Genomic DNA, 110,824 nt, shown 5'->3' with positions numbered 1-110,824 from the left:
CAATCATCTTCCGCGAGGCCATCGGTCTGTTCCAGTACTGGTGGCTGCGCGACACCTCCGAGCAGACCCTGACGGCCGCCCGGAACGTGGCCTGGTACTGGATCCTGGCGGGACCGATCGTCGGCGGTTTCGTCGTCGGCCTGATGCTGGAGCGGCTTTCGGCGCGCCGCGCCGGCAACGTTTCCGACGTCATCGAGGCGCGCGCGCTGACCGGCCGGCCGCTGGAACTGCGCCAGGGCCTTTGGTCGGCGACGATCGCCGCGATATCGCTGGGCTCGGGCGCCAGCGCCGGCCGCGAAGGGCCCGTCATCCACCTGGGCGCGACGCTGGCCAGCGTCGTCTCGCAGCGGCGCGGCCTGCCCGAATGGTGTTCGCGCACGCTGCTCGCCGCCGGTGTCGCCGCCGCGATCTCGGCATCGTTCAACGCGCCCATCGCCGGCGTGCTGTTCGCCCACGAGGTGATCCTGCAGCATTACGCGATGCGCGCCTTCGTGCCGATCGTCATTGCCTCGGCGGTCGGCTCGGTGTTCTCGCGGCTGTGGTTCGGCGATGCCGCCGCCTTCCTCATCCCCGTCTACCAGGTGACCTCCTATTGGGAGTTTCCGGCCTTCGCGCTGCTCGGCGTGGTCGCCGCGGTCGTTGCCATCGCCTTTCAGTTCGCCCTGTTCACGGCGGACTATGTCGCCCGTTCCGTCACCATGCCGTTGCGCCTGCGCCCGGTGATCGGCGGCATGGCGATCGGTCTGATGGGGATTTACGTTCCGCACATTCTGGGCGTCGGCTACGAAGTGACCGACATGATGCTCTGGAACCAGCTTCCGCTGACGCTGCTGCTCGGGCTGATCGTCCTCAAGACGATCGCCACCGCGATCACGCTCGCCTCGCGCTTTGGCGGCGGCATCTTCTCGCCGGCGCTGTTTCTGGGCGCGGCGACCGGCGGCGCCTTCGGCATGATCGCCGGCTCCGCCTTCCCGGACATGGCCTCCTCCGAAGGGCTCTACGCGATCCTTGGCATGGGCGCGGTGGCCGGTGCCGTGCTCGGCGCGCCGATCTCGACCACGGTGATCGTGTTCGAACTCACCGGCGGCTACGCGTTATCGATCGCACTGCTGTTGTCGGTTGCGATTGCCCATGGCGTCAATCAGGCCGTGCACGGGCATTCCTATTTCCACTGGCAGCTCGAAATGCGCGGCCTGTTCGATCACCTGGGCCCGCACCGGCAGTTGATGCGGACCAGGAAGGTCATGGACTTCATGGAGTTCACCGCGCGCGACGGCGATCCCGAGCGCCACGATCCGGCCTCCGGCTACCCCACGCTCAAGCCCGGCGATTCGCTCGAGACCGCGCTGCGGGCCTTCGACGCCTCCGGTCACAGCCGTCTGGCCGTCGTCGATCCGCGCGACGAAACCCGCATCATCGCCTGGGCGACGCAGGTGCGCGCGCTGAGCTATTTCAACAAGGTTCTGATCCAGGCAAGCGTCGAGGAGCATCGGTAGAGCTGCCACTCCGAGGCAAGAGCATCACCCCCACCCTTCATCCCTCCCACGCTTGCGGGGGAGGGATGAAGGGTGGGGGCTGGAACGCAGTGCCTGGTGAACTTGCGACGCTCCAGACGGGATGGACGCGACACGCCCCGCCGCGCTTTCATTCGCCCCCCAAATCCCTACATTGCGAATCGATGAGCAATCCGTTCGACGACATTCCGTTCGACGACGCGCACCGGCCGGCCCCGAAGCCGGCCGGCGGCGGCTCGGGCCGCGCCGGCCTATCTGGACGGGCTGAACCCCGAGCAGCGCCGCGCCGTCGAGACCACCGAGGGCCCGGTTCTGGTGCTGGCCGGCGCCGGCACCGGCAAGACGCGGGTTCTGACCACGCGCATCGCCCACATCCTGGCCCAGGGGCTCGCCTGGCCCAGCCAGGTGCTGGCGGTGACCTTCACCAACAAGGCCGCCCGCGAGATGAAGGAGCGCATCGGCCTGCTCGTCGGCGGCGCCGTCGAGGGCATGCCGTGGCTCGGCACGTTCCACTCGATCGGCGTGAAGATGCTGCGCCGGCATGCCGAGCTGGTCGGGCTGAGGTCCGATTTCACCATTCTCGACACCGACGACCAGATCCGGCTTCTCAAGCAGCTCATCCAGGCCGAGGGGCTCGACGACAAGCGCTGGCCGGCGCGCCAGTTCGCCCACATGATCGACGGCTGGAAGAACAAGGGCTGGGGTCCGGCCGACATTCCCGAAGGCGACGCGCGCGCTTTTGCAAATGGAAAAGGCCGCGACCTGTTCACCGCCTACCAGGACCGGCTGAAGACGCTGAACGCCTGCGACTTCGGCGATCTTCTGTGCCACCCGATCCGCCTTCTCAAGGCCAATCCGGACGTGCTCGCCGACTATCAGCAAAAGTTCAGATACATTCTCGTCGACGAGTACCAGGACACCAACACCGCGCAATATCTGTGGCTGCGGCTGCTGGCGCAGCGGCGGGTTTCACCTCATCCTGAGCCTGTCGAAGGGGCGGGCTTGCGGGACGCCCCCACCTCCCCATTGAGGGGAGGTCGGAGAAGCAAGCGAAGCGAAGCTGATCCGGGTGGGGGTGAAATCGATGCCGATACCCCCACCCGGCTCGACATTGTCTCGCCGACCTCCTCTCAAGGGGGAGGTGGAAACGCGTCACCCCCCAACATCTGCTGCGTCGGCGACGACGACCAGTCGATCTATGGCTGGCGCGGCGCCGATGTCGACAACATATTGCGCTTCGAAAAGGACTTTCCCGGCGCCACGGTCGTCAAGCTGGAGCGCAACTACCGCTCGACGGCCCACATTCTGGGCGCCGCCAGCCATCTGATCGGCCACAATGAGGGCCGGCTCGGCAAGACGCTGTTCACCGAGGCACCCGACCCGGACGATCCGAAGGTCAACGTCCACGCCGCCTGGGATTCCGAGGAAGAGGCGCGCGCCGTCGGCGAGACGATCGAGCGCCACCAACGCGACGGCCAACTGCTCAACGACATGGCCATCCTGGTGCGCGCCTCCTTCCAGATGCGCGAGTTCGAGGACCGGTTCGTCACGCTGGGGCTGAACTACCGCGTCATCGGCGGCCCGCGCTTCTATGAGCGCATGGAGATCCGCGACGCGATGGCCTATTTCCGCGTCGTCTGCCAGCCGGCCGACGATCTGGCCTTCGAGCGCATCGTCAACACGCCCAAGCGCGGCCTGGGCGATGCCTCGGTGCGCCTGGTGCACGATTATGCCCGCAAGAAGGGCGTGCCGATGCTGGCCGCCGCCGAGGAACTGGTCGCCACCGAGGAGATGAAGCCCAAGCCGCGCGCGGCCCTGCGCTCGCTCGTGGAGAGCTTCAGGCGCTGGCAGCAAGCCATTGATCGGACTCCGCATTCCGAACTGGCCGAGACGATCCTCGAGGAGAGCGGCTATACCGCCATGTGGAAAGCCGACCGCTCCGCCGAGGCGCCGGGCCGGCTCGAGAACCTCAAGGAACTCATCCGCTCTATGGAGGAGTTCGAATCCATGCGCGCCTTCCTCGAACATGTCAGCCTCGTCATGGATGCCGAGCAGAACGAGGACATGGACGCGGTGTCGATCATGACGCTGCACGCGGCCAAGGGGCTCGAGTTCGACACGGTGTTCCTGCCCGGCTGGGAGGAAGGGCTGTTCCCGCATCAAAGGGCGCTCGACGAGGGCGGCATGGCCGGGCTCGAGGAGGAACGGCGCCTTGCCTATGTCGGCCTGACCCGCGCCAAGCGTCATTGCCACATCTGGTTCGTCTCCAACCGCCGCATTCACGGCCTGTGGCAGTCGACCATTCCCTCGCGCTTTCTCGACGAACTGCCGACCGACCATGTCGACGTCGCCGAACCGCCCTCCTCCTATGGCGGCTACGGCGGCTACGGCGCCTCGCGTTTCGACCGGGCCGAGGCCTTTGCGAGCACGCGCGGTTCGCCCGGCTGGCGCCGCGCCCAGGCCAACCGGACCGAGGCGACCAGCCGCAACTGGGGCTCGCGCTCGGGCGTCGCCGTCGAGCGCATCGGCTATGGCGAGACCGATTCGGGCTTCGGCGCCGGCAAGGGCTCGGTCAAGGGCCGCACCATCGAGGGCGAGCTGATCGCCAAGTCCGTGGCGGAGGCGCCTTCGGCCTTTTCCGTCGGCGACCGCGTGTTCCACCTCAAGTTCGGCAATGGCAACGTCACCGCCATCGAGGGCAACAAGCTGACCATCGCCTTCGACCGCGCCGGCGAAAAGAAGGTGCTGGACGGATTCGTGGAGCGGGTGTGAGGCCGTTCGCCCGCGCTGTGAAACTGTGCTACTGTGCGGCCATGAAGAACATCACGATTTCGCTCGACGACGATCTTTACCGGCGCGCCCGCATCCTCGCCGCCGAGGAGGACACGACGGTGACCGCAATGCTGCGCGCCTATCTCGAGGAAAAGACCCGCCGCAAGGAGGAGTTCGAGCGGCTCTTGAAGCTGCAGAACGATACGATCGCGCAAATCAAGTCGTTCTCCGCGTCCGGGCGGCTTACGCGCGAAGAGCTCTACAGCGAGCTCGGCGATGCCCGTTTTCGTTGACACAAACGTCGTACTCTACGCCATCTCCAAAGATCCCCGCGAAGCGGCCAAGAGGGACATCGCCTACAACATCCTGCAACGGGATGACTTCCGGGTATCCACGCAGGTTCTCCTGGAATTCTACGCCCAGGCAACCCGGCCGGGCAGCGACCATCGCATTTCCCATGGCGAAGCAAGTGGCATCGTCGTCGGTCTGCAACGCACCGGCATCATCGATGTGACCCAGCACCTCGTCTACGCCGGCCTCGAACTGCGCCGCATCACCAACTATTCGATCTGGGACTGCATGATCATCGCGGCGGCGCGAGCGGGCGGTTGCGACACGCTTCTGAGCGAGGACATGGCGGACGGCCACGCCGTCGCCAATCTGTCCATCGTCAATCCGTTTGCCTGACCGCCCCGACTGACCGGTCCACCGGCGCCAGCACGGACAGCGCGCCGGGCGCGATGCGGATATCGACCGGGCCTTCAAGGCGCACCAGTTCGCCGTCGATCGCCGCCTTCATGGACCGCCAGCGCATCACCCGCACGCTGCGCGCCCGTTCGCAGCGCACGAAGTCGAGTTCCTGCCAGGTGCCGGTCTGCAGCCCGGTGGCAAGCGCGGCGACGTCGGCGGGCCGATCCGAGGTGACCACATAGACGCCGAGCACCCCCTGATCGAGCCGGTCGGCATAGGGAAGGTGCCCGCTGCCCAGCATGTTGTTGCTGATGGCCAGCCCCGGCGTGTCGACGGCGCGCGCGCCATCGCCCGTATCGAGCCAGATGCGCACATGCGGCGGCCGCTGGATGAGCTTGAGGGCGGCGCGCGCCGTGCCGACCAGCTTGCCCAGCCGGGAGCCGTAGCGGCGCCGGTCGCGCTCCTCGATCAGTTCGGGATGCAGCCCGAGCGAGAGTTCGTGAATGAAGGGCCGATCACCGGCATAGGCGATGTCGACCTTGCGCGTTTCGGCCCGGCCCAGCGCTTCGGCGGCGGCCAGCGGATCGAGCGGCAGGCCGAGCGATCGCGCAAAGAGGTTCATGTTGCCGCCCGGCACGACGACCAGCGTCTTGCCGGCCTGCGCGCACAGACCGGCGGCGAGCGAAACCGTGCCGTCGCCGCCGGCGATCAGCACCGCGTCGTGCTCGGCGCTGCCGGCGGCCTCGTTGAGCGTGGCGACCAGTTCGGCGCCCTCGCAGCGCGCAAGATCGACGGTGTGGCCGCCCGCACCGAGCGCGGCGCGGATCGCCGTTTCCAGGGCGTCGATGTCGGCGGTCTTCAGCGTCGAGGCATCGGCATTGATCACCGCCGCCACGCGCCGGGGCGCCGGGCCGGGGCGCGGCTTCACTCCGGACGGCCCCGGCGCCATTCGACGTCCTGGCCGTAAAGCGGAACCGTCGAGATCGCCATCTTGGCCGAACCGTCCTGCACCTGGCGCGAATGCGACAGATAGATCAGCGTGTCATTGGCCCGGTCGTAGATGCGCTTGACGACGAGTTGCTTCCAGATGATCGAGCGGCGCTGGTTGAACACCTCCTCGCCATCGCTGTCGAGCGCGATGTCGCCGATGGCAATCGGACCGGTCTGCCGGCAGGCGATCGAGGAGTTGGAGGGGTCCTCGAACCAGTTGCCCTTCTGAAGCCGGTCGATCACGCCGCGCTCGAAATAGCTGATATGGCATGTCACGCCCGAAACCTCCGGGTCGCTCAGCGCCTCGACGATGATGTCGTTGCCCAGCCAGTCGACGCCGACCTCGCCGACCTCCTCGGCAAAGGCGGGCGCAGTCAGGGCGAGAACGAACAACAGGGCCGGAAAAGCCCGGCGGAACAACGGTTTCATGGCAGGGGCTCCCTTGCGGCGGATCAACGATCAGCCAGATGGGGAGTTCCCGCGCCCAATGCAACGCCCTTTTGCGGCGCAAGGCCGGCCGCTGCTATTGCACGGCCTTCTTGTAGATGTGCCAGGTCGTATGGCCGAGGACCGGCAGGACGACCAAAAGGCCCAGGAAGGCCGGGATTATCCCGGCGATCACCGCCAGCGTGACGATCGCTCCCCAGCCCAGCATCACCACGGGGCTTGCGAACACCGCCTTCACCGAGGTGATCATGGCGGTCACGAAGTCCACATTGCGGTCGAGCAGCATGGGGATCGAGATCACGGTGACCGAGAACAGCGCCAGCGCCAGCGCCGCGCCGACCACATGGCCGATCGCAAGGAACGTCCATCCCTGGCTGGTCGTGAACACGGTGCTCGAAAAGCTTTCCCAGGTGGCGAACGACATCCGGCCGAGCACCAGCGCGATCAGCAGCCGCACCTGGTACATCCAGATCCAGAAGATGAACAGGACGACGAAGGCCATGAAGGCCAGCTCGCGGCGCGACTGTGCGCGGATGACGGACAGCACTTCGTTCCAGGCCAGCGGTTCGCCGGCCGCCAGCCGGCGACTGACCTCGTAAAGCCCGACCGCGGCGAACGGACCGATCAGCGGAAAGCCGATCATCACCGGATAGATCATCCAGCTCTGCTCCCAGACGAACAGCGACTGCACGATCAGCAAGCCGCCGATCGCATAGACCCCGGCGAAGAACAGGCCGAACAGCGGCGCCCGCCTGAAGTCCGACCAGCCCTCGGCAAGCGCCGCCCGGATATCGTCGGCCGTCAGCGCGTTGACCGCCGGCATGGTGCTGGCCGGCGAAACCGCCGTGCCCGAATCTGCGTCGTGATTGCTGTCGGTGCTCGACATTGCTTCCTCCCCGGATGGCCGGCCGGCGAACCCGAACCCTGCCGGCCGCGATCCGATTACCGGTCCCATCGGCAACAATGCCAAGCTTGTCTTGCCCAGATCAAGCAAAATCAGCGCCGATCGCAGCGCCGGGCCGTGGGTGCACGCCACTGGCGCGGACGCCGGGAACGCTCTATGGTCGCTCCATGAAAGCCGCCCGAACACATGCGAGCGTTCCGCCCGCCGCGGTGACGATCGCCGCCGCGATCGTGGCCGGCGCGGCGGCCGGTCTGTGGGCGTTCGCGGCCGAAGGCACCGGGCTTTTCGTGACGCTGCTTCAGACCGGCCTTGCCTGGTGCTTGTGAACCGGCGCCATGCGCCCAAATGCGCAGGTGAAACCGCGCGCCCGAACCATTACATCGGTGGCCTCAACGACCACGGACCGGTTCTGTCATGCGTTATGTCTTCGCCGCCCTCGTCATTGCCCTTGGCATCGCCATCTTCGCCCTCACCTATTCGGTCGTGAACCGGCCGGAGGCCGAGGCGGCCTATGGCGTGCCGTTCGAACTGGTCGATCAGGACGGCCGGGCGATCACCGAACAGGCCTTCCGTGGCCAGCCCACGGCGCTGTTCTTCGGCTTCACCCATTGCCCGGAAATCTGCCCGACAACGCTTTATGAGCTCGATGGCTGGCTCGCCGCGCTCGGCGAGGCGGGCGCGGACATCGATGCCTATTTCGTCACCATCGATCCCGAGCGCGACACGCCCGAACTGCTTGGCGACTACGTGGCTTCGGTGACCGACCGGGTGCGCGGCATTTCCGGCGAACCCGAAGCCGTCCGCGAGATGGCGCGCGGCTTCGGCGTCTATTTCAAGCGCGTCGAACTGGACGACGGCGACTACACCATGGACCACACCGCATCGGTGTTCCTGCTCGATTCCAACGGCGCCTTCCGCAAGACGATCGCATGGGGCGAGAACCCCGACACCGCCATCGAAAAGCTGCGCGATCTGGCCGATAGCTGACCCCATGCGCCAGACGCGCCTTTTCCTCACCGCCCCGCGAGACGAAGCCGCCGCGCTGTTCGAGCGCATCGATGCCGCATTCGAAGATGACGGGCCGGCTCTGGCCCTGACCGAGATCGACGAAGACACCGGCCTGTCCGAGGTTTCGGTCTATGCCCGAACCGATCCGGACACCATCGCCGCCATCACGCAGACGATCGCCCGGGCGCTCGACCGGCCGGTCCAGGCGCTCGGCCTGCGCAGCGAGGAACTGCCCGATATCGATTGGGTCGCCCGCTCCCTCGAAGGTCTGGGCGCGGTCCGCGCCGGGCGCTTCGTCGTCCACGGCTGCCACGCGCGCGATGCGGTCCGCGCCGGCGACATCGCGATCCTGATCGAGGCCGGCCAGGCCTTCGGCACCGGCCATCACGGCACCACGGCCGGCTGCCTGATCATGCTCGAGCGCATCGTCGCGCGCCGCCGACCGCAAGCCAGCCTCGATCTCGGCACCGGCAGCGCCGTGCTGGCCATCGCCATCGCCCGGCGCGCGCGCACGCCGGTGCTGGCGACCGACATCGACCCGGTGGCCACGCGCATCGCCCGCCGCAATGTGCGCCTGAACGGCGTCTCGACGCTGGTCGGCTGCCAGACGGCGACCGGCTTTTCGCACCCGGTCTTTGCGATGCGCGGCCCGTTCGATCTGATCGTCGCCAACATCCTGGCCCGTCCGCTCATGCGCATGGCGCCGGACATCGCCCGACATCTGGCCGCGGGCGGCGATGTCGTCCTTTCGGGGATATTGGAGCGCCAGCGCTGGCCGGTGCTGGCCGCCTTTCGGCAGGCCGGGCTTCATCACTGCCGCACCATCGCGCGACAGGGCTGGGTGACATTGCATCTGCGCCGCTAGGCACGAAAAAAGGGCGGCCCGCGGGACCGCCCTTCCGGCACTTCATGCAACCGGCGTCAGAACGGATAGGCCGAGCGCGCACGCTTCTTGAGCGCGTCGCGGCTATAGCCATGGGCCCGCAGCGTCTCGTCGTCGAGCATCAGCAGCGCGCCGTTGACATAGGATGCGGCCTGGCGCGAACGCGCTTCGACCACAGCATCCAAAGCATTGCGGAAGACGTTTCTGCGTGTCGGACTGGCCATGACAAGTTTCCTTTCGAGCCTTTCAAGGCTGACAACATGGCGCCTGCGGGCCGCATCGAGTAGTTCGAAAAGCGCAACTGGCCCATGCGGACGGCGCATGGCAAAACAGTTGTGCATAAACGCATCATTAACACTCATTGCGCGAACCGGTTGTAGCCGGTCTGCAATATGCTACCCGCAAGGAACCTTTAACGAAGGCCCCCGCCATGTTCCAGAGCTTCACCGTCCGCTCCGACGCCACGCGCGGCAAGCTGCGGCTTCACGCGCTGCGCAAGCGACTGGCGACGATGCAACTGGACGGTTTCGTCGTCCCCCATGCCGACGCGCATCAGAACGAATACCTGCCGCCCAATGCCGAGCGGCTCGCCTGGCTGACCGGCTTCACCGGTTCGGCCGGCACGGCGATCGTGCTCGCCGACAGCGCCCATATCTTCGTCGATGGCCGCTACACGCTGCAACTGCGCGAACAGGCCGACATGGACGTCTTCACGCCCGAGGATCTGATCGACACCCCGCCCCACCGCTGGATCGAGAAGAACCTTCCCGCGGGCACGAGGCTTGGCGTCGACCCCTGGCTGCACACCATCGGCGAGGTCGAGCGGTTCGAAAAGGCGTGCTCGGAAGCCGGCGCCACGCTCGTGCATTGCGACACCAACCCGCTCGACGCCGTCTGGCAGGACGCCCCGCCTGCCCCGCTCGCGCCCGTGTCCATCCATCCCATGGAGCACGCCGGCGTTTCGGCGAAGAGCAAGCTCGCCGCGCTCGCCCGCACGGTACGCGAGCACAAGACCGCGGCGACCGTTCTGACCGACCCGGCCTCCATAGCCTGGGCCTTCAACATCCGCGGCCACGACGTCGCCCACACCCCGCTGGCGCTCGGCTGGGCGATCGTTCCTTCGCGCGGCGATCCGCTGCTGTTCATCGATTCGCGCAAGCTGGGCAATTCCGAGCGTGCCTATCTGCACGACCATGCCGAACTGCACGAGCCCGTTGCCTTCACCGACAGCCTTGCCGCCCTCGCCCGGCGCTCGCGCCGGCCGATCATGCTCGATCCCGGGCGCGTCAATGCCGCCATCGGCGCCATCGTCGCCGAGGCGGGCGGCAAGATCGTCCACGCGCCCGATCCGGCGATCGGCCCGCGCGCGACCAAGAACCGCACCGAGCGGCGCGGCGCCATCAACGCCCAGCGCCGCGACGGGGCGGCCTTCGTGCGTTTCCTTGCCTGGCTCGACGCGCAGGCGCCCGAAACGCTCGACGAGATAACCATCGTCAGGAAGCTCGAGACCTGCCGCGCCGAGACCGGCGAACGGCTCGGCATGCCGCTGCGCGATATCGCCTTCGACACGATCTGCGGTTCGGGACCCAATGGCGCGATCGTCCACTACCGCGTCGACGAGACATCCAACCGCCGGATAACGGCCGGCGACCTGATCCTGATCGATTCGGGCGGCCAGTATGACGACGGCACCACCGACATCACCCGCGTCGTCCCGACAGGCCCGCCGACCCAGACGCAAAGGCGCCATTTCACGCTGGTGCTCAAGGGGATGATCGCCATGTCCCGCGCCCGTTTTCCTCAAGGTACGCGCGGCGTCGACATCGACGCGCTGGCGCGCGCGCCGCTCTGGACCGCGGGCCTCGACTACAAGCACGGCACCGGGCACGGCGTCGGCTCCTACCTGTCGGTGCATGAAGGCCCGCAATCGCTGTCACGGCGCGGCATGGCCGAACTGAAGGCGGGCATGATCGTCTCCAACGAGCCGGGCTGCTACCGACCGGGCGAATACGGCATCCGCATCGAGAACCTGGTGATGGTCGACGCCGCCCGTCTGCCCGAGGGCGGCGACGTTCCGGTTCATGGCTTTTCGACGCTCACCCTGGTGCCGATCGACCGGCGCCTGATCGACCCCAAGCTGCTCGACCGCCACGAGCGGCGCTGGCTGAACCGCTACCACGCCCGCGTGCGGCGCGAACTGTCGCCGTTGATCGAGGACGAGTCGGTGCTGGCCTGGCTGCAAGGGGCGACGGCACTGGTGAAGTAGCGCGCTTTCGCGGCCTTCCCGTCTTCGCCCCCGCCCCTTGCCCCTCCTGGGCGTGCGCAGGAGAGGCGACGCGTTGGGGCGGCGGCACGATGGCCAGGGACCGAACCGGGTCAAGCCCGAGAACCGGTCGCAGCGACAGACCTACAGCACCTGCCGCAGCGCCATGACCATCGCCCAGCCGATGACCAGCAGCGGGATCGCCGGTACGCGCAGGGCAAGCAGCGCGGCGACGACGAGCGTAAGGGACTCCGCCAACCCCTCATAGACGAAATAGGGTGCGACAATGGCCGCCAGAACGGCCGCCGGCACCGCTTCGAGCGCCGCCTCCACGCGCGGCGGGATCGACGAGAACCGCGACAGCACGACATGCCCGCCAATGCGGGTGAGATAGGTGGCGACCGCCCCGAAGGCGATGATGGTCAGCGTCGTTGGATCCATGGCGGTCAGGCGGGGCGTTCACCCACATGGCGGCCCGCCAGCGCCACGGCGACGATCACCCCGGCCAGCGCGCCCACGCTGATGTGCCAGGGCGTGCCGACGATCTGATGGGCGCCCACCGATACCGCGCCGCTGACACCGACCACCGGCAGCCACATGGCGCGGCCGCGAAAGCCCATGACCAGGCCGAGAAAATAAAGCGGCAACAGGAAATCGACGCCCGTCGCGCGCGGGTCGCCGATCAGATTGCCGAACACCGCGCCCAGCACCGATCCCGCGATCCACATGGCATAGCACGGCACGCCGAGCCCGAAATACCAGGCCGGCGTCACCGGCGCGCCGCCCTCGGCGTGCTTTTCGGTGACGGCGAATTGCGGATCGGTCATCACGAAGAAGGCCAGCGCCTTGGGCGCAAGGGCGAAATGCCGGATCGTCTTGCCCATGGCGGCCGAATAGAGCACGTGCCGGAAATTGACGGCCAGGATCGAGAACACCACGATCCACGGCGCGATGTCGGCGCCGAACAGTTCGATGCCGACCATCTGGCTCGCGCCGGCATAGAGCAGCACGCTCATCAGCACGACCTCGGCGAGAGAAAGCGACTGCTCGGCGGCCAGCGCGCCGAACAGCAGGCTGAACGGCGTGATCGAGGCGATCACCGGCAGCGCGGCGCGCACCCCGTGCAGGAATTGACGCGTATCGTTTGACATGAAGGGCTCCGTCGACGGCCTGATACGACACCGGGCGGACGCGGTCACGCGCTTATGCGTCACCGTGACAATCGCGGCGGCGAACCGCTCACGCGCTTTCAACGCGGGCGAACCATTCGTCCTCGTCGATGACCTCGATGCCCAGCTCCTGCGCCTTCTTCAGCTTGGAGCCCGCGCCGGGGCCGGCGACGACGAGGTCGGTCTTCGACGACACCGATCCGGACGCCTTGGCGCCGAGCCGATCGGCCATGGCCTTGGCCTCGTCGCGGCTCATCCGCTCCAGCGAACCGGTGAAGACGATGGTCTTGCCGGCAAACGGCGTTTCGACGGCCGGCCGTTCGGCATCCTCGACCGCGATCTGCGCGATCAGGTCCTCGACCATCTTGAGGTTGTGCGCCTCGCCGAAATAGCGCGCCACCGCGTCGACCACCGCCGAACCGATGTCCTCGAGCGCGTCCATTTCCTCCCTGGCCTGTTCGTCACCGGCGGCGATCCGGCGCGCGGCGGTCTCGAAGGCGGCCCAGGTTCCGTAGGCCCGCGCCAGAACGCGCGCCGTCGTCTCGCCGACATGGCGGATGCCGAGCCCGAAGATCACCCGTTCGAGCGGGATCGTCCGGCGCGCCTCGATCGCCGCGAACAGGTTGCGCGCCGAGGTCTCGCCATAGCCCTCGCGGTTCTTCAGCCTGGTCAGTTCGGAGGCCGCGTCGCGCGCGGCGAGCGTGAAGATGTCGGCCGGCGCGCGGATGCGCAAGGGGTCGTCCTCCGGCAGTTCGTAGAAGTACTCGATCTGCCTGTCGCCGAGCCCATCGATGTCGAACGCCTTGCGCGAGACGAACAGCTTGAGGTGCTCCTTGCGCTGGAACGGACAGGCGAACTCGCCCGAGCAGCGCCGCACCACGCCTTGCGCGCCGCCGGCGGTCGCCTCGCGCACCACCGGCGTTTGGAGCGGGCACGGACAGGTGTCCGGGAAGGTGAAGTCCGCCGCCTCGTCCGGGCGCTTTTCGGGCACGTAGCCCAGGATTTGCGGGATCACGTCGCCGGCGCGCTGGACGATCACCGTATCGCCGATCTTCACGCCGAGCCGCTCGATCTCCTCGGCATTGTGCAGCGTGGCGTTCTCGACCACAACGCCGCCCACGGTGACCGGCTCGAGCCGCGCCACCGGCGTCAGCGCGCCGGTGCGCCCGACCTGGATGTCGATCGCGTTGAGGATCGTCATCGCCTTTTCGGCGGGGAACTTGTGCGCGATCGCCCAGCGTGGCGAGCGCGAGACATAGCCCAGGCGCTCCTGCAGCCGCAGATCGTTGACCTTGTAGACGACGCCATCGATGTCATAGGCGAGTTCGGCCCGCTCGGTCTCGATGCGGTGATAATGGGCGAGCATGGCCTCCACATCGGTAAACACGTCCATCAGCGAATTGGTGGCAAAGCCGTAGTCGCCGAGCCTTGCCACCATGTCGAACTGCGTGGCCGCGGGCAGGTCGCTGACCTCGCCCCAGGCATAGGCGAAGAACCTGAGCGGCCGGCTCGCGGTGATCGAGGCATCGAGCTGGCGCAGCGACCCGGCCGCGGTGTTGCGCGGATTGACATAGGTCGGCCGGCCGGCCTCGGCCTGCCGACGATTGAGCTCGGCAAAGGCCTCGCGCGTCATGTAGACCTCGCCGCGCACCTCGAACACGGCCGGCGCATCGCCGGGCAGCGTATGGGGAATGTCATCGATGGTGCGCGCATTGGCGGTCACGTTCTCGCCCACTTGCCCGTTGCCGCGCGTCGCCGCATGGACGAGCCGGCCCCGTTCGTAGCGCAGCGAAAGCGACAGCCCGTCGATCTTCGGCTCGGCGGTCATCTCGAGCGGCGCGTCGGCGGCAAGCTTGAGAAAGCGCCGCACGCGCGCGGCGAAATCGCGGACATCGCCGTCATCGAACGCATTGTCGAGCGACAGCATGGGCACGCGATGGGTGATCTTCTCGAACTTGTCCGAGACCGCCCCGCCGACACGGTCGCTGGGGCTGTCCATGCGCTTGAGCGCGGGAAAGCGCGCCTCGATCCGCTGATTGCGCCGCTTGAGCGCGTCATAGTCGGCATCCGCGATGATCGGCGCATCGCGCGTGTGATAGGCCTCGTCATGGCGCGCGATCTCGCCGGCGAGCCGCGCCAGTTCGGCCTCGGCCTCGGCTTCGGTGAGCGATTCGACGGGTTTGTCGGAAACGTCCTTGGTCACGTCGTGGTCCACCGCAGATGAGATGGCGCACGATTAGCGCTTTTGCCGGTGCGGGCAAAGGGGCGCGAACTTTGCGCCCCACCCCTCACCTCTTACCGTCACTGCGGCGCCGCGCATCGATCCCTGACCCTTCGAGGCGATGATTGCCTCACAGCTCGGGATGAGGGATCGTCGAGCCTACCCGGCCCCCTCCAGCAATCGCGCGGCGGCGGCGCGGGCCTCCTCGGTGACGGTGGCGCCCGCCAGCATGCGCGCGATTTCCTCGCGCCGCGCCGGCCTGTCCATCTCCGTCACCGAGGTGACGACGCCGCCCGAACCGTTGCCGCCCGACTTGGCGATCAGATAGTGGTGCGCGGCGCGCGCGGCGACCTGTGGCGCATGAGTGACCGAGAGCACCTGCACCGCGTCGGACAGCCGCGCCAGCCGCGCGCCGATGGCGTCGGCCACCGCACCGCCCACGCCCGTGTCGATCTCGTCGAAGACCAGGGTGGGCGCCGAGCCGCGATCGGCGAGCGCCACCTTGAGCGCCAGCAGAAAGCGCGAAAGCTCGCCGCCCGAGGCGACCTTCATCATCGGCCCGGCTCGCGTGCCCGGATTGGTCTGGACGTGAAACGCCACCGTGTCGATGCCCGAGGGCGTGCGCGTGTCCGCATCGGCGTGAAGGTTGACCATGAACCGCGCCTTTTCGAGCTTGAGCGCGGGCAGTTCTGCCATCACCGCTTCGGCGAGCCGGTCGGCGACCGCGCCGCGCGCTTCCGACAGCGCGAGCGCGGCCCGATCGTAGGCCGCGAGCGCGGCCCGTTCGGCCGCGTCCAACTCTGCAAGGCGCGCTTCGCCCGCATCGAGTTCGGCGAGCTTGTCGGCCATCTCGACGGCGAGCGCGGCGAGATCGTCGACGCCGACATGATGCTTGCGCGCGGCCGCGCGCAGGGCGAACAGCCGCTCCTCGGTGCGCTCGAGCGCGTGCGGGTCATGATCGCTCGACGCGATCGCCTGCTCGATCAGGTTTTGCGCCTCAGCCAGGTGATCGAGCCCCTGCCCGAGGTGTTCGTTGACCTGTTCGAGCAGGCCCGGCGCATCGGCCTCCTTGCGCTCGAGACGCCGCAACAGGCCCGCGATCTCGGGCAGCGGCGAGGACGGCCCGGCCAGCGTTTCCAGCGCCTCGTTGAGGTCTCCGGCGACCTTTTCAGAGGCCATCATGGCCGCGCGCGCTTCGGCGAGCGCGCCCTCCTCGCCCGGCTCGGGCGCCAGTTCGGTCAGTTCCTCCACCGCCGCGCGCAGGAAATCGGCCTCGCGCGCGGCGGCCTCGACGCGGGCGCGATGATCCTTCAGCGCCGCCCGTGCCGCGCGCCAGGCCCCGTGCAGCGCGCCGACATGGTCGACCTGGGCACCGAGCCCGCCGAACGTGTCGAGCAATTGCCGGTGCGAAGCGGTGTCCACGAGCGCCCGCTCGTCGTGCTGGCCGTGGATCTCCACGAGCTGCCGCCCCGCCATGCGCAGCGTGGCAACGCCCACCGTCTGGTCGTTGACGAAGGCGCGGCTGCGGCCGTCGGCCGATTGCGTGCGGCGCAGGATCAGCGGCTCGCCCGGTTCGATGGCGACGCCGGCCTCTTCAAGTGCCGTAAACAGCGGATGGCCCGGCGGCAGGTCGAACACCGCGCTCACCTGCCCCTGGCTGGCGCCATGGCGCACGAGCCCCGCATCGCCGCGGCCGCCAAGCGCCAGCGACATCGCGTCCAGAAGGATCGATTTGCCGGCGCCGGTCTCGCCGGTCAGCACCGCCAGCCCCGCATCGAACCTTATGGTCAGCGCCTCGATCAGGACGATGTCGCGAATCGAGAGCTCGATCAGCATGGGTTACGGCGTATCCATCGCCGGAAGGTTACGCGCCGAACAGGGTGCGGCTCGCCCGTGACAGCCAGGAGCCGCGGTTCTCGCGCGGGCTCAGCCCGCCCGACTGCAGCAACGCGTAGGAATCGGCATACCAGTCGCTGTCGGGGAAGTTGTGGCCCAGGATCGCCGCCGCGGTCTGCGCTTCGGAGGCAAGACCCATGGCGTAATAGGTCTCGGTCAGGCGCGCCAGCGCCTCCTCGACATGGCGGGTGTTGGAATAGTCCTCGACCACCGTGCGGAAACGCGAAATCGCGGCGGCGTATTCGCGACGTTCGAGATAGTAGCGGCCGATCTGCATTTCCTTGCCGGCGAGCTGGTCGCGCGCGGCGCGGATCTTGGCCCGGGCGTCCTCTTCGTAGATCGAACCCGGATAGGTCTCCAGCAGCCGCTCGAAGTTCTGGATGGCAAGGCGCGTGTCGCGCTGGTCGCGCGTGACTTCCGGCATCTGCTGGAAGTAGGACAGCCCGATGATGTATTGCGCGTAGGGCGCGTCCTCATGAGTCGGATAGAGCGACAGGAAGCGGCGCGAGGCCTGGATCGCCTGGTCGAACTCCCCCAGCCGATACGACGTGAAGGCGGCCATCACATTGGCCTTGCGCGCGAAATCCGAATAGGGGTGCTGCCGGTCGACCGATTCGAACTTGCGCGCTGCCTCGCGCAGCCGGCCCGAATTCAGATTGGCCAGGCCCTGATTGTAGAGCGCGTCGGCCGGCTCGATCGTGTCGACATAGCTCTGCAGGTCGAGATCGTCATTGTCCGATGCGCAGGCCGAAAGGCCGGTCGCCGCCACGGCGAGTGCAATCACGGTAGCCGCGCCGCGTAGAAGGGACGGCCTTGAAAGGCGATCGGCGTTCATGGACTCAGACCATCTCCGAAAACTGCTCAGCTTGCGACCATGTACCGGTTCGCAGCCCCCGCGGCAACGCTATCGCCGGAAATTCGCGCATTTTTGTGGCACGGGCGGCCCTGCGCGGCGTTGCCGAAGGCGCATGCGGGCGCCGGTCGGGCCGGTGCACATGGGTCGTGTGGCGGCGGTGGAAACGAAACCGGATCAGACGGCCCAGGGGGCGTAGACCTGGCCGGTGACGGCGACGAACTCGCCGGCGAACACCATCGGGCGCGGCTCGGGAGTCTCGACGATCTCGAAGGCGGAGGGATTTGCAAGAAGCGAGCGCAGGGCCAGGGCGTTGAGGCGGTGTCCGCCGCGATAGGAAGCAAAGCAGCCGATGAACATGGCCCCGGCCAGCGCCAGGTCGCCGACCGCGTCGAGCGTCTTGTGGCGGACGAACTCGTCGCGATGGCGCAGCCCTTCGCAGTTGATGACGCGGTGATCGTCGCCGATCACCACCGAATTGCCCAGCGACGAGCCGAGCGCATGGCCCGAGGCCCACAGGAACTCGACATCCTTCATGAAGCCGAAGGTGCGCGCATCGGCCAGTTCCTCGCAGAAGATGTCGCCGTCGACCTCCCCGCGAAATTCCTGGCGGCCGATGGCCGGGCTGTCGAAATCGATCACGACCTCGAATCGCGTTCCGTCATGGGGCCGGAACTCGGCCCAGGAGGCGCCCTGCCCGACGCGTACGTGCTCCTTCACCCGGATATACCGGCGCTTGACCAGATGGTGCTCGATCCCCGCTTCCTCGATGGCGGCGATGAAGACGCGCGCGCTGCCGTCCATGATCGGCACTTCCGAGCCATCGATGTCGACGACGACATTGTCGAGGCCGACCGCCGAGAAGGCCGCCATGATGTGTTCGATGGTGGAAACGTGCACGCCCGCCGGGTCGCCCAGCATGGTGCAGAGATCGGTGGCGCCGACCTGCGAGACGACGGCCGGCAGCGACACGCTGCGGCCGTCCTCGAAAACGCGTCGGAAGATCACGCCCGTATTGGGTTCGGCGGGATTGAGGGTGATGGACACCTCCGCGCCGGTATGGACGCCGATCCCGGACAGGCTGACCGCTTTTCGCAGCGACGCCTGATACGCGCGCAAGTCTGTCCCCATCTCCAAGCCCCGCCTTTGATTATCGTTTGTCCCACACGCAGTGCGCCGGTCTGTTGTTATCCCACCGCGTCGACCTGCACATGAAGCGGCGCCCCTCCCCTTCGCGGCGCACATTAGGCGCGAGTCGGGGACTGTTCCAAATCACGGATCGTTACCCGTTGTAACGTCTTCTCCACCGTAAACTGCATGATTCGGCAAATGCAATCAATAGTTTAACACGCCGTGAACGGAGTCCGTCCGCGGACTCCGTTCGAAACGCTTCATTGGCCGGTCAGCCATTCGCCTGGCGACGCAAAAACGCCGGGATTTCAAGCTGATCGTCATGGTCGGCCGGTGCCTGGGCGGCGGGCCGGCCATGCTCGTCAAGCTGGCCGCTGCGCGGTGCGTAGAGCTGCGCCTCCTGGCCGAGCTGGCGCCGCGGCTGGGCAGCAGCCGGCTCCATGGCGGGCCCGGCTGCCGGATCGGCGGGCCGCAGGCGCGGCGGCGCCGGAACCTCTTCGCCCTCGCCCTTGCGCGACAGCCCGTGCGAGAGCCGCTTGAGCAGGCCCAAAGGGCCACGATCGTCGGCCAGTTCGTCCGGGTGCAGCGTGCCCGCATGCGCCTGCAGTTCGGCCTGCGCGATGGGCGGGAAATCCTGCACCGCGGGCATCCGCGGCTGCGCCGCCTGCTGTTCCGCATAGGGCTGCTGCGGCGCTGCGGGCTCGTGATAGGTCGGCTGCGCCGGTTGCGAGGCTGCGGGCTCGGCCTGGTAATAGGGCTGCTGGGCGACCGAAGGCGCGGCCGTGGGCTCGGGTGCCGGCGCCGGCTCGGGCGCGCGCGCGGTGGTCTGCGGGCGGGCCGGCATGGGATCGCGCGGCGGTGCACGGAACAGCCGGCTCTTGGGCTCGAATTCGCCTGCTTGTGCGGCCGCCGGTGCGGGTTGCGCCGGCGCTGGTTCGGCGGGCTTGGCCGCGCCATAGGCGTTCATGTCGCGCTCGGTTTCGGCGATCGCGGTCTGGGTTCCGGCGGCAGGCGTCTGCGCCGGCTGTGCCTCGCGCGCCGGGGCCGGCGCCGGAGTGGACGGTGCCAGCGGCTTGTGCAGCGTCGGCTTGGCATTGGACGCGGTGGGCGTGCCGGGGCTGGCTGCGCCGGTCACCGCACGCGGCACCAGGTTGATGCGGCTGTCGGTGCCGGCGACCGCTTCGATGCCGGTCGCAACCACCGACACCCGGATCAGGCCTTCCAGCGATTCGTCGAAGGTGGCGCCCAGGATGATGTTGGCGTCCTGGTCGACTTCCTCGCGGATGCGGGTTGCGGCTTCGTCCACCTCGAACAGCGTCATGTCGCGACCGCCCGTGATCGAGATCAGCAGGCCCTTGGCGCCGCGCATGGACGTCTCGTCGAGCAGCGGGTTGGCGATGGCGGCCTCGGCCGCCTTTATCGCCCGGCCCTCCTCGGACGCCTCGCCGGTTCCCATCATCGCCTTGCCCATCGCGCTCATGACCGAGCGCACATCGGCGAAATCGAGATTGATGAGCCCTTCCTTGACCATCAGGTCGGTGATGCAGGCCACGCCCGAATAGAGCACCTGGTCGGCCATGGCGAAGGCATCGGCGAAGGTCGTCTTGTCGTTTGCGATGCGGAACAGGTTCTGGTTCGGAATGACGATCAGCGTGTCGACATTGGCCTGCAGCTCCTCGATGCCGGCATCGGCGGTGCGCATGCGCCGCTGGCCCTCGAAGTGGAACGGCTTGGTGACAACGCCGACGGTCAGGATGCCGCGCTCGCGCGCGGCGCGGGCAACCACCGGTGCCGCGCCGGTGCCGGTTCCCCCGCCCATGCCGGCGGTGACGAAGCACATATGCGTCGAGGACAGATGGTCGTTGATCTCGTCGATGCATTCCTCGGCGGCGGCACGTCCGACATCGGGCTGCGAGCCCGCGCCCAGGCCCTCGGTCACGCCCATGCCGAGCTGGATGATGCGCTCGGCCTTGTTCATCATCAGCGCCTGCGCGTCGGTGTTGGCGACCACGAACTCGACCCCGTCGAGGCCGCCCGTGATCATGTTGTTGACCGCGTTTCCGCCGCCGCCGCCGACGCCGAACACCGTGATGCGCGGCTTGAGCTCGGTGATGTCCGGCTTCTTGAGATTGATCGTCATGGTTTGATCCCCTTGTTGTGCCGGATGGGTTGCCGCCGCATCCGCTTGCGCGTCCTGCTGCGCATTTAGAAGCTCTCTTTGATCCATTGTGTCATCCGCCCGAGCGGACCCTCTGTTCCGGTGCGTTTCAACGATGCGCCGCCGGCGAACTTCGTCGTCGAATGATCGCTGTCGGCCACCTGCGGATAGATCATCAGCCCGACCGCCGTGGCGAAGGCCGGTCCCTTCGCCGCCGCCGGCAGGCCGCGCACGCCCAGGGGCCGGCCGATGCGCCCATTGCGGCCCAGGACGCGGCGTGCGAGATCGGCCAGCCCGCCAAGCTGGGCCGCCCCGCCGGTGAGGATGACGCGCTTGCCAACGACCGACGAATAGCCCGACCGGTCGATGCGCTCGCGCAGCATCTCCAGCGTCTCCTCGACGCGTGCCGCGATGATCCGGTTGAGCAGGCTGCGCGGCACCTGGTGGCCGGCCCGCGCATCCTCCTCGTCCATCGAGGCGATCTGGATCATGTCGCGGTCGTCGACGCTGGTGGCGATCACCGAGCCGTGCATCACCTTGAGCCGCTCGGCGTCGTCGAGTCGGCAGTTGAGCCCGCGCGCGATGTCCATCGTCACGTGATGCCCGCCGACCGGGATCAGTTCGGTATGCACGAAGCGCCGCTCGGCGAAGATCGACAGCGAGGTGGTGCCCCCGCCCATGTCGACGCAGGCGCAGCCCAGTTCCAGTTCGTCGTCGACCAGCGTGGACAGCCCGCTCGCATAGGGCGTGGCGACCAGCGTCTCGATGGACAGGTGCGCCCGGTTGATGGCGAGTTCGAGATTGCGCACCGGCGCGGCATCGGCGGCGACCAGATGCATGTTGAGCGTCAGTTCGTTGCCGATCATGCCGCGCGGGTCGACGATGCCGCGCTCGCCGTCCAGCGTATGGTCGACCGGGATCAGGTGCATCACGTGCCGGTCGAGCCGGCTCGCCCGCTTGACCGCAAGGCGCTGCACCTCGTCGATCTCGCGCTGCGATACCGGCCGGTCGCGCAGCGCCACCGCGGCCGAGCAGATGCCGCTTTGCGGCCGCCCGCCGGAAAGGTTGACGATCATGGAATCGACGGTCACGCCGGCCATGCGCTCGGCCGCCTCGACCGCATGGCGGATCGCCCGCTCGGCGGCGTCCAGGTCGACGATCACGCCCGACTTGACGCCGAGCGAGCGGACATGGCCCAGCCCGATCACCTCGGCCGCATGCGTGCGGCCGTGCAGATAGCGCCCTTCCTCGCACGGCACCATGCGCGCGATCAGGCACACCGTTTTGGTGCTGCCCAGATCGAGCACGGTGACGATGGCCGGCCGGCGCGGCCGCTTGGCGCTGTCGGTGGAACGCGCGATCGCCATCATATGCTGCGCTCCCGGGAACGCTGCTTGAGCGCCTGCTCGCGCGCTTCGACGGCCGCCTCGTGTCTGGCGAGCGCGTTTTCGGTCAGCGCGAACACCGTGCGGTCGGCAAGGCGCAGGTCGATGGCGGCCAGATCGCGCTCGAACACGCCCAGCCGGCCCTGCATGGCCGTGATCCGGCCGAGCGCCAGTTCGACGCCGTTTTCGGGCAGGCGCACGGTGATGCCGTTGTCGAGCCGCAGGTCCCAGCGCCGCTGGCCGACATGGATATAGGCGCGCACCCGCTCGGCGAGGGGGCGGAACGGCGCCACGCGCGCGATGAAGGCCGCGCCCTTGTCTTCGGCGCCCTTGCCGACGAGCAGCGGCAGGGCGGCCAGGCGCGGATCGGCCGCATAGCCGCCGATCACCGCGCCGTCGCGTTCGATCACCGCCAGCGCATCGCCGGTCTGCCAGACCGCGAAGGGCTCCCGTTCGGTCACCTCGATCACAAGGCGCGAGGGATAGACCTTGGCGATGCGCGCCTTATCGATCCAGGGCAGTTTGGCAAGCCGGTCCTGCGCGTCGGCCGGGTCGATCATGATCAGCGAACGCTGCGCGTCGAGCCCGAGCGTCGCGTAGACCTGCTGGGGGGTGGTGTAGGTGTTGCCGCTGATCTCGATCTCGCCGACGGCGAAGCCGGCCGTCGCGGTTGCCGCATCGACGGCGCTGAACAACTGCCCGCCGACCATCGAGCCGTAAAGCACCGCCCCGCCGATCGCCGCGCCGAACACCATCGCCTCGGCACGCCTTGGAACGGCCACATGGCCGCCGGCCAGGCGCTGCAGGAAGCGCATCGGGCGGCGCAGCACGCGCGGCAGGATCAGACCACGGCGCTCGCCGGCGCCGCTGGGCACCCGCGTTTGCGTCCGACGATCTGAGTTCAACGCATGCACGACGCGTCCTCCACCATCCATTCAAGCAATTCACCAAAGGCATGGCCGGCCTGCTCGGCGATTTCCGGGACGAGCGATGTCGCCGTCATCCCCGGTTGCGTGTTGATTTCCAGCCAGATCAGCTCGCCGTCTTCGGAGAACCGGTCGTCATAGCGGAAATCGGAACGGGTCACGCCCCGGCACCCGAATGCCTGATGTGCTTTGAGCGCCAGTTTCGTTATCGTTTGGTAAATATTTGGTGAAATTTCCGCCGGGCAGACGTGTTTTGAACCGCCTGCAACATACTTTGAATCGTAGTCGTAGAAGGGGTGGCCGACCGGTATGATCTCGGTGACGCCCAGCGCCACGTCGCCCATCACCGCGCAGGTCAGTTCGCGCCCGTGGACATAGCGCTCGACCATCACGCGATCGCCATAGGGCCAGTCCTTGCCGGTCACGCGCTGCGGCGGGTGGCGCTGATCGGCATCGACGATCACCACGCCGAAGCTCGACCCTTCGGCCACCGGCTTGATCACATAGGGCGGCTGCATCGGATGGGCCGAAGAGATCGCCCCGCGGTCCATGACCTTGTGCTCGGCGACCGGAATGCCGTGGCTCCTGGCCAGCCGCTTGGACATGTCCTTGTCCATGGCGAGCGCCGTGGCCAGCACACCCGAATGGGTATAGGGGATTTCCATGAATTCGAGGATGCCCTGAATGGTGCCGTCCTCGCCGAACGGCCCGTGCAGCGCGTTGAAGGCGACGTCCGGCTTGAGTTCGGCCAGCTTGAGGGCGACGTCGCGGCCGACATCGAGGCGCGTGACGCGATAGCCGGCACGTTCGAGTTCGTCGGCGCAGGCATGGCCCGAATCGAGGCTCACCGGCCGCTCCGACGAGAACCCGCCCAGAAGGACGGCGACGTGTTTGGTGCCCATGACGGTTCGCCCCCGTGATCGCGTCGCTCGATTGTAGACTGCGAGGCTGGCCGGACGCTGGAACGGGCCGCCACGGCCCGACAGAATCAAGGCGCGCCTGATTTGGCAAGCCCGCCCGCGCTCACGGCTTGTGTCAGAGCGGCCTGAGGATGAAGAACCGCCAGTTGAGCAGGATCGCGGCGGCCGTCAGGCCCGAGGCGAGCCCGATCCACACGCCGATGCCGCCAAGGCCGGCCACGAAACCCAGCAACCAGGCCAGGACCATCCCCACCGGCCAATACGCGATCAGCGCGATGATCATGGGAACGCGCGTATCCTTGAGCCCGCGCAGCAGCGCCGCGCCGATCGCCTGTGCGCTGTCGGCGAGCTGGAAGCAGGCGGCGACGAACAGCAGCGGCACCGCATAGGCCAGCACGGCCGGCGCGCCGGGATCGGCCTCGTCGAGGAAGAGGCCGATGAGGAAGTCGGGCACGGCAAAGAACAACGCCGCGCTCATCGCCGCAAAGCCCAGACACAGCGCCATGACCGTCTTCGCCGCCCGGTCGAGCCCGAACCGATCGCCGCGGCCGTGAAACTGGCCGACCCTGGCCGTGGCCGCCTGCGCCATGCCCAGCGGCACCATGAAGGCGAGCGACGCCAGTTGCATGGCGATGCCGTGGGCGGCGAGCGCGGTCACGCCGATCCAGCCCATCAGGATCGAGGCGGCGACGAACAGGCCCGCCTCGGCGACGATCATCGTGCCGATCGGCAGGCCGATGCGCACCACCTCGCCCAGCGCCTGCCAGTCCGGCCTCCACAGCCGCACGAAGATTGCATAGGGTCGGGCGCGGTCGGCGCGCGCCGCATAGGCGGCAACGACGGCCAGAACCAGCGATTGCGTGGCCAGCGTGGCGAGCGCGGCGCCGCGCACGCCCAGTTCCGGCGCGCCCCAATTGCCGAATATGAACGCCCAGTTGACCGCCGCGTTGAGAAAGATGCCGGCAATGGTGGCGACAAAGACGATGCGCGTGCGTTCGATGGCCGTCAGGAAGCTGCGCAGCGTCCACCACGCAAGCACGGCGAACAGCGAGAACTGGGCGATGCGCATGTACTCGCGCGCCAGCGCGGCGACATCGGCATTCTGGCCAAGCGCCAGCAGGATCGGCTCGATGAACCACAGGATCGGCATCATGATCAGGCAGAACAGCACCGAGGCCCAAAGCCCCATGCGCACCGAACGCCGCACCTGGGAGACATCGCCCTGCCCCTCGGCGCTGGCGGCCATGGGCACGACGGCATAGGCGATGCCCGCGCCGAACAGGATGACGGTGTGTATGACCTGCGTGGCGATGACCCCGGCGGCCAGATCGGTGACGCCGTACCAGCCCAGCATCACCGTGTCGGTGGTGTTCATGAGCATGGTGCCCAGTTGCGAGCCGACCAGCGGCACGCCGAGCGCCAGCGTGGCGCGCGCATGCGCACCCCAGCTCATCGGCGCGGGCGCCGAGCCGAATGTTCCCGCTGCTGTGCTCATCGCCCGCCTCTACGCCGCCGAAAACGGCGTGCCAAGCCGATTCTTGTCACCGGGGCAATCGGGCCGCTGCGGCCGGCCGATCAGGTGACGCCCGCCCGGCCGTCGCGGCGGTGGCGCACGCGCGCGATGATCGCTTCGCCCGTCGGGTCGGTCCCGCCGCCTACCGGATGCGCTCGCAACGGATGGACACGAACCGGTGGGCCCGTCTCACAGCATCCGTCCAAGAAACGGCTGCACCGGCTCCTCGTCATCGCCGAATTCGCCCACGCGCTTGATCTCCCATTCGAGCCGGATGCCCGAATGATCGAGCACCCGCGTGCGCACCGTCTCGCCGAGCGTTTCCAGGTCATGGCTGGTCGCCGCGCCGGTATTGATCATGAAGTTGCAGTGCATCGGGCTCATCTGCGCGGCCCCGATCATCAACCCGCGGCAGCCGGCGGCATCGACTTCCTTCCAGGCCGACGTGCCCGGCGGGTTCTTGAAGGTCGACCCGCCCGTCTTTTCCCTGACGGGCTGCACCGTCTCGCGATGGTGCTGCACCGCGTCCATCATCCTGGCGATGATCGCCCTGTCCTCGCTGTAGCCCTGAAAGACAGCCGAAGTGAAGACGAGATCGGCCGGCGCCGACGAATGCCGGTAGGAATAGCCCATTTCCTCGTTGGTGAGCGTCAGCTTGCGCCCTTGCCGGTCGACCGCCTCGACCTCCACCACACGTTCTCGCGTCTCGACTCCATTGGCCCCGGCATTCATCCGCAGCGCCCCGCCGACCGAGCCCGGAATGCCGTGATAGTGGTGGAACCCGCCGATACCGGCCTTCAACGCCGCCGCCGCCAGGCGCTTGTCGGGCACCGCCGCGCCGGCCCTTATGCGGTTGCCCTCAAGGGTCTCGATCTGCCCGAAGCCCTTCGCCGACAGGCGGATGACCACGCCCTTGATGCCGCCGTCGCGCACCAGAAGGTTCGAGCCGACGCCGACCACCAGAACCGGGACCTGCGTCGGCAGTGCGGCGAGGAAGGCGGCAAGGTCGTCGGCATCGGCCGGCTGGAACAGGATTTCGGCCGGCCCGCCCGTGCGGAACCAGGTGATCTCGCTCATCGGCGCGTTCGGCTTGAGCCGCCCGCGAACGTCCGGCATGGCCGGCGCCAGCCGCGCCCATAGCGCCTCGCCGTCGACCACGGTCATGCCGCCTCGCCCGCAAGCTCGCCGGGCAGCGCATAGGCCCACTGGGTGATGTTGCCCGCGCCCAGATAGACGACGAAGTCGCCGGGTCCGGCCTCGCCGCGAATGACCGGCGCGACGTCCTCGGGCCCGCCGATCCGCCGTGCATCCTTGTGCCCGCCGGCGCGCATGCGCTCGACCAGTCCCTCGGCGTCAACGCCTTCGATCGGCGCTTCGCCGGCCGGATAGACCGGCGCGATCAGCGCCGTGTCGGCCTGGTTGAAGCAGGCGGCGAAATCGTCATAGAGATCGCGCAGGCGCGTATAGCGATGCGGCTGCATGACGGCAAACACCCGCGCATCGCCCGCCGCCTCGCGCGCGGCCGCCAGCACGGCCCGGATCTCGACCGGATGGTGGCCGTAATCGTCGAAAACGCACACCCCGTTCCACGCGCCGGTCTGGGTGAAGCGGCGCTTGACCCCGCCGAATGAGGACAGCCCGCGCCGGATCGCCTCGTGCGGGAGCCCGAGCGCATCGGCGACGGCGATGGCGGCTGTGGCGTTGGCCACGTTGTGCGTGCCCGGCATGGGCAGGCGCAGGCCATCGAGCGCGGTCGTCGCGCCCGTCTTGCGATCGCGGATCGTCACGTCGAACAGCGACACCGCGCCGTCCATGCCGCGCGGGGTGAAGCGCACATCGGCCTGCGGGTTCTGGCCATAGGTGACCAGCCGCCGGTCGGTCACGCGGCTGATCAGCGCCTGAACCTCCGGATGGTCGATGCAGGCCACACCGAAGCCGTAGAACGGCACGTTCTCGACGAATTGCCGGAACGCGTCGCGCACCGCGTCGAACGAGCCGTAATGGTCAAGGTGTTCCGGATCGATATTGGTGATCACGGCGATTTCGGCGGGCAGCTTGAGAAAGGTGCCGTCGCTCTCGTCCGCCTCGACCACCATCCAGTCGCCCTCGCCCATGCGCGCATTGGTGCCATAGGCGTTGATGATGCCGCCATTGATGACCGTCGGATCGAGCCCGCCGGCCTCGAGCAGCGCCGCGACCATGGAAGTCGTGGTCGTCTTGCCATGCGTGCCGCCGATGGCAATGGCATTGCGGAAGCGCATGATCTCGGCGAGCATCTCGGCGCGCCGCACGATCGGCAGCAGCTTTTCGCGCGCCGCCCTGACCTCGGGATTGTCCGCCTTGATGGCGGTGGAGACGACGACCACCTCGGCCTCGCCCAGATGGGCCGCGTCATGGCCGACGAACACCGCGATGCCCTTGTCGCGCAGGCGCTGCTGGTTGGCGCCATCGGTCTGGTCCGAGCCCTGCACGGCATAGCCCAGATTGTGCAGCATCTCGGCGATGCCGCTCATACCGATGCCGCCGATCCCGACGAAATGCACCACACCGATATTCTGCGGCATCTTCATGGGTTCGTCCTCAGGTTCGGATCAGGCTTGCCGGGCGCGAAAGTCGGCCGGCGACTGGCCCCTGGCAATAGCTTCCGTCAGGTCGGCAAGCAAGGCGGCGGCATCGGGCCGGCCCGCCTGCCTGGCGTTCGCCGCCATCGTCGCCAGCGCGTCGGGATCGGCGACAAGCCGCGCGATCTCCCCGGCAATCGCCTCCGGCATCAGCTCCGACTGGCGGCGCACGAGCGCCCCGCCGGCCGCTTCGAGTGCTGCGGCATTGGCCGCCTGGTCGTGATCGAGGGCATGCGGATAGGGCACCAGGATCGCCGGCCGGCCGATGACCGCGATCTCCGAGACCGTGGAGGCGCCCGAGCGCGCCAGCACCAGATGCGCCCTGGCGACGCGATCGGGCAGATCGTCGAAGAACGGCGCGAGTTCGGCCGAAACGCGCAGCATCTCGTAGACCGACTTCGCCGCGGTTTCGTCCTCGGGCCGGGCCTGCTGTGTGATTTCAACGCGCGCGCGCAGATCGTCGGACAGCAGTTCCATCGCCGCCGGCATGGCCTCGGAGAAGAACCGCGCGCCCTGGCTTCCGCCGAAGACGACGAGCCGCACCGGTCCGTCTTTATCGGGCGGCGCATAGGGCGTGCCGGCCGCTTCGATCACCGGCGGGCGCACCGGATTGCCGGTGACGACGATCTTGCCCGCATGCTCGCCTGTCGCGGCCAGAAACCCGCCCGCGATCGCCGTGGCGCGGCGCGCGAGCAGCCGGTTGGCCCGGCCCATCACCGCGTTCTGCTCGTGGATGATGGTCGGAAAGGCGCCCGACGCGGCGATCAGCGGCGGCACGGTGGGATAGCCGCCAAAGCCGACCACCGCCGCCGGCTTGAGCTTTGAAAGCAGGATCCGTGACTGGCGCATGCCGGCGAACAGCGCCAGGCCAGCCCTGATCAGCGCGAACGGATTCTTGCCCGAGGGCGTCGCCGAGCGGATGACATGCAGCCCCTCGCCGGGAAAATCCTCGGCATAGTGCCGCGCCCGTTCATCGGTGGCCAGATGCACCTGCCAGCCCCGGCCGACCAGTTCATGCGCCAGCGCCTGGGCGGGAAACAGATGCCCGCCGGTGCCGCCCGCCGAAAGAAGGATCGTGCCGCTTTCAGCCATCTCGTGCCTTCCCGGCTCGTTCGCGTCGCCGGGCAACAACCATGCCCCCGGTCCGGCTTGCGCCCAAACTTTTTATGCATATATTAATGTGGCGGGCGAGGACGGCGCGATGTTCGAATGGGACGCCGACAAGGCGCGGCGGAACAGGGCCAAGCATCGGGTGGACTTCACCGAGGTCGAACGGTTCGATTTCGGAACCTGCATCGAGTTCGACGTCACCGAGATGGCTCAGGATGGCGAAGAGCGGATCATGGCGATCGGGTTCATCGGGGTGCAATTGCACGTGCTGATCTACACCGAACGCGGCGAAGCAATGCGACTGATCTCGTTGCGACGAGCGACGCCGGAAGAAACGAGACTGTACCATGCGGAACATTAGACTGCGCGCCGACCGCCGTACGCCTGAGAGCCGCGCCAAGGCGCGCGCATCGCTCAAGTCCATGACCGAGGCGGAGGCTGCTCGCCTGTCCGAGGCGGCCGCTTCCGACCCCGACAATCCGCCCCTGACCGAGGCCGAGTTTGCGCGTGCCAGGCCCGGCCGCCCGCCGCTTCCGCCCGAGCGGCGCAAGAGACGCGTGACCCTGTCGCTCGACCCGGACGTGCTCGCGGAGTTGAAGAAGGACGGGCGCGGCTGGCAGACCCGCGCCAACGCCGTCCTCAGAAAGGCCCTGTTCGGCAAATAGGCGACCGTCACGACGCCGCCGCCAGGCCCGAAAAGCGCACATGGGCGAACCGCGTCTGGGGCCGCCGTCGCGTCAGCGCCAGGATGATGCCGGCCGAGATTGCCACCGCCACCATGGACGAGCCGCCATAGGACACGAACGGCAGCGTCATGCCCTTGGCCGGCAGCAATTGCAGATTGACCATGATGTTGATCATCGACTGAAGTCCGATCAGCACGACCAGGCCGCTGACGGCCAGCCGCCGGAAATGGTCCTCCTCGCGCACCGACTTGAGCAGCCCGCGCAGCACGATGAAGGCGAACACCGCAACCAGCGCCATGCACAGCACGATGCCGAACTCCTCGGCGAGCACGGCAAAGACGAAATCGGTGTGGCTGTCGGGCAGGATGCGCTTGATCGTCCCCTCGCCCGGCCCCTGTCCGAACCAACCACCGCGCACGATCGCCTCGCGGCCGGTGTCGACCTGGAACGTGTCACCCTGGCCGGTGAAGAACCGGTCGATGCGGTTGGCCACGTGCGGCAACAACACATAGGCGCCGATCAGGCCGGCCGCGCCGATCGCGCCGAGCACGGCGATCCACAGCCAAGACATGCCGGCCAGAAAGAACATCGCGCCCCATGTCGCCGCCACCAGCACCGTCTGGCCCAGATCGGGCTGGGCGACCAGCAGCGCGGCGATCGCGGCGAACAGCACGCCGGCCAGAAGATTGCCCGGAATGTCCGGCCGGCGCAGATGCTCGGCGAACAGCCAGGCGCAGATGATCACGAAGGCGGGCTTGGCGAACTCCGATGGCTGCACCGAGATGCCGGCAATGCGCACCCAGCGCCGCGAGCCCTTGACTTCGACGCCGAAGAACAGCGCCGCCAGCATCAGCACCACCGAGCCGGCGAGCACGATCAGCGCCATGCGCCGGATCTGCCGGTCATCGAGGAACGACACGCCGATCATCACCGCGATCGCCGGCACCACGAAGATGGCGTGCCGCTCCACGAAATGGAAGGTGTCGAGCCCGATCCGCTCGGCGACGTCCGGGCTGGCGGCAAACGAAAGAACGATGCCGAAGCCGATCAGCACGGCGAAGGCGGCCAGAAACCAGCGGTCGACGGTCCACCACCAGTCGGCGACCGCGCTGCGATCACTGCGACGGTACATCCTCATCCTCCCTGAGCGTTTCGTCCCGGCCCATGGCGTCCGCCTCGTGGACGCGCTCGCCGCCGCCATTTGCGCGCTCGAGTTCATCGGCCAGCCGGGCGAGTTCGTCGTCGGCGTCGAGCCCCTCCAGGGCCGGCACATCGTCGTCATCGCCGGCCGCGACCGGCGGCGCCGGCTCGTCCTCGTGCGCATCGGTGCCGCCTTGCGTGTCCACCGGCGTTTCCGCCGCCTCGCGATGGTCCGCCTCGCTTTCGGCAGTGTCCATGTCGGCCACGGGCGCGACGGGCGCCGCCGATTGCGCGTCGGCGGGCGCGTCGCCCGCTTCAACCTCCGCGGCCTCGACGGCCTCGGCGGCCTCGGCGACGATTTCCTCGCCGGGCTCGGGATCGGTCGTGTGCTCGACGATGGGCGCTTCGGCCGGCTGCCCGGGATCGGCGGGAACCGGATCGACCGGCACCATGGGCGCGTCCACCCCGTCGAGGATCGCCACTGCATCGACGAAGGCCCGGCCGCGCTCCTCGAAATTGCCGAACTGGTCAAAGCTCGCCGCCGCCGGCGCCAGCAGCACGACGGGCTCGTCGGCCTCGGCCTGCGCCGCATCGGCGGCGGCGCGGCGCACGGCGACATCGATGCTCGCCGAGATTTCGAAGGGCAGGCGCTCGCCGATCGTTGCGGCGAAGGCAGGCGCGGCCTCGCCGATCAGATACGCCTTGGCGACACGGCCGAACAGCGGCGACAGCGAGGCGATGCCGCCCTCCTTGGCCAGCCCGCCGGCAATCCAGTGGATGTCGCGAAAGCTCGACAGCGCCTTGGCCGCCGCATTGGCGTTGGTCGCCTTGGAGTCGTTGACGAACAGCACGCGCTCGCGTCGGGCGACGATCTGCATGCGATGCTCGAGGCCGGGGAAATCCTCGAGCCCGGCCTGGATATCGGCTTCCTCCAGCCCCAGCATGCGGCAGGCATGGGCGGCCGCCAGCGCGTTCTGCCGGTTGTGGTCGCCGCGCAGCGCGGCGGCATTGGTCAGGTCGATCTCGTGGCGGTCGCCGATCGCGCTGATGCGCTCGACGCTGACGCCGGCGCCCTCGGCCTCCTCGGCGGCGGTGCGGCACCACACATCGTCGACGCCGATCACCGCCTTGCGGGCACCGGTCACAAGCCGTTTCTTGATGCCGGCATAGTTTTCCATCGTGCCGTGGCGATCGAGGTGATCGGGCGAGATGTTGAGCAGGATGCCGACCGTGGGATCGAGCGAGGGCGCAAGATCGATCTGGAAGGAGGAGCATTCGAGCACATGGATCCGGCCTTTGGCGGGCGGATCGAGCGCCAGCACCGGCACGCCGATATTGCCGCCCATCTGCACGTCGCGGCCCGCACGCCTGAGGATATGGGCGATCAGCGCCGTTGTCGTCGACTTGCCGTTCGTGCCCGTGACGGCGACGAACGGCGCGTGCGGAGCGATCTTGGCCCGCTCGCGGCAGAAGAGGTCGATATCGCCGATGATCGGCACGTTTTCGGCCCTGGCCTTGTCGACGGTCCAGTGCGGCTTGGGGTGCGTCAGCGGCACGCCGGGCGCGAGCACGAGCGCGTCGAAGCCCGACCAGTCGGCCCCATGCAGATCGGCGGTGCCGATCCCTTCGGCGGCCGCGGCGGCGACGCTGTCGGGGTTGTCGTCGAAGGCTGTGACCTGCGCCCCGCCCGCCGCCAGCGCCCGCGCCGTCACCCGGCCCGAGCCGCCAAGGCCGAACAGCGCCACCGAGCGGCCGGAAAATGTCGAAATGGAAATCATGCAATACTGCCTTTCAGCGCCGTCGAACTCAGCGCAACTTCAATGTGGACAGGCCGATCAGCGCCAGAATGACGGCGATGATCCAGAACCGGATCACCACCTGGCTTTCGGTCCAGCCCATCTTCTCGAAATGGTGGTGGATGGGCGCCATCAGGAAGACCCGGCGTCCGGTCGCCTTGTAATGGGCGACCTGGATGATCACCGACAGCGCTTCGATCACGAACAGACCGCCGATGATGATCATGACGATCTCGTGCTTGGTGGCGACGGCCACCGCCCCGATCAGCCCGCCAAGGGCGAGTGAACCCGTATCGCCCATGAAGATCGCCGCCGGCGGCGCGTTGAACCACAAAAAGCCCAGGCCCGCCCCGATCACCGCGCCCAGGATCACCGCCAGATCGCCGGTGCCGGGGACGAAATGGATCTGCAGATAGTCGGCGAAGATGGCGTTTCCCGAAAGATAGGCGATCACGCCGAACGAGGCGGCCGCGATCATGATCGGCACGATGGCGAGCCCGTCGAGTCCGTCGGTCAGGTTCACCGCATTGCCGGCGCTGACGATGACGAAGGCGGCGAACGGGATGAAGAAGACCCCCAGATTGAACAGCAGGTCCTTGAAGAAGGGAAAGGCCAGGCTCGACGAGAACGGCGCATTGCCGGCGCGCATGATCATGTAGGCGGCAAAGCTGGCGATCAGGAATTCCAGCGCCAGCCGCGAGCGGCCCGAAAAGCCCTTGTCGGTCTGCTTGGTGACCTTGAGGTAGTCGTCGTAAAAGCCGATCGCGCCGAAGCCGAGCGTCACCGCCATCACGACCCAGACATACGGATTGCCCAAATTCCCCCACAACAGCGTCGCGCCGATGATGCCGGTCAGGATCATCAGACCGCCCATGGTCGGCGTTCCGGCCTTCTTGAAATGGGTCTGCGGCCCGTCGGCGCGGATCGGCTGGCCGCGCCCCTGCCGCAGGCGCAGGACCGAGATGATGCGCGGGCCGAACAGGAACACGATGAAGGCCGATGTCAGCAGCGCCCCGCCGGTCCGGAAGGTGATGTAGCGGAACAGATTGAGTATCTGGAACTGGTCCGAGAACTCGGTCAACCAAAAGAGCATTCCTGTCCTTTCCCTGTCCGCCCGACCCGCATTCAGCCGGCATCGGGCGCATCGGCTCGTTCAAACAGGCTGACGAGCCGGGAAAAGCCCATTCCGTTGGACGACTTGATCATGACGACATCGTCGGCGCGCACATCCTCGGCCAGTTGCTCGCCAAGCGTGTCGACACTGTGGTGATGGATGACCTCCAATGGCGCCTCGCCCAGCTTTTCGGCCAGGGCGGCCATTTCGGGACCGGCCAGATAGAGCTTGTCCAGGCCCGCCTTGGCGACCGGCGCGGCGAGGTTCTCGTGCAGCTTCCGTGAATGGCTGCCCAGTTCGAGCATGTCGCCGAGCACCGCGATGCGGCGGCCATGCCCGCCGGAGACGAGCGTGGCGACCAGATCCAGCGCCGCTTCCACCGAGGCCGGATTGGCGTTGTAGCTCTCGTCGATGAGCGTGAAGGTGCCCGCCCCCGCCTTCATCGTCAGGCGCTTGCCGCGCCCGTCCGGCGCCGGCAGGTCGGCCAGCGCGTGCGCGACCCGGGTGATGTCGGCGCCGACAAGGTGCGCCACCGCGAGCACGCCGAGCATGTTGTGGACGACGTGACGGCCCGGAAGGCCGACCTTGAAGGCCAGTTCCTCGCCGAACACCCTGGCCGTCACGCACGAACAGTCGGCCAGGTACTTGGCGTTCAGAAGCTGGGCGTCGGCGCGCTGGCTGGTGCCATAGCCGATGATCGTGTTCACGCCCGCCTTGCCGGCCAGTTCGGCGAGCAGCTTGAAGCGCTTGTCGTCGCGATTGATCAGCGCGGTGCCGCCCCGGACGACACCCGAGAAGATTTCCGCCTTGGCGTGGGCGATGCCGTCGAGATTCCTGAAATTGCCCAGATGCGCTGCCGCGATCAGCGTGACCATGCCGATATGCGGACGCACCTGCCGAACCAGCGGCGTGATCTCGCCGGCATGGCTCATGCCGATCTCGAAGACCGCATATTCGGTGTCGGCGGGCATGCGGGCGAGCGTCAGGGGCACGCCCCAGTGATTGTTGTAGGACTTGACCGAGGCGTGCACCCGGCCGCAACGCTCCAGAACATGGCGCAGCGCTTCCTTCGTGGTCGTCTTGCCGGCCGATCCGGTCACCGCGACGACCTTGGCCTTGGTGCGCGCCCGCGCCGCCCTGCCCAGCATGCGCAGCGCCTCCAGCACGTCGGGCACCACCAGCAGCGGCAGCGTCTGCCGGCCGAGCGCGGCGAGCTTGCCCTCCTGCACGACAAGGCACGAAGCGCCCGCCGCCACGGCCTTGGAGGCGAACTGGTGTCCGTCGCGCGTATCGCCCGCAATGGCGAAGAACGCATCGCCCGGCTGCAGCGAGCGGGTGTCGATGGAAATGCCGGTCACCGCCTCGGGCAGGCCATGCACCGGCCGCGCATCCATCGCCTCGGCCATCGCCGCGCCGGTCCACAGCGGCGCCGATGCCGTTGCCGTGCCGATCCCCGTCTGGCTCATGCGGCAACCTCGGCGAGCGCCGCGCGCGCCTCGTCATGGTCCGAGAACGGTCGCGTCGCCGCGCCCGTGGTCTGTCCGGTCTCGTGTCCCTTGCCGGCGATCACCAGCGTGTCGCCGGCCGAAAGCGCGCCGATCGCCGCCCGGATGGCCGCGCGCCGGTCGCCGATCTCGATGGCATCGGGCGCCGCCGCCATGATCGCCGCGCGGATTTCGGCCGCATCTTCCGAGCGCGGATTGTCATCGGTGACATAGACGATGTCGGCGAGCCTGTGGGCGATTTCGCCCATGATCGGCCGCTTGCCCGGATCGCGGTCGCCACCGCAGCCGAAGACCACCGCGATCCTGCCCGTCGTGAACGGTCGCACCGCGCCGAGCACCTGTTCGAGCGCCTCGGGCTTGTGCGCGTAGTCGACATAGACCACCGCGCCCTGGGCGGTGGTGCCGACCAGTTCGAGCCGGCCCGGCGCGCCCCTCAGCTCCTCGAGCGCGCCGAACGCGATTTCGGGCGCCACGCCCACCGAGATCGCCAGCCCGGCCGAGACCAGCGCATTGGCGATCTGGAAATCGCCGGCGAGCGGCAGCACGATGCGATGGGTCCGGCCGTCATGGACGAGTTCGGCGACCTGCCGGTGGCGTTCGTGCTCGAGCCGCTTGAGGCAGATGAACTCCCCGCCCCGGCCGACCGTGCCGATCTCGAGCCCGGCCCCGCGCGCCGCCGCCACCGCCCGCTGCGACCAGCGATCGTCGGCGAAGATCACCGCCGGGGAGCCGCTTTGCGCCAGCGTGTCGAACAGGCGCATCTTGGCGGCGAAATAGGCCTGCATGTCGCGATGGTAGTCGAGGTGGTCGCGGCCCAGATTGGTGAAGGCCGTCGCGGCCAGCCGCACGCCGTCGAGCCGGCGCTGTTCGATGCCGTGGCTGGAGGCCTCCATCGCCGCATGGGTGACGCCGCTTGCCGCCAGGTCGGCCAGAATGGCGTGCAAATGCACCGGATCGGGCGTGGTCAGCGCGCCCTCGATGGTCTTGGCGGGCGCGACGACACCGGTCGTGCCGATCGAGGCGGCGTTCAGCCCGGCATGGTCGAAGATCTGGCGGGTGAAGGCGGCGACCGAGGTCTTGCCGGCGGTGCCGGTCACCGCGACGATGGTTTCGGGCTGGCGGCCGGCCAGCGCGGCGGCGACCAGTGCCAGCGCCCGGCGCGGGTCGCCGGCCCGGATGACCGGCACGTCGACGGCGATGTCGGCATCGGGCGCGCACAGCACCGCGCTCGCCCCGCGCGCGACGGCCTCGCCGGCAAAGGCCGTGCCGTCATGCCTGGCCCCGCTGACCGCGACGAAGAGTTCGCCCGGCCCGATGGTCCGCGAATCGGCGCCCACGCCAGAGAACGCGCCGGCGGGCAGCGCGGCGGCGGGTGTGTCGACAATGTGCGCCAGGTCGGAAAACTGCATCGGATCGGGTCCGCGGATTTCGCTCCTTATTGCCAACTAGTACGACACAAGCAAGGCGTCGCGGTCGACGTCATACCGTGGCGTCACCGGCAGCACCGGCGCGGCCCGCGAAATGATGGCGCGTGTCGTCGGCGCCGCGTTCAGCCCGGCGGTGGCGCTGTACTGGCCCTCGGCGGGCTTGGGCTCGTCGATGATGACGAGCACCACATATTCGGGGTCGTCCATCGGAAAGGCCGCCAGAAAGGCGTTGAAGCGGTGGTCGCCCGAATAGCGGCCATTGACCACCTTTTCGGCGGTTCCCGTCTTGCCGCCGACGAACAGGCCCTCGACCTCGGCGCGCCGGCCCGACCCCTCCTCGACATTGAGCCGGAACAGATAGCGCATCATGGCGCTGGTTTCGGGCTTGAGAACCTGCGTGGCGGCGCGGTCGGCCGCGTCCTGGCTGCGCGGGATGAAGCTCGGCGGGATCAGCCGTCCGCCATTGACGAGCGCGGCGGCGGCGACCGCGGTCTGGAGCGGCGTGGTCGACACGCCGTGGCCGAAGGAGATCGTCACCGAATTGAGCTGCTTCCACTGGTCGGGCTCGGTGGGGCGCGCCACTTCGGGAAGCTGGGTGTCCATGCGGTCGAGCAGGCCCATGCGCTTGAGAAAGGCGCGATGGCCCTCGACCCCGATCACCTCGGCCATGCGCGCGGTGGCGATGTTGGACGAGTAGATGAATGTCTCCGGCACCGTCAGGACGCGGTTCTTGCCGTGGAAATCGTTGATCGTGAAGCGGCCGAAGCGCAGCGGCTTGCGCGCGTCGAACCGGCTGTCGAGCGTGACCTGACCCGAATCGAGCGCCATCGCCGTGGTGAATGCCTTGAACGTCGAGCCCATCTCGAAGGTGCCCGCCGACATGCGATTGAGCCGGTCCTTGTCGAGCGCGTTGAACGGGTTGTTGGGGTCGTAGTCGGGCAGCGAGACCATGGCGACGACCTCGCCGGTGCGCACGTCGAGCACCACGCCGCCCGCCGCGATCGCCTGGTAGCGTTCCATCGCCTGCACCAGTTCGTCGCGCACGATGTGCTGTACGCCCGCATCGATCGAAAGGCGCACCGGCTCCAGATCGTCGGACTGGTCGAGCCCCATTTCCTGCAGCGTTGCAAGGCCCTGGTCGTCGACGAACTTCTCGATGCCGGCGGTGCCGGCATTGTCGATATTGACCAGCCCGACAATGTGCGAGGCCGTCGGCCCGCCCGGATAGAAGCGCCGCGTCTCGTTGCGAAACCCGATCCCCGGAATGCCGAGCGCCATCACCGCCGCCTGCTCCTTGGGCGAGATCTCGCGCCGCAGCCAGACAAAGCCCGCCCCCGAGGACAGCTTGCGGTGCCACTCCTTGTAGTCGACATCGGGCAGGACGCTCGACAGCGCCTCGACCGCCTCGTCCGGATCGATGATCCGGCGCGGTTCGCCATAAAGCGAGGCCACGCGGATATCGGTGGCCAGCAGATTGCCGCGCCGGTCGAGCAGGTCGGGCCGCGCCGCCATGATCCTGTCATTGACGCCGTAGCGCGCCTGGTCGTCGAGTTCGGTCAGCCCGTACTGGACCAGCCGGCCGCCGATGACCGCATAAACGCCCACGAAACAGGCGATCGCGATGGCGATGCGTCCGCGCCCCATGCGCATGATGGCGTCGCCGCGGCGCGTCGCCGGCCCGCGCCCGCCATCGGACGCCTTGCCGCCGCGCAGTCCGAGACCGGGTATGGCAAAGGCCATGCTCACCGCCCCCCGCCGTCGATGGCGCCGGTCGACAGTCCGGTGTCGACCTCGCCGGCAATGATGTCGCCCACCGCATCGCCCGGATCGAACTCGGGCGGGCCGGGCAGCGCCGCCTCGGAGATGAACTGGTCCGCCTCGGCCGGCGCCAGTCCCAGATCGTCGGCATAAAGCTCGACCAGCCTTTGCAGCCGTTGCGGATGGCTCAGATGCGCCCAGTCGGCGCGCAGAAGCTCGATGGTCTCTTTTTCGAGCGCGATCTGACGCTGAAGACCGCGGATCTCGACCAACCGCTGCTCGCTTTCATGCTTGACCGAATAGGTCCAGGTCGCCGCGGCGATGACCATGCCGACCATGGCAACGTTGACGATGCGCATCATGGCTTCGCCCCTCCCCCGGTCTCCCGCTGCGGCCAGGGCAGATCGGCCAGCCTGAACAGGGTCATGTCCGCCGGGCGCGGGTCGGCACCGGTGCGCGTCGCCGCGCGCAGCTTGGCCGAGCGGGCGCGCGGGTTGTCGGCGGCCTCGGCCTTCGAGGCGGCGACGACGGCCTTGCCGGTGACGGCGAAGGTCAGCGGCTGCGGCGCGCTTGCCGGCAGGTGGCGCGAGCCGCCCGACTGCGTCGTGCGGTCCTGGATGAAGCGCTTGACGATCCGGTCCTCGAGCGAATGGAAGCTGACCACGACTAGCCGGCCGCCCGGCCTGAGCACGCGCTCGGCGGCGAACAGCGCCCGCGCGAGTTCGCGCAGCTCGTCATTGACGAAGATGCGCAGGCCCTGAAAGGTGCGCGTTGCCGGATGGATCGGATCGCGCGCCCGGCGCGGCTGCACCGACTCGATCACGGCAACGAGCGCGCCGGTGGTCTCGATGCGCCTGTCCGCGCGCGCGCGTTCGATGGCATGGGCGATCGCGGGTGCGTTGCGCTCCTCGCCCAGAATGCCGATGATGCGGATCAGGTCCTTGACGTCGAAATCGTTGACGACATCGGCCGCGCTCGGCCCCGATTGCGCCATGCGCATGTCGAGCGGGCCGTCCCTGCGGAACGAAAAGCCGCGCGCGCTTTCATCGAGCTGCATGGAGGAGACGCCCACATCGAACACCACCCCGTGCACCGATGCCGGCGCGACATGGTCGGCCATGGTCGAAAACGGCGCCTCGATCACGTCGAGCCGGCCCGGATGTTCGGCAACCAGCGCCGCCGCGCCGGCCACCGCGTCCGGGTCGCGGTCGAAGGCGATCACATCGGCGCCCGCCGCAAGGATCGCGCGCGAATAGCCGCCGGCGCCGAACGTGCCGTCGACATGGCGTTCGCCCGGTCGGGGATCGAGCGCGGCCAGCACTTCGGCCAGCATGACCGGCACATGCGGCACCGGGCCGCTCACGCCTGCGCCTCGCGCTGCGCCAGAAGCCGCGATCGCACCGCCTGGCGATGCTCGGCGAAGCGCTCGGGCGCCCACATCTGGAAGAAGCGCCCCCGCCCGACGAAATGCACGTGATCGGTGATCCCCGCATGTTCGCGGATGAAGTCGGTCACCGTGATCCGGCCGGCCGAGTCGATCTTCAGGAAGGCTCCGTCGCCATGGCAGTAAAAGGACATGTCGTCGGAGGACCGCGCGAACGGGTCGTCCGCGGCAAGGCGCTCCTCGTAACGCTCCAGAAGATCCATCCCGCCCGCATCGATCGCCGGCATGTCGATCGACTGCAGCGCATAAAGGTCGACGAGATCCTTTTTCTGAAGGACGGCCCGGAAATGCGCCGGCACGGAAACCCGCCCCTTGGCGTCGATCCTGTTCACCGCATTGGACAGAAACCGGTCCACGCACCACACCCGCTGCTTCCGCCCCGTTCGGGGTCTGAAGGGCGTCATGTCGGCCCCGCTGACCGGTGACCTTCCATGACGCCCCGCTGGCCCGTCCCCAAGCCAATGCCAAGCCTGCCCCCATTGTGGCGGGGTTTGCCCCGCTGCCGCCCGCGCCGGGCATCGTCTTCTTCCGGCGCCTGAAACCCCCTGCCTGCGCGACGACCGGACCCGTCATCCCCGGCCATGCCGGGCATGTGCGATCGTCGGCACTGAAACACGATTGAGAGACGCTTACGCCGTTCGAATATGGGGTATCATGGGCTGTCATGGGCGTCAACGGGAACAACCGACATCGGACCGCTTTGCGCGTGGGATCGGCGCGCGTTTTCGCAGGCGTTCACGGTTTATGCCCGGTTAACCTTAATGAAGCGTTGCGGCCGCCCTGCGCGTCGGCGGATGGGGGAAAGATGCGCCAGCCGGCCTGTAAGCCGGGTTCTGTAGGGCCGCGCGGATGCGCGACGCGGCAGCCATTCATCTGGGACGCCCGTCGCCGGACGCCTCGTGCAACCTACCCGGACGGCGCGCTGGAGCATCGGGCGCAAGCGCCCATGCCGTCCCTATTCGGTCTTGCTCCCGGTGGGGTTTACCGTGCCGCGACCGTTACCGGCCGCGCGGTGGGCTCTTACCCCACCCTTTCACCCTTACCCGCCGGTATCGCGGGCGATACGGACGGGCGGTTTGCTTTCTGTGGCACTTTCCCTGGGGTCGCCCCCGCCGGACGTTATCCGGCACCGTTGCTCCTGGAGCCCGGACTTTCCTCGGCGCCCGCCTTTCGGCATCCGGACGCCGCGGCTGCCCGGCCGACTGGCCCTTTCGATGTATGCCCTCGCCGCCGGCCGCGCAAGCTCACACCTCGCTCGTCATCGCGTAGGCGCCGCCCGAGGCGCCCAGGCCGTCGAGCGCCAGCGCCGCTTCGGTGACATGCAGCGCCTCGGCCGCCAGCTGCGCCCGGCTCTTGCCCCTGCCCGCCCGGCAATCGGCGACCGCCGCGAGCCCGGCACTGAAATCGATCTGCGAGGGAAAGCCGGGCAGTGCCTTGCGGCGCTTGCCGACGCCGTAGGAGAGCCGTCGCCCGGCGGGAAAGGCGAAGGGCAGCACCCGGCCGGCGCGTGCCTCGAGCCGCCGGGCGATGCGCGCACCGATCCCCGCCCCGCCGCCGGCAGTCTCCAGGTGGATCGCCGAGCGGTCGTCCCACAGATCGGCGACGGTCAGCGTCCCACTGTCGCCCATGACGGTCAGGGCGCGGTCCTTCGGCGCGCACAACCCGCAGGTCAGCCGCGCCACCACGCCATCGTCGAAGAACAGGCACGCGGTGGAGAAGTCCCGCCCCATGCGGTTCGCCGGCACGCCGACGCCCTTGTCGGCGAAGAACACCCCCGAATGGCCGACCATGCGCCGGATCGGGCCGAACAGACCGATCAGCCAGCTCAGCGCGTAGCCGGCATGTTCGAGCGTGCAGCCGATCTCGAACTCGTGGGCGCCGGGCCATGGCGCCCCGGACACCGAACGCCACTGGCGCCACCTTTCGCGGAAGACCGCGCCGTCCTCCATCTGGGCATAGACCAGTTTCGGCGCGCCGATGGCCCCCTTGTCGAGCGTCGCCCGCGTCAGTTCGAAGGCCGACGAATAGGCGTTCGCCGGGGCCCCGGCGAGGATCAGCCCGCGCGCATCGGCAAGCGTGACGAGCCTGCGCGCCTCGGTCAGCGTCAACGCCAGCGGCTTTTCGCAATAGACATGCTTGCCCGCATCGAGCGCGGCCTTTGCGAGTTCGTAATGGCTGCCCGGATCGGTCAGCACCGCCACCGCGTCGACGCGGCTGTCGCCGAGCAGCTCCTGGCACGTCTCGTAGCCGGTCAGCGTCCAGTGCGCGCAGAACCGGCCGAGGCGCTCGCGGTCGCGATCCCATGCGCCGGTCGGCGTCAGGCCGCCATGGTTGGCCAGCGTCGTCATGTAGTAGTCGGCCACGAACCCCGTGCCGATCATCGCAAAGCGCATGCGCCCATCCCGCCAGTGACGCCGGGCAGGCTAGCTCGAAAGCGCCAAGAAACGGTTTATCGGGAGCTGTCTTCGTCGTGCAGGTTCGCCGGAGCCGGCTCGTCCTCCTCGTCATCGCGCGCCGGGATCACATAGGCGCCCGACAGCCAGCGATTGAGATCGATGTTCTTGCAGCGCGCTGAGCAGAACGGATAGGTCTCGCGCGCCGAGGGCTTGCCGCATTCGGGGCATTCGCGTTTTGGCCGGAGCGGTTCGATCTTGGCCATCATCGCGCACCTCCCGCATGCCAGTTCATGTAAACGTCGAAGCGCTCGGTGCCCAGCAGCGTCACCGTCTCGGCCAGCGGCAGCCCGACGACATTGGTGTATGATCCCACCAGCTTGACCACGAAGGTGCCCGCCAGCCCCTGAATGGCATAGCCGCCCGCCTTGCCGCGCCACTCGTCCGAGGCGATGTAGCTGTCGATCACGCTGCGCGGCAGCCGCCGGAAGCGCACGCGGGTCTCCACGATCCTCTGGCGGGTCTTGCCCGACGGGCCGATCACCGCCAGTCCGGTATAGACCCGGTGCGTCCGGCCCGAAAGCATGCGCAGGCAGTGCGTGGCGTCCTCGACCGTGTCGGCCTTGGGCATGACCTTGCTGCCGCGGGCCACCACCGTGTCGGCAGCCAGGATGTGCGGCATCGCCATGGTGCCGTCCTTGATCGCCTGCCGATCGGCGTCGGTCTGCTCGTCCTTGACGATCTTCAGCGCGGCCCTGGCCTTTTCCAGGCTCAGCCGGCGGGCGAGCGAGCGCGGATGCTCGGCCCGGTGCGGCGTTTCGTCGATATGCGTCGGCAGCAGCCGGTCCGGCTCGATGCCGGCCTGCATCATCAGATCGAGGCGCCGGGGCGACGCGGAGGCCAGTACCAGTGTCTGAAGGACGCTCATGCTCGTTCCGAACCCGGCGGACGCCGCGCGCGGCGGACGATCATTTGAAGCGGTAGGTGATCCGGCCCTTGGTCAGATCATAGGGCGTCATCTCGACCAGCACCTTGTCGCCGGTCAGCACACGGATGCGGTTCTTGCGCATCTTGCCGGCGGTGTGGGCGATGATCTCGTGATCGTTTTCAAGTTTCACACGGAAGGTGGCGTTGGGCAGAAGCTCCACGACAACACCGGGAAATTCCAGCAGTTCTTCTTTCGCCATGCGATCCTGTTCGGTCTGTGTCTTGATGGGACATCGGCTGCGCGCGCGTCGCCCTCGTCCGGGATGAGCGGCTCAATAGCGCAATAGCCCGGAAATGAACAGCCACAATGAAGGGATTGCACGCGCGGTTCGTCGCCACGCATATGGGGTGGCGCCGCGCCCGGTTCCAGCCCGCCCGCCGCAGGCCGGAAACAACGCCGCGCCGGGGCGCGGGCAAGCGCTCAAGCAAAGATCCCGCCTGGGTGTGACCGCAGGGCGGGCAATGGGCGAAATATCGCAGGGTCAAACCTGATGCTTTTTGTAGACATTACCGCCTCGCGATTCTAATGCAGGCCGGCATCGAGAGGAGGGATATCCATGGCCATAATGATCGAACGCCGAGCATTGCTGATTGGCGCTTCTGCCCTTTTGCTGACGCGGCCCGCGCTGGCCGAGGCGACGACGCACGAAGTGCAGATGCTCAACGTTCATCCCGACAATCCGCGCCAACGCATGGTATACGACCCGCTCATCCAGGTCGTGCAGCCCGGCGACACGGTCCGGTTCGTATCGGTGAACCCCGGGCACAATTCGGAGTCCATCGAGGGCATGATCCCGGAGGGTGCCGAGCCCTGGAAGAGCCGGCCCAGCCAGGATTTCGAGGTCACGCTGACCGTGCCCGGCATCTACGGCTACAAGTGCCTGCCGCACTATGCGACCGGCATGGTCGGCTTGATCATCGTCGAGGGCGAAGGCAAGCTCGACAACCTCGAAGCCGCCCGGTCGGTGCGCCAGCGCGGCCGTGCCGCCCAGGTCTTCGATGAAATCTGGGCCCAGGCCGAGGCCGATGGCCTGCTGACCGAAGGCGAAGCCTGAGGGGCGTTCGGACGCGGTGAGGGGTGCGGCCCCTCACCCTTTCCAGTGCAGCACGCACACGAGCGTGAACAGCCGGCGCGCGGTGTCGAAGTCGATAGCGATCTTGCCATCGAGCCGGTCCATCAGCGTTTGCGAGCCGTCATTGTGGACCCCGCGCCTTGCCATGTCGATGGTCTCGATCTGGCTGGAAGTGGCGCTCTTGATCGCCTCGTAATAGCTCTCGCAGATCATGTAGTAGTCCTTGACGATCTTGCGGAACGGGCCGAGCGACAGGATGTGCGTGGCGACCTCGCCGCCGTCCTCGCGCGCGATCGCAAAGACCAGCTTGCCCTCGATGACCGACAGGTTGAGCCTGTAGGGCCCGGTGCCCTCGTCGCCGACGGGCCGGAAGCGGTTTTCCTCCAGAAGGTCGAAGATCGCCACCGCCCGCTCGTGCTCGACATCGGGCGTTGACCGGCCGATCGACGCGTCGAGCGTCAGATCGCTGAGCCGGTCATCGGCGCGGAATGCGTCATCGCCCGTCATCGTGATCCAACGCTTCCGGTCCGGGCAGGTTCATGCGGATCGCCACCGAGCGCGCATGGGCGCCAAGGCCTTCGGCCTCGGCCAGGCGGATTGCCGCCGGTCCCAGCGCGCGCAACTGCTCCGCCCCAAGCTTGAGCACCGAGCTGCGCTTGACGAAATCGAGCACGGACAGCCCCGAGGAGAACCGCGCCGAGCGCGCCGTCGGCAGAACGTGGTTCGAACCGCCGACATAGTCGCCGATCACCTCCGGCGTGTGGCGGCCGATGAAGATCGCCCCCGCATTGCGCACGCGGTCCGCCATCATGTCGGCCGCCGCGCAGGCCAGTTCGAGATGCTCGGGCGCGATGCGGTCGATCAGCGACACGGTGGTTGCATCTTGGAGATCGGCGACGGCGATGATCGCCCCGTGGGCGCGCCAGCTCGCAGCGGCGGTCTGCGCGCGCGCAAGCGTGGCAAGCTGACGGTCGACGGCCGCTGCCACTGCGTCCCCGAAGCCGGGATCGTCCGTGATCAGGATCGACTGTGCGGCCACGTCATGCTCGGCCTGGGCCAGAAGGTCGGCGGCGATCCAGTCGGGATCATTGTCGGCATCGGCGACGACCAGCACCTCGGAAGGGCCCGCGATCATGTCGATGCCGACCGTGCCGAACACCTGCCGCTTGGCGGCGGCGACATAGGCGTTTCCGGGCCCGACGATCTTGACCACCGGCGCGACCGTCTGCGTGCCATGGGCGAGCGCGGCCACCGCCTGGGCGCCGCCGATGCGGTAGATCTCGTCGATGCCGGCAAGGTCCGCCGCCGCCAGCACCAGCGGGTCGAGAACCCCGTCGGGCGCCGGGACCACCATCACGATGCGCTCCACCCCGGCGACGCGCGCGGGCACCGCGTTCATCAGCACCGAGGAGGGATAGGCCGCCGTGCCGCCGGGGACGTAGAGCCCGACCGACTCCACCGCCGTCCAGCGGCTGCCGAGCGTGACGCCGATCGCGTCGGTGTACATCTCGTCGGCGGGCAATTGCCGCTCGTGATGGGCGGCGATGCGCGCGCGCGCCAACTCCAGCGCCGCCAGCGTTTCGGCATCGACCGCCTGCCGGGCAGCGGCGATCTCCCGGGCGCCCACGCGCATCGGCACGGCCGACAGGTCGAGACGGTCGAACCTGGCCGTGAATTCGTGGACCGCCGCATCGCCGCGCGCCCGCACATCGGCGATGATCCCGCGCACCACCGCGTCGACATCGGCCGAAGCCTCGCGCTTTGAGCCGATCAGGGCGGCAAGGCGCGTCTCGAAATCCGGATCGGTCGCGGTCAGACGGTGCGGCACGCAAGAAACTCCGTTAGCCCGCCGGATGGCGCGGCTTGAAATTGGTCTCCCAGGCCGCGCCCAGATCGGCAAGCTGCGCCTCGATGACCTCGACATCGAGCCGTATGGCGGCCGCGTCGGCGAAGACCAGTTCGATCGTGCCGGCGGGCGGCTCGGTCGGCGAAAAGCGGATCGCCAGCAGCGACAGCACCTGGCCGTCGTCGCCGCGTCTGATACCCGTGGTGCGCACCGCTTGGACCCGCGCGAACGACAGCGCCGTGCGCCGCCTTTCATGGCCGCGGGCACGCCGGCCCGCCTCCGCGTCCCAGGCAAAGCGGCTGGCGATCAGCGTGAAGCGCCGCTTGGCCGGCTGATAGTCCAGATAGTCCGCGCGCGTGACCGCGTCCTGCATCTGGGCGGAAATCACCATCAGGTCGGATTCGTCGAGCGCGAGCAGTTTCAGGCCAGCCATGGCAGTGGGCATCCGGTCGGCAATCGGGTTGCGGATGCCGTGCTACGACTTTCGCATTTTCAGCGCAACAGCCTGTCGGCCCGTTGCGCCCGGCCTGCGGCAATCAGGCCGTCACGCGCTCGATCTGCGCGCCGCAGGCACCGAGCTTCTCCTCGAGCCGCTCGAAGCCGCGGTCGAGATGGTAGACGCGGTTGACATTGGTCTCGCCCTCGGCGGCGAGCCCGGCGATGACCAGCGACACCGAGGCACGCAGATCGGTCGCCATGACCTGCGCGCCCTTGAGCACGGGCACGCCGGTGACCGTGGCGGTCTGCCCGTCAAGGGCGATGTCGGCGCCCAGCCGCGCCAGCTCCTGCACATGCATGAAGCGGTTCTCGAAGATCGTCTCGGTGATGTGCGAGACGCCGTTGGCGCGCGTCATCAGGCCCATGAACTGCGCCTGCAGATCGGTGGGAAAGCCGGGAAAGGGCGCCGTGCTGACATCGACCGGCAGGATGCCGTTGCCGTTGCGATAGACGCGCACGCCCTCATCGTGCTGGGTTATCTCCAGGCCGGCTTCGCCGAGCACGTCGATCGCCGTGTGCCAGCTGTCGGCCACTGCGCCTTTGAGCAGCACTTCCCCGCCGGTCATTCCGACGGCCATGGCATAGGTGCCGGTCTCGATCCGGTCGGCGATCACGCGGTGCCGCGCGCCGGCGAGCGAGGCCACGCCGGTGACGTTGATGGTGCCCGTGCCGGCGCCCTCGATCTTCGCGCCCATGGCATTCAGGCACGCAGCGAGATTGACGATCTCCGGTTCGCGCGCCGCGTTTTCGATCACGGTATCGCCCCGTGCCAGCGCGGCGGCCATGACCAGCACATGCGTCGCGCCGACCGACACCTTGGGAAAGACGTAGCGCCCGCCGATCAGGCCGTTCCTTGCCACCGCATGCACATAGCCGTTCTCGATCTCGATCTCCGCGCCCAGCGTGCGCAGCGAATCGATGAACAGGTCCACCGGCCGCGTGCCGATGGCGCAGCCTCCCGGCAGCGACACGCGCGCCTCGCCCATCCGCGCCAGCAGCGGGCCGATCACCCAGAAGCTCGCCCGCATCTTCGAAACGAGTTCATAGGGCGCTGTGACATCGACGATGTTGCGCGCGTTGAAATGGATGGTGCGGGCGTAGTCGGATCCGTCGCCATTGCGCCGGCCGGCGACGGTGTAGTCGACGCCCAGATGGCCCAGAATGCGGATAAGCTGCTCGACATCGGCCAGATGCGGCACATTTTCGAGCGTCAGCGTGTCGTCGGTCAGCAGCGAGGCGATCATCAGCGGCAGCGCCGCGTTCTTGGCCCCGGAAATCGGAATGACGCCATGGAGCTCATGGCCGCCGACAATGCGAATGCTGTCCATATGGGTTCGTCCCCTCGCTGATGCGAACCCGCCATACCGGCGCGCCGCCGCCCCCACGGTGCCCATGCCCGATGGCAGGCCTGTAGACCATGATCGGGGCTGCTTCAAGGCAGGCGATGGGCCGTCCATGTGCGCCGCGGCCGGCCGGTTCCCCGACAACAAGGGGGCTTGCTTACCTCACGGGCATTTAACAGCGCGTTAACCATGACGCGCCGGTCCCCGGCCGCGCCGATCGCCCGATGCGGCTGACGATGTGCGCGCCTTGCCCTTGTCCGGCGTCCTGCCCGGCGAGGCGGGGGCGTCATCGCGCCCTTCGCCCACGCCGGCCCGCCTGCCGCGCGCCTGCGCCTTGCGCTTTTGCAGATTGGCGCGCAATTGAGCGGCGAGCCTATCGCGCCGGTCCTGGTCGTCTTTCCTGCCGCCCATGGGCAGCACAATAGACATCCGACCGCCGTTTGCAAAGCGTGCCGCGGCCGGGCAGACGGACCGCTGCGCCAGGGGTTCCCAACGATGGTCGGCGCCGCGATTTCCGCTTGCCGCGGCACGCATTTGACGCCTTGCGAAGGCGTTGCGGCTGTGGCACAAGCCGGCCGACCGTCACCGCGCCGGGCTGCTGTAGCTCAGAGGTAGAGCACTCCCTTGGTAAGGGAGAGGTCGAGAGTTCGATTCTCTCCAGCAGCACCATCTCGCTTTTTGGCCGCCGGGGGGTCTTCCTCGGTCTTGCCGCGCGTGCGCGAAGCTCGCGCTCCGTCACCCCCAGGGAAACGTCGATCGCGGCGGCAGCGCCGGTCCGCAGGGCGCCGATTCGGCCACGCGCAATCCCTCGTTCCACTTGGCCATGCGTTCCGAACGCGCAAACGAGCCAACCTTGAGTTGCGGCACACCCCAGCCGACCGCCAGATGCACGATCGTCACGTCCTCGCTCTCGCCCGAGCGTGCCGAGACCACCGCGCCCCAGCCATGGCGCCGCGCCGCCTCGAGCGCGGCCCTGGCGCCGGTGAGCGTGCCGATCTGGTTGGGCTTGATCAGCACCGCATTGCACGCTCTCCTGGCAGCCGCCGCCTCGATGCGTTTGGCGTCGGTGACCAGCGCATCGTCGCCGATCACCTCGACGCGGTCGCCGACACGCCCGGTAAACGCGGCAAGGCCGTCGATATCCGTCTCGCCGAGCGGATCCTCGACGGCGACGATCGGATAGCGTTCCGTCCAGCCGGCGATCAGGTCGGCGAGATCCTCGCTCGACAGCGTCCGCCCCTCCCGCGCCAGCCTGTAGCCGTTCCGGTCGCCGAATTCGCTTGCGGCGATGTCCAGCGAGATCGCCATATCGAGGCCCGGTCGCAACCCGGCCTGCTCGATCGCCCGCGTCAGTGTGGCGATGGCATCCTCGTTGCCGTCGAAGGCCGGCCACCAGCCCCCTTCGTCGGCGACGCCGGCAAGCCGCCCCGTCTCGGCCATGATTGCGCCCGCCGCGCGATAGACCTCCGCCGTCCAGTCGAGCGCTGTCCGATAGTCCGGCGCGCCGATCGCGGTGATCATGAAATCCTGAACGTCGAGCCGGCCCGCCGCATGCGCGCCGCCGCCGAAGATCTGGATTTCGGGCAAAGGCAGGAATGGCGGATCGGCCTCGCCGGCCAGATACCGCCATAACGGCACGCCCTGCACGGCGGCGGCCAGATGGGCGGCCGCCATGGAGGTGGCGATGGCGGTGTTGCCGCCCAGCCGACCGAAATCCGCCGTGCCGTCCAGTTCGGCAAGCAGCGCGTCTATGCCCGCCTGGTCGGCCGCATCGCGGCCGGAAAGCGCCGGTGCGACGGTGTGTTCAAAACCCTTGACCGCGCCGCGCACGTCATAGCCGCCCATGGCCGCCCCGCCATCGCGCAGATCGACCGCTTCGCCCGAACCGGTCGAGGCGCCCGCCGGGGCGATCGCCCGGCCGACATGGCCGGCGGCGGTCGTCAGCTCGACCTCAATGGTCGGCCGGCCGCGCGAATCCCAGATACGGCGGGCATGCGCATGGGCGATGATGGCTTTCATGGTCGTCTCCCCCGATCGGTCCAGCCGATAGCGCGGCGCGGGCGGGCGGACAAGCCGCCGATCGGATCAGCGGTCCTTGCGGGCCAGCACGAGGAAGCGCGTCGTCTGCTCGAGCGTGGCGTAGTCGGCAAGCAGCGCCGCAAAGCGTGGGTCGGCGGCGAGGAATGCCATAAGGTCGAAACCGGGCCGGGAGAAGTAAAATGGCTGCTTGTCAAAGATCATCACGTGCGGCCGACCGGCGAGCGCGTCGTCGACGATCGCGGCCCGCGTCTCCTCGCCAATCGCCCGCAGGCGGGCACAACGTTCCGGCTCGGCCGTGCAGTCGGCGTCGGCCAGCCCGTCCACCGCGCCCGGCACCAGCCACAGCGCCGGATAGCGGCTGGTCCACTGCGCGCCGGTCTCGAGCGCCAGCGGAAAGGACGGTGAAAGCGAGGTCGAATAGACGGCGAGCCGCGGCGCGGGCCCGAAGCGCTCGACGATCGGTGCAAAATGTTCCGAAGCAGGGCTCTTGTAGGTTCCGTTCTGGAGCGCCGGCAGAAAGGCGAGGACGAACCCCGCCGCGGCGGCGATCGCCGTCTTGCGCGGCAGGCCCGGCCGGGCGAGCACGAACACGCAGCCCAGCGCCACAGTCGCGCCGATCGGCACGGCCTGGTAGCCGAAACCGGTCCACTGCACCAGATAGACGCCGGCGCCGGCGAGGACGGCCGCCACCGCCATATCGAGGCCCGGGACCGGCGCGCGTTCATCGCGGGCAATCACGATCGTCAGCCCGAACGCGGCGATCAGCGGCAATTGCATGCCGGCCAGCGCTGCCGCACCGCCAAGGCCGTATGCGCCGTACACTTCAAGCGCCATCGGCACAATCGAGTCGAAATAGGCCGGATGGCGCAGTCCGACCATGCCCACATAAGCGATGCATATGGCCAGGATGGCGAGATTGGCCGGCGAGACGATTGGCCAGAGCGAACGCCGCCGGATGACCAGCGCCAGCGTCATCAGGACCGGAAACAGGACGAAATAGTGCTTCAGGCAGATACCGATGGCAGCGAAGGCGGCGCGCGCCACGGCACCGGCGCCCCGGTCCGGCTCGGCCCGCGTCAGATGGCCGACCAGCCAGGGCAGGATGAACAGGACCAGCAGGTGCTCGCGCTGGGCGATGTCGTCGGACGCCGGCACGATGGCGGCGGCGCCGATGCCCGTGAGCACGAGCAATCCGCGCCCGCCGGCCAGCGCCGGCACCTCGGCGATCAGCCGCCATACCCAGATCAGCACGCCGGCCAGAAGGATGGCAACCAGCAGATACTGGCCGTCCGAATCGCTCAGACCGACCAGGTCGGCGAGCCAGAGCGCAGGCACGGTGAGGTAGAAGTTGAGCGGCGGGTTGACCTCGACGATATCGGTGTAGAGCACCGCGCCCTCGAGCCATTTTCGCGTTGCGACCAGATACCAGGCCGTATCGTGATGGATGTAGCGCCCCTGGAAGACAGACAGGAACAGTGTTGCCATGGCCAGGGCCAGTGCGACGCCGGTCCAGTTTTCCCCGGTCGGCGCGTCGATGCGCGCGAAGGCCCAGAACCGGGCGCCGAGGAATGTCAAGGCCGGTACCGTGATCGCGACCAGCGCCATGGCGAGCGCGAAGGAGGCGCCCAACTGGCCATGGACGATGGCGGTGACGGCGCTGCTGACCGCGAGCCCGGCGAGCGCCACGGCCACGAAGCGCGGCATCCGCACGCCGTGGGTGTCATTGGCGTCAAATGTCAGCCGCCCATGGCCCAGGTAGGACACCAGCACCGCGGCGCAGAAGCCGGTCAGATTGGCAAGCTGCGCGGGCGCGCCGAACGGCCCCTGGGCGATCAGCGCGGTGGCAACATGGGCCAGCGTCGCCGCCATCCCGACGCCGGCAAAGCGCGCAAGTTGCGCGATCATCGCGACGGCCCGGGTGCCAGGATCGCGCAGACCGAAAGGCCGACCGGCATGGGCAGCCGGCCGACCAGATGGCGTTCGCTGGCGAACACGCGGTAGAGCGCGCCGTTGAGCCAGTTCGCCGGCAGCGTGTCGTCGGGGCTGTCGCTGCGCAGCGCGGCCTTGACCGCGCGCATCGCCACCGCGACCGGCAGCAGCAGGCTGTTGAAGTAGAAGCAGTCCTGCACGGCCAACCCGGCTTCCTGCGCGGTGCGGCGCAGCGAGCGGCGCGTGTAGCGGCGAAAATGATGGTGGCGTTCGTCATGAGCCGACCACAGCCAGGGCAGCGCCGGCACGGTGACGAACAGCCGACCGTCCGGCGCTAGCCGCTCGCCCAGCCGGTTGAGCGTTGCCCGGTCGTCCTCGATATGCTCGAGCACGTCGAACAGTCCGATCAGGTCGTATCGCTTGGGCGCGAAGGGGATGACATCGGGCAGCGCGCCATGACCGACCGCGACATCGGCCTTGGTCTCGGCGATGGCGCGCGCGGCCTCGTCATATTCGAAGGCGTCCAGATCGCCCAGGCTCGCCAGCATGCGCAGATTGCCGCCCGTCCCACAGCCCGCCTCAAGGATCGCCGGCCGATCCGGCAGTCGGATCAGCCGCTCGATGGTCGCCCCAATGAGGTCACGCCGCGCGGCGAACCACCAATGGACCGCCTCCTGCTCGTCCATGCGTTCATAGACCAGGCGATCCATCCTAGTTGTCCTCGCCTGCGCCGTGAACCGAGCGCACGACGTAGAGCGGGCGTTTGCGCACCTCGGCATAGATGCGACCCACATATTCGCCCAGTATGCCGATAGCGAACAGGTTCAGCCCGCCGAAAAGCAGGATCAGGATGACGGTGGAAGCATAACCGGGCGTGTCGATGCCGCCGATCAGCGCCACAGCGAAGATGAAGGCCGCATAGGCGAAGGCGGCAAGCGACATCAGCGAGCCGATATAGGTCCACACCCGCAGCGGGGTGGTCGACGACGCGAAGATGCCGTCGAGCGCGAAGTTCCACAGCTTCCAGTAGGTCCAGGCGGATTCGCCGGCCGCCCGCTCGGGCCGCTCGAAGGTTACCTCGTCGGTCTCGAAGCCGACCCAGGAGAACAGCGCCTTGTTGAAGCGGGCGCGCTCGCCCAGCGTGCGTACGATGTCGACCACCTGCCGATCCATCAGCCGGTAGTCACCGACATCTTGCGGGATTGGGTGGTCGGCGAGCAGGTTGAAGGTGCGGTAGAACGCGCCAGCCGAGAGCTTCTTGAGCCAACCGTCCCGAGAGCGGTCGATGCGGCGCGCATTGACCACCCTGGCGCCCGCCCGCCACTTGTCGATCATCTGCGGGATCAGTTCGGGCGGGTCCTGCATGTCGACGTCGATCGGGATAACGGCGTCGCCCCTGGCATGGTCGAAACCGGCCGAAAGTGCCGCCTCCTTGCCGAAGCGCCGCGACAGGTTGACCAGCCGCACCCGCCGGTCGGCCTGCATCATCGTGCGCACCGCGAATTCCGTCGAATCCGTGCTGCCGTCATTGACGAAGACGATCTCGTAGCCGACCGCCGGCGCCAGCGGTCCCATCACCGTGCCGATCCGAGTGACGAAGGCGACGATGCAATCCTGCTCGTCGAGCACCGGCACGATCAGCGAGACCAGCACCGGCGCGGTTTCACCGGCGGGTGCGGCAATGTCGGTCTCGACAGCGACAGCGGCAAGGTTCAGCATCGAAGGGTCCGGTCAGATGACGGCGGTCCGTCCTGGCGGACCATGGCCGCGATCCGACCCGAAACTCTTGAAGATTGCTTTAACCGGCCACCCTTTTCGCGGGGCGGCACGCCTGCTACGACCGCGACGAGCCGAACCGGAAACGCCCATGGCCGACCGCCCTGCCCCGACCGACCGTGCCTGCGTGATCGTCTTCTCCGATCTCGACGGCACGCTGCTCGACCATGACGGCTATGACTGGCGGCCGGCCGCGCCGGCGCTCGACATGCTGCGCGCGCGCGCCATCGCGCTGGTTCTCGCCTCTTCCAAGACCGCCGCCGAGATCGCGCCGCTGCGCGCGGCGATCGGCTTTGCCCATTGCCCGGCGATCGTCGAGAACGGGGCCGGGCTGCTCGCGCCGGGCGATGACGGCTCGGCGACGGACGACACGCAGTATCGGCGCCTGCGCGCCATCCTCGCGCAGGCCCCGGCCGATCTGCGCGGCCTTTTCACGGGCTTTGGCGACATGGATGCGAACGCCATCGCGGCGGCGACCGGCCTTGACCGGCGGTCGGCGGCACTGGCCGCCCGGCGCCGGTTCTCCGAACCGGGCCTATGGTCGGGCGGCGAGGACGGCAGGGCGCGATTCATCGCCTGGCTGGCCGATCGCGGCGTCGCCGCCCGCGCCGGGGGTCGTTTCCTGACGCTGTCTTTCGGCGGCAGCAAGGCCGGGCGCATGGACGAGGTGGCCGCGACGCTGTGCCGCGACGCGCCGGCGTTCACGATCGCGCTCGGCGATGCGCCCAACGACATCGAGATGCTCGAACATGCGGATCTGGGCATCATCGTCGCCAATCCGCACGGCGTGCCGATCCCGAAGCTTTCCGGCGAAGATGACGGACGCGTGTCGCGCACCGCACAAATCGGCCCGGCCGGTTGGAATGCGGCGCTGGTGTCGATACTGTGCCCGCGCCGCGGAACCCGGTCGCCCTGACCGGCATTCGCGACAGGACCGGCGGACAACACTGGTGGCTCGACTTGGCTGACTTTCATCAAAACGGCGCTGTCGCCACGCTGCACAATCTGCGCACGCGCTCGGCCGAGGATCTCGAGCGCGAACTCGACGTCATCACCGCGCGCCAGAAGGTGACGCTGATTCTGCCATCGCTTTATTCCGAACTCGAAGGCGAGGCGCTGCCCGCCATCGTCGACGAACTCAACAAGGTCCGTTTCGTCCATCATGTCGTCATCGGCCTCGACCGCGCCTCGCAGGCGCAGTACCGCAAGGCGCAACAATTCTTCGAACGGCTCGAACTGCCCCATTCGGTGTTGTGGAACGACGGGCCGCGCCTGACCGCCATCGACGAGCGGCTTGCCAATGCCGGTCTTGCGCCCGTCGAGCCGGGCAAGGGCCGCAATGTATGGTTCTGCATCGGCTATACGCTGGCGCGCGCCGACAGCGACGTGATCGCGCTGCACGATTGCGACATCACCACCTATTCCAAGGAGATGCTGGCGCGGCTGGTCTATCCGGTCGCCAACCCGGCCTTCGCCTACCAGTTCTGCAAGGGCTTCTATCCGCGCGTCGCCGACGGCAAGATGAACGGCCGGGTCAGCCGGCTTCTCGTGGCGCCGCTCATGCTGGCGCTGCGCCAGGTGATCGGCGAGCGCGACTATATCGACTATCTGCGCTCGTTCCGCTATCCGCTCGCCGGCGAGTTCGCCATGCGCGCCTCGATCCTGCCGGCCATGCGCATTCCCTCCGACTGGGGGCTGGAGATCGGCACGCTGTCGGAAGCCTGGCGCAACCTGGCCCCGCGCGCGGTCTGCCAGGTGGAGATTTCCGACGCCTACGACCACAAGCACCAGCCGCTGTCGGCGGACGACAGGTCCAAGGGCCTGTCGCGCATGTCCACGGATATCTGCAAGGCGGTCTTCCGCAAGCTGGCGACCGACGGCACGGTGTTCTCCAAGGAGATATTCCGCGCGCTCAAGGCGAGCTATTACCGCCACGCGCTCGACTTCGTGGAGACCTATTACAACGATGCGCGCATGAACGGGCTGCATGTCGACCGCCACGCCGAGGAGCGCGCCGTCGAACTGTTCGCCGCCAACCTGGTCGAGGCCGGCCATACATTCCTCGACAATCCCATGGAAACGCCGTTCATTCCGGCTTGGAGCCGCGTGCAGGCGGCCGATCCGGACCTGATCCGCGACCTTTACGAGGCGGTGAAGGCCGACGAGGCCGAAATCGGCGGCCGGGGCGGGCACGATCAGCGACGCTGAACGCGCTGTCAGGAATCGGCGCTGGCTGCCGACCGCGCGCCCGCTTATCCCGGATCGACGCGCGTCTCCTGCCTGATCGCATCGCACGAGCCGGCTGGTTCACCGCAAAACGGACGCGCACCGCAATACGGTCCGTCAGGAGCCCATGAATGCCCGAACTCGCGCTGCCCCATCGTTTCACCTACGGCAAGGACAACGTCGCCTGGGGCGTCATCGGCGAGGGTCCGCCGCTCGTCCTCGTCCACGGCACGCCTTTTTCCTCGCAGGTCTGGCGGCGCATCGCGCCGCCCCTGGCGGCGCACTGGCGCGTGTACTATTTCGACCTGCTCGGCTATGGCCAATCCGACAAGCACGACGGCCAGGACGTCTCGCTGGGCGCCCAGAACGGGCTCATGGCGGCGCTTGTCGGCCATTGGCAACTGGACCGGCCCGACGTACTCGCCCATGACTTCGGCGGCGCGACGGCGCTGCGCGGCCATTACCTGAACGGTCTTGCCTATCGGCGTCTGACGCTTGTCGACCCGGTCGCGCTGCGCCCGTGGGGCTCGCCCCTCGTCGCCCATGTGCGCACCCACGAGGCCGCCTTCGCCGACCTGCCAGGCTATGCCCATCGGGCGCTGCTTGACGCCTATATCGCCGGCGCCGCACACCGCCCGCTTTGCCGCGATACCCTCGCCATCTATGCCGCGCCCTGGCAGGGTGCGACGGGCCAGGCCGCCTTCTACCGCCAGATCGCCCAGATGGATCTGCGTTTCACCGATGAGATCGAACGCCATTATGGGCCGATGGCGGCGGACGTCACGCTGCTATGGGGCGAAAAGGACGCATGGATACCGCTCGAGCGCGGTCGCGCCCTGGCCGACAGGATCGCCGGCGGCGTGCTGACCGTGGTGCCCGAGGCCGGCCATCTGGTGCAGGACGATGCGCCCGAAGCGATCATCGCCGCCATGATGGCGCGCGCGCCCTGACGCGCCCTATCGCAGCGAACTCCACGGATGAACGTGCGGCGCCGCCTCGGGATGGCTGCGGACGAAATGGTGCAGCACATGCAGCAGCATGCGCACATGCTCGCGATCGCCACGCGCCTGGGCATGGCGGATGTCGTCGATGATCATCCGCCCGATGGTCTCGGTACCGTGTTCCTGGCCGGCGAGATACTGGGCATAGGCCGCCGCGACGATCTCCGGCATGTGCTCGTGCTCGGCGATCGCCAGGATCTCCTCCTCCGTCAGGTCGCACAGCCCGACGCAATCCTCCAGCGATATCATCGGCAGAGCTAAGCACAGCGCAAACCGGCTGGCAATCGGATCGTGACGGCCCCGGCCGGCTTCACGCCCGGTTTGTGATCCAGCGGCACTGATAGGGCTGGAAGGTGATATCCCCCGAATGCGGCCGGATGGCCTCGCCCGACAGAAGATCGGTCCAGTGATGCCCGCCGATCATGTTGATGGCGACGACGGGCATCCTGACCGGCTCGGCGCTCACATTGTGGATGGCGAAGATCGACTGATCGCGGTCGAGCGACTGCCGCCAGAAGCCGAACAGCTTCGGTCCGAACTGCAGCGTGAACTGCGTGGCGTTGGGGTGGAAGGCCGGCTGCGCGCAGCGGATGCGGATGCGTTCGGAAAGCCGGTCGAGCACGCGCGCGTGTTCGTTGTCGTTTTCGTCGAGCAGCCGCCGCAGCGCGTTGTAGTCCCAGCGGTGGCGGTTCAGCGCCCGGTTCAGACCGGTCTTCTCGTAGCCGGCGTAGTCGTTGTGCGTGGCCAGCAGGGAGTGGACATAGAAGGCCGGAATGCCTTCGAGCGCCATCTGGATCGTCTGGCTGCACAGGAACCGTTCCTCCTGCCACTGATCCTCGCCAGCGAAGGTACCCTTCATGGCGTCGTAGAAGGTGATGTTGAGTTCGTAGGGCCGGCGCGTGCCGTCGGGCATGGCGCGCATGGAAACCTTGCCGCCGAAGGTTTGCACCGTGTCGGTCATGCGGCCCAGATCGCCCTCGCCGATCAGCCCCTCGCCGCCGCGCACGCCGATGCCGTCATGGGATGCGGTGAAGTTCAGATAGGCGCAGCCCAGCGGCGCCGGCGGCATGGCCATCTGCCATTTGTTGAGCAGCTCCGAACTGCCCGTCCACATGGCATGCAGCAGCAGCGGCGGCAGCGGAAAATTGTAGATCGCATGCGCCTCGTTGCGATTGCCGAAATAGGACAGGTTCTCGGCATTGGGCACATTGGTCTCGGTCAGAAGGACGATGGGCTCGACCGCGTAGTCCGCCAGCGCCCGCATCAGCCGCACGATGGCATGGGTCTGCGGCATGTGGATCGAGGGCGTGCCCGGTTCCTTCCAGATGAAGGCGACCGCATCCAGGCGCAGGATCCGCACGCCCTGATCGATGTGCAGCCGCATGATGCGGATGAACTCGAGCAGCACCTCGGGGTTGGAGAAGTCCAGATCCACCTGGTCGTAGGAGAACGTGCACCAGACATGCCGCGTGCCCCTTGGCGTCTCGACCGGGCGCAACAGGTCGTGCGCACGCGGCCGCACCACCTGGCTCAGATCGTCCTCCGGCGCGGCTTCGACGAAGAACTCCGTATAGGGCGCGTGACCCTGCAGATAGTCGTTGAACCAGGTCGACTGGCTGGAGACGTGGTTGAGCACCAGGTCCGACATCAGCGTGAAGTCGGACGCGATGCGCCTGATGTCGTCCCAACCGCCCAGCGCCGAATTGACCGATCTGTAATCGGTGACCGCAAAACCGTCATCGGAGGTGAAGGGAAAGTATGGCAGGATGTGCACGCCATTGATCGTGCCGGTCAAATAGCGGTGCAGGAAATCGCCCAGCAGGTCGAGCGGCTTGTGCATGCCGTCGACGAAGGTGTTGCCATAGGTGATGACGAGCGCGTCGGCTTCCGACCACAGCGTGTTGCCCGGCTGGCGGCCGCGCTGGCGCGACTTCAGATTGTCGGGCCAGAAAGCATCGCACACCGACTGCACCAGCGCGTCGGCGTCCTCGTCGGGATAGATGAAGGCGATCAGGTCGCGCAGCCTGGCCCGAAGCTGCTTGTTCTGGCCCTGCGTCGGCCCGCGCCGTCCGCTGCGCTGCAGCGCCATCGCCTCCATTGCGTTCCGCTTGAGTTCGGTTCCTTCCGCTTCCATCCCTGATCCCGTCAAACACCGTCAGCTTACTGAAGCGCTCATACCGTTCAATTAACAACAGCGGCAAAAACGGCCGCGTCCTTCACATGCCCGCGAGGGGATCGCAAATGATCGAAACGCCGAAATCGGCCGGCCCGGACCCTGATCGGGGTTGGCAGGCCGCCGCGCCTGACCCGACTTGGCGATCGTGCCCGCCGGGCGGCAGGCCGTGAGACAAGATGAAGCATGACCCTGCCGCGACCCGCGGGGCGCGGGTGCCAGGGCTGTGCCAGACAGGTGCTGGTACCACGTCTGCAGGCATTTTTTGGGGCGGTCACCGGCATGAACCGATGCCGCCCCGCTGTATTGGGCCGTTCTGCGACGACCATCGGGCGCGTTCGTTGCGCGCCCTGTCCGGCATGCCCCCGCCCAGCGTATCCACACGCTTTCGAAATACCACTTGCCGTCTCGCCCTTCGTACCCGCTGGGATGCCGCTGTCCAGTGCAATTGTGCAACAGATGCCGACAATTAACCCTTTGGAAAGGCCATCGGGCACCGGCATGTAACCCCGTGTAACCTCGTGAAACCTCGCCCGTGCCGGTTCGATCCGATACGTGACGCCTACGCGGCCGGGATCAGGCCGATCCGATGGGGCGCTGATCCTCCGACGGCGTGCCGCGCCAATAACGACAAGACGGCCGGCGACCGCGTCTTGGTCAGACGCGGTCCGCCGGCTTCGTCTCGGGCTGGATCGGACCGCGCAGGTCACACTCACTCGGCTGTGACCGGGGCGTACTCGTCCCCTCCGCCCTCGGTGCCGAAAGGTGCCGTGCCGCTGCCGCAGGTGCCGCTGAAGCCCGGCGCAGCCGCTGCGTCGCTCGCAGTGCGGGTGGTCGCGGTTTCCTCACCGACGCCGGCGATCTCACCCAGCATCAGGCTGTTGGCGCAGCCCGACATCGCACCGAGCGTATCGAACAGGAACGCGCGCGGATCGTCCTCGCGGTGCCGGGCGATCAGATGCTTGCCGATCGGTGCGAAATAGATGCGCAGGCCGGCCTCGACCGTGGTCGTGTCGCGGCCGAAGCTGCCCTCGAGATAGGCGGCGGTGGCGACCGGCGAATCCGGGTTGATCAGGAATTCGCCGCCGACGAGGCCGGTAATGTCCTCGAAGGCGTATTCGAGACCGGCGAACACGCGCGTGTCCGGGTTCGGATAATAGGCGGCGATGGCGCGCGCGGTCACAAACGTCGCATCGGCCGAGGCGCCGCCCGAGGCGGTGGCGCTCATGAAATCGGCGCCCACGAAACCCTCCAGCGAGACGCTGTCCTGATAGTATTCGCCGGCAACGCCCAGGCGGAACACGTCGGCGTTGATCCGGTCGGTCGCCCCGCCGCTCGAAAAGTCCTGTTCCAGCCGCACGAAGTGCCCATAGGCGCCGACAAGGCCGAGATCGGGATCGCGCCAGAAGGCGTGCGCGCCGATGCCATAGGCGCGCTGGCGCGGCTTGACCGAAAATCCCGTCAGCGCCGGATCGCTGAGCGAGGTGCCGGCGATGCTGCCCGCTATGCCGGCATCGACCTGCACGCCGAATTGCCGGCCCACGGGCATCGAGAACGAGCCGATGGCCTGCAGATTGTGGGTTTCGGCTTCATCGAAGCCGGGCACCCCCGGCGCGAATTCGAAGCGGTTCCAGCCATAGCCCAGTTCGAGCTTGCCATTGGGCGAGGACACCGCCGCGCGCGGTGCGAGTGCCAGCGGCACGTCGGCCGGCGGCGGCACGACATAATCGTCCGCCGGCGTATCGGCGGCCCTGACGCCGGTCGAGATCGCCATGGCGGCCATCGCAAACGCGCCGCCCCACACACTTGCCCTGAACACGCCACTCACCCCGTCGAAACCGTCCGGCGACACAAGGCTAGCGCGGATGGCCCGCCAACCCAAGGCCCGAATGGGATCGCGCCGGGGCCCGGCCCCGAATCGGGCCAGAGCGGCCGAAAAAGAGGGCCGCTGTTGCGGGCGGGCCACATCTTGCGGCCGCTGCGGCCCTTGGCGGCTCAGCGGCAGGCCGCGCAGAACCGCTGGATGCGCTCGCAGGCCTCGGTCAGCGCCTCGGTGGACGTCGCATAGGAGATGCGGAAATTCGGTCCCAGCCCGAAGGCCGAGCCGTGCACCACGGCCACGCCCTCGCTTTGAAGAAGCTCGGTGACGAAGTCCTCGTCGGTCTCGATCGCCTTGCCCGAAGGTGCGGTCTTGCCGATCAGCCCGGCGCAGGACGGATAGACATAGAACGCGCCTTCCGGCGTCGGGCACTTGAGACCGGCCGCCTGGTTGAGCATGGCGACGACCAGGTCGCGCCGCTCCTCGAACACCTTGCGCCGCTCGGCGATGAAATGCTGCGGCCCGTTGAGCGCCTCGACCGCCGCCCATTGCGCGATCGAGCAGGTGCCCGAGGTCTGCTGGCCCTGCACCTTGGTCATCGCCTTGATCAGTTCGACCGGCCCGCCGGCATAGCCGATGCGCCAGCCGGTCATCGCATAGGCCTTGGAGACGCCGTTCATGGTCAGCGTGCGCTCGTAGAGCGCCGGTTCGACCTGGGCCGGCGTGGTGAAGACGAAGTCGCCGTAGCAAAGGTGCTCGTACATGTCGTCGGTCAGCACCCAGACATGGGGGTGGCGCATCAGCACATCGGTCAGCGCCTTGAGTTCGTCGCGCGAATAGGCGGCGCCCGATGGGTTGGAGGGCGAGTTGAAGACCAGCCACTTGGTCTTCGGCGTGATCGCCGCCTCGAGCGCCTCGGCGGTCAGCTTGAAGTCGTTCTCGAGCGTGGTCTGAACAATGGCGGGCTCGCCGCCATTGAGCAGCACCATGTCGGGATAGCTGACCCAGTAGGGCGCCGGAATCAGCACCTCGTCGCCCGGATTGAGCGTTGCGGCAAAGGCATTGTACAGCACCTGCTTGCCGCCGGTGCCGACAATGATCTGCTCGGGCGCATAGTCGAGCCCGTTCTCGCGGCTGAACTTGGCCGCAATCGCCTGACGCAACTCGGCGATGCCGGGCACGGGCGTGTATTTCGTCTCGCCGCGTTCGATCGCCGCGATCGCCGCCTTCTTGATGGTGTCGGGCGTGTCGAAGTCGGGCTCGCCCGCGCCCAGCCCGATGACATCGCGGCCGGCGGCCTTGAGCTCCCGCGCCTTCGTCGAAACCGCGATCGTCGCGGACGGCTTCACGCGGGCGAGGGTGTCGGAAAGAAAGGCCATGTGTCGCTCCATCGGGTCGGTGGCCCGCCCCGCGACGTGCGAGGGCGGCCGGGCGTGCTTTTGCGCCAATTGCCCGGCGCGCGCAAGCCGGCACGCGGCCCGCAACATTGCGTTAACCAAACTGGTTAACCATGATGACGGGGCAAGGGAAGCGGCGGGTCGGCCAATGGAAAACGCATTGCGCGCCCAGGGCGTGCACATTTTCGAGACCAGCGCCGGCGCCGTTGCGGCGGTCGACGAGCTGGTGGTGCTGCAAAGCGCGTTCCAGCCGGTCTTTCGATGCCGCCGCGACCGGATGGAGCCGGTGGCGTTCGAGGCGCTGGCGCGGCCGTTTCGCGGGGCCAGCCCGCTGCCGCCCGAACGCTATTTCGACGATCTCGAACGCGAACGGCTCGGCGCGATAGAGCAGGTCGTGCGCCATATCCATGTGCGCAACGCCGCCCACCTGCCAAGGGGCGCGCGGCGCCTGTTCCTGAATTTCCATCCCAGTGCCTTCGAGAGCCCGGCGCGGATCGAGCAGGATCTGCGGCTTCTGGGCGCCGACTTGCGTGCGATCGGCATATCGCCGGCCGACCTTGTCTGCGAGATAACCGAGCAGCAGGAGCACGCCGAGGAGGCGCTGAAGGATGTCGTCTACCTGCTCAGGGCGCGCGGCTACCGCATTGCGGTCGATGATTTCGGCGCCGGCTTTGCCGATCCGGGGCGGGTGGCGCGGCTGACGCCCGACATCGTCAAGGTCGACGGCGCGCTGGTGCGCCGTCATCTGGCCACGCCCGAGGGCTGCGTCGAGCTGGGCCGGCTCGTCGAGGCCTTCGGCCGGGACGGCATTCAATGCGTGCTCGAGGGCCTTGAGACGCTCGAACAGGTCGAGCGCGCCCGGCGCACCGGAGCGCATTTCCTGCAGGGCTTCGCGCTCGCACCGCCGCAGCTCGCGCCCGGCGAATTTGCGTCGCTGATCGCCGCCGGCCGTCGTCACCCCGAACTCCGGCTGGTCAAGTCGTTCCGCTGAACGGCGCACCCGCGCCCTGCCCCGAAAAAGCCACGAAATCTCCCGCGCGCCGCCGGTTTCCGAGCCCGATCGCGCCGCAATGGCCTGCAAACTCGGCACGAAGAATGGGCCGCCTGCGGCCTGCCGGGGAGCACGAGCATGTTCATGCGCTATGCCATGCAGCGTCGGGTCTGGCGCCGTTCCAGGATTGTGTCCGACATCGCCCTCGTCGGCGGGTTCGGCTTTGCCACGCTGGTCGCGCTCTTCAGTCTGACGACGCTCGCCCCCGCCGCCCCGCTCGGCGTCGACGCGCTCGCCACAATGCTTGCCGCACCCGAACTTCACGCCGGACCGTCCGAGCCCGGCCGCCAAACCACGCTCGCCGCCATGCTGACCGGCCTTGCGGCGATGGGATTTGGCGCGCTTACCCTGACGCGCGGGCTGCTGGACGATTTCGACAAGGCGATGCGCCGGCGCGGCTGAGCCATCGGCCGTCCCTTCGACGCCCTGCCCCTTGGCATGGCGAAATGCTGGCATAGATCGGTCCAAGTGACGCTTTCATCACGGTGAGACACGACATGACGCCCAAACGACATGCCACCACGATTGCCGCAACCGGCCTTGCCGCCGCGCTGTCCGCGACCGCAGCGCCCGCCCAGACCGTGACCGAAACCACCGAGGACGGCTTCACGCTGACCGCCGAGACCGTCGCCGACGGGCTCGCCCATCCCTGGGCGGTGGAACTCCTGCCCGACGGGGCGCTGCTCGTCACCGAGCGCGAGGGGTCGATGCGCATCGTCCGCGACGGCGCGGTTTCGGCGCCGGTCGACGGCCTGCCGGAGATCGCCGTGGTCGGCCAGGGCGGCCTTCTCGACGTCGCCATCGCCCCCGATTACGCGCAGACGGGCGAGGTCTACTTCACCTTCGCCGAGCCTGGCCCGGGCGGGGTGGGCACGGCGCTCGCCAAAGGCGTGCTGACCGGCGCGGACGGCGCCGATCCGGAGCTTGCGGATGTCGAGACGGTCTTTTCGATGAACGAGAAATCCTCCGGCGGCCGGCATTTCGGCTCGCGTACCGGCTTCTGGCCCGACGGCACGGTCTATGTGACCACCGGCGACCGCGGCGAGCGCCCGCGCGCCCAGGAGATGGACGACCATGCCGGCGCGGTTATCCGCATCGATCGCGACGGCACCATCCCCGATGACAACCCGTTCGTCGGCGAATCGGGCGCAGCGCCCGAATTGTGGTCCAAGGGCCACCGCAACATCCAGGGCGCCGACATCGATCCCGAGACCGGCCGGCTGTGGACCGTCGAACACGGCGCGCGCGGCGGCGACGAGATCAACCGTCCCGAGGCGGGCCTGAACTATGGCTGGCCGGAGATTTCCTATGGCCGGCACTATTCGGGCATGCGCATCGGCCGGGGCACCGAGGCGCCGGGCTTCGAGCAGCCCGTCTACTACTGGGATCCGTCCATCGCGCCGTCGGGCCTGGCCATCTATGATGGCGCCATGTTCGCCGAATGGCAGGGCGACATGCTGGTCGGCGCGCTGGCCGGGCGGCTGCTGTCGCGGCTCGACCGGAACGAGGCGGGCGAGATCACCGGCGAGGAGCGGCTTTTCGAGGACGATCTGGGCCGCATCCGCGATGTCGACATCGCGCCCGACGGCTCGTTCTACCTTGCCATCGACGACAATCCCGGCCAGATCGTCCATGTCACGCGCGGACCGGCATCGTAGGGCTGGGCGCCACCGCCTGCGGACCGAAACCGGGAGCGGATTTCAGCACGCATGAAATGGATAATTGGCCTCGTTCTGATTGCCTGCGCGATCGTCGCCCTCGCCGGCAGCTTTCTGATCTTCTTCGGTCGCGAGCAGACCTGGCAGATGGTCGCCGGCGACCCGGACCTCGGCCCGTTCGACCTGACACGGCTGGAGCGTTCGCCGAACGCCAATGATGCGCTGCTGTGTTCGCCGGGCCTTTGCGAAGGCGTCGCGGTGGACGCGCGTTTGCCGGTCTATGACATGGCGCCCGGCGCGCTGATCGCGGCGCTCGATGCGGCGATCGAGGCGCAGCCCGAACGCAAGCGCCGGGTCGACGACGGCAGCGATGCGGCGGCGCTGCGCTACGTCACCTGGACGGACACGATGCGCTTTCCCGACACCAACCAGTTTCTTGCCGTCGATCTGGGCGAGGGCCGGTCGGGACTGATCGCCTATGCGCGCGCGCAACTGGGCAGATCCGATCTGGGCAACAACCGCGCCCGGCTCGAGCGCTGGACCGGCGCGATCGACGCGGACGGCTGATCGGGCCACGACCCTCGCCTTTGCCCTTCATCGCTTCCACGCAAGTGGCAGAGCAACGTCATCCGTCGCGAGCGCCCGACCCCTACCCCGCCCAGGACGCCCGGCCCTCGGCCAGCGCCTCGGTCTCGGCGTCGATCAGCGCGCGGATTTCCGCCAGCAGCGCATGGGCGTCGGTGCGCGCGCGCCCATAGTCGAGATTGAAGCGGTAGTCGAAATCGGGCGCATTGGCCCCTTGCGTGTGTTGCAGGATGGTCTCGAGCTTGTCGAAACCCTTGGCGAGCACGGCTTCGGGCGTTTCGGCGGCGGCGTATTCGTCGTAGATGGCGCGAAACTCGGTTCGCAGCGGCGCCGGCAGATCCGCCGTCAGCCGGTGGAAGTCGGCGCGCTCGCGCGCGGCGCGACCGTCATCGGCGCCCTGATGGATCGCCGGCACGTCGCCTTCGTAGATCTCGCCAAGGTCATGGATGATGACCAGCTTGAGCAGCCTCAGCGGATCGATGCCGGGCACCAGATCGGCAAAGGCCAGCACCAGCAGCGCCAGGCGCCAGCTGTGTTCGGCGACGCTTTCGGCCCGGCCCTGCGCGGTGGTGCCGCTGCGCAGCGTGTCCTTGAGCCGTTCGGCCTCGCGCACGAAGGCGAGGCGGGCCGCGAGTTCGCCCGGATCGGTCACGACTTGTCGGTCACCTGGGGCCAGAGCTGTTCCCAGCTCTCATAGGTCTCGTCATAGACGCCATCGCAGTCCTGCTTGACGCGCAATTCGCGCAGGACGAAGCCGAAGCCGCCGTCCTGACGGTCAAGGCCCCAGCGCGAATAGGTGCCGCAATCGCCAAGGCCGCGCCCCTTGAACAGCCCGGTCAGTTCGCCCGTATCGGGATCCCAGCTCGCATTCCAGGCGAGCAGTTGCGCGGCGGGGCCCTGTCCGGTCATCGTTGGCAGCGCCAGCCGCTCATAGGCTTGCCCCGTGTTCAGCCAGTAGGCGAAGGGGATGTTGTAGGCGCCGCCCTCGCCGCAGCGCATGCCGATCAGCGTCACGCCCTCGGCAAGGTTCGCCTCGAAGCCCGCCAGCGGCTCGGGGGCCCCGCCCGCAAAGGTCGCGCACGGCGCCTGCTCGCCTTCATAATAGAGTTCGAGCGCCGCCGGCAGCGTGTCCAGGCCGACCACCGTCTCGCCCGGCGCGGTCACCGGCGGCGCGAGCGGTGCGGCCCCGATCTGGGCGAGCGCGTCGTCGCGGCCGATCCGGCCCTGCACCTCGTCCATGAAGATCGCGCCGGCGACGACGCCGGCCAGCGAGAATTGCGCCGTCGCCTGTCCGCGGCGCGTCCTGTAGGTGATCGACAGCCGGTCCCCGCGCCGCGCCGCCGCGAACAGATCGCGCAGGGGCGCCTGCGTGTCGTAGATGTATTCGGAGATCGCCGCCCGATAGGCCATGTCCTCGACCGGTATGGTCAGCACCTCGTCGCCATCGATGACGAACCGCACTTCCGAGCGCGCCGCCAACGGCTCGCGCATGGTCAGGTAGAGCGCCAGCGGTGCATCGGTGGCGGCCGAGCGCCGGAACCCGACGGTGTACAGCGTCACCGAAGGATTGGTGATGAACAGGTCGCAGCGCAGCGAATTGTTGCAGGACACATTGACGTCGCGAATGCGCTTGAACTGGTTCGCCTGGGCCGCCGGGGCGGCGAGCGCCAGCATCAGCGCCCCGACCAGGACGGTCCATGCCATCGATTTCAAAGCCGAACCGGCTTGCCGAATATCGCCTTTCCCGTAACGCACGCCGCGCGCTCCTGCCGTCTGTGTCATGGCACCTTAACATAGGTGGCGCTTCGGCGATGATAAGTGTCGGGCGGCGCGCCCACATAATTTTGACCGCCGGCCCGCCTCGCCGGCGGACCGGGAATTGCCAGCGCGTCAGTCGCAGTGGCGATAACCGCTCGAGCGCTGCTTGAGATCGAAATGGAAGTGGTCGGCATGGTCGCGATCGCTGCCCGGCCCGAGCACGGTCGTGAAATCGTCGCATGCGGCCGCGCGCACCGAGCGCAGGAAGCCGCGCTCGCGGAACGCGAACAGGCCCGGCTTGGCGACGTCGATCACGCGGCCGTTCTTGAGCTTGAACGCGCCGATGTCGAGGGCATTGCCCTTGGAGTGCTCGGACCAGGTGCCCGAACCGCGAATGCGCCGGCACGAATAGGACGAGATCTGCCGCACCTCGGCAATGCCCGACAGATAGCGCGTGCGCGCCGCGCGGCCTCCGGTCTCCTGCAGCCATTGCGCGGCGGCGAGCGCGGCCTGGCAGTTGAGCGTCGCCGCCGGCGTGAGCGCGACGCCGCGTGCCAGCGTCGACACCTTGACCGGGTGGTCGATGTAGCAGGCCGCGCTGTCGCGGATCGGCGCGATGTCGGTGAACTGCACGCCCATGCGCTTGAGCTGCGCACGGCACTGCAGCTCGGCGGCCGGCATAGTGGGCGCGTTGCCCGCAAAGCCCGGAATCCGCACGCGCGGCATGGAAAAGATCGAGCGCGTCTCCACGGTGCGGTCGACCGGCGCCGGCGGCTGGCGCAGCCCGAAGCTCATGTCCAGGAAGGTGCACGAGGCCAGCGCCAGACCCGCCGTGCAGATGAGCGCCACACGCGCAATCGTTCTCGTCCCGTCACCCATGAGCCCACTCCATCGCGCGTTCGAGCCGCGCCCCGCGCCCGAGGCTATCGGACCAGGGTGAATGCGAGGTTGGGCGAAATGGTTAACGCGATCCTAAGACGCGCGCCGCCTAAAGAGCGTAGCCTTGGACGTCGGACCAGTCTCGTGGGAGGCGTTGCATGCGCGAAAAGGCGGTGGTTCAGGGCCGCCCATGTGGGCTCGATCACACTGGGTTTCCGCCTGCGCTTTTGATGCGACCTGCCGGGCTCACCGGCCGAGCCCGGCAATGTCCTCGGTGACCGGCTCCATCATCTTCAGCGCCATCATCGACAGGCCGACGCTGACATGGCCGGCTTCGAGCAGGGCAAAGCGCGCCGGCACATAGACCGGATGGGCCAGTTCGGCCGCATCGGCCGGCGTGACCACGATGTCCGCGATCGATCCGTCCGGGTGCAGGAAGGCGTCGGAGACATAGCCGGCGATGCGGCCATCGGCGGTGACGACCGTCATGCCCATCCACGCATCGTTGAGCGGATGGCCGTCGGTCGCCGGCGCGGCCGTCACGGCCGCATGCGAAACGAAGACCTCACCGAAGCGCTCAGGCGTCGGCGCCGCATAGGCCAGCAGCCGGGGCGCACGCTGATCGGCCGCGCCCGGCTCGGAGGCATGCGCCGCCACCGCGCCCAGCACCAGCCAGAAAATCGCCATGACCGCGACGCATTCGGCAACCACCATCATGGCAAGGCGAACCGGATGCCCCGAATGTGCGGGCCTGGGATGGACGAAAGGGTTGCCGAGTGCGCGGGTCTGTCGGGTCATGGCTTCGTCGGTGGCTTCGTGTTGGACTTTGATTGCCACCGCCTCCTTGACCACCACCCTAGCGATGCGCCCACGCCGATGCTGTGCGTTGCGTCACACGCCGCATCGCCGCGCCCGACAATGGCGTTGCGGCGGGGTGCCGCCGGTCAGTTGACCGCGTCGACCACGTCTTCGGTGGCCTCCTCGGCCGCATCGACGGTCTGCGCCGTGTCCTCGCCGACGCCCTCGATCGTGTTGGCGCAGCCTGAAAGCGCGATCAGAAGACCGAAAACGGTTGCGGCAATGGTGGCAGGGGCTAAGCGTGTCATGGTCTGGCTCCGTTCGACGTTTGGCGACAAACGCGCCCGCGGCAGGCCCGGTTCCCGGGGCCGGCCGTACACATTCGCCCGTCCGGCGCTTGATCGATCGGCGCCATGCAGGCATTTATCGGCGCAGCAAGGGAGACAACGATGCGACGCCTGCAAACTCCGATCGCACTGACCGCCATTGTCGTTTCGCTCGTCCCGCTGGGCGGCTGCGGCAGCATCGACCCGTTCGACCGCGGCCGCTCCGAGCCGCTGCCGCCGGTGACCGGCAATGTCATCGCCACCTCCTCGAACCGCGAATTGCGGGCCAGCGAAGAGCTCGAAGAGGCGCAGGCGGCCGAGCAGGACGCGTTGTCGCAGGATCAGGCGGGCGCGGCGGACGCCGACAGCGGCGAGGCCGGCGCCCAGTAGGGCGGGTTCAGGCGGCGCCGGATGCCGCGGCGAGCGCCTCGGCGCGCAGGCCGAGGACGACGCGGATGCGCCGGCTGGCGCGCGGTTCGCGATGGCCGACCAGCCAGACCGGCACGGCGACCGGCCCGAAGGTCGGCGGGACCGGCACGACCCGCGGCGTCATCCCGGCGATGTCGCTCATCATCAGACCGACGCCCGTACCGCGCTTGACCATGTCTTCGACACCTTGCATCGATGCGTGATGCAGGTGCCCGAACCGGACGGCTAGCCGGTGACCGCGCCACCGTCGACGATGAACTCGCTGCCCGTGGAATAGGTGCCCTCGCAGAACATGAAGCGGACCATGCGGGCGACCTCGTCGGGCTCGCCGAATCGCGGGATCGGCTGGCCGCCGGCGGTGTCGTCGCCGAGCCCTTCGGTCATCGGGGTGCGGATCGGTCCGGGATGCAGCGACAGCACGCGCACCCTGTCTGTCGCCAGATCGAGCGCGGCGCCCTTGGTGATGCCGCGCACGCCCCACTTGCTGGCGACATAGGCCGCAAGGCCGCCATAGCCCTTTAGCCCGGCGGTCGACGAGGTGTTGACGATCGTGCCGCCGCCGGCGCGCGCCATCGCCGGCGCGGTTGCCCGTATGCCCAGGAACACGCCGGTCAGATTGATGTCGACGACACGCCGGAAGTCGTCCGGCGCGGTGTCCAGCACGGAGGCGAAATGCACGATGCCGGCATTGTTGAACAGCGCGTTGACGCCGCCGAACGCCTCCTCGGCGGCGGCCACCGTTTCGGCCCAGGCCTGATCGTCGGTGACGTCGTGATGGCGATAGGCCGCATTGCCGCCGATCTCCGCTGCGACGGCATTGCCCTCCTCATCGAGTATGTCGGTGATCATGACGCGCGCGCCATCGGCCGCCAGAAGCCTCGCGGTCGCCGCGCCGATGCCGCGCGCCCCGCCCGTCACGATGACCTTCAGATCGGAAACCCTGATCGGATCCATGATGTCTTCTCCTCCTCCGCGCGATGGTGACCGACCGATCTTAGAGCGTCCTGCGCGGTGACGATAGCCGAGCTGGCCGGCGGCGCATGGACGCAGGTCATTGGAACGGTTGCTGGAACCCCGGCGGGCGTTCCGCTCAGGCGGCGGCGGGCGGCTCGTCGCTGCCGATCATCCAGCGCACGCCGAACCGGTCGCGCAGCGTTCCGAAGCCGGCGGCCCAGAAGGTCGGCTCGAACGCCATGGTGATCTCGCCGCCCTCGGCGAGCCTGTCGAAGACGGCTCGGGCTTCGGCCGCCGTGGGATAGCTGAGCATCACCGAGCAGCCGTCCATCGGCGCGCTCGTCTCCATGATGTTGTCGGACGCCATGATCGCACCGTCACCGACGCCGAGCCTGGCATGCATGATCCAGTCCTTCTTGTCGTCGGCGACCGGAAACTCCGGCGGCATCTGCGATGCGGGCATCACCCCGCTGACCTCGCCGTCGAACACATCGGCATAGAAGTCGAGCGCCTGACGGCATTGGCCGTTGAAGAACAAATAGGGTATGGGGTGCATGGGATCCTCCTGCCTTGCCGGCGTTGCAACGCGATGGCGCGAGACGCGCGCACCGCGCGCACTCTATCACGAAGCGGGCTCCGGGCCTCCTGCCAGCCTCCTGTCAGGATGGCCCGCCGAATTGCCGGCGCGGCCTTTCCATCGCATCGGCGTTTTCCCATATTGGCGCCATGGCAAGACCGAAGAAGAAGACCGGCCGGCCCGAGGCCGACGATCGCGACGAACGTGGCTTCGGCGAGGCACCGCAGCGTGATCTCGACGGCGCACCCGTGCCGGGCGGCTCGATCGAGGATTGGGCATCGGAAATCGCACGTGAAGCGGGCGTTTCGCCCGCGCCGCGCAAGATTTCCGACGAGGACTTCATTGCACAGCTCGAGGACGAGGCCGCGCGCGACCAGCGCGACGCCGAGACGCGCGATATCCGGAGCAAGGCCGGCAAGCATAGGAAGAAGGCGGGCTCTGCGCCCCTCTCCCCCCTTGAGGGGGAGATGTCCGCAAAGCGGACAGAGGGGGGTGAAGAGAAATCCAACGGCTTACCCCCCTCTGCCCCTGACGGGGCATCTCCCCCTCAAGGGGGGAGACAGGGCGGCAAGCGTGCGCAAGACCGCACCTACACCGTCGGCGACAAGCGCACCGGCGGCGGCGTGTCGATCGGCGGTTCGAACGATCCCAAGGCGCGCGCCGCGGCGGGCCTGAACCCGGTGGCCGGGCTCAATGTCGGCCTGGAAGAGGCCGAACAGCTCGCCTCGACCTCCGGCGTGACGGCGACGGTCGAGGCGCTCAAGGCGCTGATCGAAAGCGGCAACCCGCTGTTCAAGGACGGCCAGACCTGGGTGCCGCACCGGCCCGAACGGCCCGAAAAGTCCGAGGGCGGCATTCCGCTGAAGATGGTCACGGACTACCAGCCGGCCGGCGACCAGCCGACCGCGATCCGCGATCTCGTGGAGGGGTTGGGAATACCCCCCTCTGCCCCTGACGGGGCATCTCCCCCTCAAGGGGGGAGAGGGGGCGGCAAGCTGGCAACCGACTGCGTCGATGTCGCCGACGATGCACCACTCTCCCCCCTTGAGGGGGAGATGTCGGCGCAGCCGACAGAGGGGGGTACCGCCGGCGAACGCACGCAGGTCCTTTTGGGCGTCACCGGCTCGGGCAAGACCTTCACCATGGCCAAGGTGATCGAACAGACCCAGCGCCCGGCGATCATCCTCGCCCCCAACAAGACGCTCGCCGCCCAGCTCTATGGCGAATTCAAGGCGTTCTTTCCGGACAATGCGGTCGAATATTTCGTCTCCTACTACGACTATTACCAGCCGGAGGCCTACGTTCCGCGCACCGACACCTATATCGAGAAGGAATCGACCATCAACGAGCAGATCGACCGGATGCGCCACGCCGCCACCCGCGCCCTGCTCGAACGCGACGACGTGATCATCGTCGCCTCGGTCTCGTGCATCTACGGTATCGGCTCGGTCGAGACCTACACGGCGATGACCTTCCAGATGCAGATCGGCGACCGCATCGACCAGCGCCAGCTTCTCGCCGACCTGGTCGCCCAGCAATACAAGCGCGCCGACATCAATTTCGTGCGCGGCACGTTCCGCGTGCGCGGCGACACGATCGAAATCTTCCCGGCCCACCTGGAAGACCGCGCCTGGCGCATCTCGCTGTTCGGCGACGAGATCGAGGGTATTACCGAGTTCGACCCGCTCACCGGCCACAAGACCGACGATCTGAAAAGCGTCAAGATCTACGCCAACTCGCACTATGTGACGCCGCGCCCGACGCTCAACCAGGCGATCAAATCGATCAAGGAAGAGCTCAAGCACCGCCTGGCGGAACTGGAAAAGGCCGGCCGGCTGCTGGAGGCCCAGCGGCTCGAACAGCGCACGCGCTACGATCTGGAAATGCTCGAGGCGACCGGCTCGTGCCAGGGCATCGAGAACTATTCGCGCTATCTGACCGGCCGCAATCCGGGCGAACCGCCACCCACATTGTTTGAATACATCCCCGACGACGCCATCGTCTTCATCGACGAGAGCCATGTCACCGTGCCGCAGATCGGCGCCATGTACAGAGGCGACTTCCGCCGCAAGGCGACGCTCGCCGAATACGGCTTCCGCCTGCCGTCATGCATGGACAACCGGCCCCTGCGCTTCGAGGAGTGGGACGCGATGCGCCCGCAGACCGTCGCGGTCTCGGCGACGCCCGGCGGCTGGGAGCTCGAACAGTCGGGCGGCGTGTTCGCCGAGCAGGTCATCCGCCCCACCGGTCTCGTCGATCCGCCCGTCGAGGTGCGCCCCGCAAAGACGCAGGTCGACGACGTGCTCGGCGAGATCCGCACCACCGCGCAGGCCGGCTACCGCACGCTGGTCACGGTGCTGACCAAGCGCATGGCCGAGGATCTGACCGAATACCTGCACGAACAGGGCGTGCGCGTCAGGTACATGCATTCGGACATCGACACGATCGAGCGCATCGAGATCATCCGCGATTTGCGCCTGGGCGCGTTCGACTGCCTGGTCGGCATCAACCTGCTGCGCGAGGGGCTCGACATTCCCGAATGCGGCTTCGTCGCCATTCTCGACGCCGACAAGGAGGGCTTCCTGCGCTCGGAGACCTCACTGATCCAGACGATCGGCAGGGCGGCCCGGAACGTCGACGGCAAGGTGATCCTCTATGCCGACACGGTGACCGGGTCGATGGAGCGCGCGCTTGCCGAGACGAACCGCCGCCGCGAAAAGCAGCTCGCCTGGAACGATGAGCACGGCATCACCCCGCAATCGGTCAAGGCGAACATCGCCGACATCCTCGACAGCGTCTATGAGCGCGACCATGTGCGCGCCGACATTTCCGGCGCCAAGGGCTTGGCCGCCGACGAAGGCGCGCTGATCGGCAACAATCTCGCCGCGCATATCGAGGCGCTGGAAAAACAGATGCGCGACGCCGCCGCCGATCTCGACTTCGAGACCGCCGCGCGCCTGCGCGACGAGGTCAAGCGCCTGCGCGAGACCGAACTGGCGCTCGCCGACGACCCGCTGGCGCGCGAGACCGGCTCGGATGCACCCTCCCCCTTAAGGGGAGGGTCGCCCGGCGCAGGCGGGCGTGGTGGGGGTAAGCTCAAAAAGGGTGACAAGTCCTACTTCCGCAAGAACTCGCTCGACGAGATGACGGTCGGCCGCACCGAAAAGCCGCGGCGGTAACCGCCTGCGCCCGCCGGCATCGCGCCTGCCCCTCCGGTTCGGCGGTGAACTGCGGCGGAAGGACCCGGCCCTACTGCGACAGACGCAGGGCCGCGCCGCCATTTCCACCGCCGGACGGCTTCAGCGTGAACCCGCGGGCGACGCTGCATTCGCGGTATTGCACGTTGGCCTGATAGTTGGAGTCCCACCCGATCGTCACCGACTTCGGACAGTTGTGGAAGGTCTTGCTCGTGATCACGCCGTATCCGCTGGTCGAGACGGCCCATACCCGTTGCAAACCCTTGCTGCTGGTGACGGTACAGGACACCGCGTTCGGTATCGAGCACGAAACCGATGCGGCGGAAGCCGGAACGGCCATGTACAGGGCCGCCAGAACGGCAGCCGAAGACAGTATTACGATTTTCATATCGGTCATCCTTTTTCGTTCGTTGTGAAGAGAACGCCAATCACATGGCGCTTTCTCCGTTTGCGTGCATCTATCCATGATGCCTGCAGAAACGATACAGGTTTGACCCGATCGAGTGTGTGTGAATTCTCACAGGTTCGTCGGCTGGCCCGGCCTGATCCGCTTTCCCCTCACGCAACTGCGACCGGCACTCGCGCTGCTCGCGCGGTCTCGTATCCCTCTCCCCGCCCGCCGGGAGAGGGAATGCCTACGCCTCCGGCTCGGTCGTGAACTGCAGCGGAAAGCCGGCCGCCTTGCCGGCGTCGGTGGCCCGCGCCGCCTTGGTTTCGGCGACGTCGCGAGGAAAGACGGCGACCACGCAGGAGCCCTTGCGGTGCGCGGTGATCATCACCCGGTAGCTCTGGTCCTCGGTCAGGCGGAACTCGGCCTTGAGCACGCGCACGACGAATTCGCGCGGCGTGTAGTCGTCATTGAGCAGTATGACCTTGTGCAGCTTCGGCCGCTCGACCTTCGCTCTGGTCGCGGTGCGGGGCTTGGTTGGTGTCGCGGTGCTCATCCGTCCTCTCCCGGGCTGCGGGGAAAATAAGGCAAGGCCTGCGCGCGGACCAGTGCCGGCGGTGCCTCGCGCCCCGCCGCCGGGCTAATGTCCCGATCGTTTCCGTGGCCTCGTCATTGCGCCGGGCCGTTGTCACATCGAGGCCGCAAAGGACGTTCAGGAAGCGTTCAGGTAAAATCCGTCACAATGACGACGAAGGCAGCAACTGACGCGCCGCCCATGGCTGGGCGTGACGCGAAGACGCCAAGGAGAAACACCATGCCCGTTTCGGCATTGCGGACCTGCAAGTCGGCCATCGGCGCGGCGGCCATCGCGGCCACCGCCATTGTCGCCGTCCCGCTCACGGCCACCGGCGCCCAGGCGGGCGAATATGTCGATGTCGGCGGCGGCAAGAAGGTCGTGCGCTGCGGTCCGCGCGGCAAGCGCTGCGTGGTCAGGCGTCATGCCCCGCGCGGCGGCTATGTCGTCGACGATGGCGCCGGCGTCGCCGCGGCCATTCTGGGCCTCGCCGGCGTTGCCATCGTCGCCGGCGCGCTGTCGGAGACCTCGCGGCCGATCCCCGCATACCCGCATGCGGTCGAGCCCCTGCCCGCGCCGGGCTATCGCTACCAGGGACCGGCGCAGACCTATTACCCGCCGGCGCCCGCGCCCCGTGACGACGATGTCGTCAGCTATGCCGGCACGCTGGAACCGTGGACGGCCGGCTGGTACGACTGGTGCGACAAGCGCTACAAGTCGTTCAATCCGGACACCGGAACCTATCGCGGCTATGACGGCCGTGACCATTTCTGCGTTCCCAAATAGGGGCTTTCGGGGGCTTTGCGGAGGCCGGTCGCGAAAGCCGCACCGGCCGCTTGCCCGCTCAGATCCGCCCGGCGAGGAATGGATTGGTCCGCCGTTCCTCGCCCAGCCTGCCTCCGGGCCCGTGCCCGCAGATGAAGCCGACATCGTCGCCCAGCGGCATCAGCTTGTCGCGGATCGAGGCGATCAGCGTGTCATGATCGCCGCCGGGCAGGTCGGTGCGGCCGACCGAGCCCGAGAACAGAACGTCGCCGACATGGGCAAACCGCGCCTGGCGATTGAAGAACACCACATGGCCCGGCGCATGGCCCGGGCAGTGCAGCACCTCGAAGACATGGCCGGAAACCTCGACCGTGTCGCCCTCGGCGAGCCAGCGGTCGGGCACGACATTGCGCACCGGTCCGCCGAGCCCGAACATGCGCGCCTGGTCCTCGAGCCCGTTCAGTAGCGGCCTGTCATCCTCGTGCGGGCCGACGATCGGGATTTCCAGACGTTCGGCGAGGTCCATCGCTCCGGCCGCATGGTCGATATGGCCATGCGTGAGCCAGATCGCCGTGATCGTGACGTCGTGGCTTTCGGCCGCCTCGACGATCCGGTCGACATCGCCGCCCGGATCGACGACGACGCCGGTCTTGCTGTCGTCGTCGAACAGGATCGTGCAATTCTGCTGGAAAGGCGTCACCGGAACGATGACGGCCTGGAGTTGGCCGGGCATGAAGCCTCCATTGGTCGCGCTGTCGCAAGCCATAGGCGCTCGGGCCCGGCCATGCAATCGGCCGGGCGGACCGGGTTCGTGCAATAATGCACATCGGCACGGCTGCCGGCGCGGTGCGAAAGGCGCTTTGCGCGTCCCCCCGCGTCGCGCTGCCGACGGCTATTCGGCCGCCATCGCCGCGCTGGGCTGCACATGGGCCTCGAAATCGGCCATCAGCGTCCTGGCGATCTCGCCGACCTCGAAATTGTACGGCCCGATCTCGGACACCGGCGTCACCTCCGCCGCCGTCCCGGTCAGGAAGCATTGTTCGAAATCGGCCATCTCCTCGGGCATGATGGCGCGTTCGATCACCTCGAGCCCGCGCGCCCTGGCCAGTTCGATCACTGCCTGCCGGGTGATCCCGTCCAGGAAGCAGTCGGGGGTGGGCGTATGCAGCTTGCCGTCCTTGACGAAGAAGACATTGGCGCCCGTCGCCTCGGCCACCTGGCCGCGCCAGTCGAGCATCAGCGCGTCGGCATAGCCCTTGGCCTCGGCGACATGCTTGGAGATGGTGCAGATCATGTAAAGGCCGGCGGCCTTGGACTTGGACGGCGCGGTGCGCGGATCGGGCCGGCGGTATTCGGCCATGTCGAGCCTGAGCCCCTTGAGCCGCTCGGCCGGATCGAAATAGCTCGGCCACTGCCAGATCGCGATCGCCAGATTGATCCTGGTGGCCTGGGCCGAAATGCCCATCATCTCCGAGCCGCGCCAGGCGATCGGGCGCACATAGGCGTCCGCAAAGCCCTGCTTGGCGAGCAGCGCATTGCACGCCTGGTCGATCTCGGCGACCGACCACGGGATTTCGTAGCCCAGGATCCTCGCCGAATCGTGCAGGCGCTGATTGTGTTCGGTCAGCTTGAAGATCTGCCCGCCATAGGCGCGCGCACCCTCGAACACGGCGCTGCCGTAATGCAGTGCATGGGTCAGCACATGCACCCTGGCGTCGGCCCACGGCACGAAGGCGCCGTTCATCCAGATGTGACCGTCAAGCTGATCGAAAGGAACCGGTGCCATGGCGCTCATCCCGTTTTGCGGCCCGTCCGCGCGCCGGACGGCGCGGCAGGAGCCCGTTGTCATTGGCGCGCCCGGCCAGCCGTGGGGACGGCCCGTTCAGGGCGCGGACTCACGACTTTACAGAGCATGCCAAAATATGTCAATAAGGCTGACATATTTTGGCGAACCGTTGGCGGAGCCATGCCGGACACCGTGACCGATGCCCAGACCGAGGCGCTGATCGAGTTGATCTTCTTTGCCTATCGGGACTTCATCTCCGATCCCGACGCGATCCTGGCCGAGTTCGATTTCGGCCGCGCCCATCACCGCGTGCTGCACTTCATCGACCGCAAGCCAGGGCTTACGGTCGCCGAACTGCTCGACTTTCTGGGCATCACCAAGCAGAGCCTCGGCCGCGTGCTCAAGCAGCTCGTCGATGGCGGCTATGTGCGCCAGCACCATGGCAGCGGCGACCGGCGCCGGCGCGAGCTCTACATGACCGACAAGGGCGCCGCCCTCATCGCCCGGCTGCGCCAGCCACAGTCTCGCCGCATACGCGCCGCATTGGACCAGTCGGGTCAGCGGGCCGAGGACATCGCCGCTTTTCTGCGCGCCATGACGGGCAGCCAGACACGCGGGCAGATGACGGCGCTCGACCGGCACACGGCATAGGCGGAGCGGATCGGACGATGTCACGGATCGAGGAGATGAGCGCATCGATGCAGGCCGGGCCGGTGCTGCCCGATCATGCCCCCCACATTCTGATCGTCGACGACGACACCCGCATCCGCCAGCTCCTGACCCAGTACCTTTCCAAGAACGGCTACCGCGTCACCGCGGCCCAGGACGCCGCGGATGCGCGCCGCAAGATGGACGGGCTCGAATTCGACCTGCTGGTGCTCGACGTGATGATGCCCGGCGAGGACGGCGTCTCGCTCGCGCGCGCCATGCGCGCCCAGGACCGGGACGTGCCGATCCTCATGCTCACCGCCCGCTCCGAGACCGAGCAGCGCATCGAGGGGCTTGGCGCGGGCGCCGACGACTATCTGCCCAAGCCGTTCGATCCGCGCGAACTGCTGCTGCGCGTGGGCAACATCGTGCGTCGCCGCATCCCGGACGATCCGGCCCCGATCAGCCAGCTCGTCTTCGGCCCCTATATCTTCGTGCTTGCCCGGCGCGAACTCAAGAAGAACGGCGAGGCGATTCGCCTGACCGATCGCGAGCGCGACATCATGGCCCGCTTCGCGCTGAAACCCGGCGAGACGATCGCGCGCCACGAACTGGCCGACGCCGGCGCCGAGATCGGCGAGCGCACCATCGACGTCCAGATCAACCGCCTGCGCCGCAAGCTCGAATCCGATCCGGCCAATCCGCGTTACCTTCAAACCGTGCGCGGAATAGGCTACCGTCTGTCGATTGAATAGGCGATTTTTCTGGCAGCGGGCGCCGGGCCCGCCGGATGACCGATGACACTGGCGCAACAGGACCGGGCAGGTGTCGCGCCTCGCCAAAGACGCAGCCTCAGGCGACGCCTGTCGCGCACGGCGCGCTATTTCGGGCTGAAATGGCGCGGCTGGATGGCGCGCATGAGCCTGACCGTGCCGCGCGGGCTCTATGCGCGCTCGCTGATCATCATCATCGCGCCCATGGTGCTGCTGCAGTCGGTGATCGCCTTCGTGTTCATGGAGCGGCACTGGCAGACCGTCACGCAGCGCCTTTCGACCGCCGTCACCCGCGACATCGCCGCCATCATCGACATCATCGAGACCTATCCGCAGGACGACACCTATTCGGAGGTGATCCGCATCGCCCGCGAGCGCCTGGCGCTCAACGTCGCCATCCTGCCCCCCGATCCCCTGCCCGCGCCGGCGCCCAAGCCGTTCTTTTCGATCCTCGACCAGATCCTGTCCGAGGAGATCATCCGCCAGATCGGCAAGCCGTTCTGGATCGACACGGTCGGCAATTCCAATCTGGTCGAAATCCGCATCCGGCTCGACGACAAGGTGCTGCGCGTGTTCGCCCGCCGCAGCCAGGCCTATGCGTCCAACACGCACATCTTCCTGTTGTGGATGGTCGGCACCTCGCTGGTCCTGCTGTTCATCGCGATCCTGTTCCTGCGCAACCAGATCCGGCCGATCCAGCAGCTCGCCGAGGCGGCCGACAGCTTCGGCAAGGGGCACGGCATGCCCCAGGGCTTCCATCCGCGCGGCGCCATCGAGGTGCGGCGGGCCGGCCTGGCCTTCATCCGCATGCGCGAGCGCATCGAAAAGCAGATCGAGCAGCGCACCGAGATGCTCACCGGCGTCAGCCACGATCTGCGCACCATTCTGACGCGCTTCAAGCTGCAGCTCGCCATGGCGCCCACCTCCGACGACATCGGCGCGATGGAAAAGGACATCGAGGACATGCAGTCCATGCTCGAGGGCTATCTGCAGTTCGCCAAGAGCGACATCGAGGAGGAGACCGGCGAACTCGATCTCAATGCGGTGCTCGAGGAGACCGTTACCCAGGGCAAGGTGCACGGGCGCACGGTCGCCGCCAGCGTGATCGGCCGCAACGACATCGTCGTGCGTCCGGTCGCCTTCCGCCGGCTGATCGCCAATCTGGCCTCCAACGCCTTCCGCCACGGCGAGCGGCTGGAGATCGTCGCGCGCGTCTCCAAGGGTCGCCTGACGCTGACCATGGACGATGACGGGCCGGGCATACCGCCGGAGCAGCGCCAGGCGGTGTTCCGCCCGTTCTATCGGGCCGACAACGCCCGCAATCTCGACGAGAGCGGCACCGGGCTGGGGCTTTCCATCGCCCGCGACATCGCCCGCAAGCATGGCGGGGACATCCGGCTGGAGGATTCGCCGCTCGGCGGCCTGCGCGTCAGCCTTCACATGCCGGTGTAGCTGCTGCTCGATTCCGGTCAGGCCAACGCCCGCTGCGCTACATCAGCCGTTTGCCGTTCGGCACCGGCTTGTCGATGGCCGCCAGCACGATGGCGCCGTCCGCGTCCTCGAACCCCAGCGTCAGCACCTCCGAGCGCATCGGCCCGATCTGCCGCGGCGGGAAGTTGACCACGGCCATCACCTGCCGGCCGACCAGGTCCTCGGGTCGATAATGCGCGGTGATCTGCGCCGAGGATTTCTTGACGCCGATCGGCTCGCCGAAATCGATGCGCATCCGGATCGACGGCTTGCGCGCCTCCGGGAACGGCTCGGCCTCGACGATCGTGCCGGTGCGGATGTCGACCTTCAGGAAGTCGTCAAGGCCGATCACCCCGGTCCCGTCCGTCTCGCTTGCCATCGGCTCACGCCTCGCCGACGGTCTCGAACATGGCGTGATCGAGCGCCTCGCGCGCGGTCACGCCCGACCAGACCACCGACTGGAAGGCCTGGAAATAGCTCTCGCAGGTCTCCACCGCGCTCGACAGCATCACCTCGACCTGCGCCTCGGTCGGCTCGGCGCCGCCCGACAGGAGCAGCGAATGGCGGAACATGATCGCCCCTTCCTGCTCCCAGAAGTCGAAATGGCCGATCAGCAATTGCTCGTTGATCAGCGACATGAGGCGCATCACCTCGCCGATGCGCTTCTTCTGCACGGTAACGTCGAACGCGCAGGCGAAATGCAGCGATTCGAAGTCGGGCATCCACGCATAGGAGACGTGGTAGCTCGTCCAGTTGCCGGCGACCGCGACCGCGATCTCGTCATCGCCGGTGCGCTCGAAATTCCATTCGCGCGCATGGGCGACATGCTCGATCACATCCACCGGGTGGGCGATCCTGTCGTGTTCGATCTCCAGAAACGTCATTTACACATCCAAGGTTGGGCGCGGTCGAAACCGGCCTGTGCTCCGCCCAAGACGTTTGGCGGCCATTGCGCCAATACGAATCAGTCAACGATTTCAGTGTATTGATGACGTGCCCGAACGAAACCCCCGCTCGCGCAAGACAAGCCATTCACGTGTGGATGGCGATCTTTGCCCACAACTTCGTCGCCGTCTAACCGATTCTGCGCGAACGCCTTTTCGCCGGCGCGGACTCGATCTGTTCCTGTGGACAAAAACCTTTGAAAAGCTGTCACGAATCCGGTTCGGCGCGCCGAGACGACGCCCCGCCGCGGCGTCTTCAGTCCTCGAGCCGGGCAAGACGCGCCTCGAGCGCGTCGATCTTCTTGGCCAGTTCTTCGTTTTCGGCGCGCGCCTTCAGCGCCGTCTCCTTCATGGCCTCGAATTCCTCGCGCTGCACCAGGTCCATGCCGGCAAGGAACTTTTCGGCCTGGGCCTGGAACATGGTTTCCACCTCGCGCCGCATGCCCTGCGCGGTGCTGGCGGCGTCGGTCATCAGGCGGGCAAAATCGTCGAATATCCTGTTCGAGCCGGTTGTCATGGTCGTATCTCCCGTGTTCAAGCCCTACCTATGGCCGGCCCGCGGGCAAGACAAGACGCACCCGCGCCGGCACGCGCCGCGCCGCAACCGTTGAAAGCCGCCGACGATGGACCCCACACTCTACCCGCTGCTGCCGCAGGCCGCGCTCGCCTTCCCCAATATCGACCCGGTTCTGATCCAGGTCGGACCGATCGCCCTGCGCTGGTATTCGCTCGGCTACATCGTCGGCATTGTGATCGGCTGGTGGCTGGCCCGGCGCATGGCCGCCAACGACCGCCTTTGGGGCACCCAATCGCCGATCAGGCCCGTCGACATCGACGATTTCGTGCTGTGGGCGACAATCGGCATCATCGTCGGCGGGCGGCTGGGCTATGTGCTGTTCTACGATCTTGGCACCTATATCGACAATCCGCTGGGCATCTTCGCCACCTGGCAGGGCGGCATGTCCTTCCATGGCGGGCTGATCGGCACCGCGCTGGCCATGCTCGTATTCGCGCGGCGGCGCGGCATCGATCCCTGGCGCCTGTTCGACGTCGTCGCGGCGGTCGCGCCGATCGGCATCGGCCTGGTGCGCATCGCCAATTTCATCAACGCCGAACTGTATGGCCGGGTGTCCGAGGCGCCCTGGGCCATGGTGTTTCCCACCGACCCCCTGCAATTGCCGCGCCACCCGAGCCAGCTCTATGAAGCCCTGCTCGAAGGGCTGGTGCTGTTCGTCGTGCTGCGGCTCGCCACCCATCGCTGGCTGGCGCTGCGCCGGCCGCGCTTCGTCTCCGGCCTGTTCATCGCCGGCTACGGCACGGGCCGAACCGTCGTCGAGTTCTTCCGCGAACCCGACGCCCATATCGGCTTTGTGTTCGGCGGCTGGCTGACCATGGGCATGGTCCTGTCGATTCCCATGATCCTGCTCGGCCTCGCCCTGATCGCCTCGGCGCCCCGCGCCGAGCAGCCCCGATCGGCCGCATGAGCGACGAACTGCGCGAAGCGATCGCCACGCGCATCGGCGCGAGCGGGCCGATGAGCCTGGCCGAATACATGGCCGAATGCCTGCTGCATCCGCGCCATGGCTATTATGCGCGCCGCGAGCCGTTCGGAGCGGGCGGCGATTTCGTCACCGCCCCCGAGATCAGCCAGCTCTTCGGCGAGATCGTCGGCGCCTTCATGATCCATGTCTGGCGCCAGGCCGGACGGCCCGCCCCCTTCGCGCTCGCCGAGGCCGGCCCGGGACGCGGCACGCTGATGGCCGACATGCTGCGCACCGCGCGCCTCGACCCGGAGTTTCGCGCCGCCGCGCGCGTCGTGCTCATCGAGGCGAGCGAGCGCCTGCGCGGCGTCCAGCGCGCCCGGCTTGGCGATGACGGCGCCGATGCGCAGTGGGTCGACACCATTGCCGCATTGCCCGGCCTGCCGACGTTCCTGGTCGCCAACGAGTTCTTCGACGCCCTGCCCATCCGCCAGTTCGTCAACACCGCCGGCGGCTGGCGCGAGCGCATGGTCGGCCTGGACGACCGCGGCGCGCTGCACTTCGTCGCCGGCCCCGGCGGCATCGATCCGGCGCTGCTGCCGCCCGGCCATGGCGACGCGCCCGAGGGCGCCATCTTCGAGACTTCTCCGGCGCGCGAGGCCGCCGCCGCCGAACTGGCCGCCCATATCGCCCGCCATGGCGGCCTCGCGCTGGTCTTCGACTACGGCCATCTTCAGCCAGGCATCGGCGACACGTTCCAGGCCGTGCGCGACCACGCCTACGCCGATCCGCTCGCCGCGCCCGGCCGGGCCGACCTGACCTCGCATGTCGACTTCGCCGCCCTGGCCCGCGCCGCCCGGCAGGCTGGCGCTCATGTACCTGCGGCGATGACGCAGGGCGCGTTCCTGCTCGCCAGCGGCATGGCCGAGCGCGCCGGCGCGCTCGGGGCCGGCAAGTCCGGCCCCGAACAGGCGGCAATCGTCGCCGCCGTCGAGCGCCTGTGTGGCGAGGACGAGGGCGGCATGGGCGCCTTGTTCAAGGTCATGGGCATCGCCCATCCCCGCCTCGGCCGCCCCATCGTCCCGTTCGAGCTGCCCGCTTGACTTGTCGATGGCCTTCCAACACCGTCACGCAAAACGGGACGGCACGATGAACCAGCACACCGGGACGCTCCCCGCCCCGATCACCGCGGCGCTCGGCGCCGACCGGGGCGTGCGCCATGGCTTCTTCACGCGCCAGGGCGGGGTCTCGCGCGGGCTCTACAACGCGCTCAACGCCGGCCTTGGGTCCGGCGACGATCCGGCCGCCGTTCACGAGAACCGCCGGCGCATCGCCCTCGCCCTTGGCACCGACGCGCCGCCGACGACCTGCCACCAGGTCCATTCCGCCGATGCCGTCGCCATCGACGCGCCGCTGCCGCTCAAGGCCCGCCCGAAGGCCGATGCGCTGGTGACCGCCACGCCGGGTCTGGCCATCGGCATTCTGACCGCCGATTGCGCGCCGGTTCTGTTCGCCGACGCCCGCGCCCGGGTGATCGGCGCCGCCCATGCCGGCTGGCAGGGCGCGCTGGCGGGCGTGCTCGAGAACACGGTTGCCGCGATGGAAGGGCTCGGCGCCGCGCGCACCGCGATCCGTGCCGTCATCGGCCCGACCATCGGCCAGGCCAGCTACGAGGTCGGCCCCGAGTTCCACGACCGCTTTGTTGCGGCCGATCCGGACAACGCACGCTGGTTCGCCGCCGGCGACGCCGCCGGCCACCACCGCTTCGACCTGCCCGGCTACTGCCGCATGCGTCTTGAGCGCGCCGGCATCGCCGCCCGCTGGACCGGCCAGTGCACCTATGGCGATCCGGCGCGCTTTTTCTCCTATCGGCGTGCAACCCATCGCGGCGAATCCGATTATGGCCGGCAGATGTCCGCCATCGTGCTCGCCTGACAACCCGTTATCCGGAGTGCCCATGGCCCTTGCATTCGACGACGCCGAACTGGCCGCGCGCAAGGCGCGGCTGCTCGACGCCATGGCCGAGCACAGGCTCGACGCCATGTTGCTGTTCGCCCAGGAGAGCATGTACTGGCTGACCGGCTACGACACGTTCGGCTTCTGCTTCTTCCAGACCATGATCGTCGAGCGCGACGGCACGGTGACGCTGCTGACCCGCTCGGCCGATCTGCGCCAGGCGCGCCGGACCTCCAATGTCGAAACCGTCGTCGTGTGGGTCGACCGCGGCCATGCCAATCCGGCCAGGGACCTCAAGAACCTTCTGGCCGATCGCGACCTCGTCGGCGCGCGCATCGGCATCGAATACGACACGCACGGGCTGACCGCCCATCGCGGCCGGCAGCTCGACGACGAATTGTCGACCTTCGCCGACCTGCACGATGCCTCGTCCGTCGTGCCGCGGCTGCGCGCGGTCAAGAGCGCGGCCGAACGCGACATGGTGCGCAAGGCCGCCGAACTGTGCGATGCGGCCTGGGAGGCAGGACTGAAGACCATCAGGGCCGGCGCCGACGAAAGCGCGATCCTGGCGGCCATGCAGGGCGCGGTGCTGGAAGCCGGCGGCGACTATCCGGCCAATGAATTCGTCATCGGCTCGGGACCCGACGCACTCTTGTGCCGCTACCGGTCGGGCCGGCGCAAGCTGTCCAGGAAAGACCAGCTCACGCTCGAATGGGCCGGCGTCTGGCGGCACTATCATGCGGCCGCCATGCGCACCGTCATCGTCGGCAAGCCCGCCGACCGGCATGTGGAGATGCACGCCGCCGCCCGCGCCGCGCTCGAGGCGGTCGAGACCGTGATGCGGCCCGGCCACAGCTTCGGGGACGTCTTCGACGCCCATGCCCAGGCGCTCGAGGAGACCGGCATGACGCGCCATCGCCTGAACGCCTGCGGCTATTCGCTTGGCGCCCGATTCGCGCCAAGCTGGATGGACGCGCCCATGTTTCATGCCGGCAACGACGCGCCGATCGAGGCCGGCATGACGCTGTTCGCCCACATCATCATCATGGACTCCGAGACCGAAACCGCCATGACGCTGGGCCGCACCTATCTGACGACCCCGGACGCGCCCGAGCCGCTGTGCGGCCATGGCCTTGATTTGACGGTCGCATGAGGTAATGGTGCCTGCCTGGAGCGCGCATGCATGGCCGTGACCGGCCCGCCCGCGCGACCCGGAACCGATGGGGCAGAAGGCATTGCTCGTGAGCGAACGGGGCAGGTACGCACCATTGAGCCGGCATGTCGGTCCGCGCGGCGCTGCGGTCGCGGCGCTGCTCGTGCTCGCCGCGCTTTTGAGCGGATGCACCGGCTTCGGCGGCCGCGGGCAGGACAGCCAGGTCGAGGACACGCTCGACCTTGGCGCCGATGCCGGCACGCCCGTCGCGATCGACGCCGATGGCGCGGCCGGCGCCATGACCGCTCCGGCGGACAACCCGGCCGGCGCCACCGCGCAGCTGCCCGCCGACGGCGCCATGCGCGTGCATTTCGCGCCGATCGTCGGCGCCCCGGTCGACAAGATCACGGCCCTGTCGCGACGGCTGTCCACCGCCGGGCCGGCCGCCAATATCCGCATCGAGCCCTCGCGCGCGGCCGGCATCAATCACGAGATCCGCGGCTATTTCTCGGCGCTGTCGGAGAACGGCGCCACCACCGTCATCCATGTCTGGGACGTCTTCAACCCGCAGGGCCAGCGCGTTCACCGCATCCAGGGCCAGGCGCGCGTTGCCGGCGCCAGCGGCGATCCGTGGGCCTCGGTGCCCGCCGCCACCATGGAGCAGATCGCGGACACCGTGCTCAGCGAATATCGTGCCTGGCGCGGCCAATCCGCATGACCTGACGGCGTGTGGAAGAGCGCGTGTGAAACGTTGATGACACCTTGCAATCGGTCGCGCGCCCGGTAAAAGCGGGGCCATGAGCCATGGCCGCACGATCGCATCTTCCCTTTCGGTCATGGCCGCAGACCGCACGCCTTCGGCCCCGTCCGGGTCGCGCCGGCAGGCCGCAAGCCGCCACGGGGCAGCAATCGGAACACGGAACGGACAATGAAGCTTTTTGCTGGAAACTCCAACCGGCAGCTTGCCGAATCCGTGGCCAAGTATCTCGGTCTGAGCGTCGGCCGCGCCAATGTCCGGCGTTTTGCCGATGACGAGATCTTCGTCGAGCTCCAGGAGAACGTGCGCGGCGAGGATGTGTTCGTGCTGCAGTCGACCTCGCGGCCGGCCAACGATCACCTGATGGAAATGCTGATCATGATCGACGCCTTCCGCCGGTCCTCGGCGCGTCGCATCACGGCCGTCCTGCCCTATTTCGGCTATGCCCGGCAGGACCGGCGCGCCCAGGGTCGCACGCCGATCTCGGCCAAGCTGGTCGCCAATCTGATCACCGAGGCCGGCGCCAACCGCGTGCTCACGCTCGACCTGCATGCCGGCCAGATCCAGGGCTTCTTCGACATTCCCACGGACAATCTGTATGCCGTGCCGGTGATGGGTCGCGACATTCGCGCCAAGTACAAGGACCTCAACTCCCTGACCATCGTCTCGCCCGATGTCGGCGGCGTGGTCCGCGCCCGCGCGCTGGCCAAGCGGCTCGACGATTCGCTGCTCGCCGTCGTCGACAAGCGCCGCGAGCGCCCCGGCGAATCCGAGGTGATGAACGTGATCGGCGAGGTCAGGGACATGAACTGCTTTCTGGTCGACGACATCGTCGATTCGGGCGGCACATTGTGCAACGCCGCCGACGCGATCCGCGAAAAGGGCGCAAGGAGCGTGACCGCCTACATCACCCACGGTGTCCTGTCGGGCGGCGCGGTGGCGCGCATCGAGGCCTCCGCGCTCACCGAACTGGTCATCACCGACTCCATCCAGCCCACGCCGGAAGTGGTGGCCGCGCGCAAGATCCGCGTGCTGCCGATCACCGATCTGATCGGCGAGGCGATCGCGCGCACCGCGCACGAGCAGTCCGTCTCCAGCCTGTTCGACTGACCCTTACGCACCGTTGCGGTGCGGCGTGGCGCGCCGTTGCGCGGTTTTCTGACGATCTGCGGGAACCAGCCGGCGCGCTGCGCGTCGTGCCAGCGGCATGCAAGCGCGACGCCTGCGCGGTTTCGCCTCGGGCAATTTGTCCGACACAAAGACACGGCTCCGCGCCTAGATTCCGCGTCAGTCCGGCTGATGAAAGGAGAACACGATGCCGATACTGCTCGAACGCCGCACCGTTCTGGCCACCATGGCGGCACTGGCGGCAACGCGCCCCGGCCTTGCACAAAATGGCGAGACGGAAAACGGCGAGACGCTCCACTAGGTGGCGATGCTCACCCGCGACCCCGAAAACCCGCGACGCCGCAACGTATTCGAGCCGCCCTTGCTCGTCGTCGAACCCGGCGACACGGTTCGCTTCGTTCCGGTCGACCCCAGCCACAACTCGCAGTCGATCGAAGAGATGGTTCCCGAAGGCGGTGAATCCTGGCGCGGCGCGATCAACGAGGAGATCGAGGTGACGCTTTCGACGCCCGGCATTTATGGCTACCAATGCCTGCCGCACTACGCGCTGGGCATGGTCGGTCTGATCTTCGTGCGCGGCGAGGGCATGCTCGACAACCTCGAACAGGCCCGCTCGGCGCGCCATCGCGGCCGGGCCGCCGAACGTTTCGAGGAACTGTGGGCGGCCGCCGAGGAAGAAGGGCTGCTTTCGCAGGAAAGCTGAGGGCGGTCATCGCCCCGCCACGGTCGTCACGCAACCAGCGTGACGACCAACCCCGCCAGCGCCGCCGCGCCGAGCACCGCAAACAGCCCCAGCCGGAAGCGGATCAGCGCCACGGCCGCCGCCAACCCGATCGCCGCGGCCGCCCAGTCGAGATCGGCCCATTGCGGCTGCGGCGCAAAGAACGGCCCGACGCGCGCATAGTCGAACGCGCCGAACAGCACGTTGAGCCCGAACCATGCCGCAAGGTTGGCGATGACGCCGACCACCGCTGCCGTGATCGCGGCGAGCGAAGCGGCCAGCCAGCGCACATGGCGCAGCGCTTCCACGTACGGGGCACCCGCAAAGATCCACAGATAGCACGGCACGAAGGTGAAGAAGGCGGCGATCAGCCCGCCGATGAGGCCGCCGGCCAGCGGCTCCATGCCCGACAGGTTCGCCCCGCCGACAAAACCCACGAACACCAGCACCAGAACCAGCGGGCCGAGCGTGGTCTCGGCCAGCCCCAGACCCTTGAGCATCGCGTCGGGGGAAAGCCAGCCATAGAGCTCGACCGCCTGCTGGCCGACATAGGCAAGCACCGCATAGGCACCGCCGAAGGTGACCACCGCCGTCTGCGAAAAGAACAGCGCCGCATCGGCGAAGACGTTGCCGCGCCCGAGCAGCAGCACCAGCGCCGCCAGCGGCACCAGCCAGATTGCCAGCCAGACAAGCGCCGTGCGCATCACCGCGCCGTGGTCCTGGCGGCGCACCGTATCGGCGTCTATCGCATCCTCGCCGCCTTCGCCTGTCGCAGGCAGCCAGGCCGGCACGATCACATGCAATGCGGCGCCCGCAAGCGCGGCGAGCGCGATGATCAGCGGGAACGGCAGGCGCAACAGCGCGATGCCGACGAAGGCGGCAATGGCGATACCGATCATCGCGGCCGAACCCAGCGCCCGCCCCGACACCCTGATCAGCGCCTGGACGACCACCGCCAGCACCGCCGCCTTGAGCCCGTAGAGCAGCCCGGCCACCACCGGCATGTCGCCGGCCACCACATAGACGGCCGACAGCGCCAGCATCATGATCAGACCCGGCGCGATGAACAGCGCGCCGGCGATCAGCCCGCCGCGCACGCCATGGAACAGCCAGCCGGCATAGGTGGCCAGTTGCATGGCCTCCGGACCGGGCAGAAGCATGCAGAAGTTGAGCGCATGCAGGAACTGCCTTTCGCTCAGCCAGCCCTTCTCCTCGACCAGGACGCGATGCATGACGGCGATCTGCGCGGCCGGCCCGCCGAACGACAGCAGACCGATGCGGGCGAAGGCCCGTGTCGCCTCGCCCTGCGGCACGTCGGCGCGATTGCTGGAAAGAGAAGCGCTGTCTGCCATGGAATGAGCGGCCTTTGCCTGCCCTTTATGACAGGGCGATGTCGCCTTTCACAGACCGGGCGTCCGCCCGGCGAGCGATCGCGGCAGCGGGCGGCGCTTGCGCCCGCGCGCGTTTTCCTTTATGGCACCGCCACCCGCGCGGACACCCTTGGAGGCAGCGCGGCGGGCCGCCACGCGGCCGGTGCAAGGTCCTGGACCAAAGCACCACTTCTCCGATTTGCCCTCGAAAGGAAAAAGCCATGAGCGAAGGCTACGTGCTCACGGCCGAGGCGCGCGACCGGGTCGGTAAGGGGTCCGCCCGGGCCATTCGGCGCCAAGGCAGAATTCCCGCCGTCATCTACGGCGACAACAAGCCCCCCATGTCGGTGACGCTGGAGCGCAAGGATGTGTGGATGCGCATCGAGTCGGGCGGCTTTCTGACCACGGTCGGCGAGATCGCCATCGACGGCAAGAAGCACAAGGTGCTCGCCAAGGACTATCAGCTCGAGCCGGTCAAGGACTTCGTGCTGCACGTCGATTTCCTGCGCATCTCCGCCAGGACCGTCGTCACCGTGAACATTCCGGTGCATTTCGACAATGAGGAAACCTGCCCGGGCATCAGGCAGGGCGGCGTACTGAACATCGTGCGCCACGAGGTCGAGGTGAACTGCCCGGCCGACGCGATCCCCGAATACTTCACCATCGATCTGGCCGAGGCGCAGGTCGGAGACACGCTGAAGATCTCTTCGGTCACCCTGCCCGAAAACGTCCACCCGACGATCACCGATCGTGACTTCACCATCGCCACCATCGCCGCGCCCGGCGGCGGCGCCGGCGAGGCCGAGGAGGACGAGGCCGAGGTCGCGCCCGATGAGGTCGAAGCCACCGAGCAGAAGGCCGAGGGCGAGGGCGAAGGCGACAGCGACGCCGAATAGGCGCCACGTGCATCACGGGCGAAGGTGGCCGGCATGCATATCATCGCAGGTCTCGGCAATCCCGGCGCCCGCTATGCCGGCAATCGCCACAATATCGGCTTCATGGCGGCGGATGCGATCGCCCGCCGCCATTCCAGCTTCGGTCCCTGGCAGGCCAAGTGGAACGCCCAGATTGCCGAGGGGCGCCTGGGCGGCGACAAGGTCGTGCTCGTCAAGCCGCAGACCTTCATGAACCGCTCCGGCCAGGCCGTGGGCGAGGCGATGCGCTTTTACAAGCTCGGCCCCCAGGATCTGACCGTCCTTTACGACGAACTCGACCTTGCGCCCGGCAAGGTGCGCGTCAAGCGCGGCGGCGGCGCGGGCGGGCACAACGGCATCAAGTCGCTCGACGCCCATTGCGGCAAGGATTATCGCCGCGTGCGCCTTGGCATCGGCCATCCGGGCGACAAGGCGCGCGTTCAGGCCCATGTGCTCGGCGACTTCGCCAAGGCGGACGCGCAATGGCTCGACCCGCTGCTCGAGGCGATCGCCGATCATGCCCGGCTTCTGGTCGAAGGCGACGAATCGACCTTCATGAACCGGATCGCCCTTGCCGTCGGCGACAAGGCCGGCGCGCAAGCCAGCAAGCCGACGAAACCGGCCCCCAGGGGCCAGAGCCATGTGCGCCAGGCCCGGCGGCCAGAGCCCGGGCCCGCGCCCACCGGGCCGATGGCGGACATGCTCAAGCGCCTGTTCGGCAAGCGATAACCCGCGCGCAGGTTTGGCAGAGCCGGCGCGGCGTTGTATAAACCCGGCTTCGCATGGCATTCGCCGTGCGACCGCTGCATCCGGAAAAATCGCCACGTGCCGCAGTCGCAGAAGAAATACGCCGCGCCCGCCCTCGAAAAGGGGCTCGATATCCTCGAATTGCTGTCGACCGAGGAGCAGGGCCTGGGCCTGTCGGAGATTTCGCGCTCGCTCGGCCGTTCGGTCAGCGAGATCTTCCGGATGCTGGTGGTCCTCACCGAGCGCGGCTATGTCGCCCAGGATCCCGATACGGACCGCTACGTGCTGACCACGCTTCTGTTCGAGGTCGCCCACCGCACCCCGCTGATCAAGCGCCTGACCGCGCTTGCCGGCCCGCAGATGCGCCGGCTGTCGCGGCAGGTCAACCAGACCATTCACCTGGCCGTCATCAGCAATGACGCGGTGCTGGTCGTCGGCCAGGTCGATGCGCCCGGCAACAACATCCTCAGCGTGCGCCTTGGCGCGCGCATCGATCTGTGGCGCGCCTCGTCGGGCCGCGTGATGCTGGCGTTCATGCCGCAGGAAGACCTGGCCGAGGTGTTCAGCCAGGTCCCCCTGCCCGAAGGCAAGACCGAGCCGGTGCTGCGCGAGGAACTGGCCAAGATCCGCAAGCGCGGCCACGAGATCACCGAGAGCTTCGTGCTGCGCGGCATCATCAACATCTCCGCGCCGATCATCGACCATACCGGCCAGGCGATCGCCGCGCTGACGATCCCGCATCTGGAGCGCTATCACGACACGGTCAGCTTCGACGAATGCTGCACGGCGCTGTTCGCCACCGCCGAGCAGCTCTCGCGCAGCATTGGCGGCGGCGTGTCGACGCCCCAGGGCGACCGGCCGGCAGCCGTCAGTCGAGCCTGAGCGGTTCGGCCGGTTTCTGCATCGAGGCAAAGCACGCCTCGACCAGCGCCATGGTCTGATAGGCGTCCTCGATATCGGTGTACAGCGCCTCGTCCTCGCCCGCATCGAAGCGCTGGACGTTGCGCATCGTGCCCATGAAGGCATCGACGAACCAGGCGCCTTCCAGCTCGATCCGCTCCCACTCGCCGCCATCGGCACACAGCCACAGTTCGTCGGGCTCGCCATTGGGATAGTCGTAAAGAACGCCGAGCTTGACCATGAGCGCGCCCCTGGTGCCCTCGAAGCGGAACCAGGCGGACTGGAATTTGCGGCCGCACTGATGATTGTGGTTGATCGTCATCAGGCAGCGCAGATCGTCGCCATAGTCGAGCACCGCCGAGGTGCGCGTCTGCGCCAGTTCGGCGGCGCGCGGATCGCGCATCGAGCGCACGAACACGCCCTTGGGGTTGCCGGCCAGCGCGCGGATCAGATCGAGATAGTGGATCGAATGCACCGCGATCTCCACCCGCGGCATCGGCGCCAGGAACGGGAACAGATGCCAGGGCGTGAAGATGTTCAGATGCACCTCGATCTCCAGCAACTCGCCCACGAGCCCGCGCCGAAGCGCATCGGCGACCGCCATCATCATCGGCGAAAAGCGAAGCTGGAAATTGATGGCAGCCTTGAGCTTCTTGTCCCGGCAGATCGCGCGGATCCGCCGCGCCTGATCCTGGTCGGCGCCCATCGGCTTCTGGATCAGCGCCGCCGCGCCATCGGGCAGATGCGGCAGGATGTCGGTGATCACGTCGGGCGGCGTCGCCAGATCGTAGACCGCATCGGTGCCATTGGCGGCGACCGCGGCGGCAAGATCGTCATGGACATTGGCGATGCCGAAGTCGGCGGCGACCGCGCGCGCATTGTCCATGTTGGGATCGACCACGCCCGACACCGTCAGCCCGGCCTTGGCATAGGCCGGCAGATGCGCGTCACGCACGATGCCGCCCGCCCCGATCAGCACGATGGGCTTTGGCGCCGACGGCGCGGGCCAGCTCTGCCTCAGTTCAATCGGCATGTGCGGTCTCCCTTCTTTCGACCATCAGAATGTGCTCGCAATACATCACCGTCGAGCCGTCCTGCTTCTTGGTTTCGCAGATCTCGACCACCCGGCCATGGCCGGGCCGCTTGGGATCGTCCTCCTTGCGCCCGACGGTGACGACGGTGTGGATGGTGTCGCCCGCATGCACCGGCCTTGGAAAGCGCAGCCGCTCATAGCCATAGGTGAAGGCGCGCGGGTTGATCTGCGTCGCCGTCAGCCCGATGCCGATCGTGAACGTCATCGTGCCATGGGCGATGCGCTGGCCAAAGGGCTGGGTCTTGCACCATTCGGCATCCATGTGATGGGGAAAGAAGTCGCCCGAATGGCCGGCGTGGAACACGATGTCGGCCTCGGTGATGGTGCGGCCCGTCGTCCGGCGACTGTCGCCGACCTCGTAGTCCTCGAAATATTGCTCGACTTCCATCGCGTCTGCTCCCCTGTCGCCTTGCGCCGCCGGTCCCTGCCCGTCCACACATTGTGCGGTTCCGGGACAAACGGGCCGTTGACATCCATATATAAAATAGTTTTCTATATTTGAAAATATCTGACGGGAAGGACGACGCAATGGCCGAAATCGGACAGCACGCGCGCGGCTTGCCGGGCTTGCCCGACGAGCATGCGCGCATCCCCGTCTGGAATGCCGAGGACTGGTATTTCGAGGATTTCACCGTCGGCGACACCATCCGCTCGATCCGCCGGACGATCTCCGAAGGCGAGTCCATGCTGTTCAACTCGCTCGTCATGGACCATCACCCTTACGTCTCCGACGAACGGTTTGCCACCGAGGAAGGCGTGTTCGGCAAGCGCCTGGTTGCCGGTGCGATGGTGTTTTCCTACGGGCTCGGCCTTGCCGCCACCAACTGTCTGAACTCGTTCTCCTACGGCTATGACCGGCTGCGCTTCATCGGCCCGGTGTTCATCGGCGATACGATCTACACGATCCGCGAGAACCTCGAGAAGAAGGTGCACGACCACAAGATGGGCAAGGTGCGCGTCAGCTACTCGGTCTACAAGGGCGAGGGAACGCAGGTGCTCTACTGCGAGCATCTGATGACCGCGCTCTATCGCGATGCGTCCCGGTTCGCCGCCCAGGCCGACAAGGTGCAGGCCGAAAAGAAGGCCAGGCGAAAGGCCGGCGACGATGGCTGAGGCGGTTCACCTTACCGGCATGACCTGGGATCACAGCCGCGGCTACGACCCCATGGTCGCCACGTCCAAAGCCTATGCGGACACCCATCCCGGCGTGACGATCACCTGGGAGAAGCGTTCGCTGCAGGCCTTTGCCGACCGGCCCATCGAGGAGATGGCGCATACCTATGACCTGATGGTCATCGACCATCCCCATGTCGGCGAGGTGGCGCGCAACGGGCTTCTGATGGCGCTGGACGGCATCGGCCGCGACGACGAACTGAAGACGCTCGCCGCCCAGTCGGTCGGCGTCTCGCACCCCTCCTATGAGTTCGACGGCCGCCAATGGGCGCTCGCCATCGATGCCGCCACGCCCGTCGCCGCCTTCCGGCCCGACCGGCTCGACGCCGCGCCCACCCGCTGGGACGAGGTCGTCGCCCTTGCGCGCAAGGGCGAGGTCGGCTTCGCGCTGATCCCCATCAACGCGCTGATGACCTTCATGGGCCTGGCGCGCAACCAGGACGTGCCGATCGCCGATGGCGATACCTTCATCGCGCGCGACCAGGGCCGGCAAGTGCTCGACCGGATGCGCGAGATCGTCGCCCTGATGGACCCGCGCTGCCTGACGCTCGATCCGATCGGCATCTATGAATGGATGGGCCGCACGGCCGACGCGCCGGCCTATTCGCCCTTCGGCTATGGCTACACCAATTACAGCCGGGACGGCTATTGCCCCTTCCCGCTGCAATTCGCCGACGCGCCCGGGATCGACGACAACGGTCCGCGCGGCACGGTAATCGGCGGCACCGGCATTGCGGTTTCTGCTTCCTCCCGGCATCGCGATGTGGCCGCCGATTACGCTTTCTGGATCGCCGGCGCCGAATGCCAGCGCGGTCCGTTCTTTGCGGCCGGCGGCCAGCCCGGCAATGCCGTTGCCTGGGAGGACGAGGCCTGCAACGCGGCGACGCGCGACTTCTTCCGCGCCACGCGCCGGACGCTGGAGACCGCCTGGCTGCGCCCGCGCTATGACGGCTACATGCGACTGCAGGACCGCGGCGGCGACATCGTCCATGCCTGCCTGCGCGGCGAGATCGGCGTCGAGGAGGCGCTCGACCGGCTTCAGACCGCCTTTCGGGAGACACGAAAGTGATGGACCTCGCCCCCGAGGATCGCCCGCTCGCGGGCCTTGTGGTTCTCGATTTCAGCCAGTTCCTGTCCGGCCCCTTCTGCTCGCTCAAGCTTGCCGATCTGGGCGCGCGCGTGATCAAGGTCGAGCGCCCCGGATCGGGCGATCTGTGCCGCAATCTCTATCTGTCCGACACCGATATCGACGGCGACAACTCGCTGTTTCACGCCATCAACCGCAACAAGGAGTCGATCACCGCCGATCTCAAGAACGAGGCCGACCGCGCCCGCATGCGCGCCTTGATCGGCGCCGCCGACGTGATGATCCAGAACTTCCGCCCCGGCGTCATCGAACGCCAGGGCTTCGGTTACGAGGACGTGCGCGGGATCAATCCGCGCCTCGTCTATGGCTCGATCTCCGGCTATGGCGAGGACGGCCCGTGGCGCGACCTGCCCGGCCAGGACCTGCTCGCCCAGGCGCGCTCGGGCCTTTTGTGGCTGACCGGCAGCGCCGACGATCCGCCCATGCCGATGGGCCTGGCCGTCGCCGACATGCTCGCCGGCCACGCGCTGTGCGAGGGCATTCTGGCGGCCCTTGTCGGTCGCGGCGTTCACGGCCGCGGCGCGCGCGTCGACACCTCGCTGTTCGAGGCGATGATCGACTTCCAGTTCGAGGTGCTGACGACCCATCTCAACGATGGCCGCCGCCCGCCGCAACGCAGCAAGGTCAACGGTGCGCACGCCTACCTGGGCGCGCCCTACGGCGTCTACGAAACCGCCGACGGCTATCTGGCGATCGCCATGACTCCGTCTTTGAAAAAACTCGCCGAACTGATGGAAATCGAAGGGCTTTCGCCGTTCTACGACGACCCGACCGCGCTCATGGCCCAGCGCGATGCGATCAAGGCGATCATCGCCCGCGCCGTCAGGACGCGGACCACGGCCGAATGGCTGGGCGTGCTCCAGCCCGCCGACATCTGGTGCTCGGAGGTGCTGGACTGGCAGCAGATGCTGGCCTCCGAAAACTATCGGGCGCTCGACCTCGATCAGGTCATCCGGCGCAATGGCGGCACGCGCCTGAACGCGTTGCGCGGCGCCATCCGCATCGATGGCGGCACGTTGAAGTCGGAACGCGCCGCCCCCGAACTGGGCGAGCACAACGATACCGTATTTGCCGAACTGCTTTCCGGTGACATGCCGGCGGAAGGCGCGACCACGGCAAGGGCCCGCTGACCGCGCTGCGGCTCGGGCGAAATCCGGCAGGAGACTGGGAGGTACACATGTCTCGATACACGATCACCGCGCTTGCGGCGGCAACCGCATTGCCGCTTCTCTTCGCCGGCCCGGCGCTGGCCCAGGCCGACTACGGCGATTTCGATGGCTACACGCTGCGCGTGAAGCTCATCGGCGGCGCCCAGTACGAACCGCTCTATGCGGAGATTTCCAAGTGGGAGGAGATGACCGGCGCGACCGTCGACATCCTGTCGCGCAAGAACCATTTCGAGCTCGACCGCGAGATCAAGCAGGACATCGCGGCCAATACGCTCGACTGGTGCGTGGGCTCGAACCATACCAGCTTCGCCCCGCAATACGGCAACATCTATGTCGATCTGCGCGAGCATATCGACGAGGACGTGCTGGCCGAGTTCGTCCCGCTCGTGCTCGAGCACGGCACCGTCGACGGCCGGCTGGTCCAGCTGCCGCGCCATTCCGACATCTCCAACCTGTTCTACCTTAAGTCGCTCTACGAGGACGAGGACAACAAGGCCGCCTTCATGGAGGAATACGGCTACGAGCTCGCCCCGCCCGAGACCTGGCAGCAGGTCTCCGACCAGGCCAAGTTCTTCGCCGATCCGCCGGATTTCTACGGCACCCAGTTCGTCGGCAAGGACGAGGCCATCACCGGCCGCTTCTACGAGATGCTCATCGCCGAGGGCGGCCAGCTCTTCACCGATGATTGGGAACCGGCCTTCAATTCCGAGGCCGGCGTGCGCGCCCTGCAATGGTTCGTCGATCTTTACGAGGCCAACGCCGTGCCGGCCGGCGTGCCCAACTATCTTTGGGACGACACCGGCCTTGGCTTCGGCTCGGGCACGGTCGCCATCAACCTCGACTGGGCCGGCTGGTCGGCCTATTTCAACGATCCCGATGCGGCGGCCACCGCCGGCAATGTCGGCCTGATCCGCGCGCCCAAGGGCTCGTCGGGCAAGCGCACCGGCTGGTCGGGCTCGCACACATTCTCGATCACCGAGACCTGCGACAACAAGGAGGCGGCGGCGTCCTTCATCACCTTCCTGACCGACCATGACCGGCAGATGGTGGAAGCGCGCACCGGCCTGCTGCCGACCCGCACCCAGGTCTGGGAGGACGCCAAGGCCGAATTCGCCGAGGCCGGCAACGACTTCATGGTCAATGTCTTCGAGACCTTCGGCGCGTCCATGGCCGAGGACGCCTTCACCCCGCCGCTGATCCCCGAATGGATCGAGGTCTCCAACGTGCTGTGGCCGGAGCTGCAGGCCGCCATGATCGGCGACAAGACCGCCCAGGAGGCGCTCGACGACGCCGCCGAGGAGGCGCTGATCATCATGGAGGACGCGGGCTACCGCTGACCCCATCCCCGGCGCGGACCAGCGTCCGCGCCGGCCTTCAATCCGTTTCGGAGCCTTTCGGGTGATCCGCTATTTCCGCACGCGCCAGGCGGCGCTGACGCCGCTGCTGCTGCTCATGCCGGCCATCGTGACGATGCTGTTCGTCGTCGCGCTGCCGCTGGTGTTCTCGCTGTGGACCTCGCTGACGCCCTATCGGCTGACCCGGCCGGAGACGATCGAGGTCTTCATCGGCATCCGCAACTATGTGCGCATCTTCACCGATGACGACTTCTGGGCCGCCTTTGGCCGCACCATCCTGTTCCTGGCGATCGCGCTCAATGTCGAGTTCCTGCTCGGCCTTGGCATCGCGCTTTTGATCAACAAGATCACCTGGGGCCAGCGCACCCTGCGCACCATCATGATGTTTCCCATGATGTTCTCGCCGATCCTGGTGGGCTTCCAGTTCAAGTTCATCTTCAACGACAATATCGGCATCTTGAACAACGCGCTGCAATCGCTGGGCATCACCGACCAGGCGATCCCCTGGCTGGTCGACGGGCGCCTGGCCATGTTCTCGATCATCTTCGCCGAAGTGTGGATGAGCACCTCGGTGTTCGCCATCCTGCTGCTGGCGGGTCTTTTCGCCATGCCGCGCGACCCGCTCGAGGCGGCCAGGGTCGACGGCTGCAACGCCTGGCAGGTCTTCCGCCACATCACCTTGCCCTTCATCATGCCGTTTGCCTTCATCGCTATGACGATTCGCTCGCTCGATGTCGCGCGCGCCTATGACATCGTGCAGGTGATGACCGATGGCGGGCCGGCCGGCCGCACCGAGCTGATCTGGACCATGCTCGCCCGCGTCGGCTACGAGAACGCCCGCATGGGCCAGGCCAACGCCATGGCCTATGTCTCGACCATATTGTCGGTCGCCTTCACCTATTTCTTCTTCACCAAGCTCATCGCGGCGCGCCGCTACATGGGGGGCGCCGAATGAGCCGCGCCCTCAAGAGGCAGCTGCGCGCCATCGGGCTTTGGGTCGCCACCTTCGTGCTGATGGTGATCATGTGCGTGCCCGGGCTGTGGGTGGTGCTGTCGGCGTTCCGGCCCAATCGCGAGATCCTCGCCAAGCCGCCGATCTGGATCCCCGAAAACCCGACATTGAACAACTTCGCCAAGATCTTCGGCATCGGTGACGCGCAGGTCGCGATCCCCGTGCTGAGCTACTTCTGGAACTCGATGGTCATCGCCATGACCTCGACGATCATCGCGCTGTTCATCGGCATGGCCGGCGGCTACGCCTTCGCCCGCTTTCGCTTCCGCTTCAAGAATTCGATCTTCCTGGGGCTGATGCTGTTCCGCGCCGTGCCGGGAATCGCGCTGTCGCTGCCGGTCTTCATCCTGTGGTCGCGCATGGGGCTGATCGACACCCAGATGGGGCTGATCATCGTCTATGTCTCGCTCAACGTGCCGTTCACGATCTGGCTGATCGATGGCTTCTTCCGCCAGATTCCGATCAGCCTGAGCGAGGCCGCCCAGGTCGATGGCTGTACGCGTTGGCAGGCGTTCTGGAAGATCGAGTTCCCGCTCGCCCGCTCCGGCATCGCCGCCGCCGGGGTCTTCGCCTTCCTGACGAGCTGGAACGAGTTCGCGCTGGCCAGCCAGCTCACTCGATCGACCGATTCCAAGACGCTGCCGGTCGGGCTGATGGATTTCACCGCCCAGTTCACCATCGACTGGGCCGGCATGTGCGCCATGGCGGTGATCATCATCGTGCCGGCCCTGATTCTCACATTCCTCGTCCAGAAGCATCTGATCGCCGGCCTGACCTTCGGCGGCGTGAAGGGGTAGTCCATGTCCGCCATTTCGCTCAGCAAAGTCGTCAAGGCCTATGGCAAGCTCGAGGTCGTGCACGGCATCGACCTTCAGATCGCCCATAACGAGTTCGTCGTGCTTGTCGGCCCGTCCGGCTGCGGCAAGTCGACCACGCTGCGCATGATCGCGGGCCTTGAGGACATCACCGATGGCGACATCAGGATCGGCGACCGGCTGGTCAACGACCTGCCGCCGCGCAAGCGCAACATCTCCATGGTGTTCCAGAACTACGCGCTCTACCCGCACATGAATGTGCGCGACAATCTCGGCTTCGGCCTGAAGATCGCCGGCCAGCCGCCGCGGGTGATCGAAGAGCGCGTCATGGAAGCGGCCGAGATCCTCGGCATTTCCGAGCTGCTCGAGCGTATCCCGGCCGAGCTGTCGGGCGGCCAGCGCCAGCGCGTCGCCATGGGCCGGGCCATCGTGCGCCATCCCGAGGCGTTCCTGTTCGACGAGCCCCTGTCCAATCTCGACGCCAAGCTGCGCGTCCAGATGCGCACCGAGATCAAGAAGCTGCACCACAAGGTCAAGACCACCGTCGTCTACGTCACCCACGACCAGGTGGAAGCGATGACTTTGGCCGACCGCATCGTCATCATGAAGGATGGCTATATCGAGCAGGTCGGCACGCCCATGGACGTGTTCAACCACCCGGTCAACACCTTCGTGGCCGGCTTCATCGGCTCGCCGCCGATGAACCTGATCCCGGCGCGCATCGCCGGCGATGCGGTGGTGCTGTCCGACGATGTCGCCGTGCCCGTGCCCGACCGGCTCAAGGCGCATGTCTCGGACGGCATGGCGGTGACCGCCGGCATCCGCCCCGACGACATGACCCCGGTCGGCCACGGCATTCACGACACCGACCAGATGGCCGCGGTCGAGCTCACCGTCGAACTGGCCGAACTGCTCGGTACCGAAACGCTCATCTACTCGCATCTGGCCGGCCACGAGGTGCAGGGAAAGATGTTCGACCCGCGCGATGTCGCCGAGGGCGAGACGCTCGAGTTCCGCATCGCGCTCGACAAGCTGCACCTGTTCGATGCACAAACCGGCCGGTCGGTCCGGGCCGGCTGACCGGACACCAAAAGGAGGACGAAGCGATGCAACGCATGGGAATGGTGATCGGGATCGAACCCGAAAGGATACCCGAATACAAGCGCCTGCACGCCGATGCGTGGCAAGACATCCTTGACATGATATCCAAGTGCAACATCACCAACTATTCGATCTTCCTCAAGGAGCCGGAGAACCTGCTCTTCGGCTACTGGGAATATACGGGCAGCGATTTCGAGGCCGACGCGGCCAGGATGGCCGCCGATCCGCGCACGCAGGAATGGTGGGACATCTGCAAACCCATGCAGGTGCCGCTTGAAACCCGAAAGCAAGGAGAATGGTGGGCGATGATGGAAGAGGTGTTTCACCATGACTGACGCGCGCGTCGAAAAGCTCAAGGGCTGCTATACCGGGGTCGTCCACGACGTCATGCGCGCCATGGGCCGGCGCAACTTCACCCTGCCGCACACGCTGCGCCCGCTGCAGCCCGAGGTCACGCTCGCCGGCCCCGCCTTCACCATCGAGGGCCGTGTCGACGAGACCGCCGACGCGCACCAGACCCTGCTCGAATGGACGGGCCTTCTGTCCAAGGCCAGACCCGGCCACATCTGGTGCTGTCAGCCGCACACGCGCGCCATCGCCAATATGGGCGAGTTGTCGACCGAGACGCTGCACAAGAAGGGCGTTCTTGGCTGCGTGATCGACGGGGCGCTGCGCGACACCGACTTCATCATGAAGCTGGGCTTTCCGTGCTGGGGCACGCACAACACCCCGCGCGACATCGTCGGCTACTGGCTGCCGACCGGCACCGAAATCGACATCATGATCGGCGAGGTGCTTGTCGAGCCGGGCGACTGGCTGCATGGCGACCGCGACGGCATGGTGCGCATTCCCGCCGCCATCGTCGACGAGGTGATCGAGCAGTCGGTCACCGCCATGCAGACCGAGAGCCTGGTCCGCAAGGCGATACTCGACGGCGTCGACCCGCAGCAGGCCTATCTGAAATACGGCAAGTTCTGATGCGCATCGAGAGTCTCGACATACGCTGCTGCCGCCATGCCGCCTCGTCGGTGCCGGCGCACGCATCGCGCGACGGCCAGGCGCAGGAGGGCCTGGAGTTCCTCGTCTACACGCTGACCTGCGAGGACGGCAGTTCGGCCTCCATGTTCGGCTTCGCCGGCCGCTCGGCGCTCGGCGCGGGAAACCTGGCCGCCGCGTCCCTGCGCGAGTTCTTCGTCGGCCGCAACGTGCTCGACCGCGAGCGGGCCTGGCACGACTGGCGCGCCGCCGACCGCTGGTGGCATCACCTGCCGATCTACAGCTACGGGCCGGTCGACTGCTGCCTGTGGCTTGCCGGCGCGCAGGCCGCCGGCCAGCCGCTGTGGCGCTATATCGGCGGCGCGCGGTCGCAGATCCCGGTCTACGCCTCCTCGCTCGTGCTCGCCGATGCTGAGGCCTATGCTGCCGAGGCCATGGCGGTGAAGGCCGCCGGCATGAAGGCCTACAAGACCCATCCGCCCGGCAGGTCGGTCGACGAGGACATCGAGATCCACCGCGTCGTTCGCGCCGCGGTGGGCGAGGATTTCACCCTGATGGCCGACCCGGTCCAGCCCTACACGCTGGAGGAAGCGGTGCGCTTTGGCCGCGAACTGGAACGGCTTGGCTACAAATGGCTCGAAGAACCGCTGCCCGACGAGGCCTTCGGCGCGCTGCGCGAACTCACCCGCGTGCTCGACATTCCCGTCGTCGGCACCGAGGTCATCGCAAAACACCCCTATTCGGTGGCCGAATGCCTAGCAACGCGGGTCGTCGATGCGGTCCGTGCCGATCCGAGCTGGACAGGCGGCATCACCGGCACGCTCAAGACCGCGCGGCTGGCCGAGAGCTTCCACGCCAATTGCGAACTTCACACGACGATCCTCTATCCGCTCGAACTGGTGAACCTGCATCTTGGCGGCGCTGTCGCCAACTCGACCTATTTCGAACTGCTCTGGCCGACCGAAACCTTCGAGTTCGGGCTTGCCGAACCGCTGCCGATCGCCGATGGAGTGGCGACCCTGCCCGAGGGTCCGGGGCTTGGCATCGACCTCGACTGGGACCTGATCGACAACGCAACCTTCGCAAGGCTTTGACAAGGTGACCGACGAGACCGACAATCGCCTGCTGCTGCTTGCTCCGCAGGACAACGTCTATGTCCTGCGCGACCAGATCGAGGCGGGCGAGACGATCATGGTCGAAGGGCGGCGCATCGCCGTTCCCCGGCGCATCGGTCTCGGCCACAAGCTGGCGCGGGCGGCGATCGCGCCGGGCGACAAGGTGCTCAAATACGGCGCGCCCATCGGCTCGGCGACCGCGCCGATCGGCCTGGGCGAGCATGTGCACACCCACAACGTGAAGAGCGACTACACGCCGACCTATACGCTCGACGAGGCCAGACGCGAACATGGAGACGCGCAATGACCGCGATCATGGGGTTTCAGCGCGCCGACGGCCGCAAGGGCATCCGCAACATCGTCGCGGTCGCCTATCTGGTCGAATGCGCCCACCACGTCGCCAGCCGCATCGTCGCGCCGACGCCCGAGCAGGCCCATGTGATCGGCTTTCCGGGCTGTTTTCCCAATGACTACGCCCAGCGCATGATGGAGCGGCTGTGCACGCATCCCAATGTCGGCGCGGTGCTGCTGGTCTCGCTCGGTTGCGAGAGCTTCAACCGGTACCAGCTCGAACAGGTGGTACGCGACAGCGGAAGACCGGTCGAAACGCTGATCATCCAGCGCGACGGCGGCACGCGCGCGACCATCGAGAAGGGCCAGGCCTTCGTTGCCCGCGCGATCGAGCAAGTCGAAGCCGTCCGCCGTGTGCCGATGGATGTCTCCGATCTCGTCATCGGCACGGTCTGCGGCGGCTCGGACGGGACTTCGGGCATATCCGGCAATCCCGCCGTCGGCCGCGCTTTCGACCGCTTCGTCGCCGAGGGCGCCACCTGCATCTTCGAGGAGACCGGCGAACTGATCGGCTGCGAGGATATCATGGCCGCGCGCGCCGCAACGCCGGCGCTTGCCGCCGAACTGCGCACCTCGGTCGACAAGGCCGCGCGCTACTACGCAACGCTCGGCTATGGCAGCTTCGCCTCGGGAAACGCCGATGGCGGGCTGACCACCATCGAGGAGAAGTCGATGGGCGCCTACGCCAAGTCCGGCCAGTCGCCCATTTCCGGCCTGATCAAGCCCGGCGACATTCCGCCCGGGGGCGGGCTCTACCTGATGGACGTCGTGCCAGACGGCGAGGTGCGCTTCGGTTTCCCCAACATCTCCGACAATGCCGAGATCGTCGAGATGATGGCCTCGGGGGTACACATGACCCTGTTCGTCACCGGCCGCGGCTCGGTGGTCGGCTCCGCGCTGGCGCCGGTGATCAAGATCGCCGCCAACCCGCACATGTACGAGCGCCTGTCCGAGGACATGGACGTCAATGCCGGGCGCATCATTTCGGGCAGCGCCACGCTCGACGAGATCGGCGCGGAGATCCACGATCTGGTGCTGCGCGTCGCCGGCGGCGAGCCGACGAAATCCGAAGAGCTCGGTCACACCGAGTTCATCCTGACCTACAAGAGCTTCGAGCCCATCGGCCCGAGCTGCCTGCCCGTTTGAGGACGATCATCCATGGCACGACTTGAAGGAAAACGCTGCTTCGTCACCGCCGCCGGCCAGGGCATCGGCCGCGCCTCGGCGCTCGCGATGAAGGCCGAGGGCGCCGAGGTGATCGCCACCGACATCAACGAGGCCGCGCTCGCCGATCTGGCCGCGCAGGGCCTTCGGACCCGGCTGCTCGACGTGCGCGACCCGGACGCGATTGCGGCCGCCGCCAGCGATGCCGGCCATATCGATGTGTTGTTCAACTGCGCCGGCTATGTTGCCGGCGGCACCATCCTCGATTGCGACGAGGACCAGTGGGCGTTTTCGGTCGACCTCAACGTCACCGCCATGTACCGGATGATCCGCGCCTTCCTGCCCGCCATGATCGAGGCCGGCGGCGCCTCCATCATCAACATGTCCTCGGTCGCCTCCTCGGTCATCGCCGCGCCCAACCGCTTCGTCTACGGCGCCACAAAGGCGGCCGTGATCGGCATCACCAAGTCGGTCGCCGCCGATTTCGTCACCAGGGGCATCCGCTGCAACGCCATCTGCCCGGGCACGGTGGAAAGCCCCTCGCTCGACGAGCGGCTTGCCGCCACCGGCGACTACGAGGCGGCGCGCGCCGCCTTCGTCGCGCGCCAGCCCATCGGCCGCATCGGCAAGCCCGAGGAGATCGCCGCGCTGGTCGTCTATCTGGCCTCCGACGAATCGGCCTACACGACCGGCATCGCTCATGTCATCGATGGCGGCTGGTCGAACGTGTGAAACCTGGCCGTTCGCAAGGGAGGACACCATGACGATATCGCTGCTCGACACCCATCAGCACCTGATCTACCCCGACCGCTTCGGTTACGACTGGGCGGCCGGCATCGACGTGCTTGCCGGCAAGGCGTTCACCATCGAGGACTACGAGACGCTGACCGAGGGCCTCGGCGTCGCCGCCACGCTGTTCATGGAGGTCGATGTCGATGGCGACCAGCGCTTCGCCGAGTCCGACTTCATCGCCGAACTGTCGCGCGATCCGGCGAACAGGCTGATTGGCCAGATCGCCGCCATCCGCCCCGAGCGCGACGAGGGCTTCGATGCCGAACTCGAGCGTGCCGACGCGCTGGGCATTGTCGGTTTCCGCCGGGTGCTGCACGTTGTCGACGACGCCATGTCGCAATCCGACACCTTCCGCGACAACATCCGCAAGATCGGGGCGGCCAACAAGGTCTACGACATCTGCGTCGCCGCCCGTCAGCTGCCGATCGCGCTCGACCTTGCCCGGGCCTGCGACAACACGACGCTCGTCATCGACCATTGCGGCGTGCCCGACATCGCCGGCGGCGCGCTCGACCCCTGGCGCGGCGACATGGCCAATCTCGCCGCCCTGCCCCATGTGAACTGCAAGCTTTCGGGCATCCTCGCCTATACTGCGCCGGGAAGCGGCAGCTACGAGACCGTCAGGCCCTGGGTCGACCATGTGCTTGAGGTCTTCGGCCCCGACCGCATCGTCTGGGGCAGCGACTGGCCGGTGGTCGACATGGGCGCTGACCTGCCCACCTGGATCGCGGTGACGCGGCGGATCCTGGGCGGCCTGTCGGACAGCGAGGCGACCGCCATCGCAAACGCCAGCGCCCAGCGCATCTACGGCGTGAGCCTGCCCGCCGCCTGAACCGTCGAGGATCGTCGTCTTCCGACGTGCTCGGCCGTGCCCGGCGATCACCGGGCACGGCCTGGTGCCTCAGTCGTCATATTCGCGTTCCAGGAACGCCCCGGTGACCGGGTGCACATCGGCATCGATCTTCCGGCCCTTGTCGTCGATCAGCTCGACATCGTAATAGCGGTCATCGACCTCGATCTCGCGGATGCGGTAGCCGTCGCCCTCGAGCTTGGCGGCAAGTTCGGCGATGCTCATCCATTCCTCGCGCGGGGGCACGGACCTATTGCCGTCGTCGTCCGATGCCCAGGCGACGCCGGCAAGGGCTCCCGCGGCGATGGTGGCGGACAGCAAGGACAGCGTGATGGCACGGTTCATGATCGTTTCTCCTCTTTCGTGTGCGGCTTGGGCCGCGTTGACGAAGCGCTTTTGCACCAGCCCCGCTGATGGCTCCCTGACGGGCCGTGTCAGCCAATTGTCAGCGGCCGCGTCGTAGGCAGGCCCATGCGCGCGCTCCTCATCCCGCTCCTCGCCCTTGCACTGGCCGGCCCGGCGCTGGCCGACGGCGATCACGAGCGCGCCCTTGACGCCGTCGAACGTGGCCAGGCGCTGCCGCTGGCCGAAATCCTCGCCATCGTCGACGATCGTTATGGCGGGCGGGTCATCGAAGTGGCGTTCGAGCGCGACGACGGCCGCTATGTCTACGAACTGGAACTGGTCGATCGCGCCGGCCGGCTGTTCGAGGTCTATCTCGACGCCAGCACCGGTGCGGTCATCGAGCAAGAGCGCGAAGACGCCTATGACGACGATGACGATCACGGTGATCACGATGACGACGAAGACCGGGACTGATGCGCGCGCTCGTCGTCGAGGATGATGGGCGGATCGCCGCCGACCTTCGGGCCGCTCTGGGCGCGGCCGGCTTTCTCGTCGAGACATGCGCCGACGGCGAGCAGGCCTGGTTCCTGGGCGACACCGAGGACTATGCGCTGATCGTGCTTGATCTCGGCCTGCCGGGCATGGACGGGCTGAGCGTGCTCAAGCGCTGGCGTTCGGCGGGCCGCCAGGTGCCCGTGCTGGTGCTGACCGCGCGCGGGGCCTGGATGGAGCGCGTGGAGGGCATCGAGGCCGGCGCGGACGACTATCTTCCCAAGCCGTTCCGCATGGAGGAACTGGTGGCCCGGGCCCGCGCGCTGGTGCGCCGGGCCGCCGGCCACAGCGGCGCGATCCAGACGGTGGGCGCGTTGACCCTCGACACCAACCGCATGAGCGTTGCCGTGCGCGGCGTTCCGGTGAAGGTGACCGCGCTCGAATACCGCCTGCTCGCCTATCTGGCGCTCAACCGGGATCGCGTGATCGCGCCGGGCGAACTGCTCGAACACCTTTACGGCGACGATGACGCGCGCGAGGCAAACGCCCTGGAAGCGGTGATCGCCCGGCTGCGGCGCAAGCTCGGCCCCGGCATCATCGCGACCCGCCGCGGCTTCGGCTATCATCTGGACGGAGCAGCCGCTTGACCGGCCTTTCGCTGCGCTGGCGGCTCGTGACGGCCGGCGCCGCCGCGGTGGTCATTGCCCTGGGGCTGGCCGCCGCCGGCCTGACCGCGCTGTTCGCCGGCCATGTCGAGCGCCGCGCGCTGGCCGAACTGCAAGTCCATCTCGACCAGGTGATCGCCGGGCTCGCCACCGATCCGTCCGGTGCGCTCCGGCAAGCGACGCCGCCCGCCGATCCGCGCTTCCGGCGGCCCTATGGCGGCCTTTACTGGCAGATCGCCGCGGGCGACCGGCTGCTGCGCTCGCGCTCGCTATGGGACGTCCGGCTCGACCTGCCCGCCGACGAACTGGCCGACCAGGCCGCCCATGCGCACCGCATCGCCGGTCCCGACGGTGCCGAACTGCTGACGCTCGAGCGCAGCGTCGCCCTGCCCGCCCGGCTGGGCGGGGGCACGGCACGCGCCGCCGTGGCCATGGATGCCGCCGAGCTCCGGGCGGCGCGCAACGCCTTCCTCGCCGACATGGCGCCCTATCTTGGCCTGCTCGCCCTGGCGCTGATCCTGGCCGGCTGGGCCCAGGTCGGCGTCGGCCTGAGGCCGCTCGACCGGATCGGCGCGCGCATCGCCGCGATCCGCTCGGGCCGCACCGAGCGCGTCGGCGACGACTGGCCGGTCGAGGTTCGCCCGCTCGCCGTCGAACTCGACGCGCTGCTCGCCGCGCGCGAGGCCGACATCGCCCGCGCCCGCGCCCGCGCCGGCGATCTGGCCCACGGCCTGAAGACACCCCTGCAGGCGCTGCTCGGCGAAGCGCGCCGGCTCGCCGAGGCCGGGCAGGACCGGCGCGCCGAGGGCATCGAGGCGATCGCGCGCGCCATGCAGCGCCATGTCGACCGCGAACTGGCCCGCGCGCGCCTCGCCGCCAAGGCCGCCGGGGCGCGCTCGGACGCCGCCGAAGTGTGCCGGCGCGTCATTGCCGTGGTCCGTCGCACGCCCGACGGCGAGGCCCTGACCTGGCACTGCGCGGCGCCGGACGACGGCGCCCCGGCTGCGATCGATGCCGCCGACCTGGCCGAGGCGCTGGGCGCGCTCGCCGAGAACGCGGCGCGCCACGCCGTCGCCGGCGTCACCGTCACGGTCGAGGCCATGGACGACACGGTGGCCGTCACCGTCGCCGATGACGGCCCCGGCATCGCCGGAGACCGGCTCGCCACGATCACCGGACGCGGCGTCCGGCTCGACCAGAGCGGCGACGGGCTCGGCCTTGCCATCGCCAGCGACATCGCCGAGGCGGCCGGCGGGGCGCTGGCGCTGGAAAACCGGTCGCCGGGCCTTGCCGCGCGGCTGACCCTGCCGGCGGCGCGGTGATCGCCGCAAGGACCCGCGGCGACCCCGGCCGGCGAACACGGTCAAAGGCCCGACGCTACGTCGTCAGGTGACAGGCGCTGTAGTGATCCGGGCCGATCTTCTTGAGTTCGGGCACCTTTTGCGCGCAGATGTCGACCGCGCGCGGGCAGCGCGTGCGGAAGACGCATCCCGACGGCGGATCGATCGGGCTCGGAATGTCGCCCTTGAGCACGACGCGCTTCCTGCGCCGGCCCGGCCGGGGCACCGGCACCGCCGACAGCAGCGCCTCGGTATAGGGGTGGTTGGGGCGCGCATACAGCGTTTCGGCCGGCGCGATCTCCATCACCCGGCCCAGATACATCACCACCACGCGGTCGCAGATGTGCTCGACCACGGCCAGGTCGTGGGCGATGAACAGCATCGTCAGGTTGAGCCGTTGCTTGAGGTCTTCGAGCA

The 110,824-nt window shown here is 67.7% G+C and carries 113 protein-coding genes, 1 tRNA gene, 1 other RNA gene and 2 pseudogenes (2 of these 117 running past the window's edge); 52 read left to right on the top strand and 65 right to left on the bottom strand.

Going from position 1 to position 110,824, the window contains the following annotated elements; genetic code table 11:
- From RBB34_RS03220 to RBB34_RS03205, 4 genes and pseudogenes are all read left to right on the top strand, one after another.
- Positions 1-1,496: the 3' portion of a chloride channel protein gene (locus tag RBB34_RS03220; protein WP_306117746.1), read on the top strand. The gene continues 142 nt to the left of window position 1, outside the view; 1,496 of the gene's 1,638 nt are visible here — the last part of the coding sequence; its start codon lies beyond the left edge, outside the window; it ends in the stop codon at positions 1,494-1,496.
- Positions 1,497-1,678: 182 nt separating this feature from the next.
- A pseudogene (locus tag RBB34_RS03215) lies at positions 1,679-4,286 on the top strand (UvrD-helicase domain-containing protein).
- A 41-nt stretch (positions 4,287-4,327) separates the two neighbouring features.
- Positions 4,328-4,579, top strand: a complete 252-nt coding sequence (locus RBB34_RS03210) for a type II toxin-antitoxin system CcdA family antitoxin (RefSeq protein ID WP_306117745.1) — start codon at positions 4,328-4,330, stop codon at positions 4,577-4,579.
- Complete coding sequence (locus RBB34_RS03205; protein ID WP_306117744.1) at positions 4,563-4,973, top strand: PIN domain-containing protein; 411 nt, start codon at positions 4,563-4,565, stop codon at positions 4,971-4,973. The genes RBB34_RS03210 and RBB34_RS03205 overlap by 17 nt, the downstream gene beginning before the upstream one ends.
- On the opposite strand, the gene RBB34_RS03200 is transcribed toward RBB34_RS03205, so the two are convergent.
- From RBB34_RS03200 to RBB34_RS03190, 3 genes are all read right to left on the bottom strand, one after another.
- On the bottom strand, positions 4,957-5,904 hold the full coding sequence (locus tag RBB34_RS03200) for a diacylglycerol kinase family protein (protein ID WP_306117743.1): 948 nt from the start codon (positions 5,902-5,904) through the stop codon (positions 4,957-4,959). The genes RBB34_RS03205 and RBB34_RS03200 overlap by 17 nt on opposite strands.
- Positions 5,901-6,395, bottom strand: coding sequence for a CreA family protein (locus RBB34_RS03195; RefSeq protein WP_306117742.1), 495 nt, complete (start codon positions 6,393-6,395; stop codon positions 5,901-5,903). Before RBB34_RS03195 ends, RBB34_RS03200 begins: the two co-directional genes overlap by 4 nt.
- 94 nt (positions 6,396-6,489) lie before the next feature.
- Complete coding sequence (locus tag RBB34_RS03190; protein WP_306117741.1) at positions 6,490-7,299, bottom strand: DUF2189 domain-containing protein; 810 nt, start codon at positions 7,297-7,299, stop codon at positions 6,490-6,492.
- Positions 7,300-7,484: 185 nt separating this feature from the next.
- Here RBB34_RS03190 and RBB34_RS03185 point away from each other — a divergent pair, with 185 nt between their 5' ends.
- The 3 genes from RBB34_RS03185 to RBB34_RS03175 all read left to right on the top strand — a co-directional run bounded on the left by RBB34_RS03185 (position 7,485) and on the right by RBB34_RS03175 (position 9,190).
- On the top strand, positions 7,485-7,643 hold the full coding sequence (locus RBB34_RS03185; protein WP_306117740.1) for a hypothetical protein: 159 nt from the start codon (positions 7,485-7,487) through the stop codon (positions 7,641-7,643).
- A gap of 88 nt (positions 7,644-7,731) precedes the next feature.
- Complete coding sequence (locus RBB34_RS03180; RefSeq protein ID WP_306117739.1) at positions 7,732-8,304, top strand: SCO family protein; 573 nt, start codon at positions 7,732-7,734, stop codon at positions 8,302-8,304.
- Between the two features lie 4 nt (positions 8,305-8,308).
- Entirely contained in the window at positions 8,309-9,190 is an 882-nt protein-coding gene (locus tag RBB34_RS03175) for a 50S ribosomal protein L11 methyltransferase (protein WP_306117738.1), read from the top strand.
- 56 nt (positions 9,191-9,246) lie between these two features.
- Here RBB34_RS03175 and RBB34_RS03170 read toward each other — a convergent pair whose 3' ends face one another.
- Complete coding sequence (locus RBB34_RS03170) at positions 9,247-9,432, bottom strand: hypothetical protein (protein WP_306117737.1); 186 nt, start codon at positions 9,430-9,432, stop codon at positions 9,247-9,249.
- Positions 9,433-9,638: 206 nt separating this feature from the next.
- Between RBB34_RS03170 and RBB34_RS03165 the strand changes: the two genes are divergently transcribed.
- Positions 9,639-11,474, top strand: coding sequence for an aminopeptidase P family protein (locus RBB34_RS03165; RefSeq protein WP_306117736.1), 1,836 nt, complete (start codon positions 9,639-9,641; stop codon positions 11,472-11,474).
- A 141-nt stretch (positions 11,475-11,615) separates the two neighbouring features.
- On the opposite strand, the gene RBB34_RS03160 is transcribed toward RBB34_RS03165, so the two are convergent.
- The 14 genes from RBB34_RS03160 to murG form a co-directional block, all read right to left on the bottom strand.
- Positions 11,616-11,912 carry an AzlD family protein gene (locus RBB34_RS03160; protein WP_306117735.1) on the bottom strand — a complete coding sequence of 99 codons (297 nt, stop codon included), beginning with the start codon at positions 11,910-11,912 and terminating at the stop codon, positions 11,616-11,618.
- 5 nt (positions 11,913-11,917) lie between these two features.
- Complete coding sequence (locus RBB34_RS03155) at positions 11,918-12,622, bottom strand: AzlC family ABC transporter permease (RefSeq protein WP_306117734.1); 705 nt, start codon at positions 12,620-12,622, stop codon at positions 11,918-11,920.
- A gap of 88 nt (positions 12,623-12,710) precedes the next feature.
- Entirely contained in the window at positions 12,711-14,843 is a 2,133-nt protein-coding gene (gene ligA, locus RBB34_RS03150; RefSeq protein ID WP_306117733.1) for an NAD-dependent DNA ligase LigA, read from the bottom strand.
- A gap of 177 nt (positions 14,844-15,020) precedes the next feature.
- Complete coding sequence (gene recN, locus RBB34_RS03145) at positions 15,021-16,697, bottom strand: DNA repair protein RecN (RefSeq protein WP_306117732.1); 1,677 nt, start codon at positions 16,695-16,697, stop codon at positions 15,021-15,023.
- A 28-nt stretch (positions 16,698-16,725) separates the two neighbouring features.
- Positions 16,726-17,592, bottom strand: coding sequence for an outer membrane protein assembly factor BamD (locus tag RBB34_RS03140; RefSeq protein ID WP_306117731.1), 867 nt, complete (start codon positions 17,590-17,592; stop codon positions 16,726-16,728).
- Between the two features lie 195 nt (positions 17,593-17,787).
- A complete protein-coding gene (gene lpxC, locus RBB34_RS03135; protein ID WP_306117730.1) occupies positions 17,788-18,741 on the bottom strand; it encodes a UDP-3-O-acyl-N-acetylglucosamine deacetylase in 954 nt (317 codons plus the stop codon).
- Between the two features lie 271 nt (positions 18,742-19,012).
- Positions 19,013-20,881, bottom strand: a complete 1,869-nt coding sequence (gene ftsZ, locus RBB34_RS03130; RefSeq protein WP_306117729.1) for a cell division protein FtsZ — start codon at positions 20,879-20,881, stop codon at positions 19,013-19,015.
- A gap of 65 nt (positions 20,882-20,946) precedes the next feature.
- The gene (gene ftsA, locus RBB34_RS03125; protein WP_306117728.1) at positions 20,947-22,269 is read right to left on the bottom strand and encodes a cell division protein FtsA; all 1,323 of its coding nucleotides are present in this window, start codon (positions 22,267-22,269) and stop codon (positions 20,947-20,949) included.
- Positions 22,266-23,159, bottom strand: a complete 894-nt coding sequence (locus RBB34_RS03120) for a cell division protein FtsQ/DivIB (RefSeq protein WP_306117727.1) — start codon at positions 23,157-23,159, stop codon at positions 22,266-22,268. Before RBB34_RS03120 ends, ftsA begins: the two co-directional genes overlap by 4 nt.
- Before the next feature lie 26 nt (positions 23,160-23,185).
- Entirely contained in the window at positions 23,186-24,112 is a 927-nt protein-coding gene (locus RBB34_RS03115) for a D-alanine--D-alanine ligase (RefSeq protein WP_306117726.1), read from the bottom strand.
- Between the two features lie 133 nt (positions 24,113-24,245).
- Positions 24,246-25,625: an MATE family efflux transporter gene (locus RBB34_RS03110; RefSeq protein WP_306117725.1), complete on the bottom strand. Its 1,380-nt coding sequence runs from the start codon at positions 25,623-25,625 to the stop codon at positions 24,246-24,248.
- 207 nt (positions 25,626-25,832) lie between these two features.
- On the bottom strand, positions 25,833-26,801 hold the full coding sequence (murB, locus tag RBB34_RS03105; protein WP_306117816.1) for a UDP-N-acetylmuramate dehydrogenase: 969 nt from the start codon (positions 26,799-26,801) through the stop codon (positions 25,833-25,835).
- Positions 26,802-26,803: 2 nt separating this feature from the next.
- Positions 26,804-28,213: a UDP-N-acetylmuramate--L-alanine ligase gene (gene murC / locus RBB34_RS03100; RefSeq protein WP_306117724.1), complete on the bottom strand. Its 1,410-nt coding sequence runs from the start codon at positions 28,211-28,213 to the stop codon at positions 26,804-26,806.
- 21 nt (positions 28,214-28,234) lie between these two features.
- Positions 28,235-29,356, bottom strand: coding sequence for an undecaprenyldiphospho-muramoylpentapeptide beta-N-acetylglucosaminyltransferase (murG, locus tag RBB34_RS03095; RefSeq protein WP_306117723.1), 1,122 nt, complete (start codon positions 29,354-29,356; stop codon positions 28,235-28,237).
- Between murG and RBB34_RS03090 the strand changes: the two genes are divergently transcribed.
- A complete protein-coding gene (locus tag RBB34_RS03090) occupies positions 29,340-29,735 on the top strand; it encodes a BrnT family toxin (protein ID WP_306117722.1) in 396 nt (131 codons plus the stop codon). The two genes, murG and RBB34_RS03090, sit on opposite strands and share 17 nt — an antisense overlap.
- Positions 29,722-30,039, top strand: a complete 318-nt coding sequence (locus tag RBB34_RS03085) for a BrnA antitoxin family protein (RefSeq protein ID WP_306117721.1) — start codon at positions 29,722-29,724, stop codon at positions 30,037-30,039. The genes RBB34_RS03090 and RBB34_RS03085 overlap by 14 nt, the downstream gene beginning before the upstream one ends.
- Positions 30,040-30,046: 7 nt before the next feature.
- Here the strand turns inward: RBB34_RS03085 and ftsW are convergent, their stop codons facing one another.
- The 14 genes and pseudogenes from ftsW to infA form a co-directional block, all read right to left on the bottom strand.
- Positions 30,047-31,192, bottom strand: coding sequence for a putative lipid II flippase FtsW (gene ftsW / locus RBB34_RS03080; RefSeq protein WP_306117720.1), 1,146 nt, complete (start codon positions 31,190-31,192; stop codon positions 30,047-30,049).
- A gap of 469 nt (positions 31,193-31,661) precedes the next feature.
- A pseudogene (gene murD / locus RBB34_RS03075) lies at positions 31,662-32,978 on the bottom strand (UDP-N-acetylmuramoyl-L-alanine--D-glutamate ligase); the annotation flags it as partial.
- Between the two features lie 28 nt (positions 32,979-33,006).
- Positions 33,007-34,089 carry a phospho-N-acetylmuramoyl-pentapeptide-transferase gene (gene mraY / locus RBB34_RS03070; protein WP_306117719.1) on the bottom strand — a complete coding sequence of 361 codons (1,083 nt, stop codon included), beginning with the start codon at positions 34,087-34,089 and terminating at the stop codon, positions 33,007-33,009.
- A 32-nt stretch (positions 34,090-34,121) separates the two neighbouring features.
- On the bottom strand, positions 34,122-35,576 hold the full coding sequence (locus tag RBB34_RS03065) for a UDP-N-acetylmuramoylalanyl-D-glutamyl-2,6-diaminopimelate--D-alanyl-D-alanine ligase (protein ID WP_306117718.1): 1,455 nt from the start codon (positions 35,574-35,576) through the stop codon (positions 34,122-34,124).
- The gene (locus RBB34_RS03060) at positions 35,573-37,024 is read right to left on the bottom strand and encodes a UDP-N-acetylmuramoyl-L-alanyl-D-glutamate--2,6-diaminopimelate ligase (protein ID WP_306117717.1); all 1,452 of its coding nucleotides are present in this window, start codon (positions 37,022-37,024) and stop codon (positions 35,573-35,575) included. Before RBB34_RS03060 ends, RBB34_RS03065 begins: the two co-directional genes overlap by 4 nt.
- Positions 37,025-37,060: 36 nt before the next feature.
- Positions 37,061-38,782 (bottom strand): penicillin-binding protein 2, encoded by a 1,722-nt coding sequence (locus RBB34_RS03055; protein WP_306117716.1) that lies wholly within the window; start codon positions 38,780-38,782, stop codon positions 37,061-37,063.
- Between the two features lie 2 nt (positions 38,783-38,784).
- A complete protein-coding gene (locus tag RBB34_RS03050; protein WP_306117715.1) occupies positions 38,785-39,162 on the bottom strand; it encodes a hypothetical protein in 378 nt (125 codons plus the stop codon).
- The gene (rsmH, locus tag RBB34_RS03045) at positions 39,159-40,163 is read right to left on the bottom strand and encodes a 16S rRNA (cytosine(1402)-N(4))-methyltransferase RsmH (RefSeq protein ID WP_306117714.1); all 1,005 of its coding nucleotides are present in this window, start codon (positions 40,161-40,163) and stop codon (positions 39,159-39,161) included. Before rsmH ends, RBB34_RS03050 begins: the two co-directional genes overlap by 4 nt.
- Positions 40,160-40,600: a division/cell wall cluster transcriptional repressor MraZ gene (gene mraZ, locus RBB34_RS03040; protein ID WP_306117713.1), complete on the bottom strand. Its 441-nt coding sequence runs from the start codon at positions 40,598-40,600 to the stop codon at positions 40,160-40,162. Before mraZ ends, rsmH begins: the two co-directional genes overlap by 4 nt.
- A gap of 450 nt (positions 40,601-41,050) precedes the next feature.
- Positions 41,051-41,450, bottom strand: an RNA gene (gene rnpB / locus RBB34_RS03035) — RNase P RNA component class A.
- Positions 41,451-41,488: 38 nt separating this feature from the next.
- A complete protein-coding gene (locus RBB34_RS03030) occupies positions 41,489-42,637 on the bottom strand; it encodes a Gfo/Idh/MocA family oxidoreductase (protein ID WP_306117712.1) in 1,149 nt (382 codons plus the stop codon).
- A 56-nt stretch (positions 42,638-42,693) separates the two neighbouring features.
- Positions 42,694-42,906: a DNA gyrase inhibitor YacG gene (gene yacG / locus RBB34_RS03025; protein ID WP_306117711.1), complete on the bottom strand. Its 213-nt coding sequence runs from the start codon at positions 42,904-42,906 to the stop codon at positions 42,694-42,696.
- Positions 42,903-43,565: a Maf family nucleotide pyrophosphatase gene (locus RBB34_RS03020; protein ID WP_306117710.1), complete on the bottom strand. Its 663-nt coding sequence runs from the start codon at positions 43,563-43,565 to the stop codon at positions 42,903-42,905. Before RBB34_RS03020 ends, yacG begins: the two co-directional genes overlap by 4 nt.
- A gap of 40 nt (positions 43,566-43,605) precedes the next feature.
- Complete coding sequence (gene infA, locus RBB34_RS03015) at positions 43,606-43,824, bottom strand: translation initiation factor IF-1 (RefSeq protein WP_306117709.1); 219 nt, start codon at positions 43,822-43,824, stop codon at positions 43,606-43,608.
- 357 nt (positions 43,825-44,181) lie between these two features.
- Between infA and RBB34_RS03010 the strand changes: the two genes are divergently transcribed.
- Positions 44,182-44,679 (top strand): pseudoazurin, encoded by a 498-nt coding sequence (locus RBB34_RS03010; protein WP_306117708.1) that lies wholly within the window; start codon positions 44,182-44,184, stop codon positions 44,677-44,679.
- Positions 44,680-44,712: 33 nt separating this feature from the next.
- Here RBB34_RS03010 and RBB34_RS03005 read toward each other — a convergent pair whose 3' ends face one another.
- The 5 genes from RBB34_RS03005 to RBB34_RS02985 all read right to left on the bottom strand — a co-directional run bounded on the left by RBB34_RS03005 (position 44,713) and on the right by RBB34_RS02985 (position 48,813).
- Positions 44,713-45,204 carry a UPF0262 family protein gene (locus RBB34_RS03005; protein ID WP_306117707.1) on the bottom strand — a complete coding sequence of 164 codons (492 nt, stop codon included), beginning with the start codon at positions 45,202-45,204 and terminating at the stop codon, positions 44,713-44,715.
- Positions 45,191-46,525 (bottom strand): histidinol dehydrogenase, encoded by a 1,335-nt coding sequence (gene hisD, locus RBB34_RS03000; protein ID WP_306117706.1) that lies wholly within the window; start codon positions 46,523-46,525, stop codon positions 45,191-45,193. Before hisD ends, RBB34_RS03005 begins: the two co-directional genes overlap by 14 nt.
- A 13-nt stretch (positions 46,526-46,538) precedes the next feature.
- Positions 46,539-46,976 (bottom strand): DUF2948 family protein, encoded by a 438-nt coding sequence (locus tag RBB34_RS02995; RefSeq protein ID WP_306117705.1) that lies wholly within the window; start codon positions 46,974-46,976, stop codon positions 46,539-46,541.
- 103 nt (positions 46,977-47,079) lie between these two features.
- Positions 47,080-48,369 (bottom strand): UDP-N-acetylglucosamine 1-carboxyvinyltransferase, encoded by a 1,290-nt coding sequence (murA, locus tag RBB34_RS02990; protein WP_306117704.1) that lies wholly within the window; start codon positions 48,367-48,369, stop codon positions 47,080-47,082.
- Positions 48,370-48,567: 198 nt separating this feature from the next.
- The gene (locus RBB34_RS02985; RefSeq protein ID WP_306117703.1) at positions 48,568-48,813 is read right to left on the bottom strand and encodes a hypothetical protein; all 246 of its coding nucleotides are present in this window, start codon (positions 48,811-48,813) and stop codon (positions 48,568-48,570) included.
- 165 nt (positions 48,814-48,978) lie between these two features.
- On the opposite strand from RBB34_RS02985, the gene RBB34_RS02980 reads away from it, so the two are divergent.
- Positions 48,979-49,053 (top strand) — tRNA-Thr (locus RBB34_RS02980).
- 66 nt (positions 49,054-49,119) lie between these two features.
- On the opposite strand, the gene RBB34_RS02975 is transcribed toward RBB34_RS02980, so the two are convergent.
- The 4 genes from RBB34_RS02975 to RBB34_RS02960 form a co-directional block, all read right to left on the bottom strand.
- A complete protein-coding gene (locus tag RBB34_RS02975) occupies positions 49,120-50,403 on the bottom strand; it encodes an enolase C-terminal domain-like protein (protein ID WP_306117702.1) in 1,284 nt (427 codons plus the stop codon).
- A gap of 66 nt (positions 50,404-50,469) precedes the next feature.
- Positions 50,470-52,329: a GtrA family protein gene (locus RBB34_RS02970; protein ID WP_306117701.1), complete on the bottom strand. Its 1,860-nt coding sequence runs from the start codon at positions 52,327-52,329 to the stop codon at positions 50,470-50,472.
- Positions 52,326-53,063 (bottom strand): class I SAM-dependent methyltransferase, encoded by a 738-nt coding sequence (locus tag RBB34_RS02965; RefSeq protein ID WP_306117700.1) that lies wholly within the window; start codon positions 53,061-53,063, stop codon positions 52,326-52,328. The genes RBB34_RS02970 and RBB34_RS02965 overlap by 4 nt, the downstream gene beginning before the upstream one ends.
- A 1-nt stretch (position 53,064) precedes the next feature.
- Complete coding sequence (locus RBB34_RS02960) at positions 53,065-54,072, bottom strand: glycosyltransferase family 2 protein (RefSeq protein WP_306117699.1); 1,008 nt, start codon at positions 54,070-54,072, stop codon at positions 53,065-53,067.
- Positions 54,073-54,220: 148 nt separating this feature from the next.
- Between RBB34_RS02960 and RBB34_RS02955 the strand changes: the two genes are divergently transcribed.
- The 3 genes from RBB34_RS02955 (at position 54,221) to RBB34_RS02945 (ending at position 57,305) form a co-directional block, all read left to right on the top strand.
- Positions 54,221-55,045, top strand: a complete 825-nt coding sequence (locus tag RBB34_RS02955) for an HAD hydrolase family protein (RefSeq protein ID WP_306117698.1) — start codon at positions 54,221-54,223, stop codon at positions 55,043-55,045.
- A 44-nt stretch (positions 55,046-55,089) separates the two neighbouring features.
- Positions 55,090-56,337 (top strand): glycosyl transferase, encoded by a 1,248-nt coding sequence (locus tag RBB34_RS02950; protein WP_306117697.1) that lies wholly within the window; start codon positions 55,090-55,092, stop codon positions 56,335-56,337.
- Positions 56,338-56,486: 149 nt separating this feature from the next.
- Entirely contained in the window at positions 56,487-57,305 is an 819-nt protein-coding gene (locus tag RBB34_RS02945) for an alpha/beta hydrolase (protein WP_306117696.1), read from the top strand.
- Positions 57,306-57,311: 6 nt separating this feature from the next.
- Here RBB34_RS02945 and RBB34_RS02940 read toward each other — a convergent pair whose 3' ends face one another.
- From RBB34_RS02940 to RBB34_RS02925, 4 genes are all read right to left on the bottom strand, one after another.
- Entirely contained in the window at positions 57,312-57,605 is a 294-nt protein-coding gene (locus tag RBB34_RS02940) for a hypothetical protein (RefSeq protein WP_306117695.1), read from the bottom strand.
- Between the two features lie 61 nt (positions 57,606-57,666).
- Entirely contained in the window at positions 57,667-59,490 is a 1,824-nt protein-coding gene (locus RBB34_RS02935) for a sugar phosphorylase (RefSeq protein WP_306117694.1), read from the bottom strand.
- Positions 59,491-60,241: 751 nt separating this feature from the next.
- Positions 60,242-61,348, bottom strand: a complete 1,107-nt coding sequence (locus tag RBB34_RS02930; RefSeq protein WP_306117693.1) for a hypothetical protein — start codon at positions 61,346-61,348, stop codon at positions 60,242-60,244.
- Positions 61,349-61,524: 176 nt separating this feature from the next.
- Positions 61,525-62,727: a pyridoxal phosphate-dependent aminotransferase gene (locus tag RBB34_RS02925; protein ID WP_306117692.1), complete on the bottom strand. Its 1,203-nt coding sequence runs from the start codon at positions 62,725-62,727 to the stop codon at positions 61,525-61,527.
- A 166-nt stretch (positions 62,728-62,893) separates the two neighbouring features.
- Between RBB34_RS02925 and RBB34_RS02920 the strand changes: the two genes are divergently transcribed.
- The 4 genes from RBB34_RS02920 to RBB34_RS02905 all read left to right on the top strand — a co-directional run bounded on the left by RBB34_RS02920 (position 62,894) and on the right by RBB34_RS02905 (position 66,021).
- Positions 62,894-63,736: an EAL domain-containing protein gene (locus tag RBB34_RS02920; RefSeq protein WP_306117691.1), complete on the top strand. Its 843-nt coding sequence runs from the start codon at positions 62,894-62,896 to the stop codon at positions 63,734-63,736.
- A gap of 138 nt (positions 63,737-63,874) precedes the next feature.
- On the top strand, positions 63,875-64,198 hold the full coding sequence (locus RBB34_RS02915; protein WP_306117690.1) for a hypothetical protein: 324 nt from the start codon (positions 63,875-63,877) through the stop codon (positions 64,196-64,198).
- Positions 64,199-64,293: 95 nt separating this feature from the next.
- Positions 64,294-65,454, top strand: coding sequence for a PQQ-dependent sugar dehydrogenase (locus tag RBB34_RS02910; protein WP_306117689.1), 1,161 nt, complete (start codon positions 64,294-64,296; stop codon positions 65,452-65,454).
- 51 nt (positions 65,455-65,505) lie between these two features.
- A complete protein-coding gene (locus tag RBB34_RS02905; protein WP_306117688.1) occupies positions 65,506-66,021 on the top strand; it encodes a DUF1499 domain-containing protein in 516 nt (171 codons plus the stop codon).
- Between the two features lie 82 nt (positions 66,022-66,103).
- Here RBB34_RS02905 and RBB34_RS02900 read toward each other — a convergent pair whose 3' ends face one another.
- The 5 genes from RBB34_RS02900 to RBB34_RS02880 all read right to left on the bottom strand — a co-directional run bounded on the left by RBB34_RS02900 (position 66,104) and on the right by RBB34_RS02880 (position 69,782).
- Complete coding sequence (locus RBB34_RS02900) at positions 66,104-66,691, bottom strand: HD domain-containing protein (RefSeq protein WP_306117687.1); 588 nt, start codon at positions 66,689-66,691, stop codon at positions 66,104-66,106.
- Positions 66,688-67,743, bottom strand: a complete 1,056-nt coding sequence (locus RBB34_RS02895; RefSeq protein WP_306117686.1) for a DUF1176 domain-containing protein — start codon at positions 67,741-67,743, stop codon at positions 66,688-66,690. The genes RBB34_RS02900 and RBB34_RS02895 overlap by 4 nt, the downstream gene beginning before the upstream one ends.
- A gap of 186 nt (positions 67,744-67,929) precedes the next feature.
- Complete coding sequence (locus tag RBB34_RS02890) at positions 67,930-68,676, bottom strand: extensin family protein (RefSeq protein ID WP_306117685.1); 747 nt, start codon at positions 68,674-68,676, stop codon at positions 67,930-67,932.
- Between the two features lie 246 nt (positions 68,677-68,922).
- Complete coding sequence (locus RBB34_RS02885) at positions 68,923-69,474, bottom strand: hypothetical protein (RefSeq protein ID WP_306117684.1); 552 nt, start codon at positions 69,472-69,474, stop codon at positions 68,923-68,925.
- Positions 69,475-69,620: 146 nt separating this feature from the next.
- Positions 69,621-69,782, bottom strand: a complete 162-nt coding sequence (locus RBB34_RS02880) for a hypothetical protein (RefSeq protein ID WP_306117683.1) — start codon at positions 69,780-69,782, stop codon at positions 69,621-69,623.
- A gap of 141 nt (positions 69,783-69,923) precedes the next feature.
- Between RBB34_RS02880 and RBB34_RS02875 the strand changes: the two genes are divergently transcribed.
- Complete coding sequence (locus RBB34_RS02875) at positions 69,924-70,190, top strand: hypothetical protein (RefSeq protein WP_306117682.1); 267 nt, start codon at positions 69,924-69,926, stop codon at positions 70,188-70,190.
- Positions 70,191-70,197: 7 nt separating this feature from the next.
- On the opposite strand, the gene RBB34_RS02870 is transcribed toward RBB34_RS02875, so the two are convergent.
- The 3 genes from RBB34_RS02870 to RBB34_RS02860 form a co-directional block, all read right to left on the bottom strand.
- On the bottom strand, positions 70,198-70,422 hold the full coding sequence (locus RBB34_RS02870) for a hypothetical protein (RefSeq protein ID WP_306117681.1): 225 nt from the start codon (positions 70,420-70,422) through the stop codon (positions 70,198-70,200).
- Positions 70,423-70,454: 32 nt separating this feature from the next.
- Positions 70,455-71,183 (bottom strand): SDR family NAD(P)-dependent oxidoreductase, encoded by a 729-nt coding sequence (locus RBB34_RS02865; protein WP_306117680.1) that lies wholly within the window; start codon positions 71,181-71,183, stop codon positions 70,455-70,457.
- Between the two features lie 136 nt (positions 71,184-71,319).
- Positions 71,320-71,739 (bottom strand): VOC family protein, encoded by a 420-nt coding sequence (locus tag RBB34_RS02860; RefSeq protein ID WP_306117679.1) that lies wholly within the window; start codon positions 71,737-71,739, stop codon positions 71,320-71,322.
- A 170-nt stretch (positions 71,740-71,909) separates the two neighbouring features.
- Between RBB34_RS02860 and uvrB the strand changes: the two genes are divergently transcribed.
- Complete coding sequence (gene uvrB, locus RBB34_RS02855; RefSeq protein WP_306117678.1) at positions 71,910-74,939, top strand: excinuclease ABC subunit UvrB; 3,030 nt, start codon at positions 71,910-71,912, stop codon at positions 74,937-74,939.
- Positions 74,940-75,009: 70 nt separating this feature from the next.
- On the opposite strand, the gene RBB34_RS02850 is transcribed toward uvrB, so the two are convergent.
- Together RBB34_RS02850 and clpS are read right to left on the bottom strand one after the other, a co-directional pair.
- Positions 75,010-75,354 carry a hypothetical protein gene (locus RBB34_RS02850; RefSeq protein WP_306117677.1) on the bottom strand — a complete coding sequence of 115 codons (345 nt, stop codon included), beginning with the start codon at positions 75,352-75,354 and terminating at the stop codon, positions 75,010-75,012.
- Positions 75,355-75,592: 238 nt separating this feature from the next.
- Entirely contained in the window at positions 75,593-75,901 is a 309-nt protein-coding gene (gene clpS, locus RBB34_RS02845; RefSeq protein WP_306117676.1) for an ATP-dependent Clp protease adapter ClpS, read from the bottom strand.
- Between the two features lie 258 nt (positions 75,902-76,159).
- On the opposite strand from clpS, the gene RBB34_RS02840 reads away from it, so the two are divergent.
- Positions 76,160-76,705 (top strand): BA14K family protein, encoded by a 546-nt coding sequence (locus RBB34_RS02840; protein ID WP_306117675.1) that lies wholly within the window; start codon positions 76,160-76,162, stop codon positions 76,703-76,705.
- Positions 76,706-76,763: 58 nt separating this feature from the next.
- On the opposite strand, the gene RBB34_RS02835 is transcribed toward RBB34_RS02840, so the two are convergent.
- Both RBB34_RS02835 and RBB34_RS02830 read right to left on the bottom strand, forming a co-directional pair.
- On the bottom strand, positions 76,764-77,417 hold the full coding sequence (locus RBB34_RS02835) for an MBL fold metallo-hydrolase (RefSeq protein ID WP_306117674.1): 654 nt from the start codon (positions 77,415-77,417) through the stop codon (positions 76,764-76,766).
- A 159-nt stretch (positions 77,418-77,576) separates the two neighbouring features.
- Entirely contained in the window at positions 77,577-78,470 is an 894-nt protein-coding gene (locus RBB34_RS02830; RefSeq protein WP_306117673.1) for a branched-chain amino acid aminotransferase, read from the bottom strand.
- A gap of 180 nt (positions 78,471-78,650) precedes the next feature.
- On the opposite strand from RBB34_RS02830, the gene RBB34_RS02825 reads away from it, so the two are divergent.
- The 3 genes from RBB34_RS02825 (at position 78,651) to RBB34_RS02815 (ending at position 81,343) form a co-directional block, all read left to right on the top strand.
- Entirely contained in the window at positions 78,651-79,121 is a 471-nt protein-coding gene (locus RBB34_RS02825; protein ID WP_306117672.1) for a MarR family transcriptional regulator, read from the top strand.
- Between the two features lie 47 nt (positions 79,122-79,168).
- A complete protein-coding gene (locus RBB34_RS02820) occupies positions 79,169-79,873 on the top strand; it encodes a response regulator transcription factor (protein ID WP_306117815.1) in 705 nt (234 codons plus the stop codon).
- 153 nt (positions 79,874-80,026) lie between these two features.
- Positions 80,027-81,343 carry an ATP-binding protein gene (locus RBB34_RS02815; RefSeq protein ID WP_306117814.1) on the top strand — a complete coding sequence of 439 codons (1,317 nt, stop codon included), beginning with the start codon at positions 80,027-80,029 and terminating at the stop codon, positions 81,341-81,343.
- Positions 81,344-81,380: 37 nt separating this feature from the next.
- Here the strand turns inward: RBB34_RS02815 and RBB34_RS02810 are convergent, their stop codons facing one another.
- The 3 genes from RBB34_RS02810 to RBB34_RS02800 all read right to left on the bottom strand — a co-directional run bounded on the left by RBB34_RS02810 (position 81,381) and on the right by RBB34_RS02800 (position 82,822).
- Entirely contained in the window at positions 81,381-81,740 is a 360-nt protein-coding gene (locus RBB34_RS02810) for a tRNA-binding protein (protein WP_306117671.1), read from the bottom strand.
- Positions 81,741-81,744: 4 nt separating this feature from the next.
- Entirely contained in the window at positions 81,745-82,245 is a 501-nt protein-coding gene (locus tag RBB34_RS02805) for a YbjN domain-containing protein (protein WP_306117670.1), read from the bottom strand.
- Positions 82,246-82,561: 316 nt separating this feature from the next.
- Positions 82,562-82,822 carry an accessory factor UbiK family protein gene (locus RBB34_RS02800; RefSeq protein ID WP_306117669.1) on the bottom strand — a complete coding sequence of 87 codons (261 nt, stop codon included), beginning with the start codon at positions 82,820-82,822 and terminating at the stop codon, positions 82,562-82,564.
- A gap of 106 nt (positions 82,823-82,928) precedes the next feature.
- Here RBB34_RS02800 and lgt point away from each other — a divergent pair, with 106 nt between their 5' ends.
- From lgt to RBB34_RS02765, 7 genes are all read left to right on the top strand, one after another.
- On the top strand, positions 82,929-83,789 hold the full coding sequence (gene lgt / locus RBB34_RS02795; RefSeq protein ID WP_306117668.1) for a prolipoprotein diacylglyceryl transferase: 861 nt from the start codon (positions 82,929-82,931) through the stop codon (positions 83,787-83,789).
- Positions 83,786-84,889: an SAM-dependent methyltransferase gene (locus tag RBB34_RS02790; protein WP_306117667.1), complete on the top strand. Its 1,104-nt coding sequence runs from the start codon at positions 83,786-83,788 to the stop codon at positions 84,887-84,889. Before lgt ends, RBB34_RS02790 begins: the two co-directional genes overlap by 4 nt.
- Positions 84,890-84,935: 46 nt before the next feature.
- The gene (pgeF, locus tag RBB34_RS02785) at positions 84,936-85,721 is read left to right on the top strand and encodes a peptidoglycan editing factor PgeF (protein ID WP_306117666.1); all 786 of its coding nucleotides are present in this window, start codon (positions 84,936-84,938) and stop codon (positions 85,719-85,721) included.
- 22 nt (positions 85,722-85,743) lie between these two features.
- Entirely contained in the window at positions 85,744-86,895 is a 1,152-nt protein-coding gene (locus RBB34_RS02780) for a Xaa-Pro peptidase family protein (RefSeq protein WP_306117665.1), read from the top strand.
- A gap of 115 nt (positions 86,896-87,010) precedes the next feature.
- Positions 87,011-87,613, top strand: coding sequence for a hypothetical protein (locus tag RBB34_RS02775; RefSeq protein WP_306117664.1), 603 nt, complete (start codon positions 87,011-87,013; stop codon positions 87,611-87,613).
- A 210-nt stretch (positions 87,614-87,823) separates the two neighbouring features.
- On the top strand, positions 87,824-88,762 hold the full coding sequence (locus tag RBB34_RS02770; RefSeq protein ID WP_306117663.1) for a ribose-phosphate pyrophosphokinase: 939 nt from the start codon (positions 87,824-87,826) through the stop codon (positions 88,760-88,762).
- Between the two features lie 325 nt (positions 88,763-89,087).
- Positions 89,088-89,483 carry a pseudoazurin gene (locus RBB34_RS02765; RefSeq protein ID WP_306117813.1) on the top strand — a complete coding sequence of 132 codons (396 nt, stop codon included), beginning with the start codon at positions 89,088-89,090 and terminating at the stop codon, positions 89,481-89,483.
- A gap of 26 nt (positions 89,484-89,509) precedes the next feature.
- On the opposite strand, the gene chrA is transcribed toward RBB34_RS02765, so the two are convergent.
- A complete protein-coding gene (chrA, locus tag RBB34_RS02760) occupies positions 89,510-90,853 on the bottom strand; it encodes a chromate transporter (RefSeq protein ID WP_306117662.1) in 1,344 nt (447 codons plus the stop codon).
- A 239-nt stretch (positions 90,854-91,092) separates the two neighbouring features.
- Between chrA and RBB34_RS02755 the strand changes: the two genes are divergently transcribed.
- The 3 genes from RBB34_RS02755 to RBB34_RS02745 all read left to right on the top strand — a co-directional run bounded on the left by RBB34_RS02755 (position 91,093) and on the right by RBB34_RS02745 (position 93,414).
- Positions 91,093-91,767 (top strand): 50S ribosomal protein L25/general stress protein Ctc, encoded by a 675-nt coding sequence (locus RBB34_RS02755; protein ID WP_306117661.1) that lies wholly within the window; start codon positions 91,093-91,095, stop codon positions 91,765-91,767.
- 33 nt (positions 91,768-91,800) lie between these two features.
- Positions 91,801-92,514 (top strand): aminoacyl-tRNA hydrolase, encoded by a 714-nt coding sequence (gene pth / locus RBB34_RS02750; protein WP_306117660.1) that lies wholly within the window; start codon positions 91,801-91,803, stop codon positions 92,512-92,514.
- A gap of 96 nt (positions 92,515-92,610) precedes the next feature.
- Entirely contained in the window at positions 92,611-93,414 is an 804-nt protein-coding gene (locus RBB34_RS02745) for an IclR family transcriptional regulator (RefSeq protein WP_306117659.1), read from the top strand.
- Here RBB34_RS02745 and RBB34_RS02740 read toward each other — a convergent pair.
- Both RBB34_RS02740 and RBB34_RS02735 read right to left on the bottom strand, forming a co-directional pair.
- Positions 93,401-94,465 (bottom strand): Gfo/Idh/MocA family oxidoreductase, encoded by a 1,065-nt coding sequence (locus RBB34_RS02740; protein WP_306117658.1) that lies wholly within the window; start codon positions 94,463-94,465, stop codon positions 93,401-93,403. The two genes, RBB34_RS02745 and RBB34_RS02740, sit on opposite strands and share 14 nt — an antisense overlap.
- A complete protein-coding gene (locus tag RBB34_RS02735; protein WP_306117657.1) occupies positions 94,455-94,913 on the bottom strand; it encodes a MaoC/PaaZ C-terminal domain-containing protein in 459 nt (152 codons plus the stop codon). The genes RBB34_RS02740 and RBB34_RS02735 overlap by 11 nt, the downstream gene beginning before the upstream one ends.
- 140 nt (positions 94,914-95,053) lie before the next feature.
- Here RBB34_RS02735 and RBB34_RS02730 point away from each other — a divergent pair, with 140 nt between their 5' ends.
- From RBB34_RS02730 to RBB34_RS02665, 14 genes are all read left to right on the top strand, one after another.
- The gene (locus tag RBB34_RS02730) at positions 95,054-95,638 is read left to right on the top strand and encodes a MaoC family dehydratase (RefSeq protein ID WP_306117656.1); all 585 of its coding nucleotides are present in this window, start codon (positions 95,054-95,056) and stop codon (positions 95,636-95,638) included.
- The gene (locus tag RBB34_RS02725) at positions 95,631-96,767 is read left to right on the top strand and encodes an extracellular solute-binding protein (protein WP_306117655.1); all 1,137 of its coding nucleotides are present in this window, start codon (positions 95,631-95,633) and stop codon (positions 96,765-96,767) included. Before RBB34_RS02730 ends, RBB34_RS02725 begins: the two co-directional genes overlap by 8 nt.
- Positions 96,767-97,975, top strand: coding sequence for a CaiB/BaiF CoA-transferase family protein (locus RBB34_RS02720; protein WP_306117812.1), 1,209 nt, complete (start codon positions 96,767-96,769; stop codon positions 97,973-97,975). Before RBB34_RS02725 ends, RBB34_RS02720 begins: the two co-directional genes overlap by 1 nt.
- 47 nt (positions 97,976-98,022) lie before the next feature.
- Positions 98,023-99,351 (top strand): sugar ABC transporter substrate-binding protein, encoded by a 1,329-nt coding sequence (locus RBB34_RS02715; protein WP_306117654.1) that lies wholly within the window; start codon positions 98,023-98,025, stop codon positions 99,349-99,351.
- Positions 99,352-99,466: 115 nt separating this feature from the next.
- On the top strand, positions 99,467-100,324 hold the full coding sequence (locus RBB34_RS02710) for a sugar ABC transporter permease (protein ID WP_306117811.1): 858 nt from the start codon (positions 99,467-99,469) through the stop codon (positions 100,322-100,324).
- Entirely contained in the window at positions 100,321-101,178 is an 858-nt protein-coding gene (locus tag RBB34_RS02705) for a carbohydrate ABC transporter permease (protein ID WP_306117653.1), read from the top strand. Before RBB34_RS02710 ends, RBB34_RS02705 begins: the two co-directional genes overlap by 4 nt.
- A 3-nt stretch (positions 101,179-101,181) precedes the next feature.
- Positions 101,182-102,276: a sn-glycerol-3-phosphate ABC transporter ATP-binding protein UgpC gene (ugpC, locus tag RBB34_RS02700; protein ID WP_306117652.1), complete on the top strand. Its 1,095-nt coding sequence runs from the start codon at positions 101,182-101,184 to the stop codon at positions 102,274-102,276.
- 26 nt (positions 102,277-102,302) lie between these two features.
- Positions 102,303-102,632, top strand: a complete 330-nt coding sequence (locus RBB34_RS02695; protein ID WP_306117651.1) for an L-rhamnose mutarotase — start codon at positions 102,303-102,305, stop codon at positions 102,630-102,632.
- Positions 102,625-103,275, top strand: coding sequence for an RraA family protein (locus RBB34_RS02690; RefSeq protein WP_306117650.1), 651 nt, complete (start codon positions 102,625-102,627; stop codon positions 103,273-103,275). The genes RBB34_RS02695 and RBB34_RS02690 overlap by 8 nt, the downstream gene beginning before the upstream one ends.
- Entirely contained in the window at positions 103,275-104,387 is a 1,113-nt protein-coding gene (locus tag RBB34_RS02685) for an enolase C-terminal domain-like protein (protein ID WP_306117649.1), read from the top strand. Before RBB34_RS02690 ends, RBB34_RS02685 begins: the two co-directional genes overlap by 1 nt.
- A 4-nt stretch (positions 104,388-104,391) precedes the next feature.
- The gene (locus RBB34_RS02680; RefSeq protein ID WP_306117648.1) at positions 104,392-104,715 is read left to right on the top strand and encodes a UxaA family hydrolase; all 324 of its coding nucleotides are present in this window, start codon (positions 104,392-104,394) and stop codon (positions 104,713-104,715) included.
- Positions 104,712-105,905: a UxaA family hydrolase gene (locus tag RBB34_RS02675; RefSeq protein WP_306117647.1), complete on the top strand. Its 1,194-nt coding sequence runs from the start codon at positions 104,712-104,714 to the stop codon at positions 105,903-105,905. Before RBB34_RS02680 ends, RBB34_RS02675 begins: the two co-directional genes overlap by 4 nt.
- Positions 105,906-105,917: 12 nt before the next feature.
- A complete protein-coding gene (locus RBB34_RS02670) occupies positions 105,918-106,655 on the top strand; it encodes an SDR family oxidoreductase (RefSeq protein WP_306117646.1) in 738 nt (245 codons plus the stop codon).
- 28 nt (positions 106,656-106,683) lie between these two features.
- Positions 106,684-107,547: an amidohydrolase family protein gene (locus tag RBB34_RS02665; RefSeq protein WP_306117645.1), complete on the top strand. Its 864-nt coding sequence runs from the start codon at positions 106,684-106,686 to the stop codon at positions 107,545-107,547.
- A 69-nt stretch (positions 107,548-107,616) separates the two neighbouring features.
- On the opposite strand, the gene RBB34_RS02660 is transcribed toward RBB34_RS02665, so the two are convergent.
- Complete coding sequence (locus RBB34_RS02660) at positions 107,617-107,910, bottom strand: PepSY domain-containing protein (RefSeq protein ID WP_306117644.1); 294 nt, start codon at positions 107,908-107,910, stop codon at positions 107,617-107,619.
- 126 nt (positions 107,911-108,036) lie between these two features.
- On the opposite strand from RBB34_RS02660, the gene RBB34_RS02655 reads away from it, so the two are divergent.
- Genes RBB34_RS02655 through RBB34_RS02645 form a run of 3 tightly spaced genes read left to right on the top strand, consistent with a single transcriptional unit; the run spans position 108,037 to position 110,389 of the window.
- Positions 108,037-108,384: a PepSY domain-containing protein gene (locus RBB34_RS02655; protein ID WP_306117643.1), complete on the top strand. Its 348-nt coding sequence runs from the start codon at positions 108,037-108,039 to the stop codon at positions 108,382-108,384.
- Positions 108,384-109,049 (top strand): response regulator transcription factor, encoded by a 666-nt coding sequence (locus RBB34_RS02650; protein ID WP_306117642.1) that lies wholly within the window; start codon positions 108,384-108,386, stop codon positions 109,047-109,049. The genes RBB34_RS02655 and RBB34_RS02650 overlap by 1 nt, the downstream gene beginning before the upstream one ends.
- Positions 109,046-110,389, top strand: coding sequence for a HAMP domain-containing sensor histidine kinase (locus tag RBB34_RS02645; protein WP_306117641.1), 1,344 nt, complete (start codon positions 109,046-109,048; stop codon positions 110,387-110,389). Before RBB34_RS02650 ends, RBB34_RS02645 begins: the two co-directional genes overlap by 4 nt.
- A 55-nt stretch (positions 110,390-110,444) precedes the next feature.
- On the opposite strand, the gene RBB34_RS02640 is transcribed toward RBB34_RS02645, so the two are convergent.
- Positions 110,445-110,824 carry the final stretch of an ABC transporter ATP-binding protein gene (locus RBB34_RS02640; RefSeq protein ID WP_306117640.1) on the bottom strand. The gene runs 589 nt beyond the window's last position, so the window shows 380 of its 969 coding nt (coding positions 590-969); its start codon lies beyond the right edge, outside the window; it ends in the stop codon at positions 110,445-110,447.

The sequence above is a fragment of the Roseitalea sp. MMSF_3546 genome (genome assembly GCF_030732865.1).
Taxonomy (GTDB): Bacteria; Pseudomonadota; Alphaproteobacteria; order Rhizobiales; family Rhizobiaceae; genus Roseitalea.
This window is presented reverse-complemented; position numbering and strand designations above follow the sequence as displayed.

Coding starts and splice junctions, on each gene's coding strand:
- chrA (WP_306117662.1), bottom strand. CDS start 90,853: ATGGCAGACAGCGCTTCTCTTTCCAGCAATCGCGCCGACGTGCCGCAG.
- RBB34_RS03140 (WP_306117731.1), bottom strand. CDS start 17,592: ATGAACGCCGATCGCCTTTCAAGGCCGTCCCTTCTACGCGGCGCGGCT.
- RBB34_RS03175 (WP_306117738.1), top strand. CDS start 8,309: ATGCGCCAGACGCGCCTTTTCCTCACCGCCCCGCGAGACGAAGCCGCC.
- RBB34_RS03180 (WP_306117739.1), top strand. CDS start 7,732: ATGCGTTATGTCTTCGCCGCCCTCGTCATTGCCCTTGGCATCGCCATC.
- RBB34_RS02815 (WP_306117814.1), top strand. CDS start 80,027: ATGGCGCGCATGAGCCTGACCGTGCCGCGCGGGCTCTATGCGCGCTCG.
- ftsA (WP_306117728.1), bottom strand. CDS start 22,269: ATGATGGCGATCGCGCGTTCCACCGACAGCGCCAAGCGGCCGCGCCGG.
- RBB34_RS03020 (WP_306117710.1), bottom strand. CDS start 43,565: ATGAGCGTCCTTCAGACACTGGTACTGGCCTCCGCGTCGCCCCGGCGC.
- RBB34_RS02860 (WP_306117679.1), bottom strand. CDS start 71,739: ATGCACCCCATACCCTATTTGTTCTTCAACGGCCAATGCCGTCAGGCG.
- RBB34_RS02960 (WP_306117699.1), bottom strand. CDS start 54,072: ATGCTGAACCTTGCCGCTGTCGCTGTCGAGACCGACATTGCCGCACCC.
- RBB34_RS02925 (WP_306117692.1), bottom strand. CDS start 62,727: ATGGCCTTTCTTTCCGACACCCTCGCCCGCGTGAAGCCGTCCGCGACG.
- RBB34_RS02655 (WP_306117643.1), top strand. CDS start 108,037: ATGCGCGCGCTCCTCATCCCGCTCCTCGCCCTTGCACTGGCCGGCCCG.
- RBB34_RS02940 (WP_306117695.1), bottom strand. CDS start 57,605: ATGATATCGCTGGAGGATTGCGTCGGGCTGTGCGACCTGACGGAGGAG.
- RBB34_RS03185 (WP_306117740.1), top strand. CDS start 7,485: ATGAAAGCCGCCCGAACACATGCGAGCGTTCCGCCCGCCGCGGTGACG.
- RBB34_RS03170 (WP_306117737.1), bottom strand. CDS start 9,432: ATGGCCAGTCCGACACGCAGAAACGTCTTCCGCAATGCTTTGGATGCT.
- RBB34_RS03165 (WP_306117736.1), top strand. CDS start 9,639: ATGTTCCAGAGCTTCACCGTCCGCTCCGACGCCACGCGCGGCAAGCTG.
- RBB34_RS02820 (WP_306117815.1), top strand. CDS start 79,169: ATGCAGGCCGGGCCGGTGCTGCCCGATCATGCCCCCCACATTCTGATC.
- RBB34_RS03195 (WP_306117742.1), bottom strand. CDS start 6,395: ATGAAACCGTTGTTCCGCCGGGCTTTTCCGGCCCTGTTGTTCGTTCTC.
- RBB34_RS02670 (WP_306117646.1), top strand. CDS start 105,918: ATGGCACGACTTGAAGGAAAACGCTGCTTCGTCACCGCCGCCGGCCAG.
- RBB34_RS03010 (WP_306117708.1), top strand. CDS start 44,182: ATGGCCATAATGATCGAACGCCGAGCATTGCTGATTGGCGCTTCTGCC.
- murG (WP_306117723.1), bottom strand. CDS start 29,356: ATGGCTGAAAGCGGCACGATCCTTCTTTCGGCGGGCGGCACCGGCGGG.
- RBB34_RS03085 (WP_306117721.1), top strand. CDS start 29,722: ATGCGGAACATTAGACTGCGCGCCGACCGCCGTACGCCTGAGAGCCGC.
- RBB34_RS02730 (WP_306117656.1), top strand. CDS start 95,054: ATGGCCGAAATCGGACAGCACGCGCGCGGCTTGCCGGGCTTGCCCGAC.
- RBB34_RS02825 (WP_306117672.1), top strand. CDS start 78,651: ATGCCGGACACCGTGACCGATGCCCAGACCGAGGCGCTGATCGAGTTG.
- RBB34_RS02650 (WP_306117642.1), top strand. CDS start 108,384: ATGCGCGCGCTCGTCGTCGAGGATGATGGGCGGATCGCCGCCGACCTT.
- RBB34_RS02870 (WP_306117681.1), bottom strand. CDS start 70,422: ATGCAAGGTGTCGAAGACATGGTCAAGCGCGGTACGGGCGTCGGTCTG.
- RBB34_RS02895 (WP_306117686.1), bottom strand. CDS start 67,743: ATGGCATGGACCGTCCTGGTCGGGGCGCTGATGCTGGCGCTCGCCGCC.
- pth (WP_306117660.1), top strand. CDS start 91,801: ATGCATATCATCGCAGGTCTCGGCAATCCCGGCGCCCGCTATGCCGGC.
- ugpC (WP_306117652.1), top strand. CDS start 101,182: ATGTCCGCCATTTCGCTCAGCAAAGTCGTCAAGGCCTATGGCAAGCTC.
- RBB34_RS02970 (WP_306117701.1), bottom strand. CDS start 52,329: ATGATCGCGCAACTTGCGCGCTTTGCCGGCGTCGGGATGGCGGCGACG.
- RBB34_RS03155 (WP_306117734.1), bottom strand. CDS start 12,622: ATGTCAAACGATACGCGTCAATTCCTGCACGGGGTGCGCGCCGCGCTG.
- RBB34_RS02810 (WP_306117671.1), bottom strand. CDS start 81,740: ATGGCAAGCGAGACGGACGGGACCGGGGTGATCGGCCTTGACGACTTC.
- RBB34_RS03160 (WP_306117735.1), bottom strand. CDS start 11,912: ATGGATCCAACGACGCTGACCATCATCGCCTTCGGGGCGGTCGCCACC.
- RBB34_RS02805 (WP_306117670.1), bottom strand. CDS start 82,245: ATGACGTTTCTGGAGATCGAACACGACAGGATCGCCCACCCGGTGGAT.
- RBB34_RS02880 (WP_306117683.1), bottom strand. CDS start 69,782: ATGACACGCTTAGCCCCTGCCACCATTGCCGCAACCGTTTTCGGTCTT.
- RBB34_RS02780 (WP_306117665.1), top strand. CDS start 85,744: ATGGCCCTTGCATTCGACGACGCCGAACTGGCCGCGCGCAAGGCGCGG.
- RBB34_RS02850 (WP_306117677.1), bottom strand. CDS start 75,354: ATGACCGATATGAAAATCGTAATACTGTCTTCGGCTGCCGTTCTGGCG.
- RBB34_RS02665 (WP_306117645.1), top strand. CDS start 106,684: ATGACGATATCGCTGCTCGACACCCATCAGCACCTGATCTACCCCGAC.
- mraY (WP_306117719.1), bottom strand. CDS start 34,089: ATGCTCTTTTGGTTGACCGAGTTCTCGGACCAGTTCCAGATACTCAAT.
- uvrB (WP_306117678.1), top strand. CDS start 71,910: ATGGCAAGACCGAAGAAGAAGACCGGCCGGCCCGAGGCCGACGATCGC.
- RBB34_RS02945 (WP_306117696.1), top strand. CDS start 56,487: ATGCCCGAACTCGCGCTGCCCCATCGTTTCACCTACGGCAAGGACAAC.
- RBB34_RS02770 (WP_306117663.1), top strand. CDS start 87,824: ATGAAGCTTTTTGCTGGAAACTCCAACCGGCAGCTTGCCGAATCCGTG.
- RBB34_RS02840 (WP_306117675.1), top strand. CDS start 76,160: ATGCCCGTTTCGGCATTGCGGACCTGCAAGTCGGCCATCGGCGCGGCG.
- murA (WP_306117704.1), bottom strand. CDS start 48,369: ATGGACAGCATTCGCATTGTCGGCGGCCATGAGCTCCATGGCGTCATT.
- RBB34_RS03060 (WP_306117717.1), bottom strand. CDS start 37,024: ATGCAGTTTTCCGACCTGGCGCACATTGTCGACACACCCGCCGCCGCG.
- RBB34_RS02725 (WP_306117655.1), top strand. CDS start 95,631: ATGGCTGAGGCGGTTCACCTTACCGGCATGACCTGGGATCACAGCCGC.
- RBB34_RS02985 (WP_306117703.1), bottom strand. CDS start 48,813: ATGTCTATTGTGCTGCCCATGGGCGGCAGGAAAGACGACCAGGACCGG.
- lgt (WP_306117668.1), top strand. CDS start 82,929: ATGGACCCCACACTCTACCCGCTGCTGCCGCAGGCCGCGCTCGCCTTC.
- RBB34_RS03055 (WP_306117716.1), bottom strand. CDS start 38,782: ATGGCCTTTGCCATACCCGGTCTCGGACTGCGCGGCGGCAAGGCGTCC.
- RBB34_RS02905 (WP_306117688.1), top strand. CDS start 65,506: ATGAAATGGATAATTGGCCTCGTTCTGATTGCCTGCGCGATCGTCGCC.
- pgeF (WP_306117666.1), top strand. CDS start 84,936: ATGAACCAGCACACCGGGACGCTCCCCGCCCCGATCACCGCGGCGCTC.
- RBB34_RS03030 (WP_306117712.1), bottom strand. CDS start 42,637: ATGCGCTTTGCGATGATCGGCACGGGGTTCGTGGCCGACTACTACATG.
- RBB34_RS02710 (WP_306117811.1), top strand. CDS start 99,467: ATGCCGGCCATCGTGACGATGCTGTTCGTCGTCGCGCTGCCGCTGGTG.
- yacG (WP_306117711.1), bottom strand. CDS start 42,906: ATGATGGCCAAGATCGAACCGCTCCGGCCAAAACGCGAATGCCCCGAA.
- RBB34_RS03190 (WP_306117741.1), bottom strand. CDS start 7,299: ATGTCGAGCACCGACAGCAATCACGACGCAGATTCGGGCACGGCGGTT.
- RBB34_RS02790 (WP_306117667.1), top strand. CDS start 83,786: ATGAGCGACGAACTGCGCGAAGCGATCGCCACGCGCATCGGCGCGAGC.
- RBB34_RS02830 (WP_306117673.1), bottom strand. CDS start 78,470: ATGGCACCGGTTCCTTTCGATCAGCTTGACGGTCACATCTGGATGAAC.
- RBB34_RS02685 (WP_306117649.1), top strand. CDS start 103,275: ATGCGCATCGAGAGTCTCGACATACGCTGCTGCCGCCATGCCGCCTCG.
- RBB34_RS03210 (WP_306117745.1), top strand. CDS start 4,328: ATGAAGAACATCACGATTTCGCTCGACGACGATCTTTACCGGCGCGCC.
- RBB34_RS02915 (WP_306117690.1), top strand. CDS start 63,875: ATGTTCATGCGCTATGCCATGCAGCGTCGGGTCTGGCGCCGTTCCAGG.
- RBB34_RS02910 (WP_306117689.1), top strand. CDS start 64,294: ATGACGCCCAAACGACATGCCACCACGATTGCCGCAACCGGCCTTGCC.
- RBB34_RS03050 (WP_306117715.1), bottom strand. CDS start 39,162: ATGATGCGCATCGTCAACGTTGCCATGGTCGGCATGGTCATCGCCGCG.
- RBB34_RS02935 (WP_306117694.1), bottom strand. CDS start 59,490: ATGGAAGCGGAAGGAACCGAACTCAAGCGGAACGCAATGGAGGCGATG.
- RBB34_RS02765 (WP_306117813.1), top strand. CDS start 89,088: ATGCTCACCCGCGACCCCGAAAACCCGCGACGCCGCAACGTATTCGAG.
- RBB34_RS03205 (WP_306117744.1), top strand. CDS start 4,563: ATGCCCGTTTTCGTTGACACAAACGTCGTACTCTACGCCATCTCCAAA.
- ftsZ (WP_306117729.1), bottom strand. CDS start 20,881: ATGACGATCAATCTCAAGAAGCCGGACATCACCGAGCTCAAGCCGCGC.
- RBB34_RS03110 (WP_306117725.1), bottom strand. CDS start 25,625: ATGAGCACAGCAGCGGGAACATTCGGCTCGGCGCCCGCGCCGATGAGC.
- RBB34_RS02675 (WP_306117647.1), top strand. CDS start 104,712: ATGACCGCGATCATGGGGTTTCAGCGCGCCGACGGCCGCAAGGGCATC.
- clpS (WP_306117676.1), bottom strand. CDS start 75,901: ATGAGCACCGCGACACCAACCAAGCCCCGCACCGCGACCAGAGCGAAG.
- infA (WP_306117709.1), bottom strand. CDS start 43,824: ATGGCGAAAGAAGAACTGCTGGAATTTCCCGGTGTTGTCGTGGAGCTT.
- ftsW (WP_306117720.1), bottom strand. CDS start 31,192: ATGTACCGTCGCAGTGATCGCAGCGCGGTCGCCGACTGGTGGTGGACC.
- recN (WP_306117732.1), bottom strand. CDS start 16,697: ATGCTGATCGAGCTCTCGATTCGCGACATCGTCCTGATCGAGGCGCTG.
- RBB34_RS02920 (WP_306117691.1), top strand. CDS start 62,894: ATGGAAAACGCATTGCGCGCCCAGGGCGTGCACATTTTCGAGACCAGC.
- RBB34_RS03065 (WP_306117718.1), bottom strand. CDS start 35,576: ATGAGCCAGACGGGGATCGGCACGGCAACGGCATCGGCGCCGCTGTGG.
- RBB34_RS02715 (WP_306117654.1), top strand. CDS start 98,023: ATGTCTCGATACACGATCACCGCGCTTGCGGCGGCAACCGCATTGCCG.
- RBB34_RS02890 (WP_306117685.1), bottom strand. CDS start 68,676: ATGGGTGACGGGACGAGAACGATTGCGCGTGTGGCGCTCATCTGCACG.
- RBB34_RS02690 (WP_306117650.1), top strand. CDS start 102,625: ATGACTGACGCGCGCGTCGAAAAGCTCAAGGGCTGCTATACCGGGGTC.
- RBB34_RS02865 (WP_306117680.1), bottom strand. CDS start 71,183: ATGGATCCGATCAGGGTTTCCGATCTGAAGGTCATCGTGACGGGCGGG.
- RBB34_RS03115 (WP_306117726.1), bottom strand. CDS start 24,112: ATGGGCACCAAACACGTCGCCGTCCTTCTGGGCGGGTTCTCGTCGGAG.
- RBB34_RS02735 (WP_306117657.1), bottom strand. CDS start 94,913: ATGGAAGTCGAGCAATATTTCGAGGACTACGAGGTCGGCGACAGTCGC.
- RBB34_RS02995 (WP_306117705.1), bottom strand. CDS start 46,976: ATGGCTGGCCTGAAACTGCTCGCGCTCGACGAATCCGACCTGATGGTG.
- RBB34_RS02800 (WP_306117669.1), bottom strand. CDS start 82,822: ATGACAACCGGCTCGAACAGGATATTCGACGATTTTGCCCGCCTGATG.
- RBB34_RS02705 (WP_306117653.1), top strand. CDS start 100,321: ATGAGCCGCGCCCTCAAGAGGCAGCTGCGCGCCATCGGGCTTTGGGTC.
- RBB34_RS02875 (WP_306117682.1), top strand. CDS start 69,924: ATGCGACGCCTGCAAACTCCGATCGCACTGACCGCCATTGTCGTTTCG.
- RBB34_RS02835 (WP_306117674.1), bottom strand. CDS start 77,417: ATGCCCGGCCAACTCCAGGCCGTCATCGTTCCGGTGACGCCTTTCCAG.
- RBB34_RS02720 (WP_306117812.1), top strand. CDS start 96,767: ATGGACCTCGCCCCCGAGGATCGCCCGCTCGCGGGCCTTGTGGTTCTC.
- RBB34_RS02975 (WP_306117702.1), bottom strand. CDS start 50,403: ATGAAAGCCATCATCGCCCATGCGCATGCCCGCCGTATCTGGGATTCG.
- RBB34_RS02955 (WP_306117698.1), top strand. CDS start 54,221: ATGGCCGACCGCCCTGCCCCGACCGACCGTGCCTGCGTGATCGTCTTC.
- murC (WP_306117724.1), bottom strand. CDS start 28,213: ATGAAGATGCCGCAGAATATCGGTGTGGTGCATTTCGTCGGGATCGGC.
- RBB34_RS02965 (WP_306117700.1), bottom strand. CDS start 53,063: ATGGATCGCCTGGTCTATGAACGCATGGACGAGCAGGAGGCGGTCCAT.
- RBB34_RS02740 (WP_306117658.1), bottom strand. CDS start 94,465: ATGCCGATTGAACTGAGGCAGAGCTGGCCCGCGCCGTCGGCGCCAAAG.
- RBB34_RS02755 (WP_306117661.1), top strand. CDS start 91,093: ATGAGCGAAGGCTACGTGCTCACGGCCGAGGCGCGCGACCGGGTCGGT.
- RBB34_RS03005 (WP_306117707.1), bottom strand. CDS start 45,204: ATGACGGGCGATGACGCATTCCGCGCCGATGACCGGCTCAGCGATCTG.
- RBB34_RS02885 (WP_306117684.1), bottom strand. CDS start 69,474: ATGACCCGACAGACCCGCGCACTCGGCAACCCTTTCGTCCATCCCAGG.
- RBB34_RS02660 (WP_306117644.1), bottom strand. CDS start 107,910: ATGAACCGTGCCATCACGCTGTCCTTGCTGTCCGCCACCATCGCCGCG.
- RBB34_RS02695 (WP_306117651.1), top strand. CDS start 102,303: ATGCAACGCATGGGAATGGTGATCGGGATCGAACCCGAAAGGATACCC.
- lpxC (WP_306117730.1), bottom strand. CDS start 18,741: ATGGGGACAGACTTGCGCGCGTATCAGGCGTCGCTGCGAAAAGCGGTC.